Annotated in this window: 94 protein-coding genes and 13 pseudogenes (1 of these 107 running past the window's edge); 27 read left to right on the plus strand and 80 right to left on the minus strand. The window is 63.4% G+C overall.

The annotated features are described in order from the left end of the window. Positions 1-178: 178 nt before the first annotated feature. The 7 genes from GD429_RS13115 to GD429_RS13145 all read right to left on the minus strand — a co-directional run bounded on the left by GD429_RS13115 (position 179) and on the right by GD429_RS13145 (position 7,387). Positions 179-745, minus strand: a complete 567-nt coding sequence (locus tag GD429_RS13115) for a recombinase family protein (protein ID WP_152857322.1) — start codon at positions 743-745, stop codon at positions 179-181. 236 nt (positions 746-981) lie between these two features. Next, on the minus strand, positions 982-1,296 hold the full coding sequence (locus GD429_RS13120; RefSeq protein WP_227791631.1) for a hypothetical protein: 315 nt from the start codon (positions 1,294-1,296) through the stop codon (positions 982-984). Positions 1,297-1,545: 249 nt separating this feature from the next. Next, positions 1,546-2,700 (minus strand): branched-chain amino acid ABC transporter substrate-binding protein, encoded by a 1,155-nt coding sequence (locus tag GD429_RS13125; RefSeq protein WP_152857323.1) that lies wholly within the window; start codon positions 2,698-2,700, stop codon positions 1,546-1,548. Positions 2,701-2,905: 205 nt separating this feature from the next. After that, entirely contained in the window at positions 2,906-4,138 is a 1,233-nt protein-coding gene (locus tag GD429_RS13130; RefSeq protein WP_152857433.1) for an NAD(P)/FAD-dependent oxidoreductase, read from the minus strand. A gap of 56 nt (positions 4,139-4,194) precedes the next feature. Next, positions 4,195-4,548: a RidA family protein gene (locus GD429_RS13135; protein WP_152857324.1), complete on the minus strand. Its 354-nt coding sequence runs from the start codon at positions 4,546-4,548 to the stop codon at positions 4,195-4,197. Between the two features lie 2 nt (positions 4,549-4,550). Continuing rightward, on the minus strand, positions 4,551-6,080 hold the full coding sequence (locus tag GD429_RS13140) for an amidase (RefSeq protein WP_152857325.1): 1,530 nt from the start codon (positions 6,078-6,080) through the stop codon (positions 4,551-4,553). Between the two features lie 20 nt (positions 6,081-6,100). Beyond that, the gene (locus tag GD429_RS13145) at positions 6,101-7,387 is read right to left on the minus strand and encodes an MFS transporter (protein WP_321574581.1); all 1,287 of its coding nucleotides are present in this window, start codon (positions 7,385-7,387) and stop codon (positions 6,101-6,103) included. Positions 7,388-7,484: 97 nt separating this feature from the next. On the opposite strand from GD429_RS13145, the gene GD429_RS13150 reads away from it, so the two are divergent. The 5 genes and pseudogenes from GD429_RS13150 (at position 7,485) to GD429_RS13170 (ending at position 10,232) form a co-directional block, all read left to right on the plus strand. Then, complete coding sequence (locus tag GD429_RS13150) at positions 7,485-8,144, plus strand: helix-turn-helix domain-containing protein (protein ID WP_152857434.1); 660 nt, start codon at positions 7,485-7,487, stop codon at positions 8,142-8,144. A gap of 5 nt (positions 8,145-8,149) precedes the next feature. After that, positions 8,150-8,541: pseudogene (locus tag GD429_RS13155) on the plus strand (DDE-type integrase/transposase/recombinase); the annotation flags it as partial. Between the two features lie 77 nt (positions 8,542-8,618). Then, positions 8,619-8,891: pseudogene (locus tag GD429_RS13160) on the plus strand (transposase domain-containing protein); the annotation flags it as partial. Positions 8,892-8,949: 58 nt separating this feature from the next. After that, positions 8,950-9,492, plus strand: a complete 543-nt coding sequence (locus GD429_RS13165) for a WHG domain-containing protein (RefSeq protein ID WP_227791632.1) — start codon at positions 8,950-8,952, stop codon at positions 9,490-9,492. Positions 9,493-9,656: 164 nt separating this feature from the next. After that, entirely contained in the window at positions 9,657-10,232 is a 576-nt protein-coding gene (locus GD429_RS13170; protein ID WP_152857326.1) for a hypothetical protein, read from the plus strand. 188 nt (positions 10,233-10,420) lie between these two features. Here the strand turns inward: GD429_RS13170 and GD429_RS13175 are convergent, their stop codons facing one another. After that, positions 10,421-11,077 (minus strand): TetR/AcrR family transcriptional regulator, encoded by a 657-nt coding sequence (locus GD429_RS13175; RefSeq protein ID WP_152857327.1) that lies wholly within the window; start codon positions 11,075-11,077, stop codon positions 10,421-10,423. A 436-nt stretch (positions 11,078-11,513) separates the two neighbouring features. Between GD429_RS13175 and GD429_RS13180 the strand changes: the two genes are divergently transcribed. Continuing rightward, positions 11,514-11,756 (plus strand): hypothetical protein, encoded by a 243-nt coding sequence (locus GD429_RS13180; RefSeq protein ID WP_080400416.1) that lies wholly within the window; start codon positions 11,514-11,516, stop codon positions 11,754-11,756. Positions 11,757-12,043: 287 nt separating this feature from the next. On the opposite strand, the gene GD429_RS42020 is transcribed toward GD429_RS13180, so the two are convergent. The 12 genes and pseudogenes from GD429_RS42020 to GD429_RS13245 all read right to left on the minus strand — a co-directional run bounded on the left by GD429_RS42020 (position 12,044) and on the right by GD429_RS13245 (position 21,762). After that, the gene (locus GD429_RS42020) at positions 12,044-12,247 is read right to left on the minus strand and encodes a methyl-accepting chemotaxis protein (RefSeq protein WP_415748935.1); all 204 of its coding nucleotides are present in this window, start codon (positions 12,245-12,247) and stop codon (positions 12,044-12,046) included. A 95-nt stretch (positions 12,248-12,342) separates the two neighbouring features. Beyond that, positions 12,343-13,224, minus strand: a complete 882-nt coding sequence (gene sucD, locus GD429_RS13190) for a succinate--CoA ligase subunit alpha (protein ID WP_046544111.1) — start codon at positions 13,222-13,224, stop codon at positions 12,343-12,345. 69 nt (positions 13,225-13,293) lie between these two features. After that, positions 13,294-14,460 (minus strand): ADP-forming succinate--CoA ligase subunit beta, encoded by a 1,167-nt coding sequence (sucC, locus tag GD429_RS13195; protein WP_152857328.1) that lies wholly within the window; start codon positions 14,458-14,460, stop codon positions 13,294-13,296. Between the two features lie 961 nt (positions 14,461-15,421). Further along, complete coding sequence (locus GD429_RS13205) at positions 15,422-15,703, minus strand: enoyl-CoA hydratase/isomerase family protein (RefSeq protein ID WP_321574584.1); 282 nt, start codon at positions 15,701-15,703, stop codon at positions 15,422-15,424. Positions 15,704-15,750: 47 nt separating this feature from the next. Further along, positions 15,751-16,515 carry an OmpW/AlkL family protein gene (locus tag GD429_RS13210; protein ID WP_152857329.1) on the minus strand — a complete coding sequence of 255 codons (765 nt, stop codon included), beginning with the start codon at positions 16,513-16,515 and terminating at the stop codon, positions 15,751-15,753. 184 nt (positions 16,516-16,699) lie between these two features. Then, positions 16,700-16,855, minus strand: a pseudogene (locus GD429_RS13215) (4-hydroxy-2-oxovalerate aldolase); the annotation flags it as partial. A gap of 1 nt (position 16,856) precedes the next feature. Continuing rightward, positions 16,857-16,964: pseudogene (locus GD429_RS41040) on the minus strand (IS110 family transposase); the annotation flags it as partial. Between the two features lie 214 nt (positions 16,965-17,178). Continuing rightward, positions 17,179-18,055, minus strand: a pseudogene (locus GD429_RS42025) (porin). A gap of 86 nt (positions 18,056-18,141) precedes the next feature. Beyond that, positions 18,142-19,107, minus strand: a complete 966-nt coding sequence (locus tag GD429_RS13230) for a PDR/VanB family oxidoreductase (RefSeq protein WP_152857330.1) — start codon at positions 19,105-19,107, stop codon at positions 18,142-18,144. After that, positions 19,104-20,177 (minus strand): aromatic ring-hydroxylating dioxygenase subunit alpha, encoded by a 1,074-nt coding sequence (locus tag GD429_RS13235; protein ID WP_152857331.1) that lies wholly within the window; start codon positions 20,175-20,177, stop codon positions 19,104-19,106. The genes GD429_RS13230 and GD429_RS13235 overlap by 4 nt, the downstream gene beginning before the upstream one ends. 198 nt (positions 20,178-20,375) lie before the next feature. Continuing rightward, complete coding sequence (locus GD429_RS13240; protein WP_227791634.1) at positions 20,376-21,422, minus strand: aromatic ring-hydroxylating dioxygenase subunit alpha; 1,047 nt, start codon at positions 21,420-21,422, stop codon at positions 20,376-20,378. Positions 21,423-21,432: 10 nt separating this feature from the next. After that, on the minus strand, positions 21,433-21,762 hold the full coding sequence (locus GD429_RS13245) for a DUF1302 family protein (protein WP_152857333.1): 330 nt from the start codon (positions 21,760-21,762) through the stop codon (positions 21,433-21,435). A 525-nt stretch (positions 21,763-22,287) separates the two neighbouring features. Here GD429_RS13245 and GD429_RS13250 point away from each other — a divergent pair. After that, a complete protein-coding gene (locus GD429_RS13250) occupies positions 22,288-22,668 on the plus strand; it encodes a hypothetical protein (protein ID WP_152857334.1) in 381 nt (126 codons plus the stop codon). An 86-nt stretch (positions 22,669-22,754) separates the two neighbouring features. On the opposite strand, the gene GD429_RS13255 is transcribed toward GD429_RS13250, so the two are convergent. The 4 genes from GD429_RS13255 to GD429_RS13270 form a co-directional block, all read right to left on the minus strand. After that, positions 22,755-24,074, minus strand: a complete 1,320-nt coding sequence (locus GD429_RS13255) for an MFS transporter (RefSeq protein ID WP_152857335.1) — start codon at positions 24,072-24,074, stop codon at positions 22,755-22,757. Positions 24,075-24,130: 56 nt separating this feature from the next. Then, a complete protein-coding gene (tcuB, locus tag GD429_RS13260) occupies positions 24,131-25,339 on the minus strand; it encodes a tricarballylate utilization 4Fe-4S protein TcuB (RefSeq protein WP_321574587.1) in 1,209 nt (402 codons plus the stop codon). Continuing rightward, positions 25,326-26,735: an FAD-dependent tricarballylate dehydrogenase TcuA gene (gene tcuA / locus GD429_RS13265; RefSeq protein ID WP_152857337.1), complete on the minus strand. Its 1,410-nt coding sequence runs from the start codon at positions 26,733-26,735 to the stop codon at positions 25,326-25,328. The genes tcuB and tcuA overlap by 14 nt, the downstream gene beginning before the upstream one ends. Before the next feature lie 63 nt (positions 26,736-26,798). Beyond that, entirely contained in the window at positions 26,799-27,752 is a 954-nt protein-coding gene (locus tag GD429_RS13270; protein ID WP_152857338.1) for a LysR family transcriptional regulator, read from the minus strand. 325 nt (positions 27,753-28,077) lie between these two features. Here GD429_RS13270 and GD429_RS13275 point away from each other — a divergent pair, with 325 nt between their 5' ends. Next, complete coding sequence (locus tag GD429_RS13275) at positions 28,078-28,719, plus strand: transposase (RefSeq protein WP_152857339.1); 642 nt, start codon at positions 28,078-28,080, stop codon at positions 28,717-28,719. A 722-nt stretch (positions 28,720-29,441) separates the two neighbouring features. Here GD429_RS13275 and GD429_RS13285 read toward each other — a convergent pair. From GD429_RS13285 to GD429_RS13380, 20 genes and pseudogenes are all read right to left on the minus strand, one after another. Continuing rightward, positions 29,442-31,142, minus strand: a complete 1,701-nt coding sequence (locus GD429_RS13285) for an acyl-CoA dehydrogenase family protein (protein ID WP_321574588.1) — start codon at positions 31,140-31,142, stop codon at positions 29,442-29,444. Positions 31,143-31,299: 157 nt separating this feature from the next. Continuing rightward, positions 31,300-31,710, minus strand: a complete 411-nt coding sequence (locus GD429_RS13290) for an acyl-CoA thioesterase (RefSeq protein WP_152857342.1) — start codon at positions 31,708-31,710, stop codon at positions 31,300-31,302. A gap of 132 nt (positions 31,711-31,842) precedes the next feature. Then, positions 31,843-32,874: an NADP-dependent oxidoreductase gene (locus tag GD429_RS13295; protein ID WP_152857343.1), complete on the minus strand. Its 1,032-nt coding sequence runs from the start codon at positions 32,872-32,874 to the stop codon at positions 31,843-31,845. A gap of 51 nt (positions 32,875-32,925) precedes the next feature. After that, entirely contained in the window at positions 32,926-33,198 is a 273-nt protein-coding gene (locus tag GD429_RS13300) for a hypothetical protein (protein ID WP_152857344.1), read from the minus strand. Then, on the minus strand, positions 33,171-33,788 hold the full coding sequence (locus tag GD429_RS13305; protein ID WP_193727105.1) for an SDR family oxidoreductase: 618 nt from the start codon (positions 33,786-33,788) through the stop codon (positions 33,171-33,173). Before GD429_RS13305 ends, GD429_RS13300 begins: the two co-directional genes overlap by 28 nt. Before the next feature lie 38 nt (positions 33,789-33,826). Beyond that, positions 33,827-34,684 (minus strand): SDR family oxidoreductase, encoded by an 858-nt coding sequence (locus GD429_RS13310; RefSeq protein WP_227791635.1) that lies wholly within the window; start codon positions 34,682-34,684, stop codon positions 33,827-33,829. Continuing rightward, the gene (locus tag GD429_RS13315) at positions 34,647-35,432 is read right to left on the minus strand and encodes an SDR family NAD(P)-dependent oxidoreductase (RefSeq protein WP_227791636.1); all 786 of its coding nucleotides are present in this window, start codon (positions 35,430-35,432) and stop codon (positions 34,647-34,649) included. Before GD429_RS13315 ends, GD429_RS13310 begins: the two co-directional genes overlap by 38 nt. 119 nt (positions 35,433-35,551) lie before the next feature. Next, the gene (locus GD429_RS13320; protein WP_152857346.1) at positions 35,552-36,835 is read right to left on the minus strand and encodes an acyl-CoA dehydrogenase family protein; all 1,284 of its coding nucleotides are present in this window, start codon (positions 36,833-36,835) and stop codon (positions 35,552-35,554) included. 76 nt (positions 36,836-36,911) lie between these two features. Continuing rightward, positions 36,912-38,087, minus strand: a pseudogene (locus GD429_RS13325) (acetyl-CoA C-acyltransferase). Beyond that, on the minus strand, positions 38,084-40,222 hold the full coding sequence (locus GD429_RS13330) for an FAD-dependent oxidoreductase (RefSeq protein WP_152857347.1): 2,139 nt from the start codon (positions 40,220-40,222) through the stop codon (positions 38,084-38,086). The pseudogene GD429_RS13325 and the gene GD429_RS13330 overlap by 4 nt, the downstream one beginning before the upstream one ends. A gap of 9 nt (positions 40,223-40,231) precedes the next feature. Next, a complete protein-coding gene (locus GD429_RS13335; RefSeq protein WP_152857348.1) occupies positions 40,232-41,470 on the minus strand; it encodes a thiolase family protein in 1,239 nt (412 codons plus the stop codon). A 19-nt stretch (positions 41,471-41,489) separates the two neighbouring features. Beyond that, the gene (locus tag GD429_RS13340) at positions 41,490-43,046 is read right to left on the minus strand and encodes an AMP-binding protein (protein WP_152857349.1); all 1,557 of its coding nucleotides are present in this window, start codon (positions 43,044-43,046) and stop codon (positions 41,490-41,492) included. 33 nt (positions 43,047-43,079) lie between these two features. Further along, positions 43,080-44,363, minus strand: a complete 1,284-nt coding sequence (locus GD429_RS13345) for an acyl-CoA dehydrogenase family protein (RefSeq protein ID WP_152857350.1) — start codon at positions 44,361-44,363, stop codon at positions 43,080-43,082. Between the two features lie 2 nt (positions 44,364-44,365). Beyond that, entirely contained in the window at positions 44,366-44,824 is a 459-nt protein-coding gene (locus GD429_RS13350) for a GFA family protein (RefSeq protein WP_152857351.1), read from the minus strand. Beyond that, entirely contained in the window at positions 44,821-45,780 is a 960-nt protein-coding gene (locus GD429_RS13355) for an electron transfer flavoprotein subunit alpha/FixB family protein (RefSeq protein ID WP_152857352.1), read from the minus strand. The genes GD429_RS13350 and GD429_RS13355 overlap by 4 nt, the downstream gene beginning before the upstream one ends. Positions 45,781-45,791: 11 nt before the next feature. Continuing rightward, positions 45,792-46,541: an electron transfer flavoprotein subunit beta/FixA family protein gene (locus GD429_RS13360; RefSeq protein ID WP_152857353.1), complete on the minus strand. Its 750-nt coding sequence runs from the start codon at positions 46,539-46,541 to the stop codon at positions 45,792-45,794. A 20-nt stretch (positions 46,542-46,561) separates the two neighbouring features. Beyond that, entirely contained in the window at positions 46,562-48,358 is a 1,797-nt protein-coding gene (locus GD429_RS13365; RefSeq protein ID WP_321574589.1) for an acyl-CoA dehydrogenase, read from the minus strand. Then, the gene (locus tag GD429_RS13370) at positions 48,355-49,203 is read right to left on the minus strand and encodes an enoyl-CoA hydratase/isomerase family protein (RefSeq protein ID WP_227791637.1); all 849 of its coding nucleotides are present in this window, start codon (positions 49,201-49,203) and stop codon (positions 48,355-48,357) included. Before GD429_RS13370 ends, GD429_RS13365 begins: the two co-directional genes overlap by 4 nt. Before the next feature lie 33 nt (positions 49,204-49,236). Then, positions 49,237-50,355: a saccharopine dehydrogenase family protein gene (locus GD429_RS13375; protein WP_152857355.1), complete on the minus strand. Its 1,119-nt coding sequence runs from the start codon at positions 50,353-50,355 to the stop codon at positions 49,237-49,239. Positions 50,356-50,399: 44 nt separating this feature from the next. Further along, positions 50,400-51,098: a DUF1302 family protein gene (locus GD429_RS13380; protein ID WP_227791638.1), complete on the minus strand. Its 699-nt coding sequence runs from the start codon at positions 51,096-51,098 to the stop codon at positions 50,400-50,402. Positions 51,099-52,058: 960 nt separating this feature from the next. Here GD429_RS13380 and GD429_RS13385 point away from each other — a divergent pair. Further along, positions 52,059-54,704, plus strand: coding sequence for a helix-turn-helix transcriptional regulator (locus GD429_RS13385; RefSeq protein ID WP_227791639.1), 2,646 nt, complete (start codon positions 52,059-52,061; stop codon positions 54,702-54,704). Between the two features lie 219 nt (positions 54,705-54,923). Here the strand turns inward: GD429_RS13385 and GD429_RS13390 are convergent. Continuing rightward, positions 54,924-55,061: pseudogene (locus GD429_RS13390) on the minus strand (electron transfer flavoprotein subunit beta/FixA family protein); the annotation flags it as partial. 319 nt (positions 55,062-55,380) lie between these two features. On the opposite strand from GD429_RS13390, the gene GD429_RS41825 reads away from it, so the two are divergent. Then, positions 55,381-57,177 carry an acyl-CoA dehydrogenase gene (locus tag GD429_RS41825; protein ID WP_321574590.1) on the plus strand — a complete coding sequence of 599 codons (1,797 nt, stop codon included), beginning with the start codon at positions 55,381-55,383 and terminating at the stop codon, positions 57,175-57,177. Between the two features lie 454 nt (positions 57,178-57,631). Here the strand turns inward: GD429_RS41825 and pntB are convergent, their stop codons facing one another. From pntB to GD429_RS13440, 9 genes are all read right to left on the minus strand, one after another. Next, positions 57,632-59,050, minus strand: a complete 1,419-nt coding sequence (gene pntB, locus GD429_RS13400) for a Re/Si-specific NAD(P)(+) transhydrogenase subunit beta (protein WP_152857356.1) — start codon at positions 59,048-59,050, stop codon at positions 57,632-57,634. A gap of 22 nt (positions 59,051-59,072) precedes the next feature. After that, positions 59,073-60,680 carry a Re/Si-specific NAD(P)(+) transhydrogenase subunit alpha gene (locus GD429_RS13405; RefSeq protein ID WP_152857357.1) on the minus strand — a complete coding sequence of 536 codons (1,608 nt, stop codon included), beginning with the start codon at positions 60,678-60,680 and terminating at the stop codon, positions 59,073-59,075. 428 nt (positions 60,681-61,108) lie between these two features. Beyond that, positions 61,109-61,909 (minus strand): enoyl-CoA hydratase/isomerase family protein, encoded by an 801-nt coding sequence (locus GD429_RS13410; protein ID WP_152857358.1) that lies wholly within the window; start codon positions 61,907-61,909, stop codon positions 61,109-61,111. Continuing rightward, positions 61,906-63,429 (minus strand): 3-hydroxyacyl-CoA dehydrogenase, encoded by a 1,524-nt coding sequence (locus GD429_RS13415; protein WP_152857359.1) that lies wholly within the window; start codon positions 63,427-63,429, stop codon positions 61,906-61,908. The genes GD429_RS13410 and GD429_RS13415 overlap by 4 nt, the downstream gene beginning before the upstream one ends. Further along, positions 63,426-64,220, minus strand: coding sequence for an enoyl-CoA hydratase-related protein (locus GD429_RS13420; RefSeq protein WP_152857360.1), 795 nt, complete (start codon positions 64,218-64,220; stop codon positions 63,426-63,428). The genes GD429_RS13415 and GD429_RS13420 overlap by 4 nt, the downstream gene beginning before the upstream one ends. Continuing rightward, complete coding sequence (boxA, locus tag GD429_RS13425) at positions 64,220-65,497, minus strand: benzoyl-CoA 2,3-epoxidase subunit BoxA (protein ID WP_152857361.1); 1,278 nt, start codon at positions 65,495-65,497, stop codon at positions 64,220-64,222. The genes GD429_RS13420 and boxA overlap by 1 nt, the downstream gene beginning before the upstream one ends. 112 nt (positions 65,498-65,609) lie before the next feature. Beyond that, complete coding sequence (gene boxB, locus GD429_RS13430) at positions 65,610-67,037, minus strand: benzoyl-CoA 2,3-epoxidase subunit BoxB (RefSeq protein WP_152857362.1); 1,428 nt, start codon at positions 67,035-67,037, stop codon at positions 65,610-65,612. 83 nt (positions 67,038-67,120) lie between these two features. After that, positions 67,121-68,779 carry a 2,3-epoxybenzoyl-CoA dihydrolase gene (boxC, locus tag GD429_RS13435; RefSeq protein WP_321574591.1) on the minus strand — a complete coding sequence of 553 codons (1,659 nt, stop codon included), beginning with the start codon at positions 68,777-68,779 and terminating at the stop codon, positions 67,121-67,123. Between the two features lie 112 nt (positions 68,780-68,891). Continuing rightward, positions 68,892-69,908, minus strand: coding sequence for a helix-turn-helix transcriptional regulator (locus tag GD429_RS13440; RefSeq protein ID WP_152857363.1), 1,017 nt, complete (start codon positions 69,906-69,908; stop codon positions 68,892-68,894). 86 nt (positions 69,909-69,994) lie between these two features. Between GD429_RS13440 and GD429_RS13445 the strand changes: the two genes are divergently transcribed. The 4 genes from GD429_RS13445 to GD429_RS13460 are packed head-to-tail and all read left to right on the plus strand — an operon-like array spanning position 69,995 to position 74,450. Further along, complete coding sequence (locus GD429_RS13445) at positions 69,995-70,459, plus strand: DUF4863 family protein (protein WP_152857364.1); 465 nt, start codon at positions 69,995-69,997, stop codon at positions 70,457-70,459. An 11-nt stretch (positions 70,460-70,470) separates the two neighbouring features. Further along, positions 70,471-72,027, plus strand: a complete 1,557-nt coding sequence (locus GD429_RS13450) for a 3,4-dehydroadipyl-CoA semialdehyde dehydrogenase (protein WP_152857365.1) — start codon at positions 70,471-70,473, stop codon at positions 72,025-72,027. A gap of 48 nt (positions 72,028-72,075) precedes the next feature. Then, positions 72,076-73,650 carry a benzoate-CoA ligase family protein gene (locus GD429_RS13455; RefSeq protein WP_152857366.1) on the plus strand — a complete coding sequence of 525 codons (1,575 nt, stop codon included), beginning with the start codon at positions 72,076-72,078 and terminating at the stop codon, positions 73,648-73,650. Further along, positions 73,647-74,450, plus strand: coding sequence for an alpha/beta hydrolase (locus tag GD429_RS13460; RefSeq protein WP_321574592.1), 804 nt, complete (start codon positions 73,647-73,649; stop codon positions 74,448-74,450). The genes GD429_RS13455 and GD429_RS13460 overlap by 4 nt, the downstream gene beginning before the upstream one ends. Positions 74,451-74,495: 45 nt before the next feature. Here the strand turns inward: GD429_RS13460 and GD429_RS13465 are convergent. The 6 genes and pseudogenes from GD429_RS13465 to GD429_RS13490 all read right to left on the minus strand — a co-directional run. Beyond that, positions 74,496-75,473 (minus strand): annotated as a pseudogene (locus GD429_RS13465) (IS3 family transposase); the annotation flags it as partial. A 35-nt stretch (positions 75,474-75,508) separates the two neighbouring features. Beyond that, positions 75,509-76,234: an OmpW/AlkL family protein gene (locus GD429_RS13470; protein ID WP_152857367.1), complete on the minus strand. Its 726-nt coding sequence runs from the start codon at positions 76,232-76,234 to the stop codon at positions 75,509-75,511. A 413-nt stretch (positions 76,235-76,647) separates the two neighbouring features. Further along, positions 76,648-76,884, minus strand: coding sequence for a hypothetical protein (locus tag GD429_RS41045; protein ID WP_152857368.1), 237 nt, complete (start codon positions 76,882-76,884; stop codon positions 76,648-76,650). A 240-nt stretch (positions 76,885-77,124) separates the two neighbouring features. Next, positions 77,125-77,982: an SDR family NAD(P)-dependent oxidoreductase gene (locus tag GD429_RS13480; RefSeq protein WP_321574593.1), complete on the minus strand. Its 858-nt coding sequence runs from the start codon at positions 77,980-77,982 to the stop codon at positions 77,125-77,127. Positions 77,983-78,103: 121 nt separating this feature from the next. Next, on the minus strand, positions 78,104-78,973 hold the full coding sequence (locus tag GD429_RS13485) for an SDR family NAD(P)-dependent oxidoreductase (RefSeq protein ID WP_152857369.1): 870 nt from the start codon (positions 78,971-78,973) through the stop codon (positions 78,104-78,106). Then, positions 78,960-79,880: an alpha/beta hydrolase gene (locus tag GD429_RS13490; RefSeq protein WP_152857370.1), complete on the minus strand. Its 921-nt coding sequence runs from the start codon at positions 79,878-79,880 to the stop codon at positions 78,960-78,962. Before GD429_RS13490 ends, GD429_RS13485 begins: the two co-directional genes overlap by 14 nt. A 95-nt stretch (positions 79,881-79,975) precedes the next feature. On the opposite strand from GD429_RS13490, the gene GD429_RS13495 reads away from it, so the two are divergent. The 4 genes and pseudogenes from GD429_RS13495 to GD429_RS13510 all read left to right on the plus strand — a co-directional run bounded on the left by GD429_RS13495 (position 79,976) and on the right by GD429_RS13510 (position 84,906). Then, positions 79,976-80,587, plus strand: coding sequence for a TetR/AcrR family transcriptional regulator (locus tag GD429_RS13495; protein ID WP_152857371.1), 612 nt, complete (start codon positions 79,976-79,978; stop codon positions 80,585-80,587). 159 nt (positions 80,588-80,746) lie between these two features. After that, positions 80,747-82,987, plus strand: a complete 2,241-nt coding sequence (locus GD429_RS13500) for a LamG-like jellyroll fold domain-containing protein (protein ID WP_152857372.1) — start codon at positions 80,747-80,749, stop codon at positions 82,985-82,987. Between the two features lie 2 nt (positions 82,988-82,989). Further along, positions 82,990-83,589, plus strand: a pseudogene (locus GD429_RS13505) (DNA-binding transcriptional regulator); the annotation flags it as partial. A 48-nt stretch (positions 83,590-83,637) separates the two neighbouring features. Continuing rightward, positions 83,638-84,906 (plus strand): IS256 family transposase, encoded by a 1,269-nt coding sequence (locus GD429_RS13510; protein WP_152857373.1) that lies wholly within the window; start codon positions 83,638-83,640, stop codon positions 84,904-84,906. Between the two features lie 43 nt (positions 84,907-84,949). Here the strand turns inward: GD429_RS13510 and GD429_RS13515 are convergent. The 4 genes and pseudogenes from GD429_RS13515 to ribA all read right to left on the minus strand — a co-directional run. After that, positions 84,950-85,210: pseudogene (locus tag GD429_RS13515) on the minus strand (transposase); the annotation flags it as partial. A 112-nt stretch (positions 85,211-85,322) separates the two neighbouring features. Then, on the minus strand, positions 85,323-85,538 hold the full coding sequence (locus GD429_RS13520) for a helix-turn-helix transcriptional regulator (protein WP_152857374.1): 216 nt from the start codon (positions 85,536-85,538) through the stop codon (positions 85,323-85,325). A 567-nt stretch (positions 85,539-86,105) separates the two neighbouring features. Continuing rightward, positions 86,106-87,380 carry a tyrosine-type recombinase/integrase gene (locus GD429_RS13525; RefSeq protein WP_152857375.1) on the minus strand — a complete coding sequence of 425 codons (1,275 nt, stop codon included), beginning with the start codon at positions 87,378-87,380 and terminating at the stop codon, positions 86,106-86,108. A 222-nt stretch (positions 87,381-87,602) separates the two neighbouring features. Next, positions 87,603-88,253, minus strand: coding sequence for a GTP cyclohydrolase II (ribA, locus tag GD429_RS13530; RefSeq protein ID WP_152857376.1), 651 nt, complete (start codon positions 88,251-88,253; stop codon positions 87,603-87,605). Positions 88,254-88,429: 176 nt separating this feature from the next. Here ribA and GD429_RS13535 point away from each other — a divergent pair, with 176 nt between their 5' ends. Then, positions 88,430-88,891, plus strand: a complete 462-nt coding sequence (locus tag GD429_RS13535; RefSeq protein ID WP_152857377.1) for a CBS domain-containing protein — start codon at positions 88,430-88,432, stop codon at positions 88,889-88,891. Positions 88,892-89,048: 157 nt separating this feature from the next. Here the strand turns inward: GD429_RS13535 and GD429_RS13540 are convergent, their stop codons facing one another. Then, a complete protein-coding gene (locus tag GD429_RS13540; protein WP_152857378.1) occupies positions 89,049-89,378 on the minus strand; it encodes a DUF4148 domain-containing protein in 330 nt (109 codons plus the stop codon). 512 nt (positions 89,379-89,890) lie between these two features. On the opposite strand from GD429_RS13540, the gene GD429_RS13545 reads away from it, so the two are divergent. After that, positions 89,891-90,289, plus strand: coding sequence for a GreA/GreB family elongation factor (locus GD429_RS13545; protein WP_006486027.1), 399 nt, complete (start codon positions 89,891-89,893; stop codon positions 90,287-90,289). 180 nt (positions 90,290-90,469) lie between these two features. Here GD429_RS13545 and GD429_RS13550 read toward each other — a convergent pair whose 3' ends face one another. Then, a complete protein-coding gene (locus tag GD429_RS13550; RefSeq protein WP_152857379.1) occupies positions 90,470-91,591 on the minus strand; it encodes a porin in 1,122 nt (373 codons plus the stop codon). Between the two features lie 609 nt (positions 91,592-92,200). On the opposite strand from GD429_RS13550, the gene GD429_RS13560 reads away from it, so the two are divergent. Beyond that, positions 92,201-92,572: a YXWGXW repeat-containing protein gene (locus tag GD429_RS13560; protein ID WP_096473941.1), complete on the plus strand. Its 372-nt coding sequence runs from the start codon at positions 92,201-92,203 to the stop codon at positions 92,570-92,572. A 515-nt stretch (positions 92,573-93,087) separates the two neighbouring features. On the opposite strand, the pseudogene GD429_RS13565 reads toward GD429_RS13560, so the two are convergent. Then, positions 93,088-93,276 (minus strand): annotated as a pseudogene (locus tag GD429_RS13565) (winged helix-turn-helix transcriptional regulator); the annotation flags it as partial. A 118-nt stretch (positions 93,277-93,394) separates the two neighbouring features. Further along, positions 93,395-94,711 (minus strand): MFS transporter, encoded by a 1,317-nt coding sequence (locus GD429_RS13570; protein ID WP_152857381.1) that lies wholly within the window; start codon positions 94,709-94,711, stop codon positions 93,395-93,397. A gap of 316 nt (positions 94,712-95,027) precedes the next feature. Between GD429_RS13570 and GD429_RS13575 the strand changes: the two genes are divergently transcribed. Continuing rightward, positions 95,028-95,957 carry a LysR family transcriptional regulator gene (locus GD429_RS13575; protein WP_152857382.1) on the plus strand — a complete coding sequence of 310 codons (930 nt, stop codon included), beginning with the start codon at positions 95,028-95,030 and terminating at the stop codon, positions 95,955-95,957. Positions 95,958-96,154: 197 nt separating this feature from the next. Here GD429_RS13575 and GD429_RS41050 read toward each other — a convergent pair. The 6 genes and pseudogenes from GD429_RS41050 to GD429_RS13605 form a co-directional block, all read right to left on the minus strand. Next, positions 96,155-96,322 (minus strand): annotated as a pseudogene (locus GD429_RS41050) (cytosine permease); the annotation flags it as partial. A 203-nt stretch (positions 96,323-96,525) separates the two neighbouring features. Continuing rightward, positions 96,526-97,173, minus strand: a complete 648-nt coding sequence (locus tag GD429_RS13585) for a glutathione S-transferase family protein (RefSeq protein WP_152857383.1) — start codon at positions 97,171-97,173, stop codon at positions 96,526-96,528. Between the two features lie 227 nt (positions 97,174-97,400). Continuing rightward, positions 97,401-97,856: a MarR family winged helix-turn-helix transcriptional regulator gene (locus GD429_RS13590; RefSeq protein WP_152857384.1), complete on the minus strand. Its 456-nt coding sequence runs from the start codon at positions 97,854-97,856 to the stop codon at positions 97,401-97,403. A gap of 129 nt (positions 97,857-97,985) precedes the next feature. After that, positions 97,986-99,485 (minus strand): efflux transporter outer membrane subunit, encoded by a 1,500-nt coding sequence (locus GD429_RS13595; RefSeq protein WP_152857385.1) that lies wholly within the window; start codon positions 99,483-99,485, stop codon positions 97,986-97,988. Beyond that, positions 99,482-102,655: an efflux RND transporter permease subunit gene (locus tag GD429_RS13600; RefSeq protein WP_152857386.1), complete on the minus strand. Its 3,174-nt coding sequence runs from the start codon at positions 102,653-102,655 to the stop codon at positions 99,482-99,484. The genes GD429_RS13595 and GD429_RS13600 overlap by 4 nt, the downstream gene beginning before the upstream one ends. Before the next feature lie 13 nt (positions 102,656-102,668). Beyond that, positions 102,669-103,901, minus strand: coding sequence for an efflux RND transporter periplasmic adaptor subunit (locus tag GD429_RS13605; RefSeq protein WP_152857387.1), 1,233 nt, complete (start codon positions 103,899-103,901; stop codon positions 102,669-102,671). A gap of 80 nt (positions 103,902-103,981) precedes the next feature. On the opposite strand from GD429_RS13605, the gene soxR reads away from it, so the two are divergent. Continuing rightward, positions 103,982-104,461, plus strand: coding sequence for a redox-sensitive transcriptional activator SoxR (gene soxR, locus GD429_RS13610; RefSeq protein ID WP_152857388.1), 480 nt, complete (start codon positions 103,982-103,984; stop codon positions 104,459-104,461). Positions 104,462-104,507: 46 nt separating this feature from the next. Then, positions 104,508-104,745 (plus strand): annotated as a pseudogene (locus GD429_RS41055) (LysR family transcriptional regulator); the annotation flags it as partial. Between the two features lie 27 nt (positions 104,746-104,772). Here GD429_RS41055 and GD429_RS13620 read toward each other — a convergent pair. Continuing rightward, on the minus strand, positions 104,773-105,426 hold the full coding sequence (locus GD429_RS13620; protein ID WP_321574594.1) for a helix-turn-helix domain-containing protein: 654 nt from the start codon (positions 105,424-105,426) through the stop codon (positions 104,773-104,775). Between the two features lie 148 nt (positions 105,427-105,574). Between GD429_RS13620 and GD429_RS13625 the strand changes: the two genes are divergently transcribed. Further along, the gene (locus tag GD429_RS13625) at positions 105,575-106,867 is read left to right on the plus strand and encodes an NAD(P)/FAD-dependent oxidoreductase (protein WP_152857389.1); all 1,293 of its coding nucleotides are present in this window, start codon (positions 105,575-105,577) and stop codon (positions 106,865-106,867) included. 44 nt (positions 106,868-106,911) lie between these two features. After that, positions 106,912-107,322: a DUF3331 domain-containing protein gene (locus GD429_RS13630; RefSeq protein ID WP_152857390.1), complete on the plus strand. Its 411-nt coding sequence runs from the start codon at positions 106,912-106,914 to the stop codon at positions 107,320-107,322. On the opposite strand, the gene GD429_RS13635 is transcribed toward GD429_RS13630, so the two are convergent. Together GD429_RS13635 and ggt are read right to left on the minus strand one after the other, a co-directional pair. Next, entirely contained in the window at positions 107,304-108,632 is a 1,329-nt protein-coding gene (locus GD429_RS13635) for a dicarboxylate/amino acid:cation symporter (RefSeq protein WP_152857391.1), read from the minus strand. The genes GD429_RS13630 and GD429_RS13635 overlap by 19 nt on opposite strands. 206 nt (positions 108,633-108,838) lie before the next feature. After that, positions 108,839-110,590, minus strand: a complete 1,752-nt coding sequence (gene ggt / locus GD429_RS13640; protein WP_152857392.1) for a gamma-glutamyltransferase — start codon at positions 110,588-110,590, stop codon at positions 108,839-108,841. Positions 110,591-110,950: 360 nt separating this feature from the next. On the opposite strand from ggt, the gene GD429_RS13645 reads away from it, so the two are divergent. Further along, entirely contained in the window at positions 110,951-111,829 is an 879-nt protein-coding gene (locus tag GD429_RS13645) for a MurR/RpiR family transcriptional regulator (RefSeq protein WP_152857393.1), read from the plus strand. 27 nt (positions 111,830-111,856) lie between these two features. Here the strand turns inward: GD429_RS13645 and GD429_RS13650 are convergent, their stop codons facing one another. From GD429_RS13650 to GD429_RS13660, 3 genes are all read right to left on the minus strand, one after another. Beyond that, positions 111,857-113,203, minus strand: coding sequence for an AAA-associated domain-containing protein (locus GD429_RS13650; protein ID WP_152857394.1), 1,347 nt, complete (start codon positions 113,201-113,203; stop codon positions 111,857-111,859). Between the two features lie 11 nt (positions 113,204-113,214). After that, on the minus strand, positions 113,215-114,969 hold the full coding sequence (locus GD429_RS13655) for an ABC transporter permease (protein ID WP_152857395.1): 1,755 nt from the start codon (positions 114,967-114,969) through the stop codon (positions 113,215-113,217). Positions 114,970-115,050: 81 nt separating this feature from the next. Continuing rightward, positions 115,051-115,343 carry the 3' end of an inorganic phosphate transporter gene (locus GD429_RS13660; protein WP_152857396.1) on the minus strand. Its footprint extends 1,297 nt past the window's final position, so 293 of the gene's 1,590 nt are visible here — the last part of the coding sequence; its start codon lies off the right edge, out of view — the gene reads right to left on this strand; its stop codon occupies positions 115,051-115,053.

Genomic DNA, 115,343 nt, shown 5'->3' on the forward strand with positions numbered 1-115,343 from the left:
TGCGCCAGCGCTCCCACATTAGCGCTTTCTGGCTGTCTGTATAGTAGATCCGCCGTCTCTGTTTCATTGCAACACTCCTCGCTGCTATGCAGCCTCAAGTGTGTTGCATCGACGGGTTGAATCCGCAGACCAACTTGCGACGTTGGACGGGACGAGCGCCGCTTTTCGAACGGACCAATCACTCCGTCGTTTTTAAATGCCGCTTCAATGTGCGGGCATGGATGTTGAACGCCTTCGCAACCACCTGTGCCGGGTACTTCTCGAGAAGGAGCCGCGCCTCATCTCGCTGCCTTGGATTCAGGCCGACCGGGCGCCCGATGCTGCTACCGCGCTGACGCGCCGCAGCCATTCCCGCACTTGTTCGTTCGCTAATGAGCCCGCGCTCAAACTCGGCGAGGGCGGCCAACATATGAAAGGTAAAACGCCCTGTGGTTGAGCCAGTGTCAATGTGTTCGCTCAAAGAAACCAAACGGACGCTTTTCGCCTCAAGTTCCAGGACCATGTTTGCCAAATTCCGCAGCGAGCGCCCTAATCTGTCGAGCCGCCACACCATTAACGTTCCCCCGCCCGAAACAGCTTCAAGCGCCTGAGCCAAGCCTGGCCGATCGAACCGGGCTCCGGATATTCCTTTGTCGAAGAACACCGAATTGCATCCGCGCGCTTTCAACGCCGTCAACTGCATATCCAAGTGCTGCTCCTCGGTGGAAACGCGAGCATACCCTACCTTAATTTGATTGAATTCCATGATTCAATAAATTACGTGAAAAACCGGTTCTAGACTCAATCACGCTGCGACGCAGCGCCCCAGACTTCTCAAGAACAAACGATAACGAACAAAAAACAAATAAAATATGTACTGCTAATATTTTAAAGTCCATCCACGACCCTTGACACGTTCGTCAACCGCTCCCCATCCATTTTCTTGGCTCAAGTACGGCCCGCTCGACGTGCTCCCGAATGACCATTTCCACCACGCACGGATCACCGTCCTTGATCGCATTGACCAACGCCATATTGTCGTCGTGCGATACAGTCGAATCGACGGTTACGCTCGATCACAGCCCTCTTCAGCAACCAAACGCATACTCTATCGTGAAGCGGTTCTGAATAAACTTCTTGGGCGTGGCGGGCGAAGACTGCAACGCGACAAAAGTTGGCGATGCTCAGACCCTTCAGCTTGCCCGTGAAGTTATAGATCGCATACAACAGGTACTCCGACTGATTGAGGCTCGCGACTGTCGCGCTCGACTTCAGGTCCATGAACGAGTAGCGCGCACCGACAAACCAGTGACCCATCGGCGCACCGTTGAGATCGATCGCGTAGGTATTGCCTGCGCCCAGATCCTTCGCACTGTTGATGAATGGCTAAGCGAACAGCAGCCCCAAGGAGACGTTATGCGCGTACCGATTCCACCGTCTGCGTTGGTTCGCGCAGCCGCTCGGGCCAAGAGTTGTCGCGAGTCAGTAGGTGTTCCCCCGATTGATGGTCTGTGACGGTATCGGTCCGCGCGTATTCAAGCGCGTCTTAACGACGCGCTCAAAGCATTACATCTTTCCAATAACGCCCAGCGACGTAATCTTTTGCGACTTGACCTGATAGACGGAGACCGCAGCGTACTTCTGGTCCCCCTTAGTATCGAATTCGATTCTCCCCGTCACGCCCGTGTAGTCGATGGAGTGCAGCGCGTCGATGACCTTCCGCGGGTCCAGCGATCCGGCTTTCCGTACTGCCTCACCAATCACCATCACGCTGTCATATGTGTACGGACCGAAGTACTGCGGCGGCTGCTTGAAGCGCGCTTGATACTTTTGAACAAAATCCTTGGAACCCGGCAGTTGGTCGAGCGGCGCGCCAGTTTGCGTACAGTATTCTCCCTCTGCAGCAGAGGCCGCGACGCGAACCCAGTTCTCCGTGCAAATCCCGTCGCCGCCAACGAATCGGACGCGAGTCATGCCCAGCGCCTTCATTTGCTTCACGAAAGGCGACGCGACGGCATCGGTGCTTGCCAACACGATGGCGTCCGGTTGGCTTGACTTCAGCGAAGTGAGGATGGCCCGGAAGTCGACGGCTTTATCGTTCGTGAACTCCCGCGTTACCGCAATTCCAGACTCAGCTGCATCTTTCGCCACCTGGTCCCCCAGGCCCTGGCCATATGCAGTCCTGTCGTCCACCAGTCCTATGCGCTTGGCCCTCAATTGTCCGCTGATAAATTGAACCATTCCTCGCGCTTGCGCATTGTCGTCGGCCACGACACGAAAAGTGTTTTTGAGGTTCTGCGCAGTGAGCGTTGGATTTGATGCGCCGCTCGAGATGAACGGTAGCCCGGCCTGGCTGTATATGCGGGAGGCCGGAATCGCCACTCCCGAGTTGATGTGACCGACGACGGCGACGACGTGCTCATCAACCAGTCGTTGAGCGACGATGGTACCGACTCGCGGATCCGCCCCGTCGTCTGCCGCAACCAGTTCGAAGCGCACGCGCTTGCCGTTCACCATGATGTTCTTGGAATTGAGCGCGTCAATCGCCAACTCCCCACTGTTCTGCACGTCTTTACCCAGACTCGCCAGTTGGCCGGTGATTGGTCCCGCAACAGCAATCTTTGCTACCACGTCATCGGCGTAAGAGTCTGTCGACGCGAGTGCCAGTAGGGCCGCGATGCACGCACCAGCATGCTGAGTTTGAAGTTGACTGTGAGACATCGCTGTTGCTCCGAGAAATTCCGATCATTTCAGTGAACATCCGCGCGTGACTACGGATAGGAATCCTTAGTTATAAGATTGCGAGTACGTCGGCGTACCGCCGGCGAGTCCGGAAAACAGACGCGTGTTACTTCACGGACATCATAGCCGAGTCAAAAACAAAATTCTCATAAACGAGAAAAATGTTCGACGCGAGTCTAGCAGCTTAGAATCGGTCCGCGCGAAACGGTGTCAGGTCGACTGTGGGACGGATGCCCATGATCGACTCGGCAATCAACCGCCCGGTAATAGGTCCAAGCGTCAGACCATGGTGTGCGTGCCCAAACGCGAACCAGAGGCCTTTGTGACGCGGTGCAGGGCCCATGACAGGCATCATGTCCGGCGTGCACGGACGGCAGCCGAGCCACGGCTCCGCGTCGACTCGTTCGCCGAGCGGAAACACTCCGCGGGCGACAGGCTCCACGGCTTCCAGTTGCACAGGCGTCTTCGGCGCGTCTCGAAAACCGAGTTCTACGCCCGTCGTCAGTCGGATTCCTCGAGCCATGGGCGTGATCATATAGCCAATTTCGGCATCGAGGACCGGCTGATTTAGCGTAGCGCCGGGCTTGCTCGCGTAATGCATGTGGTAGCCGCGCTTCACTTCCAGTGGTAGTGAATAGCCAAGCCTTGCGGTCAGGTCGCCAGACCATGGCCCCATGGCAATGACCGCCGTCTCGGCCTCTGCTATTCCTGACTTGGTGTGCACGCGCCAGCTGCCTTCGAGAGTGGACGCGTCGCCGATAAGCACTGTGCCACCGAAACGCTCAAAAAGCCTCGCATACGCACCGACGAGGTCACCCGGGTCGCTCACTGAATCAGACGACGAGTAGCGTACTGCGGCGCGAAGGACCGAACTCAAAGACGGCTCGGTCTGATGCAGAGCGTCTCCTTCCAACACGTCAAACTCGACTCCGTACTCTTCTCTCCAGCGCAACGCCTCCGCGGCGGCGCCTTTGAAAGCCTTGCCAGTGCGGAAAGCCTTTATCCATCCGTTCTTTCTCAGTAGGGTCTGCGCCCCAGCCGCCTCAATAAGCTCGCGGTGTTCCGAAACGCAGTGCTCTATCAGCGTCGAATAGGCTCTCGCAATCTGTGCGTGACGGTCAGCCCGCGAGTTGCGCCAATACTTCACCAGGAACGGCGCCAGTTTTGGCATCGCCATCGGATGATAGCGGACATCCGTAGCACGATTGCCCGCGTAGTGCGCAAGGGACGCGAAGTCGCGAGGAAATGCGTACGGATACACGCCTTCACGCTGGATGAGTCCGGCGTTTCCAAGCGACGTTTCGTTGCCAGGCGCTTTGCGGTCGATGAGCGCCACTTTGAGGCCTCGGCGCTGCAGTTGCAAAGCGACTGATGTGCCGACGATACCGCCGCCGAGAACGATTGCGTCAAACTTCATCTCGTTGTTCCTTTCGTCACGCACCATGCGACGGGCTTGATGGGCTCGTCGGCCGGTCAAGCGAGCGCCGTAACGGCAATCTCAACGTCCAGACCGGGTTTCATGAGAATCGACGTGACGCATGCACGCGTTGGAGCGTGCCCTTCGGGCACCCACGCGTCCCAGACACTGTTGAACTCGTCAAAGTGCTTCGGGTCGCTCAGCCATACGTTGGTGGTCAGTAAGCGAGTCTTGTCGGTTCCGGCTGAGGCCAACAGCCTGTCGATGCGAGTTAGGATTTCGGTCGCCTGCACGTCGATCGCGGCGCCAGGCGTGTCGGGAACCTGCCCCGAAAGATAGATAACACCGTTTGCCACCACGGACTGGCTCATGCGAGCGTTGGTCTGCAAGCGTTCGATTTGTTTGCTCATGTTCACATCATTGATAGGCCGGATGCGCCGCTTCCGGACGAGTTAAGAATTGGAGGTGAAGTAACGATAGACTTCAGTGCCGGATTTGCTTTGTGTAGAAGCAAGAGGTTCGGGCGGGGACGGCGCAGCGTCGGCGAGCCAGCAAAGGCTTGCTCGAACGCATGTGAAATCGCCAACGTCTGGGAGTCGCCACGGAACGGGCCAACTATCTGCAAGCCGAACGGCATGCCCGCCCTATCCACGCCGCACGGCAAGGAGAGTGCTGGGTGAGTCGTGAGGGTAACGACATAGGTGAGCGCCAGCCATCGATAGTAGTTCCCCTGTTTTCTTCCTTCCACGGTAGACGCGTAGAGTTCCGTCCACGGGAATGGCGACACCGGCGTCGTGGGTGAAATGACAACGTCGTAACGGGAGAATGTCGACTGAAAACGCTGGAAGATTCGTTTCTGCTCGGATTGCGCCCACGCAGAATCCGCAAGCGACATCTTCGCGCCCATCTCGTAGTTTGCGCGAGTGTTTGGACCCAAGGCACTCGGGTCGCGTTCGTAAGCGGCATGCAGACCGGCAACGAAGCTTTCGGCGCGGACGACGTCGAAGCACCGATGCACATCGCCGAGGTTGAACTCGACTGGCTCGCACGTACGAACCATACCCTTTATGTTGGCGACTCGCGACCGGAACGCTTCTCGAATTATTTCGTCGACGTCGCAACAGCCGAAGTCTTCCGTGTAGCCGACGCGGAGTTTCGAGAGATCGATGTTGGCAATTCGACCCAGCCCGAGCGAATCGACTGAGTAGCTCAATGGGTCGCCGACCGACTCTCCTGCCGTTGCCGCGAGTTGCAAAGCGGCCTCGGCGACGGTTCGCCCCATCGGTCCTACAACTGAAATAGGGGCCCAGCCCAGTAGCCGGCGGGAATTTGGTACGAGTCCAGGTGACGGGCGGAACCCGACCACGCCACATTTCGCCGCCGGGATGCGTAGGGAACCACCGGTATCGGACCCTGTGCACACCGGCGACATGTCGCATGCGAGCGCAGCCGCCGAACCGCCTGAGCTTCCACCCGCGTTTAGCGCCGGGTTGAACGGGTTGCCCGTTGCGCCCCATACTGGGTTTCGCGTGTTTGCACCGGCACCGAGTTCCGGCACGTTTGTCTTCGCGAGCAAGATTGCCCCCTGTTTGCGCAACCGCTCGACCAGAACGACGTCGCGTGGCGGCACATTGCCCCGTGACATAGGCGAACCGTAGGTGGTAAGTAAGCCGGCCGTGTCTTCAAGGTCTTTAACAGCCATCGGCAGGCCGTGAAGGAGTCCCAGCTCCCTTCCATCCATGACCTGCTGTTCAGCGACCCTCGCCTCGCTTCTCGCGACGTCGAAGCAGGTCGCTGTAATTGCGTTCACGGCAGGATTGAGTGATTCGATGCGTGCGATACAGGCATCGATCAGATCGACCGGAGAAATCTGCTTGGCGCCAATCATTCTGCGGAGCTCTTCTGCAGATTTGACCACCAGTTCTTCTTGAGCAGACGTCATTGTTGTTCCTCGTTTCAGCGTTAATTGATGGCTTCGCCTGTTCGGTCACGCAGCCAGATGACGGGGACCAACGAGACCGCGCAAGCAGCTGCGACATACCACGCCGGAGCCAAGGCATTGCCGGTACGCTCGACAATCCAGCTTGCGACGAGCGGAGAAAATCCTCCAAAGAAGGAAGCACTCACCACGTACGTCAGTGCAATACCAGTCGCTCGAACTTCGCGCGGAAACAACTCCGGAATCATCACGAGAACGGGAACAATCTGGCCGGCGACGAAAACAGCGAGAAATGCGGAAACCATGCACAGGAGGAGTATTGAAGGATGTGCACTCAGGAGCGAGAACGCGGGATAGACTGATGCCAGGAGGATGACTCGCGCGGTAACGAGCACTCGCTTGCGCGTGAATCGGTCTGCCAGCTTCCCTGCTATGGGAGCGGCGAGGAAGAGCGTCAATGAGCTGACCACGCCCGAGATGACCGATGCCGCCGGCGACAGGTGCAACGTTCGGACTGCGTGATTCGGAAGAAAGAATGCCGTTATGTACACCGACACCGAGCCACCAAGTTCGGCGAACGTGCCCAAGATGGTCAGCTTAAGGTGGGTCGTGAGAGCCGCTTTCAGTGCACCGCCCTTCTTCCCGCCATGAGCCGGTGCATCGCTAAGCGTTTCTTCGAGGCGACGCCGAATCAGCATCCCAACCGGCGCAGCGAAGATGCCAAGGAGAAATGGAAGGCGCCATCCCCAGTCGTCCACGATCTCTTTAGAGAAGCAGACGTTCACGAGCGTGGCGACAACTGCACCGAGTGCAAGACCGAGCGCAGTCGCTGCGAAGTTCCAGCTTGCGAAGAATGCGCGCGTATTGTCCGTCGCATATTCGACAAGCAGGGTCGTACCTGGACCAAACTCCCCGCCTGCGGCGAAGCCTTGGATGAGACGCGCCGCAAGTACAATCAATGGCGCGAAGCCCCCCGCCACTGCATACGGCGGAGCAAAGGCAATAAGCGCGCAACTCAACGCCATCAACATGATGGTCAGCACCATGGCCTTTTTCCGCCCGGCGCGGTCAGCATAGGCACCGATGACGACGCCACCGAGCGGACGGACTACGAAGCCAACGCCGAAGATCCCGATTGAAAGAAGAAATTGATTGACCGGAGACGCGGAGGGGAAAAAAAGCTTGCCGATTTGGATTGCGAAGAAGCTGTAGATAGTGAAGTCGTAGTACTCAAGCGCTGTCCCTAGGGTCGTCGCAGCAACAACCTGAGTCTTTGATAGGTCAGCCTTTTCGAGTGCAAGCGATGCCACGATGCTGCTCCTTCGCGTGATGGACTGTGATGCGAGTTATCATATACGAGAAAAAAATAATTCTCGTATACGACAAAAACTCGATTCAACACACCTTATGCGACAGTCCAGAGCACGACGCGAACAAGCGAGCCCGCCGCCAGAGACCGACGGAACCTCACCTCACATCGACCACAAGACGGTCGGCGCGCGGTTGCGTCAGGCGCGCAAGTCGCGCGACTTGACATTGATGCAGTTGTCCGAGCTTTCGGCCATTGCTGTCTCGACGATTTCCAAAGCGGAGCGTGGCGACATCGCGCTCACCTACGATAAGTTTGTTGCGCTGACCCACGCGCTCAATGTCGACTTCGACACTATTTTTGGGCGTGCGCCCAGCCGAGCGCCCCGACCGATCGAGCCGACGCTCACGCGGTCCGGAAAGCAGTTGATTTACGACACGCCGAACTACGAGTACGGGATGATTGCCAACGACCTTGTGGGAAAGCGGATGGTGCCGATGCGGGCGCACATCCGCGCACGAGCGCTCGGCGACTTTCCCGACTTCATCCGCCACAGCGGTGAAGAGTTCGTCTTCCTGTTGCAAGGGAAACTGGAGCTTCATTTTGAGAATGGGTCTGTCTTCCGGCTGGAACGTGGCGACAGTTTGTACTTCGACAGTGCGCAGGGACATGTCTATATCAGCACCGGAGCAGAAGACGCTGAGGTTCTTGTGTGCTGCGTTGACACCGACGAACATCGACCGCACCAGACGCTTTGATTGGGATAACGTTCGCGCTGGATTGCTGTGACCGTGAGGCGATGAGTTGGGCAACCACGACGGCAGACCACAGCGGCGACATCGTGCGAGACGTGATGCTGGCTGCAGTGGAAAATCGGTTTGGCAACGAACTGCATACACCGTCCGAAATCGAGTGACTGAGCGACAACGGTTCGGGCTACACGGCCGACGACACGCGCCGATTCGCAGTGGCCATCGGCCTGAAGCCATTGACCACACCGGTGTGCAGCCCACAAAGTAATGGGATGGCCGAGAGCTGAAGACGATGAAACGCGACTACGTCGCCTTCATGCCGAAGCCGGACGCAGCTACTGCTGCACGCAACTTGGCCATCGCGTTCGAGCATTACAACGAGAAATCGGCGAGGATGGCGTGATCCGCGTCGTCTAAATCCGGCGGGGAGGTAAACAGTCGCGCTTCCTCCGTTGGCAGGGTTCCGGCAGACTGGCCTGCATGAACCCCGCGGACCTCGACGCACTCAACCCGGAACAGTTGCGCGCCCTTGCCGCGCAACTGATTGCCGAGGTCAAGGGGAAAGAGCGGGAAGCGAGTGAACGAGACCGGGAGCTACGCTTCCGGCAGACTCGTATCGATCAACTCACCTACGAGGTATCGATCCTCAAGCGCCGGCAGTTCAGCCGGCGCAGCGAACAGCTCAACAGCGAGCAGATGAACCTGCTCGACGAGGCGATCGATGGCGACTTGGTTGCCATCGCGATGGAGCTTGCTCTATAACCGTGTAGGTGGCCGTTCCGCGTTGCTCATTGCCGTAGCGGAGCGCGCGTTGGAAGAAAACCGCGAGTACATGGACGCGGCCTATGCGTCCGATGGCGATGTCGAGACGAAACTGCGTTGCGTGGCGGCTGCTTACGCGCGGTTCGCCAAGGAGCGCCCGCACCAGTTCCGTATCCTTGTCGAACCACCGAATGAGCCGGAGGCGCTCACGCGCATTGCTGCCCTGATCAGACAGCAAAACGCCAAATTGGCCGCATTGATCCGCCGAGGTATCGACGAAGGGTGGGTGGATGCAGACGTCGAGCCGGAACACGCGTCGACGGCACTGTGGGCAATGATGAATGGCGTTATCAGCCTGATGTGGCGCCCCGATAACCTTCGACTGGATGTCGATCACATCGACGATCTACTGGGTACCGCGTGGACCAGTACCTCCTTCATGGAGGAGATACATAGCAGCCAAGCTGCCTCACTCCAGGCCTTCGTTGTCCGCGCCTTTCGTTCCACCGCAGGGGCCAAGATAGTGCAGGTCATTTGCACGTCACCCGGGCGGGTCATAACACCAGACTGCTCCAGGACTCCAGCAAAGTGACGTCGCGGGTGCGAAATAGTGCTGCGGTGCCTATGGCCTACAGATATGAGTGGCAATCCGTAGAGAGCCAACTTTGCCGGGGGCTCGACTACCAGCGAATATTTGCGCCGTCATGCCCAAGCAACGCAGCTATACGGGCCAAGTCCCACTCATCTGCGTTGCCCATGCAATCCAAAGTAACTCGAGAAGCTCACGCCGGAACCGTCGACGCACTGATTTCTTTCATGTATGACTGCCGGTTCGGCGCCTTAGGCCTGACGGCCGCGACCGTTTCGCTCGCGCTCGAATACGTCTATCAACCCCACCCGCGCTTCTGGCGGGACTTCAATGTGGCATTCCTCGTCCGGGCGCTCACGCTGTGTGTTCCCGATTGGCGCGCCGCCATCAATAGAGCCGGTCATGTCTCAGGAGGCGCGAAAAGGCTGCTTGCAGACATCGAGGAATACGTGCGCGTCAACGCGTTCGACGAAGCGAATGCCGAAATGCTGAGGTCGTTGCCGGTCCACATGCGACCGACGGACGGAGCCACCGCGTTCGAATGGCTTTCCGCTCAGTTTGCGAGAAAAGGGATGGCGGAACAGCTCGAATTCGCGCGGCGAGATGGCGATGTCTGCGGCGACAGCGCGCTCGATATGTTGCACTGCCTCGAAGAAGCGGCAGTTGGTCGAAACGTTGAGCGGACGGGGATGCTCATTGCCCGCGTGTATCGCAACGCGGTCATGAAGGAGCATGCTGTGTGAGCGTCGTTCGGCTACGTGTGTGGCACACCGTGCTACGCGCCTACGCACTCAATGCGCAGCATCCGCGCGACTTGCCGCCGTGCCTGGCTCGCCCGCCCCCCCCCTGTGAAGATCGATGCATACATGTCGTCGCGCCCATTGAGCGGGGGTCTATTGAAATTCGTTTGGCAAACCGAGCGCCCCATTCACTATTGCGGAGCGGTACAAAGCGCTCTCCATATCACCTTCGTCGCTGCGCGAAGCGCTTCATGATCTGCCGCGGCGCTCCCCCTCACCGGCCGGATAAGCACAATCAACCCCGCCAAATGCGTATAGAGTAGGCGACCACGCAGCGAGCACTCTTGCGCGGAAATCAGAGGGTTGATCTTCACAACCAGGCTGGCGAAGGTTTTTTCGAACTGGCGATTGAACTGGGTCACCAGTTCCCTGGCAAATTCTTCCCGTTCGCCCATGCTCCATCCTTCGAGGCAAAACGGCGCGATGTGGGTACCGGGCTTCGTCAACTCATCGAAGGCAACATCGACGACGGCATCTAACCGCGCTTGCGGCGTGCGATCGTCGTCGTTGACCAAGCCTTCATACAGCGTCAGGTAGCGCGCTGCCACTTCCTCCATGGCCGCCCGCAACAAATCCTCACGGGCCGTGAAGTAGTGCTGCAAAGTCGCCATATGAATGCCGACCTCGCTCGCGACACGCCGCAGCGTGAACCCTACGTTGCCATACCGCGCAAGCACATCAATCGCCGCCTCCAGGATTTCCGGAATTCGCGTCGTCCTGTTACCGCGACGCTTAGGCTCGTCGGGTCCCGCTTGACTACCCGCGAAGGTGATCGCCACCTGCTTCATGTGTAAGGACCTCCGGTGGGTTCGTGTCGTGTACAAGTGTGGATCTCTTGCCGGGGCAGGGCCCGCGATATGACGTGTCGGGGCACTGTCATGCAGCAAAGTGTACGTGCCATGACTGGTAATTACCAGTCCACCGACTGACATATTACGCACACGACCCCACGAGACCGCGCTTACATATGGCAAATCGGGTGTTTACCGGATTCGCGTTTGCTTGAAATACCAGTCACGTGACTGTATAAATAAGTCACGTGACTGGTTCTGAGATTTGACCACGATCAAATGGGAACGGAGGCTCGACGTCTCAAACGTCGTCTCCCTCCGGCCTTCGGCAACCCGCACGCCGGCCTACCGACGTAGTTCGAGAACGTTGCCGCAGACGATGTGCGGTGTGGGTACAGGTTTCGACCTGTAGCGATGGGCTTAGGAGTTTGCAATGAACGGCGGCGAAAAATCCTTGCGCAGGCTGGTCGATAAGTGGTTTGCGCCCACCCCGGCAATGCCGGTTCGGATTAAGCGAGTGCGATTCAGCCGCACGCCTACGAACGACGCGCGCTGCATTTGTGTCGAGTCGGCGCGCCCGGCAGGGCCGTTGGCAATCTTCTTCTTCCAGCACGGCGACGGCTGGTGGTATGTATTTCCCCCAGCCACAGAACGACCTGCCATGCGCGCCGCGTGATATTGCGGGCCAGTCGAAACGCTTCGATTTTTGCCGGTAGCATCTGTCGCGGCTATGTCGTCATACACATCACCGTCGACGGAAGCGTCCGAACCCTCGACTTGTGGTAAATCGCACTCACGACGGTGTCCAGCGTTCTACGAGACCTCGTGTGCGAAAGACTTTCTCCAGGGAGCCAATTCGGCATGCCGCGTAGATGCCGGTATGAAATCGAGCTTGAATACGCCCACCAATCTGAGAACTTGCCTGCCTGATCGTGCAGAGATTCGGCAGCCGCAGCGGCCTGTTCAAACTAGCGCCGCGTTCTGCTGGGTTGCCTGAACCATTTGCTCCATCGCCTGGTTGACCTGCTCGATCCCGGCGCTCTGTGCCTGGCTCGCGTCTGTGACCTCACCCATGATGCGCTTCACCCACTCCACGCTCAGCACGATTTCATCCATCTTCATGCCGGCCTGCGCCACCAGATCGCTGCCAATTCGCACCTGTTCCACCGAATTGCCAAAATGGAGCGGCAGTGATCGGCCGTGACGTCGAGGCACGGCCGACCAGCTGCAAGATCATTGTTTCTACGGGAAAATCGCGCGGATCACAGAGAGGCCTTCAACAGACGGCCCATTTCCGACGGGTTGCGCGTGACGGTGATGCCGCACGCTTCCATGATTTCCAGCTTCGCTTCGGCCGTATCCGCACCGCCCGAGATCAGCGCGCCGGCGTGGCCCATGCGCTTGCCCGGGGGCGCCGTGACGCCAGCGATGAAGCCGACCACCGGCTTCTTCATGTTGTCCTTGATCCACTCGGCGGCGTTGGCTTCGTCCGGACCGCCGATTTCGCCGATCATCACGACCGCATCCGTATCCGGATCGTCGTTGAACATCTTCATCACGTCGATGTGCTTCAGACCGTTGATCGGGTCGCCGCCGATACCGACTGCCGACGACTGGCCAAGGCCGAGTGCCGTCAGCTGCGCAACGGCTTCATACGTCAGCGTGCCCGAACGCGACACGACGCCGATGCGGCCCTTGCGGTGGATGTGACCCGGCATGATGCCGATCTTCAGTTCGTCCGGCGTGATCGTGCCCGGGCAGTTCGGCCCGAGCAGCAGCGTCTTGCGGCCTTCGCGACGCATGCGGTCCTTCACTTCGATCATGTCACGCACGGGGATGCCTTCCGTGATGCAGATCGCGAGATCCAGATCGGCTTCGACCGCTTCCCAGATCGCAGCGGCAGCGCCTGCCGGCGGCACGTAGATGACCGACACGGTCGCGCCGGTTTCCGCCTTCGCTTCCTTGACGCTCGCGTAGATCGGAATGCCTTCGAAATCTTCGCCGGCCTTCTTCGGGTTCACGCCCGCGACGAATGCTTCGCGGCCGTTTGCGTATTCACGGCAGGCGCGCGTATGGAACTGACCGGTTTTGCCGGTAATGCCCTGCGTGATGACCTTCGTGTCCTTGTTGATCAGAATCGACATGTATTTTGACCTCTGTTCGATGGGCGTCGCGTGCAAACCGCGCCGCCATACGTGTTCATTAGCGCGTGCTTACTTGCCTGCGGCAGCCGCGACGACCTTCTGCGCAGCCTCTTCCATGCTGTCGGCCGAGATGATCGGCAGGCCCGAATCGGCCAGCATCTTCTTGCCGACGTCCTCGTTCGTGCCCTTCATGCGCACGACCAGCGGCACGTTCAGGTTCACGGCCTTCGAACCGGCGATCACGCCTTCCGCGATCACGTCGCAGCGCATGATGCCGCCGAAGATGTTCACGAGGATCGCCTTCAGGTCCGGGTTCTTCAGCATCAGCTTGAATGCTTCTGTGACCTTCTCGGTCGTCGCACCGCCGCCGACGTCCAGGAAGTTCGCCGGTTCGCCGCCGAACAGCTTGATGGTGTCCATCGTCGCCATCGCGAGGCCTGCGCCGTTCACGAGGCAGCCGATGTTGCCGTCGAGCGAGATGTACGCGAGATCGAACTTCGACGCTTCGATTTCAGCCGGATCTTCTTCGTCCAGATCGCGGTACGCAACGATTTCCGGGTGACGGAACAGCGCGTTCGAGTCGAAGTTGAACTTCGCGTCGAGTGCGGTGACCTTGCCGTCGCCGGAGACGTTCAGCGGGTTGATTTCAGCCAGCGATGCGTCGGTTTCCCAGAATGCCTTGTACAGGCCCTGCAGGATCGCGCGCGCTTGCGGAATCGATGCGGCCGGCACGCCGATCTTCGCGGCGAGGTCGTCGGCCTGCGCGTCCAGCAGGCCCGTCGACGGCTCGACGATGACCTTGTGGATCAGTTCCGGGTGCTTTTCGGCGACTTCTTCGATGTCCATGCCGCCTTCGCTCGAGCCCATCAGCACGATCTTCTGCGAGATGCGGTCGACGACGAGGCTGACATACAGTTCCTGCTTGATGTCGGCGCCTTCCTCGATCATCAGGCGGTTGACCTTCTGGCCTTCCGGGCCGGTCTGGTGCGTGACGAGCTGCATGCCGAGGATCTGGTTCGCGTATTCGCGCACCTGCTCGATCGACTTCGCCACCTTCACGCCGCCGCCCTTGCCACGGCCACCCGCGTGAATCTGAGCCTTCACGACCCAAACCGGGCCGCCGAGCTCTTCCGCGACCTTGACGGCCTCGTCCACCGAGAACGCCGGCTTGCCGCGCGGTACCGCGACGCCGAATTTCCGCAGGATTTCCTTACCCTGGTACTCGTGAATCTTCATGCGTGATTCCCTTCAGTCTGAGAGTTGAATTGAATTTACTAAACTTATAAATTAATGTCGAAAAGAGCAGTCTCACTGCGAAAATCCACCTGTTACTTGGTGCCATTGCCCTCGCTGCGAGCGACCTGGTACTCAACGCTCGGGCGATCAGCATAGGTTCGCCACTTGGCTCCGCCGACCGAGGAAACGTCACGAAATCAATCTTGACGGCAGATATCTCACGCGAAACAATCTTCCGATCACTACTTGTCCTGCATAACCCTTTTCGGGGCCGAACGAGCCGGATTCTGACCGCACGATTTCGCATACTGTCGCGCAGACGGGGAACTGGAGTCAGCAGGCACCACAAGATCTTGCGACGTCCAGCCGAATTAGCGATAGGAACGGCATCGTGTTACGTCTTCTGTATCCCGACCTTGCCAGCGCCCCCGGGGTGGCCTTTCGTCAGGCCGTCCTAGCCCCCGCAGTTCGGCCTCCTCTTTTGCCGCCCTTATCGCATCATAGAAAGTCAGCTCCGAGGCAACACGAGTCCGATCGACACTAACGACCCAACTATCGAACATGTAACGCCACCGGATACGACGTTCTTCAAGAAGGGCGGAAAACCAACGCCAAATCGATGCATCTTCAGCATTAGCAGCTGCTGCAGCATTAATGCGAGTCCGTTGCATTACGTCCATGTCGCTCCTCAAATTGCAGCATGCAGTCAGTGAAGTCGCATGGGACCGGACTCAATTGAGAGCCTCGTACACCTCTGGCTCGAGCATGAACAAGTCGCCGACAAGGTTGCAGTCGACGGCGCTGAGGATCGCCGCACGTCGAAATCAGGGGCTCGCCGCATGGCGGCCTCTTGCGATCGAGTATCAGTGTTGCGTTTATTCATCACGTTATTGAAGCTTCGAGAAATCGGGACGGCGCTTTTCCTTAAACGCGGCCAAGGCTTCACTGCACTCGTTCCCTGTCAATTGCTTGTCGCCAGACATCGGAGAAACCGCGCACCGCGGCTCTTGCCGATGCCGTCACGAATTGCTTCAGCCGAGAATTCGCTCAGGTCGCTTCCGGCCGAGAACGTGTCGCCATCAGATTGGATGGGGACGGCGTTCACGCGCCCGTAAGCGACAGCTGGTTCGAGCGCGTCCGCAAGCACGCTGTACATCGCTCCGGTCAACGCATTCTTCTTCTCCGGCCTCGATATCGTGAGGATCAGCCCCCGCCCGTCAACTTGTACCTTTATGTCGTCCACGGTGAAATCTCCTGTTTCGCTATACCCATTCGGACTCGATCCGCTTCTCAAAATCGATAAGAAATCCCAACAAAGCCGATGATGGGATTGGCCGTGATTCGCGACGTGTTGCTCAAAACAGTGGTTCCGTTGGCGCTGACTGCATCGAATTTTCCGGTCGTCTTTAGCGGGATGTAGGTGATCGATCCCAGAACGGACCATCTACCGGTAAGGCGATACGTCACGCCTGCCGTGAAGGCTGGGTTCCACGATGAGCTCGCCGATGCATCGACCCTTCCACCCGGTCCGGCAAACTGACTGAGCGCCCCGCTGAATGCGGGATGAACCTGGACGGAGCTGAACCACGTGTAATTCACGCCGACACCCAAGAACGGGCGCCATACACTGTCCTTTTTTCCAAAGTAATACTTCACAAATAACGTGGGCGCCCACACCCGAGTCGTCACCAACGGCTTCAGATCACCCACAGGCATTGCCGGCCCCTGAGGCCCAAGGGGGGTAGCGACGCCCTGGGAGAAAACATTCAGCTTCGGCGGAATCCCCACTGTTCCTTCGAGCGCAATATGCTCGGTTGCGAAGTAAGTTACGAGAAGCTCTCCCGTGAAGGCGTTATGAATTTCGGCGCCTGTTCCACGAGAAGTGAAAGTGCCAAACTGGGAACTGCTTTTCAGTTCTTGAGCGCTCGATTGCCTCATGTCGATCCAGGTGGCGCCACCGGTTACTACAACGCTTCCCGCCTCCTGTGCGTACGCCGTACCCGCGAGACCGCACATCGAAATCGCCAGCGCGATCGAATTCAGTTGCTTCCTCATACTTCGTCTCCTCCGTTTTACGGCGACCTCAGTTCCGAAAGGTGCCGACCGGGCTCTCAATGGCCATTATTCGTCGGCATTCATTTAGTATCACTAATTACATCACGTACTTCTCCGACTATTTTTGTCGACCGAAACTATCTCGCTCGACCGATCCGCAGCTATCCGCGGACCACCGAGTTCCCTACGACTGCCGAGCGTGAAGAAGGTCGAGCGCCACGTCGACGATCATGTCCTCCTGACCGCCAACCATGCGGCGTCGCCCCAATTCGACAAGGATGTCGACGGTCTTCAATCCGTATTTCCGAGCGGCGCTTTCGGAGTGGCGAAGGAAGCTCGCATTGTTCGCGTAGTGTGTCGATTAGTACTGCTGGCAGGCGTTCTGTGATACGCCCAAGCACCTCCGGAATTTCCTTGTTCAGCTTCTCCCGGCCTTTGCTCATCACCTCCCTGCATGGTTCGTCATGACCTTTTGCACGCCCCGATGTAATGCAGTCGTGACGCGGTGCGCCGATGATCTGTCCGGACGCCAGTGGCCGGGTTCATGAGAAGCGGACAGTCCGGAGACGCATTGCGAGACATCGCGAGTTGAACGATCTCCGTGCGCGCCAACGCCACGCACGGAGATTGACGAACGCGTAACGCGACCGCCGGAACGCACGGTCAGAACATGTGCATTGTCCCGATGGTGGCGCCCGTTGTCGTTCCGGCCGGCGCAAAAAGCGATGTCGGCACAGCACCAGGCGTCAAGCCAAGGTTTGCTTTCCCATGGTTGTTGACAACACCGACCTGCGCGTACAGACCCGTACGCTTCGACAGAAAATATGTCGCGCCCATGGCACCCATCAACGAGTGGACTCGATGTGTCATTGCGATCGCTGACGTACCAGATACCTGCATTGAGATCGAGCTGTGGCAAAGCGAAATAGTCGACGCCACCGCCGTCGACGTTGTTGGTCGGCCCACCATCGATTTTGAAGCTCGCGAACGAAGCCTTGGCAGTGACAGGACCAAACTTGTACGCGGCGCCGATCTCGCGCCCCACAAACGGCACATTGCTGGCCGGAACGGTGACGATGGATCCACCCGCGTTGGTATCGAAGAACGCCGCATCAAGAGTCAGACCACCCCACTCGTATTTCAGACGCACAGAATATTGGCGCGCCGACTGGAAGACCTCGCCGAAGTTCCCTTTCAGGCCAACATACGCCTCGCGACCAAGCAGATTGCCATTCCCGTTGCTCAACCCGCCATTGCTCGGCCCTATACCGCTCTCGAGCTTGAAGATGGCCTGAAGCCCCCCGCCAAGATCCTCCGTTCCCATCAAGCCGAATATCCATGGCGCAACACCACCATTCTGAAGGCCCACAAACTTGCCGCCATCGCCTCCCGTCGTCATGTTCAGCGTCTTGCTCAGATAGAGCGCACCCGTGTCCGCAATGCCATACAGCGTAACGCCGCCCTGCGCATGGGCCGATACCGCCAAAAAAAGGCTCGGCGCTACTGCGGTCGCCTTCCCGACTACGCACCTCCGATACATGCCTGTCTCCTTGATATTTTGTTGCGCATTTATCCAGAGTTCGCTGGAGCACGCCAAGCTGCCCGACAACACAGGCGTGGAACAGGTCAAAGATCGAGCACCAGCCGTGGCGACTTGGAGCGGGAGCAGCAAGGCGTCAACTGGTCATTGGCCGCCTGCTCATCCGGCGTCAGGAAGAGGTCACGATGATCAGGAACACCATCGAGCACCCGGGTGACACAGGTGCCGCAGACACCCTGCTCGCACGACGTTGCCACCTCCACGCCCGCCGTAGCGAGCGCGTGAACAATGGTCTGGCCCACAGCGACGCGAACCACCTTGCCGCTGCTCGCCAGCACCACGTCGAATGCCGCGTCGGCTTCGGTCCGGGACACCGCCACGGCAGAGAAGTACTCCCGGTGCAGCCGATCCTCCGACCAGCCGCACTGGGTGGCCGTGTCCAAGACCCACTGGATAAAGCCGCCCGGCCCGCAAACGTAGAGATGGGCATCGCCCGGCGCCTGCTGTAGCACCTGTGCCGGGTCGAAGCGCTGGTCGGCCGGGCCATCGTCACGGTGGATATGCACGCTGCCGGCGAAGCGTGATTCCATGAGCAGCTCCCGGAAGGCCGTTCGCGCTTCGTTGCGCGTGCAATAGTGGAGCTCGAAGCCGCGCCTGGTGCTGGCGAGCTCTTGGACCATAGCCAGCAGTGGCGTGATGCCGATGCCTCCGGCCACGAGGATGCTGCTGCCGGTACCGGACGCCAGGGGAAAGTGATTGCGCGGCGCTCCAACCGTGAGGACGTCGCCTTCCTGCACGGCCTCGTGCATCGCCGTCGAGCCACCGCGCCCTTCTGCTTCGCGCAACACGGCGATGCGGTAGAGGTCGGGCGTTGCGCTGTCGTTGCACAGCGAGTATTGGCGGATGATGCCCCCGGGCAGGTGCACGTCGATGTGCGCACCCGGCGTGAAAGGCGGCAGGGACTCTCCCGGCAACGGCACTAGATCGAAACCGCAAATCGCCTCGGCCAGCATGGATTTGTGTGCCACGCGCACCTTCAGAAGCCGCGTCATGCGGCACCCCCACCCAGCGGCTCCGCAGCGGATTGCTGTTCGGCCTTGAGCATCGCTGCCAGCACGCGCCGCACGCGCACGGCGGCCGCATCGGAGGGCAGGAGGATGGGCTTCATGGACCAGAAGTCACGGTCGCCGATGGCGGCCTGCTGCGCCTCGAGCATCGGCAGGTCCTCGTTCTCGAAGGGCTCGCGCAGGTATTGGACATCGGATTCGGCCCGGCGCCGGCCTTCCTCGCCCATGCGCCGCGGATAGCTTGTGGCGAACCAGTAATGCGTGGTGCTCGCCGTCTCAGGCGTGAAGAGATGGATGAAGGGCACCTGCTTGCCCACGGCGCGCGGATCAGGGGATCCCGCAGGCGCGACGCCGACCCAGAGTTCCATCACGGCCGGTGCGTTCCATCGCGTATCGAGCCAACGGTCCACCGGCTGGTCTTCGGGGATGCCGTAACGCCGGGCCAGCGATGGCGTCACGATCTCGTTGCGCGTCAGCCGCCGCGAGAACACCGTATTGCCCTCCTGCTGCACATCGGTCTGCCCCTGCTTGACGGCGTCGCTGCCGAGCGTGCCCGGGTGCAGGAACTCGATGTGGCTCAGGTCGAGGATGTTGTCCGTTTCAAGCTGGTATTCGGCGCGCGCCAGCAGGTAGTCCTTGCCGACCCACCGGGTCTCAGGATCCATGCTTCGGAATTCAGGGATCAGTGCCGGATCGGCCTGCCCCGGCTCGCCCATCCAGATCCAGAGCACGCTCCATCGCTCCACCACCGGGTAGCCGCGCACCCGAGCGGCCTTGGGGATTGCGCCGTCCCCGTGCGGGTTGCGGCTGCACGAGCCATCGCCCCTGAACTCCAGCCCGTGGTATGGGCAGCGCAGGCACCCGTCGACGACCGTGCCACGGCTCAGCGGCGCGAAACGATGCGGGCACTGGTCGAACAGCGCTTGGGGCTCACCGGTGTCATTGCGAAACAGCACGAGCCGCTCACCCAGGATGGTGCGGGCTAGCGGACGGTTGGCGGGGACCTCGTGGCCCCACGCGGCGACATACCAGACGTTGCGAAGGAAGGTGTTCATGACAAAGAAGCCACCTAAGTGGCAAGGGGGTGGGAAGAATGACCTCGGCCGGTAGCTTGGCGGCATGGAGGCTGCTCACGTCATCCGCGCGCAGCGCAAGCACGGCGCGCTAGTTGATGTAGCCCTTGTCGGTGATTTCGCCGGCATCGGCGGGGGCGCAGGCGCCATTCGAAAACATCATTTGCCTCCTGTCATTGGTCAGACGGCGAGCACTTGCCGCTCGCCAGCTTCCGCCGCCAGCCGCTCGCGAATCATCCGCCTCACCTGGATGCCAGCGACGTCGCCTCGTATGTCGATCCACCGCGGCGCGTCCGCGTTCATGCGGGACTGCTGCCACTCGAGAATCTGCCGGTCCTCCTGGAAGGTCGTGTCGATCTGGTCGTAGACCAGGTCGGCGGTCGCGGGGTTGTCGATGTCGAAGCAATGCGCCGCGGACCAGAAGTAATGCATGGTGGTCTCCGTCTCGGGCGTGATGCCGTCGAAGATGCGCAGGCCGAAGCCGCCGTCGCGGTTGCCCTGCTGCGCGCCCTGCCCCACGTTCACCGCGCCGGTGTAGATGCGGATGAGGCCGGTGAAGAACTCGATTTCCTGCCAGCGGTCCACGCGCTCGCCGAGCGTAGGCACGGCCTTGGTGTACGTGGGCGGCGGCGTCGAGTCGAGCATCCATCGCACGGCCTTCACCGTGCCTTCGCCGCGCGTCACCTTCATGTCGGCGTTGACGTGGATCTCCGGGTTGCCGCCGATGGTGCGCTTGTGCACGTAACCCAGGTGGCTCAGGTCCATCAGGTTGTCGTTCATCAGCTCCCAGTTGCAGGCGATGGTGTAGCGCTGCTTGCGGTGCGCCCAGCCCGAGTCGGGGTTGTGCCATGGATAGGGCACGATCTTTTCTGGGGCGGCCTGCTCCGCTTCTCCCATCCAGATCCACACGACCTGGTCGCGCTCGACGATGGGATAGCTGCGCACGCGAGCCGCGGGCGGCACCAGTGGCTGGTCAGGGATCTTCACGCACTTGCCGCTGCAGTCGTACTCGAGCCCGTGGTAGCCGCACTGGATGCGGTCGGCAAGCAGTTGCCCGTTCGAGAGCGGCAGGCTGCGGTGGCAGCAGCGGTCCTCCAGTGCGACAGCGCGTCCGTCGGCCTGGCGGTACAGCACCACCGGCTCACCCAGCAGCGTGCGGGCCAGCGGCTTGTCGTTGGTCAATTCATGCGGCCACGCTGCGACGTACCAATTGTTCCGGATGAACATGGGGAGTTCCTTAACGCGGGTCGTCGCCCGGGTCCTTGGAGATGCCGTTCGAGAGCAGACCACGATTGAAGTTGCGATCGCCGTCATCGGCGTTCACATTTCCCAGGAGCGCTGGATTCTGCGAGCGCGTTAGAAACACTGCGCTATAGCGCGCAGTGTTGTTCCACGTCACGCGCGTGTCCGACGCCTCTTCCCGTGGTGACACGTCCGCAGCGTGCACTGCGGGGAAAGTGGCCAGGAGGCTGGCCGTGCCGATGGCCTGCATTGCGGCCACAGGCTTCGTCGAAGTGAATCGAGAAAGCCCGACCTTAGGCAGCGGCATTTCATGGCGCATGGTCATATGTCTCCAATTTTTTGGTCGCGCTTTCGTCACGTAGTCAACGGATTGGCTATGAGGAGAACCTCACCGTCGAACGCCGTGCGCGATCATTCGCGCACCGGCGTCGTCTTTCTGCAAGGCGACGAGTTCCAGAAGTCGGCAGGGCTCGCAGCCCGTGACACCCCGATCCAGCACGCTGAGTAAAAGGTACGATTTACGCGGCTGTCACACCCCACCCCAGAAGAGTGGTAAGGGGGCAACCAGCGCCGTCGCCCGTTCGGCACGTTTCAATCGCGGGGAGCGGCCCACTTGTTTGGCACGCACACAAAGCGGGCATAGTTCCCGGTGGGCAGCAGAAGGTGCGGCAACGGCGGACGAGGATTAATGCCCCAGCAATGTTCCGGACGGAGGCACCAAATTTCCCCCCAAAACCTGCTGCGGCGCGACGGGGTTGCTCACGTCGAGCAGAACGCGTCGTTTAACCGAACTGGGTGTGGACAGCGAATGGGCGAGTCCGCGCTTCGGTGCGGGGCTGGATCGACGCCCATGGAACAAGGCACTGCGGGGCCGTGCTTCTGCCAGCGATGTCGCAATCTGCTGGAGGTGACCAGTGAGGCGTTTCCCGGTGAGCGACTCATCGTATGCCGCAATCCGCTATTAGCCGAGGAGCGTAGTCGCAAACGCGAGGCGCTGCTGCAGGCCACTGAAGCCGAATTGATGAAGATCGCCGAGGCGACCAAGCGCATGCGTAATCTGTATTGGCCGAGACCTGACCGGTCAGTCAACGTCAGATTAGGTCTCGGACAATACGACCGCTCGTCGCCAATGGCGGTGATCAACTGCGGATTCAACCCGTCGATGCAACGAATTGATGAAAGCGCTCAGCCGGTGTATCGAAGTCTAGCGTCTTTCGAGGACGCTCATTGAGCCGCCAATGCCAACCGCACGTGCCACCGAAACAGCGAAAACCCGGCGCGAAGCCGGGCTTACTGCAACGCGCGATGCAATCGCTATCAGGCCGACGATGCCGCCGACGCGTTGCTTCCCGCGCGGCGGCGATACAGCCCGAGCGTCGCGCACAAGCCGCAGAGCGCAGCGAAGCTCAGCCAGTAGCCGGGTGCGGCCTTGTCATGCAGGACCTGAATCAGATACGTCGATACCGCCGGCGTAAAGCCGCCGAAGAGCGCCGTCGCGAGACTGAACGCCAGCGAGAAGCCCGCGACGCGCACTTCGACCGGCATCACTTCGGTGAGCGCGGCGACCATCGCGCCGTTGTACATGCCGAAGAAGAACGAGAACCACAGCAGCACGATCAGCATGCGCGCGAAGCTCGGTGCATCGGCGAGCCAGGACAGCGCGGGATAAGCCGTGAAGATCGCCAGCACGGAAATCGCGAGCAGCAGCGGCTTGCGGCCGATCCGGTCGGAGATCGTGCCGCCGATCGGCAGCCAGACGAAATTCGATGCGGCCACGAGCAGCGTCACCATCAGGCTGTCGGAGGTGGACAACTTCAGCACCGACTTGCCGAAGGTTGGCGTATAGACGGTGATGAGATAGAAGGTGGTGGTAGTCATTGCCGTCAGCAGCATGCCGCCGATGACGGTGCGCCAGTTGCAGAGCAGCATCGCAAAAATCTCGCGCGCCTGCGGATGATGCCGCCGCGCTTCGAACGCTGCGGTCTCCTGCAGCGAGCGACGCAGCATGAACAGGAACGGCACGATCGCGCAGCCGATGAAAAACGGCACGCGCCAGCCCCATGCGCCGATCTGCTTCGCGGACAGCCACTGGTTCAGCCCGTAACCGATGGCCGCCGCCACGACGATGGCGACCTGCTGGCTCGCCGACTGCCAACTCGTGTAAAAGCCCTTGTTGCCGGGCGTCGCCATTTCCGCGAGATAGACAGACACGCCGCCCAGTTCCGCGCCGGCCGAGAAGCCCTGCAACAGACGCCCGAGCAGCACAAGCGCTGGCGCGAGCAGACCGATGGTCGCGTACCCCGGCACGCAGGCAATCAGAATGGTGCCGCTCGCCATGATCGACAGCGTGACGATCAGGCCGGTGCGCCGGCCGACCTTGTCGATATACGTGCCGAGAAAGATCGCGCCGAGCGGGCGCATCAGAAAGCCCGCGCCGAACACCGCGAAGGTGAGCATCAGCGAGGCGAACTCGCTGGTGGACGGGAAAAAGATCTTCGAGATCGATGTCGCGTAGAAGCCGAACAGAAAGAAATCGAACTGTTCGATGAAATTGCCGCTGGTCACGCGCAACACGGCGGCGGCCCTCGTCGTGGGAGAAACGCCGGACGTAGTGGCGCTCGGTTCTGTGCGATTCATTGCGTCTCCTGCTTCTTGTCTATGGTGATGAGCGCCCGGCAGGCGCCCAGTGAGTGCTAATCCGAACCGAGGCTCAGTGTGTTGCGTTGCCGCTTCTCTATCGACGATTTGAGCAACGCCGCCGAGCGGAAGATGCCGTGCGCGAACTTGCCGTAAGGCAGCGTCGCGAACAGCGCCATCACGACGCCGAGGTGAATCGCGAGCAGCGACGGCATCGCCGAGGTCGTTCGGAGCGCGAGCAGCGCGAGACCCGATGCGCTCGTCAGCAGCAGGAGCGCGATGAAGCCGCGGTCCATCGGACGCTGACGGGCATCGCCCCGCTCCGGAACGCGTCTCAGGTTCAGCCACAGCAGTCCCGCCGGCCCCGAAATCAGTCCGATGCCGCCTGCCGTTCCCAGCAGCACCGGCACGCTCAGAAACCGATACGGCGCTTCCAGACCGAATGCATAGTGATAGAGCGTCGCGACTGCGGTTGCCGCGAAGCACAGCATGAAGCCGTAGAACGTCAGGTGATGGAAACGGCGCCGCGCCAGCGTGAAGGCATCGTTCTCTTCGTTGCAGCCGTCACCGTGGCCGCCGTCCAGGTATTTGAGCGTCAGCGCGTTCTTCGCCGCTTCCGCGACGGCTGGCGCGCTCGCCGTTCCCGCCGACACGTCGCGCCAGAAGCGCGTGACGCCCAGAGCGAGCGCGAGAATGGCGAACAGGAAGACGATGCCGAACATCGCCGCGAGCAGGTTGTGCGGGAAGATCGCGTAGAAGTTCGCTGGCGCGACATCACCCGACAAGCCGCCGTGCAATGCCGTGCCGAGCACCAGAAACAGCGCGAGTCCGGCCGCCAGTGCAACCGACAGAGTCAGGCCGTTGCGCTTGTACAGCGCGCCGAACGACGCGGGAAACGCGTATTCGGTGTAGGTTTCGAGCCGGACTTCGGCCATCGCTTTCGGCACGTTCACGCCGAATTCGTGCGGCGGCGCGTACTGGCACGCGTGATAGCACGCGCCGCAGTTGTGGCAGAGATTCGCCAGATAGTTGACGTCCGCCTTGCCGAATTCCAGGCGGCGCGTCATCGCCGGGAACACGGCGCAGAAGCCTTCGCAATAGCGGCAGGCGTTGCAGATCTGCATCTGCCGCGCCACTTCGGCTTCGCCGGCGCTCATCGGCACAATGGGGATCACGCGCGCCATGCTGTCGTGTGAAGTTTTTTTCCTGTCGACCGATAACGCAGTGTGCGGGCGTTCGGGCGCGAGCGAGTCAGACTTCTGCACTGGTTGCCTCCGTTTTTTTGAACGCGACGCGCGCGGCCTGCGTCCCGGCAATGCGCCCGAAGGCCGTGCCGATCGACATGCCGACGCCCGCTGTATAGCCCTTACCGAGCACGTTTCCGGCCATCATTTCGCCGGCCACGAACAGATTCTCACTGGCTTTGCCGCCGAAGTGGACCTGCGCACGATCATTGGTCTCGAGACCGAGATACGTGAACGTGATGCCTGGCCGCAACGCATACCCGTAGAACGGCGGCGTATCGATGCGGCGCGCCCAGTGCGTTTTGGGCGGCGCGAGGCCTTCGGTGTGGCAGTCGTCGAGCGCGGTGTGGTCGAAGGTGCCGTCGCGGCATGAATCGTTATAGCGCACGAGCGTTTCCATGAAGCGCGCTTCCGGCAGCCCGAGCTTGCGCGCGAGTTCCGGCAGCGTGTCGGCTTTTTCGCCCGGAAACACCGGTGGCATGAAGCGGCCGATTGCTTTCGAGTCGATGATCGAATAGCCGATCTGGCCTGGCTGATGCGCGACGAGCCGTCCCCAGATTGCATAGCGCTTCGGCCAGAAATCCTCGCCTTCGTCGTAGAAGCGCTCGGCGTCACGATTCACCACGACGCCCAGCGACACGCAGTCGATGCGCGTGCAGATGCCGCCGTCATACAGCGGCGCGCGTGCATCGATGGCGACGCAGTGCGACTGCGACGGGTCGCCGATCATGTCCGCACCGGCGTCGGTCATATGCTTGATGAGCATGCCCTTGTTGAAGCGCGTGCCGCGAATCAGGAAGTTGTCGGCAGGCCATTCGCCGCGCTCGTTTTGCCCCCACGCCTCGCGCAGCCATTCCCGATTTGATTCGAAGCCGCCGGCCGCCAGCACGCAGGCGCGCGCCTCGAAGCGCTGCCTGCCGCTGCGCGCCGCGATGAAGCGGCTGCCGTCGAGTTCGAGCGAATCGATGGGCGTTTCATAGCGGATATCGACGCCGAGGGCTTCGGCGCTGCGGTAATACGCGTTGACGAGCGCCTTGCCGCCGCCCATGAAGAACGCATTGGTGCGTGCCACGTGCAGCGCGCCGGACAGCGGCGGCTGGAAGCGCACGCCGTGCTTCTGCATCCACGGCCGACACGACGACGACGCGCGGATCGTCAGCCGCGCGAGATGCTCATCCGTGATGCCGCCGGTGACTTTCAGCAGGTCCTGCCAGAATTCCTCTTCCGGATAGGCATCGACGAGAACGTCCTGCGGCGCATCGTGCATGCAGCGCAGATTGCGCGTGTGTTGCGAGTTGCCGCCGCGCCATTCGCGCGGCGCGGATTCGAGAAGCAAGACCGAGGCGCCCGCTTCGCGCGCCATCAATGCGGCACACAGCGCGGCATTGCCTCCTCCGATTACGAGCACATCGACCATTAGATTCGTCTCCTTTCGGACGAATCGTAAGGGTCTCGTGCCCGCTTCGCTACCAGCCAGCCGTCAAGGGGTCTTCACTTTTCGTGAAGACTCGGGCTCCCGCAGTCGCGCGCCGGGCCAGCGGCCTTCCTGCACCAGTTGACGGGCGACATCGGCGAGGACCACGCGCGCAGCGAGACCGGCGGGAGACAGTTCGTCGTCGGAGATGCTGGCGATCATGTTGGGCCGCGCGGCATATTTCTCCGCGACGGGCACGCTCGTCAGCACCACGTTCTCGGGCCTTGCGAGCGCCGCGCCCGGCTGTATCGTCGCGCCGATGCCGGTACGGACGAAGTCCATCAGCAGCGCAAGGCCGTCGACTTCGGCGACAATGTTCGGCTCGTATTCGGCGCGCCTGAACGCTGATAACAGCAGCGAACGCAGCCCGTGCGTACCGCTGGGAAGGATGAGCGGAAGCCTGCCGAGATTTTTTAGCCGGACGGATGCGCTCGTCGGCATGCCATCGAGATCGCCCGCACCGATCAGGAACAGCCGCTCGTCCAGCAGCGGCAGCACGCTCCAGCGTTGCGCGGATTCCTCGCGAAACAGCACGGCGAGATCGATCTGACGCGCGCTCAGCATGGACGCAAGATAGCCGGAGAGACTTTCGACCATGTGCAGCCGCACATCGGGATAGCGCGTGCGCATTGCCTGCATGAATGCGACACCTAGCACGCTCGCCGTACTCGGCGCCATGCCGACGCTGACATGACCCGACAGACGGGCCGAGCGTGCAGCAAGCGCAGCATCGTCGATATGACGCATCGCGAGTTGCGCCTGACGCCAGAACGCCAGACCCGCGTCGGTCGGAACGACGCCGCCCGAGGTGCGTTGCAGCAGACGCGTAGACAGCTCGCCTTCGAGACGGCTGATCTGCTGACTCAATGCCGAGGTCACCACGCCGAGTTCCAGCGCTGCCTTGCCCATGCTTCCGTGTTCCACGACGCTGAGAAAATAGCGTAGTTGTCTGAGTTCCATTCCGCGATCGGTCAGAGAGATTGGGGTGAGCATCCAACTTAGGCTCAAGCATTCGAATTGCAGACTACGAGTTTCCAAGACCGCCATACCTGAAGCTAACCCCTCGTAGCCTTGCTAAAAGTATATCCTCGGCATAGGCGCCGCAACGCCTCCCCTGCAGCGTCTGCAACCCGTGTGAAAACGGACTCTCGAATGACGTTCCAATGGCTCATTTGAACGGCCGCTTCTGGCCGAACTGAGTCAGCCGATCTGACGCTGCCTGTTTGATCTAGTCCAACCTTTTACACGTAATCGACTCAAGGGCATCGAAGCGATTGCTTTGCGCGTGGGCCGCATCATCGATCATTTCAAGATGGCCAAGCATTTCGAGTTGAACATCACCGACTCGAGCTTTACGTGGCTGCGTAAGTCGGAACAGATCCAGCAAGAGCCCGCGCTCGATGGTCTGTATGTGGTGCGCACGAGTCTATCGGCAACGGAGCTGCCCGCCGAGGCGGCCGTGACGGCCTACAAAGGACTAGCGGTCGTGGAGCGCGCTTTCCGTTCGCTTAAGACGGTCGATTTGCAGGTGCGCCCTGTGTTCCACTGGAACGCCCAACGTGTGCGCGCACACGTCTTTCTATGCATGCTTGCCTATTACGTCGAGTGGCACATGCGCGAGACTTTAAAGCCGATGCTGTTCGATGACGAATATATCGAATTCGCGCGTGCAACGCGGGTCTCACCAGTGGCTAAAGCACGGCGCTCGGATCACGCGAAAGCCAAGGATGCCACCCGGCTTAGCGAGGACGGCTTGCCGCTCCATAGCTTTCGCACGTTGCTCGATGATCTGGCTACGCTTGCCTACAACGTCTGTCACACCCCTCTCAATCCGCAAGCGAAGATCGTCATGATCACACGGCCGACTCCGGTACAAGAAAAGGCCTTCCACCTGCTCAACGTCAGCCCCGCAATCTGTACCCAGTAATCGTCTCGTTCACGCACGCATAACCGTGAGAAATCAATGATCTATGCGCGGCGCACACTCAAAGTTCGGCTTAGCCATCCGGTAACGTTCTGAGATAACTTAACTCCATCCACGATTGAGCAAGAAGCGGCAAGCATGGCGAACCGGTCGGACCGGCGCTTGCAGATCCTGATATATCCGGCGGCAGCATTACGAAGCCAAGAGGCCGATGAGGGGCAAGCGCGCAAACTTCCATGATGGCTCGTGCTGATGGCAGGCACATCAGAAGCCGAATGTACGGACGCAGTCAAGACCTTCGAAAATGCACACCGATCTTGCTCATAGGCGGGAGTCCATGTACGGATATAAAGCTGCAACCCTACCTCGGTGACGCCAGAACGACCAAAAGCCTGGGAGGCGTTCATATAAAGTCATATCAGTTCAAGGAACCTATCCGCACTGTCGCAGACGGCCTGGAATGGTCCTATGGCTGGGAAGCCGCGGCCGCGCAGCGGCTGCGCTTCGTGTTGGACTTGGCCTATGAGGTCAAGCGCGCCAGGCAGATGCGTCAGGCCTTCGCGGAGCGCGCATAGCAGAGGCGCGGCGCGACGAAGGCGCAGAGGTTTACACAGGGTTTTACCCGAGTCAGTAACAGCTACGTTTTGCGCGGAAACCGAGATCACCCCGATGTCGAGCGCCAGGCTCTCGCATGACGTCACTGGAGGGACCTTTGTCGGGGACGTTCAATCGGCGATTGCGGGCAGCTCGCATTCGCCGGCTCCGAGCCGCTGCCAGTGAGCTTCCGATTCCGGCAACACATGACGGATGCCGAAGTCACTGGCTTGCCACTGCTCCCCATGCAAATCGCCTGAACGTGCGACCGATGTCGCTCGCGCGATGCGGCACCACGCCCACGTCAGCAAGGTGAAGCCCGCGCCGTGCAGGAAGTCGTCCGCGACCTGGATCGGCCACTGCGACCCGGCCGAGTGCAGCAATTGATCGACGCCACCGCGAAGCTGCCGCACTTGCCGCTGCAATGTTTCAGCATGCATCTCCAGCCCCTCGACTGCGCGGCACACGACGACTTCCGAGTCCATCTCTTCCAGCAGCAGCTCCATCGCATGACCGCCATCGGCGATCACCTTGCGAGTGACCAGGTCGATCGCCTGGATCGCGTTCGCACCCTCGTAGATCATCGCGATGCGGCTGTCGCGTACCGTCTGTTCGATGCCGTAGTCATGCACGTAGCCGTAGCCGCCCCACACCTGTAGCGCATCGTTGGCGCCGTGATGCCCGACGTGCGTGAAGAATGCCTTGGCGATGGGCGTGAGCACGCCCAGCAGTTGCTGCGCACGTTCGCGCTCAGCTGCGCTGCGATGGTAATCGGCCTCGTCGAGCAGCTGCGCGATGCGAAAAGCGCAGACACGCGCGCCGGAGGTCAGGGCCTTCAGCCGCCAAAGCGTGCGTCGCACCGATAGCTGCGCCGACAAGGCCGCACCGAACTGCGTGCGCTCGTTGGCATAGCGGATTGCATTCTGCGTCGCCGCCTCGAGGTGTGCCACGCCCTGCAGTGCCACATGCAGTCGCGCCGAATTCATCATCACGAACATTGCCGCAAGGCCGCAGTGCGGCTGGCCGATGAGCCATCCTGTTGCCTGTTCGAAAGACATCACGCACGTCGCGCTCCCTTTGATGCCCATCTTCTTTTCAATGCCGTCGCAGCGCACGGCGTTGCGCTTCCCGTCGGGCAGCACCTTCGGCACGAGGATCAGCGACAGTCCCTTGCCGCCCGCCGGCGCGTCGGGCAGGCGGCACAGAACCAGATGCACGATGTTGTCGGTGAGGTCGTGCTCGCCGCCGGAAGTGAAGATCTTGCTCCCCGTGACCTGCCACGTGCCATCCCCGGCCGGAGCCGCCCGCGTGCACACCGCGCCGAGATCGCTGCCCGCTTGCGGCTCGGTGAGGCACATCGTTGCGAGCCACTCGCCGGCTGCGATCTTGCCGAGGTAACGGTCCTTGATGTCCTGCCGCGCATGCGCCTTGAGACAGCGATAGGCGCCTTCGGCCAAGCCCGGATACATCGTCCATGCGTGATTCGCGGCTGCGAGCATTTCGTTCAGTGCGGCGCTAAGCACATGCGGCAGCGCCTGGCCGCCGTCCTCCTCGTCGCAGGCGAGCAAAGGCCAGCCCGCGTCGACGAAAGCGCGCAACGCCTGGCGATACCCCGCTGGCGTGCACACTTGCCCGTCGCTAAAACTGCAACCTTCGAAGTCGCCCGCCGCGTTGATTGGTCCGATCACCTCCGCGGCGAAGCGGCCCGCCTCTTCGAGAACATGCAACGCCGTCTCGATGTCAATCTCCGCTCGTCCTTGCAGCACCGGCCAGCGCTCCGGGATGCGCAGAACCTCTTCGATCACGAAGCGCATCTCGCGCAGGGGCGGCACGTATCTCCACATTTTTCAATACCTCAGTTGCGCGTTGCTAAACCCTTGCCGCAGTGCGGCTCAACGCTCATGCCTGCGGCAGTCAGCGCGAGGGTCACACATTTACCGGCACGTTTGTCACAGATCTACTTTCCTCTACGAGTTCGGCGCCCACTGCTCAACCCAAAGCGGCACGAATCCCGGGCGGCACGGGCACCGCCGCGATCCCGCCGTCCTCGCGCCGCCGCGCGAAGACGCGGACCTCCTCGCACTGCATGACGAGATCGTCGCCGCGCATCACGCGATGGTGCTGCACGAAGCTCTTGCCGCGAAGTTCCGTGATGGACGTATGAATCCTCAGCGTGTCTCCGTAGCTGGCGGCATTCACGAACTTGGCGCGTGTATCCACCAATGGTGTTCCGATGATACCCAGTGTCCGCTCCATTTCGCGCCAGGGCGGTACGCCGCACTCCAGAAAGAAGTGCTGCGAGGACGCATCGATCCAGCGAAAGAAGTTCGGAAACCAGACGATGCCCGCGGGGTCGCAGTCACCGAACTGCACCTTGATCGTAAAAACGACTTCTTTCATTGGTCATTCAATTGGAACGACCGAAAGCCGGCCATGGCATGCTGCCGACGATCGAGGCGAAAGCGAACACTCCCACCGCGATGACCAGGATCAGCAGCACAACACAGACTCGGTCGCCGGCGTCCCGAAGCTTCATGCCGGGTCACCCATCTTCAAGATGAGCTTGCCGGGGTTCTTGCCCGTGAAGACCGACAGCAGGAGTGCAGGGGCTTTCTCGAAGCCTTCGTGCACGTCCTCCTCGACGCGCAGCTTGCCCTGCTGCACCCACTCGGCGAGCTGCTTCGCGCCCTGTTCAATTCGGTCGGCGAAGTAGAACAGGTGCACGCCTTCGACGCGAAGCATCTTCGTGACGATCTGGCCGTAGTTCTTCGGCCCCTGGAAATTCAGGTCCGCATAGCCCTGCGACATCGCGCCGCAAATCACCATGCGCCCGCGCGGCTTCATGTGCAGGAACATCTCGTCGAGGATGTCGCCACCGACGTTGTCATAGTAGGCGTCGACGCCGTCCGGGCACAGTTCGCGCAGCCGCACCGCGATGTCGTCCGACTTGTAGTCGATCGCAGCGTCGTAATGGCCGCTTTCGACGATCCAACGGCACTTGTCGGCGCCGCCGGCAAAGCCGATCACCTTCTTCGCGCCGAGGGCCTTGGCGATTCCGCCGACCACATACCCGGTGGCCCCGGTGGCGGCCGAGACCACCACAGTGTCCCCCGGCTGCACGCGCAGCACGTCTGCCGTGCCGAAGTATGCCGTGAGCCCGCCCACACCGAACATGCCGAGGTTCCACGACAAGGGATAGTTCGCCTTGGGCAGCACCCGCAGCGGCCACGGGCCGCCGTCCGGCCGCACCACGAGGTAGTCCTCCCAGGTCATGAAGCCGTCGACCAGGTCCCCTTCCTTGTAATCCGGGTGGCGCGAGGTCACGACCTGGCCGATGCCCATCGTGCGCACCGGCGTGCCGGGCGCTTGCGGCGGCATGTAGCCACCATCCTCGGTCATCCAGAGCCGCTGGGTCGCATCGAAGCCGAAGTACAGCGTGCGCAGCAGCACTTCGCCGTCGCCCGGCTCGGGCACCGGGCCTTCCTTGTACTGGAAGTCCTCAGGGCACAGGTCACCGACGGGGCGTCGGCTCATGAGCCATTGGCGGTTAATGGGTTGAGTCATGTTCGTCTCCTTGGTGTTGATTGGGTTCTGCTGATCGGGGTCTGCTCGCCGTCACTTGGCGTTCACGCCGAGCATCTTGAAAAGGACCTTGTCCAAGGCGCGATCGGGCATCCAGCGCCCGATGTGCCAGCCCTTGTCGAGCGGATAGCGGATGCGCGGCCGCGCCGACTCGAGGGCGTGCCGCACAGCCTCCAGCACGACGGACATCGGCGCTGCCGTCTTCTCCTGCTGCAACACCAGCGCGGAGAAGTGCTGCCACATCGGACCGTAGTCACTGTTCGCATAACGGTCGTCCTTCAACTGGGCGCGGGTCTTGTCGAACATCGCGGTGCCGATGAAACCCGCTCGATGGTGGTGACGTCGATGCCCATGAACTTCAGCTCGCGCCGCAAGGCCTGGCCCACCGCCTCGACCGCATGCCTAGAGGACAAGTACGCCCCTATGAAGGGCAGCGTCATCGCGCCGGACACCGACCCCATGTTGATGACCCGCCCCTTCGGCCCGGTGCCGCCGCGACGTGCACCCAGCGCCCGCAGGAAGGCGCGGGTCACCCCCAGCATCCCGAAGACGTTGACGTCGAAGACCTTGCGAATCTCTTCCTCCCGCTGCATCAGCAACGGGCCGGACGGGCCGATACCGGAGTTGTTGATCAGCGCCGCGAGGTAGCGGCCGCCCAGCACCTCGTCGGCCTGCGTCACCGACTGGTTCAGCGCAGCCCGGTCGGTCACGTCGAACACCAGCGGCACGAAGGCGTGGCCCCAGCGCGTCACCAGCCCGTCGGCATCGGCGAGCCGGCGCACGGCCCCGCAGACGAGGTACCCGCGCTGCATCAGGTCTTCGGCGATGGCAAGGCCGATGCCGGAGGAAACGCCCGTGATGACAGCGACGGGGCGCGGTTCTTGGGTCTTGTTCATGTTCATGCCTGCGTCATTCGGCTCTGGGTCCGCGTGCCTCAGGGGGCGTGCGTCAGTTCGATGCCGCCGTCCACCACGAGCCGTGTGCCGGTCACGTAGCGCGCTTCATCGCTGGACAGGTACAGCACCGCGTGGGCGACGTCGTCGGCGGTGCCGAACTCGCGCATCGGGATGCGCGACAGGAAGGCCTCACGCAGCGCTTCCGGCGGGGCCCCGACCTGGGGCGACAGCGTCGAGAACAGCCCTTCGAGCATCCGCGTCTGCATCATCCCGGGATGCACCGAGTTGCAGCGGATGCGGTAGCCCGACTGCAGGCAGTACGAAGCCACCGAACGCGTGTACTGCGCGACGCCGGCCTTCGAGAAGCCATACGGCGCCAGCTGCGGCATCGGCGTGAGCGCCGCGATCGACGACATGTTGACGATCGCACCGCCGTGGGCCTTCATCGCCTCGATGCCGTAGCGGCAGCCCAGGAACACCCCTTCGCCGTTGATGCGCAGCATCTCGCGCCACTCCGCGAGCGACGTGTGCTCGGGATCGGCGATGCCGTTCACCGAGCCGATGCCAGCGTTGTTGACCAGGATGTGCAGCGGCCCGGCCGCACCGATGGTGGCCATAACGTGCGCCCAGTCGCTCTCCTTCGTCACGTCATGGTGGCAGTAGCGGGCACCGGTGTCGCGCGCCAGCTGCTCGCCGCGGGCGTCGTCGATATCGGTAATGAACACCGACGCGCCCTGCGCGCGCATCATGCGCACGATCGCTTCGCCGATGCCTGCGGCGCCGCCGGTGATGAGCGCCGTCTTGCCGGCCACGCGGCCTGTACCTTCCGCTGTCTTGTTCATGTTCATACCGTGAAGATCAAAAATGGGTGGGAAGTCGGGCGGTGTGCCCGCCATCGACGATCAGCTCGGTGCCGGTAACCATCGCACTGTCGTCACTCGCGAGGAACACGACGGCGCGAGCGATGTCATCGGGCGTTGCCACCCGTCCCAGCGGGATGTCCTGGGCGAACGCCTTGAGCATGGTCTCGCGATCGCCAAACAGCGGCACGGCCGCGTCGAACATCGAGGTGTCGACATACGATGGAAGGACGGTGTTGCAGCGGATCGGGTAGCCCTTCTGGGCACAGTGCATCGCTACGGACTGCGTCAGCGCCCTGACGCCCCCCTTGCATGCGGAGTAGCCCACCGTGCTCGGCACGCCGCGCAGCCCCGACACCGAGCCCAGGTTGACGATGGCGCCCGCCTGCGCACTGCGCCGGATGGCACGCACGCCGTGTTGGCAGCCGAGGAACACGCCAGTGAGGTTCACCGCCAGCTCGCGGTTCCACTTCTCCAGCGACAGTTCCTCGAAGTCCACCGGCGACGTGATGCCGGCGATGTTGCAGACGATGTGGATCGCACCGAAGGCCTGCTCCGAACGCGCGATCGCGGCGGCCCAGCCGGCGTCGTCGCCCACGTCGAACACCTCGACGCTGGCGCGCCCGCCCTGCTCGCGCAGCAGCGCCGCAGTCTCCTCGGCGCTGGCGCGTTGCACATCGGCGACGACGACGCTTGCGCCTTCGGCCGCCAGGCGCAGTGCCGTGCCGCGGCCGATGCCGGAGCCGGCACCGGTGACCAGTGCGACCTTGTTGCTCAACTTCATGCTTGTCTCCTTTGTGTCTGTCATTGCAATCTTCTTCACGCGTTCCTGAGAGGACGGCGATCTGCCTGATCAGCAGGTAAGACCCAGGCGCTTGAGTACCTACGCGGCATTTCGACGGATCAGGGGTTGCACCAACCCTCCGCATAGAGCTGCTGACAAAGAAGCCCAAAGCGCATGGTCACTGTGTAGCTCTCGCCATCCGCGATAAGGGAGGGGCGGGTGTCGCGGAACAGCTTCTCGATGGGATATTCGCGTGTCGTGCCCACCCCGCCGAAAAGCTGGAACGCCTCGTGGACCACTTTCATCGCCTCTTCGGTTACCGTCACCTTGTTGGCTGCGGTGACATAGGGGTGGGTCCGCTTCGAAAGGCGTGCAAACGCGACGGAGCGCCGAGACGTCGCGCGAGCCATTTCAATCCGGCGCAGCATATCGCCGAGACGATAGCGGGTCAGCTGATGATCGATCAGCAGCCTTCCGCCCTGTTTACGCTCATGGCAGTACTGCAGCGCCATCTCGAACGCCGCGCGGGCGACGCCCACGAATATCGGCGACATGTGTGCTCCGGCGTAAGACCACACCGAAGCAAAATTGCCGTAGAACTCGTCTTTCAACGCGACGGCGAAGCGTTTCGGCACACGAACGTTGTCAAAATAGATTTCCCCTTGAGGAAGCGCGCGCAGGCCGATTTTTTCAAGCGGCTTGCCGCGCGAGACCCCGGGAAGGTCGAGAGGGATGATCACCCCTACACCGTGCGGCCGGCCATTTTTGTCGAGCCGTCCATCGCCATAGTCCGCGCCCATATAGGCGATCGCCACTTGCGCAACGGCGCCGTTGGATACCCAGGCCGAGCTTTGTCCGTTGATCACGATCTCGTCGTCGCCCACCTTCGCCCACAGGTTGCCTTGATTACCCGGCGTGTCTTTGGGCCAATCGCGTTCGATGTCGAACACTTGGAAGTCGCTGCCCCGGTCGGGCTGCGTTCCCATCCAGCACCCGATGCGTCCGGCACACAGCTCCACCAGTTCCTGGTTGCCGGCCGCAACAGCCATTTGCATAGGGAAGTTGGCGACGCCCAGCGACACAGCAAGCCCGCTGTCGCCCCATCCGAGCTCCTCGGCGATCATCGATTCCATGCGCAACGCCGTCTCGGCTGGTAGCGAAGCGAACAGCGCGGGATCTACGCCGAGCTTCGCGAACTCTGCGAAAACCGAGTAGAAAGGCGATCCTGGGGCAATGGCCTCCTCCGCGGTCATCTTGTCCAGCGCCGTGCCCATTGGGCGGAGGACTTCCTTGGCAAACCGATGAAGCGTCTCCTGCACGGCACGCTCCTCTTCAGACAGCGGCGTTTCGAAACCGCTCAGGCAAACGTCCGGCAAGTTCAGTTCAGTTTTCAGCTCCAGCATTTTCGTCTCCTTTTGATTTCAGCAACGTGTTATGAGTTGGGTAGGCCTTTGGCAAATTTCGCCAGCGCCGGACGTCCTACAGGACCTCGAATAAGCCTGCGGCCCCCATGCCGCCGCCGATACACATGGTCACGACCACATAGCGCACGCCGCGCCGGCGGCCTTCGATCAGGGCGTGCCCGACCAGGCGGGAACCGCTCATGCCATACGGATGGCCCACCGCGATGGCGCCACCGTCGACGTTCAAGCGATCCTCCGGGATGCCGAGCCGGTCGCGGCAATACAGCACCTGCACGGCAAACGCCTCGTTCAGCTCCCACAACCCGATGTCGTCGATGCCAAGGCCGGCCTTGGCCAGCAGCTTGGGCACGGCGAAGACCGGACCGATGCCCATCTCGTCGGGCTCGCACCCCGCGACCTGGAAGCCGCGGAAGATGCCCAGCGGCTGCACCCCGCGCTGCTGCGCGGCCTGCGCGCTCATCACCACTCAGGCCGAGGCACCGTCGGAGAGCTGGCTGGCGTTACCGGCGGTCACCACGCCGCCGGGACGGACGGCGCGCAGGCCGGCGAGGCCCTCGATCGTCGAGTCGCCGCGGATGCCTTCGTCGCGATCGACGGTGACGGCCCGCGTGGCGATGCGGCCGTCAGGCTCCACCACGGCCATGCGCGTCGCCAGCGGGACGATCTCCTCGCCGAACCGACCTTCGGCCTGCGCGCGCGCCGCCTGCAACTGGCTGCGCAAGCCGTACTCGTCCTGCCGCTCGCGCGAGATGCCGTAGCGCTTGGCGACCACTTCGGCGGTGTCCAGCATGCTCCAGTAGACCTCGGGCTTGCGCGCCTCGACCCAGGCTTCCTTGAGGTTGGAGAAGTTGGCGGTGGACTGCACCACCGTGATCGACTCGACGCCGCCGGCCACGTAGATGTCGCCCTCGCCGGCGATCACGCGCTGCGCTGCCAGCGCGATGGTCTGCAGCCCGGTGGAGCAGAAGCGGTTGACCGTCAGCCCCGCGGTGGTGACGGGGCAGCCGGCCCGCAGCGCGACCTGGCGCGCCATGTTCATGCCGCCGGCGCCTTCAAGGAAGGAGCTGCCGAACAGCACGTCCTCGACCTCGCCGGGTTCGATACCGGCACGCGCGATCGCGTGCTCGACGACGTGGCCGCCGAGCGTGACCGGGTGGGTGATGTTGAAGCCACCCTTGTATGACTTCGTCAGGCCCGTGCGGGCCGTGGAGACGATGACCGCGTCCATCATGCAGCGCTCTCTTCGGTTTTGTCGGATAGGGACGACCAGCCGAGCCGGCGTTCGGACAGGCGGGTCAGCAAGGGCGCAGGCCGCCAGGCTTCGGCGCGGCGCTGGTAGGCAGGGCCGCCCGTCGCGAGGCGGCGCATCGCCGCCACCACGTCTTCGAAACCGCGCTGTTCGGCCGCGAACATCGGGCCGCCGCGCCAGCGCGGGAAGCCGTAGCCGGCGATGAAGACGACATCGATGTCCGAGGCGCGCTGGGCAATGCCTTCCTCCAGCAGGAGGGCGCCTTCGTTCACCAGCGCGAGCACCAGCCGATCGACGATCTCGTCATCGCCGATGCGACGCCGCACCAGGCCCAGTCGCTGCGAATGCGCCTCGATGGCCTGCTGCACGGCTGCGCTGGGCACGGGCGCCCGCTGGCCAGGCACATGGTCGTACCAGCCGCGTCCGGCCTTCTGGCCCGGCCGGTCCATGTCGACCAGGATCTGGTTGAGCTCGGAGTACGGCACGTCGGGATGGCGTTCGCGGTACTGCGCGCGGATCTTGGCGCCCAGGTCGAGCCCGGCCATGTCGGCCATGCGGAACGGCCCCATCGCCATGCCCCAGCGCTCGATCGCGCGGTCGACCTGCTGCGGCAGCGCGCCCTCTTCGATCAGCAGGCCGGCCTGCACGAGGTACGGCGTCAGCATCCGGTTGCCGATGAAGCCTTCGCAGACCCGCGCCACCACGGCCGTCTTGGACAGCCGGCGCCCCAGCGCCATCGCAGTGGCGAGCACATCGGGCGCCGTCTGCGCGCCGCGCACCACCTCGAGCAGCGGCATCACATGCGCCGGGCTGAAGAAGTGCAGCCCCAGCACGTCCTGCGGGCGGCGCGTGAAGGTGGCGATCTCGTCGACGTCGAGCATCGAGGTGTTGGTGGCCAGCACCGCGCCGGGCTTGGCCACCGCGTCGAGCTGCTCGAACACCTGGCGCTTGACCGCCATGTCCTCGAACACCGCTTCGATGAGGAGGTCGGTGTCGCGCAGCGCGTCGTACGACAGCGCCCCGCTGACCAGCGCGATGCGGCGCGCGGCCTCTTCGGCGGCCAGCTTGCCGCGGCGCTGCGCGTCCTCGTAGGTCTTGCGCACCGTCGCGAGCGCCCGATCCAGCGCGGCGGGGTCGCGTTCGACCAGCGTCACCGCCAGCCCGGCATTGGCCAGGCTCATCGCGATGCCGGTGCCCATGGTGCCGCCACCGATGATCGCGGTGCTGGTCACCGTGCGCGGCTTCACACCCGGCGCTAGATCGCTGATCTTGGCCGCCAGGCGCTCAGACAGGAAGGCATGGCGCAGGCCTTCGCTTTGCGGCGTCGCGCGCAGCCGGTGGAAGCGTTCCAGCTCGCGCGCCAGACCGTCCTGGAAGGGCCGCGTGACGGCGTCTTCCAGGCAGTCCAGGCAGGCCTGTGGCCCGAGCAGCTCGGGCCGCGCCTTGACCGCTCCGCGCGCGAACGCGAGGAAGGCCTGGGCGTTCTCCATCCGCACCGGCAGATGGCCGGTACGCCGCAAGGCCACGGCATCCTCCGCCAGCTGGAGCGCAAGCTCGATCGCCTCCGGCAGCGGCGCCTCGTCGGTGACGCGGTCGAACAGGCCGCTGTCGGCCAGCTGGCGTGCGGTGCGCTTGCGGCCGTGCACGATGAGGTCGGTCGCCAGTTCGAGGCCGACCAGCCGCGGCAGGCGCTGCGTGCCACCGGCGCCGGGCACGATGCCCAGTTGCACCTCGGGCAGGCCGACGGAAGTCTGCGCTTGCGCGACACGGGCATGGCAAGCCATCGCGAGCTCCAGCCCACCGCCCAGTGCCACGCCGTGCAGCGCGGCCACCACCGGCTTCGGGCTTTCTTCGATCAGCGACATCAGCGTCTTTGGGCCAGGCTCCAGCAGCACGTCCTGCGTGTCGAACTCGGCGATGTCGCCACCGCCGCAGAATGCCGTGCCCGCACCGGTCAGCACGATGGCCCGCACGGCGGCGTCGGCCAGCGCAGCGTGCAGGTCGTCAGCCAGACGGCGGCGCACTGCCAGCGACAGCACATTCAGCGGCGGCTGCGCCAGCGCGATCACGCGAACGCCGTCGAGATCGGCGTGCGGGTTGTCAATGTTGTCCGGCATCGTATCGCCTCACTTGGTCAGGATGTGGACCGCCACGACGGCTTCCTCCATCGCCGCCAGGCCGCCGCCGTTTTCCTGCAACGCGACGCGGGCGCCTTCCACCTGACGTGCGCCGGCCTCGCCGCGCAGCTGGGTCACCAGTTCGTAGAGCTGGCCGATGCCGGTGGCGCTGAGCGGATGGCCCTTGGACTCCAGGCCGCCGGAGACGTTGATCGGCAGGCGGCCACCGTGGGTGAACTCGCCGCGTTCGGCCGCCGGGCCGCCTTCGCCAGGTGCCACGAACTGCAGGTTCTCGACCTGCAGGATCTCGCCCATCGCCGAGGCGTCGTGCACTTCGGCCACATCGATGTCGTCAGGGCCGACGCCCGCAATCTCATAGGCCTGCTGCGCTGCCAGGCGGCCCGCGGCCAATTCGATCTGGTCAATGCGGCGGTGCGTGAAGCTGCGCATCACGCTGGCGGCCACCTTGATGCAGCGGCGGGGGTCGGCACCGATGCGCTTGAGGCCCTCCTCCGTGCAGACGATGGCCGCCGAGGCGCCATCGGACACCGGCGCGCACATCGGCAGCGTCAGCGGGTAGGTGATCGGCGGCGCGGCAAGCACCTCGTCGATCGTGTAGGGCTTGCGGATCTGCGAGAACGGGTTGTGCACCGAGTGGTTGTGGTTCTTCGCGCACACCGCGGCGACCTGCCGTTGCGTGATGCCGTAGGTCTTCATGTAGTAGCGGCACATCGATGCGTAGACCTGCATCACTTCGCTGTACGGTTTGTCCGACTCGGAGCCCGGCGGCACTTCGACGCCGGCGCCCAGCGCCAGCATGTCGGCCAGGTTCTGCTCGCCCCGGCTCACGTCCCAGCCGCCCTGGAAGACGCTGAACATCTTGGCCTTGTCAGCGACGTTCAGCTTCTCGACGCCGATTGCCAGCGCAACGTCGGTACTGCCGGCGCGCAGGGACTGGATCGCCAGGTGGAAGGCTGTGCTGCCGGAGGCGCAGGCGGCCTCGACGTTGAACGTCGGGATCCCCGTGACGCCGATCTTGCCGAACACGACCTGCCCGGGCACCAGGATCTGGCCCTGCAGGTAACCGTTGGTCGCACCGGCATAGAAGGCGGTGCCGATGTCGCTGACCCGGCAGCCCGCATCCTTCAGGGCGCCATCCAGCGCTTCCTGGGCGAGGTTGTCCAGCGAGCGCTCCAGGTGTCGCCCGAAGACGGTCATCGCGATGCCGGCAATGTAGATGTCATTCATGTCGGAGGTTCCTTCGGATTCAGATCTTGCGTTGGGCCTGCTGCCAGAACTGCTGGCGCAGGTCCTTCTTGAGCACCTTGCCGGCCAGACTGCGGGGCAACGATGCGATGAAGTCCACCGACTTCGGCGCCATCACGCTGCCCAGGCGCTCTTTGCAAAGCGCGATCAGTTCGTCGGCGCTGACGGTCTGGCCGGGGTTCAGCTCCACGACCGCCTTGACGGCCTCGCCCCACTTCTCGTCGGGCACGCCGATCACGGCGCAGTCCTGCACGGCGGGGTGCGACCACAGCACCTGCTCGACCTGGCTCGGATAGACGTTGAAGCCGCCCGTGATGATCATGTCCTTCTTGCGGTCGGTGATGTGCAGCCGGTGGTCGCCATCGAAGTGGCCGATGTCGCCGGTGTGCAGCCAGCCGTCGGCGATGGTTTCGGCGGTCTTCTCGGGATCCTTGTAATAGCCCTTCATCACGATGTCGCCGCGCACGCAGATCTCGCCGGTCTCGCCGTCCGGCAGGATCCGGCCGTCGTCGTCCATGATCTCGACCCGCACCAGCGGGTTGGTGTGACCCACCGACGACAGACGCTCGTCGGAGGCCAACGCCCCGCCCACCATGTGCTCGTCGGGCCGCAGGATGGAGATGCCGGCCGGCGCCTCGGTCTGACCGTAGCCACCCATCAGGATCGGCCCGAAGATCTCGATGGCCTTCTTGAGTTTTTCCACCGACATCGGCGCCGCGCCATACATCAGGTACTTCATCGAAGAGAAGTCAGCTTCGGCAATGCCGGGCACCTCCAGCAGCCGGTAGATCACCGTGGGCGGCAGGAAGAACTCCGTCACTCGGTGCCGCGCCACGTTCTCGATCAGTGCGGCGGGATCGGGCTTGGTGAGCACCACCACCGTGCCGCCTTGCGCGATGCAGGGCACCGACAACAGGCCGGCCGCATGCGTCATCGGCGCCATGGCCAAGTTCACCGGCCGCGCCCCATCCCGGTAGGTGCAAGCCGTCAAGTTGAAGCCGAGGAAGGTCTGCAGGCTGCGATGCGTGTTCATCACGCCCTTGGGCATGCCGGTCGTGCCGCCCGTCGGCGTCAGCATGACGACGTCGTCCATCTCGTACGGAACGACCGGCATGGCCGCCGAAGCATCGCCGAGCCAGGAAGCCAACGACGGTGCCCACGCCAGATCGGCATCGATACAGACCAGGTGCTTGACCTTCGTCAGCGCGTCGCGCATCGGCTCAACGATGGACGCATATGCGTTCTGAAAGAACAGGATCTCGCAGTCGAAGGTGTCGATGATGTAGCGGTTGTCCTCCGCCGAGCTGCGGGGATTGATCGGGATCCACACCTTGTTGGCGCGCCAGATACCCAGCGTGCAGGTCCACGCGGTGACGTCGTTGCCCGACCAGACCGCGCCCTTGGCTTCCTTCGGCAGCCCGAGTGCCAGGAGCTTGTTGGCGATGCGGCAGGACAGTGCGCCCACCTCGTTGTACGTGAAGGCCCGCTCGCCCTGGATGTAGGCGGCGCCGGTCGGGTTCAGGCGCCAGCCGCGGTCGAAGAAGTCGATAACTGCCATGATGTTGATTCCTGCGAGTTCGGAATTGGGGGGTCAGGGGTTGGACCAGCCCTCGGCATACAACTGCTGGGCCAGCAAGCCCAGGCGCATGGTCAAGGTGTAGTTCTCACCGTCCTCGATGAGCGCCGATCGCGCGTCGCGGAACAGCTTCTCGATCGGGTACTCGCGCGTGGTGCCGGCGCCGCCGAAAAGCTGGAAGGCCTCGTGCACCACCTTCATCGCTTCTTCGGTGGCCGTCACCTTGCCGGAGGCGGTGATGTAGGGATGGGTCTGCGGCGACAACCGCGCGAACGCCTGCACCCGTCGCGCCGTGGCGCGCGCCATCTCGATGCGGCGCAGCATGTCGCCCAGGCGATAGCGGGTCAGTTGGTGGTCGATCAGCAGCCGCCCTCCTTGCCGGCGTTCGTGGCAGTACTGCAGCGCATGCTCGAACGCCGCGCGCGCGACGCCGGTGAAGATGTGCGCCATGTGCGTGCCGGCATTCGACCAGGCCGACGCGAAGTTGCCGTCGTAGTCGTCCTTCAGCGCGATCGCGAAGCGCTTGGGGATGCGCACGTTGTCGAAGTAGATCTCGCCCTGCGGGAGCGCGCGCTGGCCGATCTTCTCCAGGGGCTTGCCGCGGGTCACGCCGGGCAGGTCGAGCGGAACGATCGCGGCAACGCCGTACGGCCGTCCTTGCTTGTCGAGCCGCCCGTCGCCATAGTCAGCGCTCATGTAGGCGACGGCCACCTGCGCCACCGCGCCGTTAGACACCCAGGCGGAGCTTTGGCCGTTGATGACGATCTCGTCCTTGCCGACCTGGCCCCACAGATTGCCCGTGTTGCCCGGCACGCCTGCCGGCCAGTCACGCTGCATGTCGAAGATCTGGAAGTCGCTGCCGAAGTCGGGCTTGGTGCCGATCCAGCAACCGATGCGACCCATGGACAGTTCCAGCAACTCCTTGTTGCCCAAAGAGGACGCTATTTCGACGGCCATGCTCCCGGCCCCGATCGAGACGGCCAGGCCGCTGTCGCCCCAGCCGAGCTCCTCGCTGATCATCGATTCGATGCGCAACGCCGTCTCCGGCGGCAGCGACGCCATCGCGGCCGGCTCGAGGCCCAGCTTCGCGAACTCCGGCCAGAGCGAGTAGTACGGCGAGCCGGGCGCGGCCACCTGCTCGGCCGTCATCTTGTCGAGCTCGGTGCCCAGCGGACGCAACACGTCCTTCGCGAAACGATGCACCGTGTGCTGGATGGCGCTCTCCTCTTCGGACAGCGGTGTTTCGAAGCCCGTGAGGCCGACATCCGGCAAGGTCACTTCCTTCTTCAGGATCAGCATGTCTACTCCGCGGTTTGAGTGCTCGGCCCGCCAGCAGGGATGCCCTCTTCGAACTTCGCAAGACCGGGGTTCATCACGTCCCACGGCTGTGCACGGCTGGTGAAAACGTCTATGGAAGGGGGATAGACGCTCGCGTCGTCCAGCGTGCCGGCCGCAATCAGCACGACCTCGGGCTTCTCGGCGATCCGGCCGTGCACCTGCGAGCCGCAGTTGGGGCAAAAACCACGCGACACCGTGTGGCCGGCGTTGCTTGTCGATGTGTGATAGCGCAGCTCGCCGCGCACGAAGCGGAAAGCCGCGGAGGGCACGATGCGCACAGACGCATACGCGGTGCCGGTGTAGCGTTGACAGGCGCTGCAATGGCAATTCAGTGACAGGACGGGCTCGGCCATGCACTCGTAGCGCACGTCGCCGCAGGCACAGCCGCCTTGCAGCTTCACAGGGCTTGATGGGTTGCTCATTTGGTAGTGGTCTCCAGTGATGACACGAGTTGCGGCACGGCTGTGAACAGGTCGTCTACCAACCCGTAGTCGGCCACGCCGAAGATGGGCGCCTCCGGATCCTTGTTGATCGCGACAATCACCTTGCTGTCGCGCATGCCGGCGAGGTGCTGAATGGCGCCGGAGATGCCGACCGCCACGTAGAGCTGCGGCGCCACGATCTTTCCGGTTTGCCCTATCTGGTAGTCGTTGGATACGTAGCCTGCATCGACGGCGGCGCGTGAAGCCCCGAGCGCGGCATTCAGAGCGTCTGCAAGAGGTTCCATCACGGTGCGGTAGTTGTCTGCGCTGCCCAGCCCGCGTCCGCCCGAGACGACGGCGGAGGCCGAAGTCAGCTCGGGGCGGTCGAGTTTCGTCACGTCGCGGCGCACGAACCGGCTGGTGCCGGCGTCGGGCGGAACGTCAATCTGCACGACGGGCGCAGCGCCGCCAGCCACCGGCACGGGATCGAACCCCGTGGACCGCACCGTGAGCACCTTGATGTCATCCAACGCCTGCACCGTCGCGATGACGTTGCCGGCAAAGATGGGGCGCTTGAACGTCGTGGCGTCCTGCACGGCCATGACGTCGCTCACTTGCGCCACGCCGAGCTTGGCCGCCACCCGGGGCGCTACGTTCTTGCCTTGCGCGGTGGCGGGGAACAGCAGGTGGGTGTACTGCCGCGCCACGGTGAGCACCGTCGCCTCCACGTTCTCCGCAAGACCATGCGCGAGCTGCGGCGCATCGGCGTGCAGGACATGGGAGACGCCGCCAATGCGCGCCGCCACTTCGGCCGCACGCTGCGAGCCCTCACCCGCCACCAGCACGTCCACTTCACCGCCCGTGAGCTTCACGAGCTGGGCAGCAGCCGCGAGCGTGCTCAGCGTCGCCGTGTGCACCGATTCGTTGTCGTGATCGGCAATGACCAGAATCCCCATGCGAACCTCCTTCACAGTACCTTGGCTTCGGACTTGAGCAGCGCCACCAGCGCAGCCACATCCGGCACACGCACACCCGCGCTGCGTGAAGGCGGCTCCTCGACAAACAGTGTTCGCAGCCGCGGGCGAACATCGACCTGGAGTTCGTCCGCGCTGAGGACCTCCAGTGGCTTCTTCTTGGCCTTCATGATGTTCGGCAGCGTCACGTAGCGCGGCTCGTTCAGCCGCAGGTCGGTGGTGATCACGGCCGGCAGCGCCACGGACAGCGTCTCCGCGCCACCATCCACCTCACGCGACACCGTGGCCCACCCGTCGGCCAGCGACACCTTCGACGCGAACGTAGCCTGCGGCAGGTCCGCCAGCGCGGCGAGCATCTGGCCGGTCTGGTTGCAATCGTCGTCGATCGCCTGCTTGCCCAGCAAGACCAGTTGCGGTTGCTCGCGCTTCACGATCGCCGCCAGCAGCCGGGCCACGGCCAGCGGCTGCAACTCCTCGTTCGATTCGACGAGGATGGCCCGATCGGCGCCGATCGCCAGCGCCGTGCGCAGCGTCTCCTGCGATGGCGCACGGCCGCAGGACACGGCGACCACTTCGTCGGCTGCACCGGCTTCCTTCAGGCGCACGGCTTCCTCGACCGCAATCTCATCGAACGGGTTCATCGACATCTTCACGTTCGCGATGTCCACGCCCGATCCGTCGGACTTTGCGCGCACTTTCACGTTGTGATCGACGACCCGCTTCACCGCCACCAGAATCTTCATCGTCCGCTCCGATCCACTCGTCACGCCTGCAGCGCCCATTCGTCCAGAGTTGCCGCGCTGCCATGCATCGCCGCCACCGCCAGCGCGCCGTTCTGCGGCAGCACGTGCGCGGCATAGAAGCGGGCTGAGACCAGCTTGCCCCGCAGGAAGGATTCGCTCTCGCTGGCGTCTGTAGCATCCAGCAGCCGGCTGGCGGCCAGTGCGGCACGGGTCATCAACCATCCGCCGGCCACGATCCCGGCGAGCTTGAGGAACGGCACGGCGGCAGCGAACACATCGAGCGGCCGCTCCCTATGGGCCTGCGCGAACCATTGCGCGACCAACCGGACGGAGGCGACCGCCTCGCCCAGCGACGATGCGAGGTCCTCGAGCGCCGGCTGGCCCGCCGCCTCGGCCAGCGTGCGGTCCACTTGCACCAGCCAGCGGTTCAGCGATGCCCCACCGTCGCGCAAGACCTTGCGGGCGATCAGGTCGTTGGCCTGGATCCCGGTGGTGCCTTCGTAGATCGGGGCGATCAGCACGTCACGCAGCGGCTGCGATGCGCCGCTCTCAAGGACATACCCCATGCCGCCGTGGATCTGCACCGACGTGCGAGTCACCTCAACGGCCGTCTCCGACGCCCAGCCCTTGAAGATCGGAATCATCAGGTCGACGAAGTCCTGGTGCTCCTGGCGCACCATCGGGTCCGGATGACCGTCGGCCAGGTCCAGCGCTCCCGCGAGCATGTAGCCCAGCGCGCGCATCGCCTCGGTCTGGCTGCGCATCGACAACAGCATGCGCCGCACATCGGGGTGGCGGATGATCGGCACCGGCTGTGCACTCCCTTCGGCAGCGCGTCCCTGCACGCGCTCGCCGGCATACGCGAGGGCCTGCCGATAGGCTCGCTCGCTCAGCGCCACCCCCTCCATGCCGACGATGAAGCGGGCCTGGTTCATCATCACGAACATGGTCTGCAAGCCCTTGTTCTCCTCGCCGACGAGCCATGCCACCGCGCCCTCGCCGGCGCCGCCGTAGACCATCGTGCAGGTCGGGCTGCCGTGGTTGCCGAGCTTGTGCTCGATGCCGGCGCACTGCACGTCATTGCGCGCGCCCTGCCAGCCCTGCTGCGGCAGGAACTTCGGCACGACGAACAGCGAGATGCCCCTGGAGCCTTCCGGCGCCCCGGCCACGCGGGCGAGCACGAGGTGGACGATGTTGTCCGTCAGGTCCTGGTCGCCGAAACTGATGAAGATCTTCTGGCCGAAGATCCGGTAGGTGCCATCGGCCGCCGGCACCGCCCGCGTGCGCAGCGCGCCGACGTCCGAGCCGGCCTGCGGTTCGGTGAGGTTCATCGTCGCGGCCCACTCGCCGCTGACGAGCCGAGGCAGGTAGTACGCCTTCAGCGCGTCGTCGGCCCCCAGCATCAGCGCGTGCACCGCGGCATCGGTCAGGCCGGGACACATGCAGAAGGCCTTGTTGGCCCCGACGAAGATCTCGCGCACCGCGGCGGACAGCAGCATGGGCATGCCCTGGCCGCCGTATTCGGTGGGCATCGACAGGCGGTTCCAGCCGCCCTCGATGAACTGCCGGTACGCGTCCTTGAACCCTGGGGTCACCTTCACGCCTTCGGCACTCCAGCGCGCGCCATCGCGATCACCAGTCGCGTTCAGAGGCTCCAGGACGCCTTCGGCCAGACGCGACGCTTCGGTCAGGATCGATTCGGTCAGCTCGGCATCGGCCAGGCTCTCGGCGTTCGGCAGTTGTGCGACGCGGTCGAGGTCCGCCAGTTCGCGCAGCACGAAGCGCGCTTCCTCAAGGGGTACGAGGTATGAGTTCACGGCGTCTGCATCGAGGCGAGGATGTGGTCGATCGTGGCGGGCAAGTCGAACTCGTTCTCCCGCGTCTGGCCTTGCATGGCCACGGCTTCATTGGCGCGCTGCATGTAATCCTGCTGGATCGAGGCACGCATCGCGTCGTTCTCGGCTGCGAAGCCTTCAAACAGCGAATCGGCCATGGACGCGAACACGCGCTTAATGACGCCGCGGTTGGACGCGATCGCGTATGCCGGTCGCAGCGCAATGCGACGCGCGAGACTATCGACGTAGTCGCGCAGTTCGTCGTCCGCCAGCGCCTGATTGACGATGCCGTACTGCTGCGCCTCTTCGCCGCTGAAATCGCGGCCGCTCAGTGTCACCTCCAGCGCACGCGCCGGACCGCACATCATGGCCAGCCGTGTCATGCCGCCGCCGCAAGACAGGAAGCCCACGCTGGTCTCGGGAGCGCAGAAGCGCGCCGACCGGCTGGCAAAGCGCATCGTCATGCCCAGGATCAGGTCGAGACCGCCCCCGCGGCACACCCCGGTGACCTCGGCGATCGTGATCTGCGGCAGGTTGCCCAGGCAGGTGCTCAGGGACTGCAGGATGTTGATCTCGTCGTAGCGGCCCCTGGCCGCCGGGTCGGTCGACCCGGCCTTGAACTCGGTGGCATCGAAGTGCGCGATGAAGAAATCGGGCACCGCGCTATCGAACACCACCACCTTGATCGACGGGTCGACTGTCAGGCGGCCGACCAGGCCGAACAGTTCCTTGACCATGCCGACGTTCAGCAAGTTCACCGGGGGGTTCTTGATCGACACGCGCATCACCGCGCCATCGATGCGGGTGGCAAGCAATGATTCACTCATGTTCATCTCCTTGGGTTCGGGTGGCTGCGGCGCTCAGACGATGCGCTCGACCTTCATGTTCGAGAGTCCGTGGGTGCGCAACGCAGCGTGCAGTTCGCGATGGCCGAACGCTTGACACGGCGAGCGGAAGCCGGCGATGTCGACCTGGCCGCGCGCCAGCCGCGTCGCAGCATAGGCTTCCAGGCAGGCCGTCTGCAAGTAGCCCCCGACGCCGTAGATCGTGCACTTGGCTGCCATGTTGGTGCCGCGGCCGTGCGTCCAGTCGATCGTGCGATGGACATGACGCGACTCGCGCGGCGGCATGGCGGGCGTCATGTCCGCGGCCAGCTTGTCCATCAGCGGCACGAGCTGCTCTTCCGGAATCCATTGCAGCTGCACCTTGTAGCCACGCTCCAACTCCTGGACCCGCTTGTACAGGTCCTGGTTGGACATCGCGACGGTCATCTTGCAGTTGCGCACCCTCGGATCCCCATGGAACCAGATCGGGTTCGACGTGCCGCCCCAGTGAGTGCCCGTCACCACCGCGCCGGAGGGCAGCAGAACGTTCTGCACGTCCAGGTCCTTGTACTCGACCAGCTCGTTGTCGGCGAGGTAGCGCACCTTGTCGCGCATCTGCGCATCGAAGATGCTCTCGGCAGAGTTCTGCGTCGGTACCGCCACGCCGTACATGAACATGTCGAGCGAGTCGATCCCCTCGGTCTCCATGACGAAGCGCGCCGAAATTTCGCTGACGGCGTACATGTACGCCATCGACGGCACGACCAGCAGGCCGGCCTTGCGGAAGTCGGCGTCCCAGCGCTCGCGCACCGCCGCCACATGGGTCTGCTCGCCCGCCGTGTCGAGGTAGTGGATGCCGGCCTTCAGGGCCGCTTCGATGACGGTGTTGGCGCGGCGTGCGAACGGCCCCACCGTGTTGCAGACCACGCGGCGTCCGCGGAACAGCTTGGCCAGCGACTCCACGTCATGATCGACCTCGGCGATCTCGTACGTGCAGTCCTCGATGCCGGGCACCAACCGCATGGCTTCCTCGATCCTGGCGCGGTTGCGCCCGGCCGCAACGAAGGGAACGCGGTAGTCGCGCAGGTACTCGGCCACTTGGCGGCCGGTATAGCCGCTGGCGCCGTAGATGACCACAGGGTAGTTGCTGCTCATGCTTTGTTCTCCATGAAACGGTGTTGAAGGCCGCATGCGGCGGGTCACAGATCGACGCGCGGGAAAGCGTCCAGGGGCTTGAAGTGGCCACGTAGCGGCATGTCGGTGCGGACCCGGTCGTGCGCGAGTCCCTGGGCCGAAAAGAGGCGATCGCGAGACTGTTCGACCAGCCGTGATAGCGCGGCAAGGTCATGCTCCCGCCGCGGCGACGCTGAACGTCCCCCGGTCGACGCTGGCCGTGGTTTCGGCGCTGAGCGCCCGCATCTGTCCAGCCACTTCGCCGTGACCGTGAACCGATTGGGCGCGACGGACAGCTTGTTGGGCACCGCGCCGCCGACGAACCCGGGGTGGTCGTTACGCTCGTTGTAGACACTGTCATACCGGCCCAGCGCGCTCAGGCGGAAGCCAAGGCCGCTGGACGTGACCACGTCCAGTTCGCTCAGCAAATCGACGCGGTTCGAGAGCAGACCACGATTGAAGTTGCGATCGCCGTCATCGGCGTTCACATTTCCCAGGAGCGCTGGATTCTGCGAGCGCGTTAGAAACACTGCGCTATAGCGCGCAGTGTTGTTCCACGTCACGCGCGTGTCCGACGCCTCTTCCGGTGGTGACACGTCCGCAGCATGCACTGCGGGGAAAGTGGCCAGGAGGCTGGCCGTGCCGATGGCCTGCATTGCGGCCACAGGCTTCGTCGAAGTGAATCGAGAAATCCCGACCTTAGGCAGCGGCATTTCATGGCGCATGGGCATATGTCTCCAATTTTTTGGTCGCGCTTTCGTCACGTAGTCAACGGATTGGCTATGAGGAGAACCTCACCGTCGAACGCCGTGCGCGATCATTCGCGCACCGGTGTCGTCTTTCTGCAAGGCGACGAGTTCCAGAAGTCGGCAGGGCTCGCAGCCCGTGACACTCCGATCCGGCACGCTGAGTAAAAGGTACGATTTACGCGGCTGTCACACCCCACCCCAGAAGAGTGGTAAGGGGGCAACCAGCGCCGTCGCCCGTTCGGCACGTTTCAATCGCGGGGAGCGGCCCACGTGTTTGGCACGCATACAAAGCGGGCATAGTTCCCGGTGGGCAGCAGAAGGTGCGGCAACGGCGGACGAGGATTAATGCCCCAGCAATGTTCCGGACGGAGGCACCAAATTTCCCCCAAAACCTGCTGCGGCGCGACGGCGCTGCTCACGTCGAGCGGAACGCGTCATTTAAGCGAACTGGGTGTGGACAGCGAATGGGCGAGTCCGCGCTTCGGTGCGGGGCTGGATCGACGCCCATGGAACAAGGCACTGCGGGGCTGCACTTCTGCCAGCGAGCCTGGAGCGCGTGCCGACTGACAGATGGTGGAATCCCGGCTTAGGGAATGCGGTACGTGGCTTCAATCCAGAATTGAGGCATCACCCGTTGAAAAGCTTGAAGAATGAGTGGCATCCCAACCATGTGGGAAGGGAGGCGTCCAACCCTTCTATGTTTCCCCGCCCTAAGATATACTTTTTTAACGCAGATCTGATAAAGGCTCTCGGTGGCTACCGGCCGGAAACGGGCTGTCCGGTGTCGCAACCGGCCGGACGGAAAACAATTAGTGGTCTGCGAGCATCCCCGACGACCCATTGCAGAGCGGCGCACTCGCCGCACGCCCGCGCAACTTTGGCATGCGCGCGTCTCGGGGTAAAAGATCTGATTTAGAGGAGACTGCTATCCGCACGTTGAGCCAAGATCCCGCGCTGTTGCTCAAGGCCACTGCGCCGCGCGTGGTTCCTCGCTTTTTGGATCGTGAGCGTCTGCAACTCAGTCGCCTCGAGGTCGATGGGGCCCACGTGACGGTCTTGCTTGCACCCGCAGGGTTCGGCAAGACCTCGCAACTCAATCAATGGCGTCGCGAAGTGCTGGCACGGGGAGGCCTAGCCTTCTGGTATACGCTCGACAGTCGCGATGACCCCCTGCGCCTGGTACGCGGGCTTACGCGTTCGGCCCAGTCAACATGCGGAAAGCTAGGTTTTGCAGATCCAGTCGTGGAGTGGATCGAAGCGCGCGATGACGCTCAGGAAGCCATGACCGGATGGCTGGCAGAAATAGCGGAACTATCGGTCGAGGTGCTGTTGCTGCTAGACGATACCCACCTCCTTCCCACACCCGCCCGCCGGGAAGTCCTCAGCTATCTGCTGGGCAATGCACCAGCTAACTTGCACATTGCACTGGCCGCGCGGCCAACGGGCGCACTGGTGGCCAGCGGCACGCTGAGCACGGCCAAGGTCACACGCGTGACTGCCTCTGATTTGCGCTTCCGGCCAGACGAAACTCTGACTGTGCTTTCTGCCGCCATGGGGAGCGGGAGCGACGTGGAAGCTGGAGTGCAGCTTCACGAGTTGATTGAAGGTTGGCCCTTAGGCGTCCAGTTGGCGGTCGCCGCACTCAAGCGCGGAGGCGATCTTGAAGGACTGTTCGGAGCTGCGACGGCCGACATCCGCCGCTATTTCGTAGATGCCGTGATCGACCGACAACCAGCCGATGCCGTCAATATGTTGATACGGCTCGCGGATTTCGATGTGATTCATGTCGACCTGTGTCCGGCAGTGCTCGAGCGCAGCGACCTTGGGCAGGAACTGCTACGACTGCGAGACGAGACGCCGCTGTTGCTGCAAGCCGAAGACAGCGACTGGATGCGCATGCATCCACTCGCCCGCGAGATCCTTCGCGAGCGCCTGAACCATTTGCCTAAGGCCGAGCGACTGGCCATGTCGCAACGAGCGTGCGCCTGGTATGTCGATCACGGACTATACGAGGAAGCAGCGCATCACGCCTTTATTGCCGGGGATGTCGAGACCGCCATTTCCCTCATCGAACGCAGCAGTCATCAAATGACCGCGCAGGGAAAGAGCGCCGCAGTGCTGGCGTGGTATCAGCGCCTGCGCCCGGATGATCTCCAGCAACGCCCCGGATTCTGGACTCCAGTTGCCTGGGCCTTGGCCATGAGCGATCGACATGCCGAGGCGCAACCGCTTATCGATCTCATCCTTGCGCAACCTGAACTTTCGATCGGGGCACGGTTCGAAGCGAATCTGATCGCTGGCGTTGCCGCGATATTTGCAGATCGCACCGACCGTCTGGCGGCAATTCTTGAGAAGTTGCCAGAACCGCCGCCGGAAGCGCGGCCCGAAGCGACGCCGGTCCATTGCAACCTCAAGGCCTTTCTCGCTTTGTATCGCGGACAACCAGACCAGGCGCGGCTGGAATCGAGCCGCATCGCCAATCTGGATCGGACGCAGGCGTATTCGCCAGTATCCTATGCATACGCCGACTACATCACAGGTTTGAGCTACTTGTGGGAAGGCCGATTCGCTTTGGCCCACCAAGATCTCCGACCCGCGCTGAACCGGGCGGAGGAGCGCTTGGGCCGTTGCCATCCGGTAACGTGCCTATTGGCGGCGCTCCTGGCGCACGCCAGTTGGGAATGTGGACGTAGCGCTGATATCGCTGGGCTGTTGGCGGGGCGGTTGGCCGTGCTGAAAAGGCATGGCCTGCCCGATGCAGTAATTTCGGCCTATACGGCACTGGCACGCATCGCTGACCAGGAGGGCCGGCAAGACCAAGCGCTGGATTTCCTCGAATCGCTTTACGCCATCGGCCAAGCGCAGGCTATGCCACGTCTTCAAGCGACTGCGCAGCTTGAGCTGGTGCGTCTGCACGCAAGACGCGGCCGAACCGAGACCGTATTGGAACTGAACGCGCAACTTGATACCTTGCTTCGGGACCGCTGCGCTCAAATCCGTGAGACGTCGCTCATACCCTGGGCAGACCTGCTCGCTGATCTCGGCCGTGCATATGCCTTTCTGGCCAAGAACAACACCCCATCCATTGCCGGAGCACTCGACGCCGCCGAATCTGCAGCAGCACTGGCGGCAAGCATGAAGCGCGGGCGGGATGCCGTAGAGTCTCGCCTCCTTCGCGCTGAAGCGCTACGGCGCCAAGGCTCTGGAGACGCATCTGCTGTGCAGGCCGAAGGGATGAGTCTGGCCCTGGCTGGCGGCATGTTACAGCTACTGCGTGAAGCGGGGGAACGAGCTGAAGCCGTCGGTGCGCGCTCGTCAGTAGCACCGGACCGAAGCGAATCGTCCCTTGCGCTCACTGCGAAACAGCAGCAGGTCCGCGCTACGGCCTTGTTGACCGCCAAGGAAAGGGAAATTCTGTCGTTGCTCAGCGGCAACCTGAGCAATAAGGAAATCGCGCTAGCCATGGATTTGAGCGAAGACACGATCAAGTGGCACATGAAGAACTTGCTCAGCAAGCTCAACGCCGGTAGCCGCAAACATGCACTTGCGCGCGCGCGACAGCTTGGGCTGTTCGAGCATTGACAACCATTTTCAATATTCTGAGCCGCTGGCGCCAGCCAACCACGCCGCGCCACTATGATCTGAAGCCAGAAGTGAAAGCCCCCCGGTTTCGAACAAGTTCGCATTGGTGCCGACAGCAGCGCGGCAAATGGGATGCCAGCGCATGATCTTAGCCCCGCCATTGAAGCTGGCGCGAACCTGCTCCGCCCTGTCTACTCGCCACCCCTACTGGTTGGGGCCAGCCTCCTCGACGGCTATCTCGTCGAAGGGGTTCATACTCATCTTCACCGTGGCAAGGTCGACGCCCGTGCCATCCGCATTGACCCGGACCTTGATGTTGAAATCCACGACCCGTTTTACGGTGACTAATGCCTTCATAAGGCCTCCTACTCTCCACAATCTCAAGACTTGTTCCACCCGCTTGGCACGGGCACAAAGGCGATTCGGCGCAGTCTACGAACCGGCGGCCGGAATCGCCCCCCCTTCAAGGGTGGCCCGCACCCGGCCTGGGATCGACGATAGTTCAAGCACGCGAAAGCGCTCGAGCGCGGAAGTCCCTAAATTTGTGCCGAGGTCAACGAACCGATGTACTAACCCGTGGCGCTCCGCTCAGCATCATCGCGAGGAAGTCTTTGACCTGCGGGCCGGGCGACTCACTCGCGAATAACCGCAGTGATCACCGCTTGAGGAGAAATTCGTGAACCCGTACATCGCGCCTTTGGAGGAAATGCGTTTCGTGCTGCGGGAGCTAGCTGATATCGAACGCGTCGCCCAGTTGAGTGACGCCGAAGCGCTTTCCGATCCAGAACTGACGGATGCCATCCTCGACCAGGCAGCCCGCTTCGCGAAGGAAGTCTTGGCTCCGCTGGACGCGGTCGGCGACCGCGCGGGCGTGCGCTGGAGCGAGCAAGGTGTCACCACCGCCCCGGGCTTCGCCGCGGCATACCAGCTATTCGTGGAGGCAGGCTGGAACAACATCTCGCTGCCTTCCGAGTATGGCGGTCAGGGCCTGCCAACCTTGCTTTGTACGGCGGTGCACGAGATGTTCACCTCGTCCAACAAGGCCTTCGCCTATTGCCCAGACCTCACGGAATTCGCCGTCAAGGCGTTGATCGCCGGCGCGAGCGAATCACTGAAGTCGCTGTACATCCCTAGGCTCGTCACTGGACAGTGGGCCGCCACGATGAACCTTACGGAGCCGCAAGCCGGCTCCGACGTCGGCGCATTACGAACCCGTGCGGAGCCCCAAGCGGACGGCACTTACAGGCTGTTCGGACAAAAGATCTTCATCAGCTACGGTGAGCATGATCTGACCGAGAACATCATCCACTTGGTCCTTGCCAGAATCCCTGGAGCGCCGGAGGGATCCAAAGGAATCTCGCTGTTCCTGGTCCCAAAATTCTTGCTGGAGGCGGACGGCCGACTGGGCCAGCACAACGACGTCAAATGCGCAGGCGTTGAGCACAAGTTGGGCAATCACGCCAGCCCGACTTGCACGATGATCTATGGGGGTAGTGGCGAAGGCGCGGTAGGCTGGCTCCTCGGCGCCGAGAACAAGGGTCTGCAAACCATGTTCTTCATGATGAATTCGGCCCGCTTCACGGTGGGCCAGGAAAGCACAGCGATGAGCGAGCGTGCCTACCAGCAAGCCCTCGCCTATGCTCGTGAGCGTGTGCAAGGCAAGCTGGCCGGCGGCGGGACGGAATCTGTCCCCATCATCCGCCATCCCGATGTACGCCGAATGTTGCTGATGATGCGCAGCCAAACTGAAGCCATGCGTGCGGTGGCCTACGCGCTTGCTGGTGCCCGGGATCTCGCCGAGCGTCATTCCGACCCGGAGGTGCGTCTCGAACGCCAGGCCTTCGTCGACCTCATGATTCCGGTCTTCAAGGGTTGGGCGTCGGAGACCGCAATCGAGGTGACCTCGACCTCGATCCAGGTGCACGGTGGCCTCGGCTACATTGAGGAGAGTGGCGCTTCGCAGCCGCTACGCGATGTGCGGGTGGCGGCGATCTATGAAGGTACCACTTCGGTCCAGGCGCACGACCTGGTTGAACGTAAACTCGCGCGCGATGGGGGGGCGGCGCTGCGGGCATGGCTGTCGCAAATTCAGCTCGTCCTGCACCGATTGGACGACGCTGCGAATGGCGAGCTCCGGGATATCGCGTCCAACTTGCGCGACGCAGTAGCAGCACTACAGGAAGCCTCCAACTGGGCAATCGCGAACTACCGGGAAAGGCCTCTCGAAGTCCTTGCCGGCTCGGTGCCGCTCCTGCGGCTCTGCGGTATCGTCGCCGGCGGCTGGCAGATGGCACGTGCGGCGCTGGCGGCGCAACGCCATCTCGAACAGGGCCGCGGTCATGCCGCCTTCCTTCGTCGTAAGCTCTTGAGCGCGCGCTTCTATGCGGCCCACGTGCTACCCCAAGCAGAGGGGCTGTCGTCGATCGCCATGCACGGTGAATGCGCAATGACGATGGGTGACGAGGCATTCTGAGCGCAGCAGGATCCATATCATGCTCGACTGTAGCGCGCCTCGCCCCACACGCAGATTGCTCTCAAGAAAGGCCGAGCGAAGTGCTGCAGAGAAGTCCACCGGTCAGACCATGAACTGCAACTTTCGATTTTTCTGGCAAATGATCCGTCCCGCAGCAAATGTGATGAGGTCTGCCCCGCAGTCAGCGCGATGTTCTTCGTCGCGTTCAGGGTCCGGCCGTGGTGATGTTGCCCGCTCCAAAATCTCGACAACGCCCCGGATTTCAGAGGACTGAAGTGAGTCGCTCGGCACGACTACCAACGTGGAACAGGGAAAAACAGGGCGGCTTTCCTTGCGCCACACGCAGCGTGTAGCAAAGGCTTGGGACCTTAACCGCTCACAACGCTCGCTCCAGAAATGCATGGCCCGCTTGTTCTTACGATACGCACATATTGGAACGAAGCAGGCCTGCTGTTCAGCCCTTGAGCGCCCCGAGCGCCTCATCCAGCATCTTCTTGGCATCGCCAAACAGCATGCGGTTGTTCTCTTTGTAGAACAGCGGGTTGTCTACGCCCGCATAGCCCGAAGCCATCGATCGCTTCATCACGATCGATTGCCTTGCCTTCCAGACCTCCAGCACCGGCATGCCGGCGATGGGGCTGGCAGGATCTTCAGCCGCGCTGGGGTTCACTATGTCGTTGGCGCCGATCACCATGGCTACGTCGGCCTCTGGGAAGTCCTCGTTGATCTCGTCCATCTCCATCACGATGTCGTAGGGCACCTTGGCCTCGGCCAAGAGCACGTTCATATGGCCCGGCATGCGGCCGGCCACCGGATGGATGGCAAAGCGCACGTCCACGCCCTTTTCGCGCAGGGTCTTGGTGATCTCGTACACGGTGTGCTGGGCCTGGGCCACGGCCATGCCGTAGCCGGGCACGATGATCACGCTCTTGGCCTCGCGCAGCATCTCGGCGGTCTCCTGGGCGCTCACGGGCACCACCTCGCCTTGCGGCTCCGCGGCGTCACCCCCGCCTGCGGGTTTCTTGACCGATGCGCCCGAGCCGAAGCCGCCCGCGATCACGCTGATGAAGTTGCGGTTCATCGCGTTGCACATGATGTACGACAGGATCGCGCCTGACGAACCCACGAGCGCGCCGGTGACGATCAGCAGGTCGTTGTTCAGCATGAAGCCCGTGGCTGCGGCAGCCCAGCCCGAGTAACTGTTGAGCATGGACACCACCACCGGCATGTCGGCGCCGCCGATGGCCATGACCATGTGCACCCCAAACACCAGCGCGATCGCCGTCATCACGATCAGCGGTGTCATACCGGCTTGCACATCGTGGGCGCCAAGGAACTCGCGGCCGAACCAGATCACCATCAGCAGCGCAATCAGGTTGAGCCAATGGCGCGCAGGCAGCAGCAGCGGCTTACCACCGATGCGGCCGGCGAGCTTGCCGAAGGCGATCAGCGAGCCCGAGAAGGTAACTGCGCCGATGAGGATGCCGACGTAGATCTCCACCTCATGGATGAGCTTTTCCGCTCCCTGAAACGGCACCGAGGTGTCGACATAGCTGGCAAAGCCCACTAGGCAGGCCGCCAGGCCCACCAAGCTGTGCATGAGCGCGACCAGCTCGGGCATCTGGGTCATCTTCACGACCTTGGCGGCATACAAGCCGATGCCGCCGCCCACGACCAGCGCGACGATGATCCAGGCAAGGCCCGACGGGCCGACGCGCGGGCCGAAGACCGTGGCCAGTACGGCCAGCGCCATGCCGATCATGCCGAGCAGGTTGCCGCGGCGTGACGTTTCCGGGTTGGACAGGCCACCCAGGCTGAGAATGAAGAGAATGGCGGCGCCGAGATAGGCCACCGTGGCAAGACTTTGGGACATGGTTCGGTTCTCCTCGTTCTTCTTATTTGCGGAACATGGCAAGCATGCGGCGCGTCACGGCAAAGCCGCCGAACATGTTGACGGCGGTGAGCACCAGCGCGGCAAAGGCCAGCCAGCGAATCAGCCCGTCGGGCCGTCCGTCCATGCCCAGTTCCGGAGGTGCGATCTGCACCAGCGCGCCAATGGCGATGATGCTGGAGATGGCGTTGGTGACGCTCATCAGCGGCGTGTGCAGTGCGGGCGTGACGTTCCACACCACCATGTAGCCGATGAAGCAGGCCAGCACGAACACCGTGAAGTGGCCTAGGAACGCCGGAGGCGCAAAAGAGCCGATGGACCAGAACAACACGGCCGCGATGCCGAAGGTGATGGTGAGCGCCTTCGCGGACATGGGCGCGCCGCTACCACGGCCGTGGCCCGATTTCTTCTCGACCACGGGGGCAGTTGCGGCCTTGGGCGCCGGCACAGGTGCAGCCTTGAGCGGCGGGGCCGGCCAGGTGATGGCGCCGTCCTTGATCACGGTGAGGCCACGGATCGCGTCGTCCTCCATGTTGACGACCGCCTGGCCATCCTTGGACTTGCACAGTTCCTCGGTCAGGCGCAGCAGATTGGTCGCGTACAGCGTGGACGATTGCTTGGCCAGGCGCGATGCCAGGTCGGTGTAGCCGATGATGGTCACGCCATGGCGCACCACGGCTTCGCCAGGCACGGTCAGCTCGCAGTTGCCGCCTTGCTCGGCGGCCATGTCCACGATCACACTGCCGGGCGTCATGCTCTGCACCATCTCAGCGGTGATGAGCTTGGGTGCGGGCTTGCCGGGGATCAGCGCAGTGGTGATGATGATGTCCGCGTCCTTGGCCTGCTCTGCATACATCTTGCGTTGCGCGGCCTGGAAGCCCTCACTCATGACCTTGGCGTAGCCGCCGCCGCCCGAGCCGTCTTCCTCGTAGTCGACCTTGACGAACTCGCCGCCCAGCGATTTGACTTGGTCGGCCACCTCGGCACGCGTGTCATTAGCGCGCACGATGGCGCCCAGGTTGGCCGCCGTACCGATGGCCGCCAGGCCTGCCACGCCGGCACCGGCAATGAAGACCTTGGCCGGCGGCACCTTCCCTGCGGCCGTAATCTGGCCGTTGAAGTAACGGCCGAAGGCGTTGGCAGCTTCGATGACGGCACGGTAGCCGCTGACGCCCGCAGTGGAGGTCAGCGCGTCCATCTTCTGGGCGCGCGAGAGCGTGCGCGGCAGGCAGTCGATCGCCAGCACGGTCGCGTTTTTGGCGGCCAGTTGCTGCATCAGCTCAGGGTTCTGAGCAGGCCAGATGAAGTCGATCAGCGTGCAGTCTTCGCGCATCAGCGCCACTTCGTCACTGCTGGGCGGGCGTACCTTGAGCACGATGTCGGACGTGGCCCAGAGCTGCGCGGCGCCGTCAATGATCTCGGCCCCGGCCTTGCGGTAAGCATCGTCGCTGAAATTAGCGGCTTCGCCGGCGCCGGATTCAACCGCCACCTTGAAGCCGAGCTTGATGAGCTTTTCCACCACGTCGGGCACCGTGGCCACACGCTTTTCGCCGGGAAAGGTTTCCCGCGGCACGCCGATGCGCTGGGGAGCCAAACTCAGATTGGGCTGCATCAATGATTTCCTGGACTTGGGTGTTCAATAGGGGGAACCGCAGAGTGCCGTTTCTGTATGAAAGGCACTCGTCAGTTCGCGTACTCCGGAAAAGTTGCTCGATACACGATGAGCAACCGAGCTATATCTTGGATGCTGAGGCCTCAACCATGTGGTCATTGGCACTCAGCACACCAGATTAATTTACAAGATGGTGCCAATCAGTTCGCCATTCTGTTCGGCGAGCGATTCACCTCCGCCATCAGCTGAGATTTTTAACCGGCCTCAGCACACGAAATTCCTGACACGTCCAAGATGGCACAGAACGCGTCCAGGCGCAGGGCGAATTCCTTCGGGTAGGCGACCCCATCCCGGCAAAGAAGCCGAAGTCACCAGCCGAGGGACTGGCCGAGCTTTACTCGATGTCGAGAAGCGCTGATTTCTGAATTTCATTGGGCGGCAAACTTAGGCGCTCGTTTCTCCCGCAGTGCCGCCAATCCTTCCCGCGCATCCGCCCCCGAGAACCCAAGCACTTCAAGTGCCAGAGAATGTTCGAACGCGGGCCAGGCCGCACGCACCCAATGATTCAGGCTGCGCTTGGTAAAGGCCAGCGCGCTTGGGCTGCCGGCGGCCAACTGACTTGCCACCTCGCGCGCACGGGCCTCGAGCTCTTGTGGAGGTACGGCTAGGCTGACAAGGCCGATGCGACCAGCTTCTTCCCCGGTCAATGCCGAGCAAGTCATCAAGTAGTACTTGGCTCGCGCGAGACCGCACAGTAATGGCCAAATCACCGCCGCGTGGTCGCCGGCAGCCACCCCAAGCTTGGTGTGGCCGTCAATGATCTTCGCGTTGGTGGCGGCTATCGAGACATCCGCCAGCAGAGCCACCGCCGCACCCGCACCGACAGCCGCGCCTCCTATTGCGGAGACAATCGGTAAATCGCAGTCGATCATCCCCTGTACCAAGTCACGCGCCTCGCGCAGCAGGCGTAACCTAGCGCGCTCACTGTCGAGCAACTCTTGCACGAGCTCGGTCGTACCACCAGCGCAGAAGCCCTTGCCAACGCTTCGCACCAGCACCACGCGAACATCAGGCTCGCTACCAAGCCGGCGCCACAATCCAGCGAGCTCTGCATGACCTTGCGCGTCCGTGACAGGCATTGTTCCCTCAGGACCGAACACCACTTCGGCAATACCGTCGTCGCCAATCCGCACCTGCAGCGATGGCCCAAGATCCAATGTGCGGCTCATTGCCCCCTCCTTCGGAGCAGCCACGGGCTGACCCGGTAGCGTTGCCCGCGATACTGCGCATCCAGCGCTTGGAGCACCTTGATCACGTCCGGAGCGCCCCATTTCGCCAGCCATTCGAACGGGCCGGCTGGATAGTTCACACCCAGTCTCATGGCTGAATCGGCGTCTTCCGTCGTACAGACGCCTTGCAACACGGCATCCGCCGCTTCGTTGACCAGCATTGCAATGGTGCGTGCGACCACGAGACCTGGACTGTCCGCTACCAACTGTGGAGCGAAACCAAGTTGCGCCAGCCAAGCGGGCGCCTCATCGCTCCAGGCGTCGCTGGCCCCCTCGGCGATGGCGTAGGCCACGGGAGTTCCGGGCGCCTGCGGCCACTGCGGCAGCCGATCAAAGACTGCGACATCGGCGCAGCGCAAGAACGTGCTCAAATCACCGGCCGTGCGGCCATCGGTGAGCACAAGACGCGCACCACCAATCGCAAGGCCAGTCCAAGCGCTACCGCGCTCGCGCAGCGGTGCCCGCCCAAGCACCGCCAACCTTGCCGAGACGGCTGATGCCCAATGGTCCGCGTCAACACCATGGCCATGTACGACAACGTCATCTACCGTCTTCGGCGGCCCGTAGTCGATTTGTACAAGCGGCGGCGCGCCTTCGGGGTAACGATAGAAACCACACCCGCTCTTGCGGCCGAACAGGCCGCCCTCGACCAAATCGCGCTGCACGCCGGATGGCACAAAGCGCGCGTCGAAGAAAAAACCCTCGTACACTGACTTCGTCACAGCAAAGTTGGTGTCGTGGCCAATCAAGTCCATGAGCTCGCACGGCCCCATGCGGAAACCTGCGCCTCGCCAGCATGCATCCAGCACCTGCGGCGTTGCAGCCTGCTCGGTCAATAACGACAGCGTTTCAGCATAGAACGGGCGCGCCAGGCGGTTGACAATGAACCCTAGAGTGGAGCGCGCATGCACGGGTGTCTTGCCCCAGGCCAGACTGAGATCGAAGACGGCTTGGGCCACCTCCGGCGCAGTGTGTAAGCCGGAAACCACCTCCACCAGCTTCATCTGCGGTACTGGGTTGAAGAAATGCATGCCGACCAACCGATGCGCATGCGCCATGCCGTTGGAGAGCGCCGTGATCGAGATTGACGAAGTGTTGGTGGCTAATACGCAATCGGGCGCGACCACCGCCTCAAGCTGCTGCAGAAGCACACGCTTGGCCTGCAGGTCTTCCACGATTGCCTCGATCGCCAACTGTGCGTCGCAGGCTTCGTCGAGGCTTGCGGCTGCCGTGATGCGGGCCAGTATCGACTCGGCGACCTGCGCAGCAAGCTTGCCTTTCTTGACCCGCTCATCCAGGCTGGCGGCCAGCTTACCCAACGCTTGCGTAGCGGCTCCTTCGCGCACGTCGTACAAGCGGACACGATGCCCGGCCTGCGCCGCGACCTGCGCGATGCCGATCCCCATGATGCCGGCACCGACCACCAGCACGGTTGCCGTGTTGAGTGCATCCGCGCTCATGTGGGAATCCAATGTGCTGCGCGTTTGTCGAGAAACGCAGAAAAACCCTCACGCGCCTCCTCGCTGCCACGCACGCGGCTGATGGTCTGCGCCGTCAGTTCGCGCACCTGCAGCGTGATCGGCCCGACTTCGAATTGCGCGAACAATTGCTTGATCTCGCGCTGCGCATGCGGCCCGCCCGAAAACAATTCCGCTGCCGCGATATCGACCGCGGCGTCCAGCGCCTCGGCCGGCACGACGCGATGCACCAGCCCGATCGCAAGCGCTTCCTCCGCCTCGATGCGCGTGGCGGCCAGCGCGAGGCGCTTGGCTTGCCTCTTGCCGACGGCGTTGACCACATACGGGCCGATCACCGCCGGCAGGATGCCAAACCGCGCTTCGCTGACCGCAAAGCTGGCGTTGTCCGCAGCAATGGCAATATCGCAAGCGCATGCCAAGCCGAATCCACCGCCCAACGCCGCGCCCTGGATTCGGGCCACGACGGGCTTCGGACAGTTCTCGATGCGATACAGCATGGCGGCAAAACGGCGGGCGTCCTCCAGATTCCATTCGCGGGACGCGACGCTGGCACGCTGCATCCACTGCAGATCGGCGCCCGCGCTGAAATGCTTGCCGGCGCCCGCAAGCACGATCACGCGCACGGAATCATCATTCGCCAGTTGTGTGAAGACGGCATCCAACTCGGCAATCATGGCCTCGTCGAATGCGTTGAAGACCTCTGCACGCGACATGGTCACCTGGGCAACGCCAGGCCCACGCCGCGAGACGCTTAGCGTCAGCATTTCGTTCATCAGTAGGTCTCCAGATGAAGACGTCCTTCCTCCTTGAGCGCCTTGGCGACAGCCTCCCACCGCAGGCCCGCCTGCTCGGCCACATCGCGCAACGTCAGCACAACGCCTTCTTCCATGCTCTTCAAGCCGCACACATAGATGTACGTGTCGGAATCGGCCAGCAGCGCACCGAGATCGGCCGCACGCTCGCGCATCAGATCCTGCACATAGCGCTTGGGTTGGCCCGGCGTGCGCGAGAACGCAAGATTGATGTCGATGAAGTCCTTAGGCAGGTTCTGCAACGGACCGAAATAAGGCAGCTCTTCCTTGCTGCGCGCACCAAAGAACAGCATCAACTTACCGGCTTCGAACTTGCCGGACTCGCGCAAGCGCCGGCGCCACTCGGTCATGGCGCGCATGGGCGCGCTACCGGTGCCGGTGCAGATCATCACAATGTTCGAGCGTGGGTGGTTGGGCATCAGGAAGCTCGTGCCGAACGGCCCGATCACCTCGACCTTGTCGCCAACCTGCAGATCGCACATGTAGTTCGATGCGACACCACGTACCGGATTGCCTTGGTGGTCGGCCAGCACGCGCTTGATGGTCAGCGAAAGATTGTTGTAGCCCGGCCGCTCCCCATTGCGCGGACTGGCGATGGAGTACTGGCGCGCATGATGCGGCCGGCCGTTGGCATCGACGCCCGGCGGCACGATACCGATGGACTGGCCCTCCAGCACCGGGAACGGCATGGCGCCGAAATCCAGCACGATGTGGTGTGTGTCGTATTCACGACCAACGTCGGTCACGCGAGCGTTGCCGACCACGGTGGCCGTCACCGACTTGCGCGCAGCCTTCTGGGCATAGAGATTGGTGTACGCGTGCGCGGCTGACCAGGGCGGCAGCGTGGCGCCATATTGCGTGCTGTTGATGGGTGCCTCGGCGCTTGCCGCGGCGGCCGGCATCTGCACGGGCTGTTGTGCCGACTGCGCGTCCGACGCCACGCCGGCATCCGCCAGTTGTTCAGCACTCAGCTCCGGCGGCAGCGCATCCCAGCCGAGCTGCGCATCGACGGTATACGCCTTGGCGCGCGGCACCATGCGCCAGTTGTCGATGGAGCCGGTCGGACACGGCGAGATGCAATCCATGCACAGGTTGCACTTGCCCGCGTCGACCACATAGTTGCGCGAGTCATGCGTGATGGCGCCGACCGGGCAGGTGGCTTCGCAAGTATTGCAGCGGATGCAGATCTCGGGGTCGATCAGATGCTGCTTGATGACGTGAATGTCGGCCATTTCCATGGCGGTCTCCAGGGGGCGGGCTGCTTGCGCGTGGCAAGTCCGGAGAACATCGAGCCCTGCCATCGTTCCCGCGATCGCAGGAACGACGAGCCATCAGGGCTTGAAATGCTGCTCAGTTGAAACGCACGTATTCGAAATCGACGGGCTGGCGGTTGATGCCCATCACCGGCGGCGCGATCCAGTTGGCAAACTTGCCTGGTTCGACCACACGGCCCATCAGGCTGGCCACAAATGCGCGGTCTTCGGCCGTCGGCAGCCAGTGAGCCACATTCGCCTGCCATTCCGCCTCGGAAATCACCCGGCCGTCCGGCGCCACCTTGACGCCAGCCAGCGCACCGATGTTGCGGTGGAAGGCTTTGTGCGGCACCTTCAGGCGGAACGGAATGCCGGCCTTTTCAATGACCTTGTTCCAGCGTTCCACGCCAGCAACGCTGTCCTTGATGTAATCGTCGCGCAGCACTTCGTTGAGCGCGTTGAGCATCGGCACTTCCTTTTCCACCAGTTGACCATTCGCGACTTGCAGCACCTTGTAGCTGCTGCCCTTGAGCACATGGTCGTCGGTGCGTTTACCTTCCTCGAAACGGCCTTTCAGGCCAGTGCTGTAGAAGGTGGCCGCGTTGCTCGACTCGTCTGCGCCGAACAGGTCGATGGTCACGCTGAAATGGAAGTTCAAATAACGCTGGATGGTCGGCAGGTCGATCACACCAGCAGCGCGCAGCCTGGTCGGGTCGTCGGTCTTCAGCTCGTTCATGACCTGGCAGGTGCGCTGGATGACCCGCGAGACGCCGGATTCGCCCACGAACATGTGGTGCGCCTCTTCCGTGAGCATGAACCGCGTGGTGCGCGCGAGTGGATCGAATGCGCTCTCGGCCAGTGCACAGAGCTGGAACTTGCCGTCACGGTCAGTGAAGTAGGTGAACATGAAGAACGACAGCCAGTCCGGCGTCTGTTCGTTGAACGCCTGCAGGATGCGCGGGTTGTCCTGTTCGCCGCTGCGGCGCTCGAGCAGGGCTTCGCCTTCCTCGCGGCCGTCGCGGCCGAAATACTTATGCAGCAGGTAGACCATGGCCCACAGGTGGCGCCCTTCCTCTACGTTGACCTGGAACAGGTTGCGCAGGTCATACATGCTCGGCGCGGTCAGCCCCAGGTGGCGCTGCTGCTCCACCGAGGCAGGCTCGGTGTCGCCCTGCGTGACGATGATGCGGCGCAGGTTGGCACGGTATTCACCGGGAACGTCCTGCCAGGCGTCCTCGCCTTTGTGGTCACCGAAGTGGATCTTGCGTCCGGCCTCGGCCGGGTTGAGGAAGATGCCCCAGCGGTAGTCCGGCATCTTGACGTGACCGAAATGCGCCCAGCCTTGCGGGTCCACACTAATGGCCGTGCGCAGGTAGACGTCAAAACCGTGCGAGCCGTCCGGGCCCATGTCGCTCCACCAGTTCAGGTAGTTGGGTTGCCATTGCTCCAGCGCGCGCTGCAGCGTGCGGTCTTCGCTCAGGTTGACGTTGTTGGGAATCTTTTCGCTGTAATTGATGCCGGACATCGTTGTCTCCAGATCAGGCTCCCGGTGGAGAGAGTTCGCCTGTGGCGCGCCACGCGGGTCCGCGCCACACGGCAGCGAGCGTGTTAGACGCGGTTCCAGTCGAAGGCGGCCTTGTCGCCTTTGCCGTAAACCTTGAGCGCGCCTTTGTCGCCAACGGCGTTGGGCCGCTGGAAGATCCAGTTCTGCCAAGCCGTCAGGCGGCCGAAGATGCGGGTGAACATGTTTTCGCGGCCGTTGAAGCGCAGGTTGGCTTCCATGCCGGTCAGCGCGTCGGGCGACATCGACACGCGCTCTTCCACGGCAATGCGCACCTCGTCGGCCCAGTCGATGTCGTCGGGGTTGGACGTGACCAGGCCCAGCGCGTAGGCAGAATCCGCATCGAGCGGCTGGCCCGCCTTGGCGCGCACGGCATCCAGCGCCGGCGCCTCGTCGTAGAAGCGGCGGCCCAGGCGGCTCTGGCCGGTGACCATCGGATACACGCCAAAGTTGGTCTCCGCCACGGTGATCCGGGGTGCACGGATTTCGTCGTCGGGCAGCGCCAGGTGGTAGATACGGTCGCACGCCAGCGCCAGTTCGAGGAACGTGCCGGCAAAGCACGAGCCCGGCTGGATGAGCGCGAACAGGCTGCGCGAGGACACATCCAGGCGAGAGAGCGTGCGGCGCAGCAGGGCAATGGTTTCGCGCACGAACCAGTGGTCCTTGTGTGCCAGCAGCGTGGCGTCCATGTCCAGCACGGCGGCTGCATCGCCCTCGGTCTTGATGAGCCAGGTGCCGATGTCCAGTTCGTTGGTACGCATCGACAGGATCGCGTCATCCAGTTCGCGCGCCAGTTGCAGCGGATACCACGCGGCGCCCGCCGCGGAAATGTCGTCGATGGAGCGCGGCTGCTCACCGGCCGGCGACTTCACCACAAAGGTCGCGGTGCGTCCCGCGCGGTCGATCTGCACGCTGACGTGGGTGTAATGCAGCGCGTCGGCTTCTGTGCGGCGCGCAAGCGGGGGCAGCGCCACGCCGGCAGCATCGGCCGGACGATCACTTTGCGCCGCCAGCGCCAGCGCGCGCTCGCGCACCTTCTGGGCAAACACGGCCGGCTTGGCGATGTCATCCACCAGCCGCCAGTCCTTGGCGCGCTGGCCGCGCACGCCTTCGGTGGTGGTGCAGAAGATGTCGGCCAGATCGTGCCGCACGTGGCGTTTGTCGGTCACACGGGTCAAGCCGCCCGTGCCCGGCAGGACTCCCAGCAGCGGCACTTCAGGCAGGCTGACCGCCGACGAACGGTCGTCGATCAGGAGGATCTCGTCGCAGGCCAGTGCCAGCTCGTAGCCGCCACCCGCGCAGGCACCATTGACCGCGGCGATGAACTTCAGGCCGCTGTGCGCGGAGGAGTCCTCGATACCGTTGCGGGTTTCGTTGGTGAACTTGCAGAAGTTGACCTTCCACGCATGGCTGCTGACGCCCAGCATGAAGATGTTGGCGCCCGAGCAGAACACCTTCTCCTTGGCGCTAGTCACAACGACGGTGCGCACCTCCGGATGCTCGAAGCGGATACGGTTCAGCGCGTCGTTGAGCTCGATGTCGACGCCAAGGTCGTAGCTGTTGAGCTTGAGCTTGTAGCCAGGGCGCAAGCCGGCGTTTTCGTCGATATCCACCGCCAGTGTGGCGACAGGGCCCTCGAACTGCAGCTTGAGGTGCTTGTATTGTGAGGGGTCGGTCTGATAGTCGACGGTGGGGGCGATGGTCACGGCGCTGTCTCCTTGGAAAAGCAGAATACTGCATGAACCAAACTTGGATGCAAGCACGATAGTACATGCATCCAAGTTTCGGTCAAGCATTATTTTGCACATTCAAAGGAAATCAGAGGGGCAACTTGAGCGCCTCGCGTACCAGCGTGCGCAGCGCAGAAAACGTCGGCTCCAGTGGCTGGGCGCTAGTGTCCAACTGGAATTCCGCCTTGGAATAGAACGCAGCACGCCCCGCCAGGATGTGCCGCAGATCCTCCATGGCCTCCTTGCTTGCCGCCATCGGCCGGAAATCGCCCTGGGCCCGCACGCGATTCATGTGATCCTCGGGCCGGGCCTGCAGCCACACCGTCGTGCAGTGGGCAAGCAACTGGTTGAAGGTGGCAGCGTCTGAAACAAGGCCGCCCGGCGTGGCGATCACCGCCTCGGGATAAATCTGGATCGCCTCTTCCAGGGCGCGCCGCTCGTAACGGCGATACGCGTTCATGCCGTACAACCCCTGGATTTCCGAGATGCTGCAACCCGCAAACTTCTCGATCTCCCGGCTCAGTTCGACAAAGGGAAAGCCAAGATCGTCGGCCAGCATCTGGCCCAGCGTTGACTTGCCGGCACCGCGCAGCCCGATCAACGCCACGCGCGAGCTGTGCACCCCATGCGCGGCGTTCTCGCCGCCCGTGCCCAGCATTTCTCCAAGCGCGATCCGCACGCGCCGCAGCGTGGCCTCATCCCGATGCTCGAGCATTTCGCGCAGCAACAGCCATTCCGGCGATGACGTCGTCACATCACCAATCAGTTCCGCAAGCGAACATTGCAGCGCGCCAGCGACTTGCTGCAACACAAGAATGGATGCGTTGCCGCTGCCGTATTCCAGATTAGCGAGATGGCGCTCCGACACGTGGGCGGCCTGCGCCGCCGCCTTGCGCGTCAATCCGCGCCTTGCGCGCAGATCACGCACACGTTCTCCCAGCGCCACAAGGAACGCGTTCTTGCCGTCAATGCCGTGATTGACCACGGCGTCTGCGCGCATGCCAGCGAGCACGCTGGCGCCCTCGCCATGCGCACCGTCACCTTCGATGTCCCGTCGCTCCTCGGACCGGGTTAACCCTGAATTATGCAATATAGTGCTTGACATGGTTTTCGATAGCCCTATGATTCATACATGCAAAATAGTGCATCAAATATTGGATTGCAACCACGCCGAGTTTAACGGAGCCCCTGATGTCCCCGACCGTATTCCGCGCAGCGCTAGCGCAATTGACGGCCCGCATCGCCGGCCGCCCCCTGGATGCCAACCTGGAAGCCTGGCTGAACACCGAGTACGGCGCCTCGAGCGCCTCATACCAGACACTCAAAGCAGCCTGTGAAGCCGGCGTTACAGAAGGCTGGCTGTGCAACCGGCAGGGCGGAGGCATCCGCCATGGCCGCATCTTCAAACCGGCCGAGGACTTGCACGATTTCTCGGTCGACGTGGTCGATATGCAGAACATCGCCGGACCACACCACACGCATCCGAACGGCGAAATCGACCTGATCATGCCGATCGAGGGAGATGCGCAGTTTGACGGCCGCCCTGCCGGCTGGCTGGTCTGCCCGCCGGGCAGCGCGCATTGCCCGACTGTATCGAATGGCCGAGCCCTGGTGCTCTATCTGCTGCCCGAGGGGCGCATCGACTTCACCAACTGATCAAATACGTCATGAGCGAATTGCTTTCCAACTATCTGGAGGGGCGCTCGCAGGCGGGCACCGGCGCTGGGATTGCGCTGTTCGACCCCGTGCTCGGCCACGAGCTCGCGCGCGTGGACGCCACCGGCCTCGATCTCGCCACCGGTTTTGCCTATGCGCGCGAACGGGGCGGCGCAGCCCTGCGCGCGCTGACCTACCGCGAGCGCGGCGCCATGCTCGCCGCCGTGGTCAACGTCCTGCAAGCCAACCGCGAAGACTATTACGCGATCGCCACCGCCAACAGCGGCACGGTCAGGAACGACTCTGCCATCGATATCGACGGCGGCATCTTCACGCTGGGCACATACGCCAAGCTGGGCGAGACTTTGGGCGACCGGCGCTTCCTGCTCGACGCCGAAGCCGTGCGGCTGGCCAAGGATCCGCTATTCCAATCGCAGCACGTGCAGGTGCCCACGCGCGGCGTGGCGCTCTTCATCAATGCGTTCAACTTCCCGAGCTGGGGCCTGTGGGAAAAAGCCGCGCCGGCGCTGCTTTCGGGCGTACCGGTCATCGTAAAGCCCGCCACCGCAACGGCATGGTTGACCCAGCGTATGGTCAGCGATGTCATCAATGCCGGCGTGCTGCCACTAGGCAGCCTGTCGATCGTGTGCGGCAGTGCGGCGGGCCTGCTCGACCAGTTGCAGCCGTTCGACGTGGTGTCCTTCACCGGCTCGGCCGAAACCGCCGCCGTGATCCGCTCGCATCCGGCCGTGACACAGCGCTCGGTGCGCGTCAATATCGAGGCAGATAGCGTCAATTCCGCCATCCTCCTGCCCGGCGAGGCCACCGATGGCGAAGCGCTCGGGTTGCTGGCCAGAGAAGTCGTGCGCGAAATGACGGCCAAGTCGGGGCAGAAGTGCACCGCCATCCGCCGCATTCTCGTACCGGAATCGCTGTACGTGCCGGCGGCCGAAGCGATCCGCGCGGGACTCGCAAAGGTGACCGTCGGCAACCCGCGCAACGACGCCGTGCGCATGGGTGCGCTGGTCAGCCGCGCGCAACTGACCGCCGTGCGCGAAGGGTTGTCGACCCTTCGCCAACAGACTCAGGTGCTGCACGACGGCGCGGGCCACGAACTGATCGATGCAGATCCGGCAGTGGCCTGCTGCCTGGGCCCAACCCTGCTGGGCACGGCGGACGCCGATGCCGCCAACCTCGTGCACGACACGGAAGTGTTCGGTCCTGTTGCCACGCTGCTTCCATATCGGGAGAGCGCGCGCAATATTGACCATGCCCTTGCTCTGGCCCGCCGCGGGCAGGGGTCACTCGTGACCTCGATCTATGGCAGCGATCCGGCCGCGCTGGCCGCCGCCGCCCTGGAACTCAGCGACAGCCATGGTCGCGTGCACGTGATCTCTCCCGATACGGGCCAATCGCACACCGGCCATGGCAACGTCATGCCGCAATCGCTGCACGGCGGCCCCGGACGGGCGGGCGGTGGCGAAGAGCTGGGCGGCCCGCGCGCCCTGAACTTCTATCACCGCCGCTGCGCTGTGCAGGCCAGCACGCATGTGCTGTCCCACCTGTAAGCCCAGCGCCATCCGTCAAATGCCTCCTGTAAAAACGGAGAGAGCAGCATGACTGCCCAATCGCCAGTCCAACCGCCCGGTATCCCCTTCAACTTCGCCCAACATCTCATCGAATGCAACGCGCAGCACCCGCACAAGACCGCGTATATCGACGACCAGGGACAGTTGACCTACGGCGAGTTAGCAGACCGCATCCGCCGCCTTGCCGCCGCGCTGCAAGCCTTAGGCGTGCGGCGCGAGGAGCGTGTTCTGTTGCTGATGCACGATTGCAGCGACTGGCCGACCTCCTTTCTCGGTGCGATGTATGCCGGTATCGTGCCGGTGGCCGTTAACACCCTGCTCATCGCTGACGATTACGCCTACATGCTCGAGCACAGCCGTGCGCAGGCCGTGCTGGTGTCGGCGGCGCTGCTACCGGTTCTGCGGCAAGCGCTCGCTCGAGCCGGCCATGAGGTCAAGGCGGTGATCGTCTCGCGTCCGGTCGAGCCGCTTGCCGACGACACGCTCGCGTTCGATGCGCTCGTCGACGGCCATGCGCCGCTGCCCGAACCTGCAGCGACCGGCCCCGACGATCCCGGCTTCTGGCTGTATTCATCTGGCTCGACTGGACGCCCCAAGGGCGTGCTGCACAGCCACGCTAATCCGTACTGGACCGCGCAGCTCTATGGCAAGCCGGTGCTGGGTCTCAACGGGCGTGATGTCTGTTTCTCCGCAGCCAAACTTTACTTTGCTTATGGTCTTGGCAACGCGTTGAGCTTTCCGCTCAGCGTTGGCGCCACCGTGGTGCTGATGGCCGAACGGCCGACGCCCGAAGCCACCATCAAGCGCTGGATCGATCATCAACCCACCGTGTTCTTCGGTGCGCCCACCGGCTATGCCGGCCTGCTGGCCTCGCCTGCACTGCCCGCACCCGACCAGGTTTCGCTGCGTCTTTGCTCGTCCGCGGGCGAAGCCTTGCCCGCCGATCTTGGCACACGCTTCACCGCGCAATCCGGCTGCGAGATCATTGACGGCATCGGCTCGACCGAAATGCTGCACATCTTCCTGTCCAACCGTCCCGGCCAAGTGCGCTACGGCACAACAGGCTGGCCAGTACCCGGCTATCAGATCGAGCTGCGCGACGAAAGCGGCCATCCTGTACCGGATGGCGAAATCGGCGATCTCTATATCGAGGGGCCGAGCGCTGCACTGATGTATTGGGGCAACCGCGAGAAATCACGTGAGACCTTTCTTGGCGGATGGACCAAGAGCGGCGACAAGTATGTGCGCAACGCCGACGGCACCTACTGCTACGCCGGGCGCAGCGATGACATGATCAAGGTCAGCGGCATCTACGTTTCGCCGTTCGAGGTGGAATCCACCCTGGCGCAACACCCAGCGGTGCTCGAAGCCGCGGTGATCGGCATACCCGACCAAGAGGGGCTAACCAAGACCACGGCCTTCGTCGTGCTCAAGCAAGGAGCGCAGGCAAGCGAGGCTGAGCTCAAGGCCTTCGTCAAGGAGCGGCTGGCGCCCTACAAATATCCCCGCATCATCAAGTTCATCGATGGTTTGCCAAAGACAGCAACCGGCAAGATCCAACGCTTTCGTTTGCGCGAGGCTGAAGCAGGAGGAGCGCAGTGACCGATGCCGGACAGTTCGCCAACATCGATTGGGGCGCGCGCACGGTACGCATCGAGTACCAGTGGCTCGGCGCCAATCGCGCCAACGCTCCACTGATCGTCTTTCTGCATGAAGGGCTGGGCTCCGTGTCGATGTGGAGGGGCTTTCCGCGGCGTCTGTGCGATGCCGCCGGCTGCCGGGGGCTGGTCTATTCCCGCCCGGGCTACGGTCGATCCACGCCGCGGGCGGCTGAGGAGGCGTGGGGTCTCGACTTCATGCACCGGCAGGCGCACGAGGTGCTGCCCGCCCTGTTGAACGTCCTGGGCGTGGACGCCGCCGAACAGCCCGTCTGGCTGCTCGGGCACAGCGACGGCGGATCGATCGCACTGCTGCATGCGGCGCGGTTTTCCGCGCAACTGGCCGGCACCATCGTGCTGGCCCCGCATATTCTGGTCGAAGACTTGTCGGTCGAAAGCATCGCAAAGACACGGGAAGCCTACCTGAACACCGACCTGCGCGAGCGTCTGGCGCGCTACCACGATGACCCCGACTCCGCCTTTTGGGGCTGGAACGACATCTGGTTGCACCCGCCATTCCGGCAATGGTCGATTGAGGACGAAATCGGCGCGATCCGCTGCCCGCTGCTCGCGGTGCAGGGCATGGACGACGAATACGGCACGCTGGAACAGATTCGCGGCATCGCTCGGCGCGTGCCCCAGACCAAGTTGGTCGAATTGCCCCGCTGCGGGCACTCGCCGCACCGCGATCAGTCTGCGTTGTTGATCGCCGAGACCGTTGCCTTCATGCAGCGGCATACATAAATCAGGAGACAACGAATGTGACCTGCGGCGGAATTCTGTGACCAATCAGGCAGTGAGTCTCGCGTCGATATTATCGGAATCCCGCCAGGCTCGACGGACCGTGGCCGGAGGTTGGTAGCGATGAGCGCTGTGAGGCCGGCGCTCGTTATAGAACTGCCGCCAGCGTTCGATGAGCACCTTGGCCTCGGCGCGGCTGCGGAACCATTCGCGGTTTAGCAATTCATCTCGCAGTTTGCCGTTGAAGCTTTCGACGAATCCGTTTTGTCATGGCCTGCCAGGTGCAATGAAGGCCGGACCGATTGCAGCGTCTCGCAGCCAACGCATGACCTTGGCAGCGGTAAATTCTGCGCCGTTGTCCGACCGAACAAACGCGGGCTTGCCGTACGGCCGCATGAGTCGCGATAGCGTCAAGATCACGTCCTGCGACCGCAAGCTGGCGCCAACCTCGATCGCCAAGCATTCGCGGGTGTATTCATCGATCACGCATAGCATCTTCAACGCCCGGCCATCCACCAGTTGATCGTGCACGAAGTCATAGCTCCAGACCGAATTGGGCCGTGTGGCGCCTGGCAGGCGTATGTCGTCGCCGCAACGACGTCGGCGAGGACGTCGGCGCGGAATGTTGAGCTGCAGGGCCCGCCACATTCGCCGCACGCGCGATTCGCTCAACGCCAGCCAGGCCGACATCCGGCGATAGCCGAAGCGCGGGCACCTCTTGCGCGGCTGCCATCAGCCTCTCGCCCAGACTCCGATCCTTCTCCAGTTGCTTGAGCGTATAGGTCGCCACTCGGCGGCTCAATCCCAAGTAGCGACATGCCTTGCGTTGCGAGGGCCCCCGCCGAGTCAGGACTTCCAGCGCCTCGCGCCGGCCCGTCGGGGTGGTCATTTTTTTCGGCTGAACTCCTTCAGGCCGTCGATTACCAGCATCTGCTCGGCGATCAGGCGCTTGAGCCGATCGTTCTCCGCTTCCAGTTCCTTGAGCCGACGCGCGTCTGCCACGTCCATGCCGCCGAACTTGTTGCGTCGACTGGCCAGCGCCATCAACTGCATTCTGGATGTCAGAACCGATAGCCAACTGAGACGAAGGTGACGAGCGGATTGATCTTCACTTTGGTCGTGGTGGATACGGTCACGAGTGGCGACCGGGTCGTGAGGGTGGCTTTGGTCGACAGCCAGACATACGAAGCCGATACGCCGACCGACCAGTGCGAGTCAATGTTGTACGTCAGTCCCGCGTTAATCACCGGCGCGAATGATTTGCTCAGTGACGCCGATGTTGGTCCCTCCAGACTCGTACCGAGCGTCGGGGAATACAGAAACTGGCCGGTCGCGAGGGGATTGTTCAATTCGATGCTCCTGAACCAGACATAAGCGACACCGGCTCCCACGTAAGGTCGCAGCCGTGCCGTTGGTTCACCGAAATGATATTTCGCGAGAATTGCGGGGCTCCAGACGCGGGCACTACCCAGTTCCCCGAGCGCTGAAAGCGTTCCAGTCCCGCTCATTCCCAATTTCGGTGGCACGCCTAGCTGTGCCTCGATCGCGACATGGTCCGTCACAAAGTATGACGCTGTTAGCGCGAAAGTATCGGCGTCAGACACCGACGCGCCACTTCCGGGAACCGTGGCCGAGCTGCCGAGTGCGCTGACAGTCAAGGGCTGACTCGAGTCTTGTGGCGCGAGATGCATCCAGCCCGAGTTGATCGTCCACTGGCCCGCCGATTGAGCATGCGCTGTCGAAATCGCCGAGAGCGACAAAAGGATCGCCACACCGGTATGTTTCATGTCGTCTCCTGTTTTTCAAGTGGGGGCGCCGCTTTGCGACGCAGATGGGATGTTTTTCAGTAGCGGCCGCGGACCTATTTTCTGTATTGCCAAGTTCATTCGGTGAATCTGTATTACTAAGTAAATTTTTGTGATTGAATTGTATAGTTAGCCGCGTCTCTACGTTGCTCGCACCAGCATTCTGATCAGGTCAGGCTTACTCACTGAAACGTCACCGTTGACGCCGCTTCAGCGAGTGTCAGGTAATGGATTGAGCCTATGAAAAGGCTGCATGAGATCAAGTATTGTTGTCACGAACCCGATTTCATGTCTTTTATGTCTTATGCGCCGGTATCGTGCGTTCAGATTTATTGGACTATCCCTTATGCACATTTCATATTGTCTCGGCTACCGTATACGCCAAGGGCTGAACTCTAATAGGCTCGCATCGCTAATCGTTCGGTCTCAGGCGGAAAAACGCGCCACGAACCATCACAGTGTCGGAAGAAAAACATTCCAACCGGGCCTGTCGGTCGCAGTACCTCGACACGCACATAGCGAGTCAGATTCGAGGGCGCACGACTGAATTCGGTCACCCGAACCGGCGTCGAAGAAGTTGGCGCAAGCCATTTTTCCACCAGCGAACGTAAGGACCTTTCTGCAGCGTTCATCCTGTTCTCCCTCAGAACGGTTCCTATTTTTCGGCCTCGCGTTCACTCAACACTACACAGCGCCAACCATAAGGAACCGCAATTTCGTGCAGATACGTACTGGAAGAGATCCGCCGGAACGACCAGGACTAATGTAGGTATTTCAGACCTCTGATCGCCAGCTCTAACGGTGAGTCGACCACAATCGAACTTGCTAATCATTGACTCGGGTGCCTTTCCTACGACGGCGCCGTCGACACGCTAGCTTTGTCGGTCTCGACAGCGCTCAAGCTCACGCATCAACTGATGCATTTCATGTTGCCGCCCGAGATGCCAGTCGGTCACGATGTTGAAAAGCCCTCGCGTCCACGAGAACGGTGCCCACCGGAACGGGACGACGATGCGCGGTTGGCGGGCTCGCAGCCCTCTTATGACGGCCTTGGCGACGTCATCGGGTTGTATCGGTCGCCGCAACGGTGCAGGAAACCCTTTTTCAATCAATTTCGTCGCCAGCGCATTTCCGCCGAAGCCGACCTTGGCAATTGCTGTCGCCACCCATCCCGGATAGAGCACGCTTGCCGTGGACCCGGTGCCGCCGAGTTCCGCGCGCAGTGAACGCGCGAGCATCTCGACTCCGGCTTTGGACGCTGCGTAAGGCGCGTTGACCATGCCGTTCACGAACGCATAGACCGAAGCGGTGACCAGGACCTGGCCGCGATTGCGCACGATCTCGGGCAATGCAGCCTTGATCGTGCGCCAGACACCGAGCAGGTCGACCTCGACGATTCGCTCAAACTCCTGTTCATCGCAGCTGTACACGGTGGCGGGCACATCGTGCCATGAGATGCCAGCATTCGCGAACGCAATGTCGAGGCGACCGAATCTATCGACGGCGTGTTGCACGACCGCCCTGGTGGCGGCCGCATCAGTGACGTCGAGTGCCAAGGCGAGCGTGCGCTCGGAGTCAAACTCCGCGGCGAGACGGTCCACTGACGCCTGCGTCACATCGGTTAGAACGAGTCGTGCTCCACATGCATGCAACTCACGCGCGGTCGCGGCACCAATGCCGCCTGCAGCACCCGTGATAAGCACGACTTTTCCCTGAAGATCGTAAGCCACTTTGTACTGCTCCTCTGCTATTGGATTTCCATTGCTGCGCAAACAAGGGGCGATGGATGCCGGGCCATCCGCTCCGCTGATCATGCGAAGCCGATCGGTTCCTGCGGCTACCGGAGGCCATCTATTTCGTCGGAGCGTGCGCAGCCGAGTCGTTCCAGCCAGTTGCCGACGCCAAACTGATGGCGCGTTCAATGTCCCCGCCGCGAAAGCCAGCGCGTTCGACGAAGCGCCTGAAGAAGCCGGGTGCCTTGGCCACGATCGTGTTGATCTTTGGTACGACGATCATGTCCGCGCGGCGCTCGATGCCTGCCACGATGTCCCGCACGACCTGCTCGCGCGGGATCATCTTCCAGAAGCCTCGATCGTTGCCTCCCCACAACGCCCGGCCGGCCGGATCGGCGACGACATCGTCCATCAGGGGCGTCGGGAAGAACGTCGGATGCGCGCTGCCGACCCCGATTCCCAGATGACGAAGCTCCAGACGGATGCTGTCGCACATCGCCCAGACGCCCGCCTTGCTGGCCGTATAGGACGCCTGTAACGGCGAATGCACAAACGCGGCCATTGACGAAATCGCCAGCATGTACCCGCGCTGTTGCTGGACGAATGGCAAGCCGGCACGGAACGTACGCCACACACCGTTGAGGTTGATGTCGATGACACGATCAAACGCGGCCGGGTCGAGGGTGGCCATCGGGGCCACGGTGTCAATGCCCGCGTTTGCGATGACCACATCGATCCGACCGAAGTGATACGCCGCATTGGCCATTGCGGCTTCCAGGCTTTCGAAATCGCGGACGTCTGCGGTCCAGCCAAGAACGTCAGAAGGGCGGCCGAAGCTGCGAGTTTGCGCCGTGAGCCTGTCTGCCTCCAAATCGAAAAGTGCGAGGCGCGCGCCCCGTGCGTGCAGCGCTTCGGCCAAGGCCGATCCCAGGCCACCGGTGGAACCGGTAATGGCCACCACCTTGTTCGCCAGCTTATAAGTCGACATGCGCACCTCCTTGCTTCGTGGGAATGTGACGGTGGAGAAATGCCAGCTGGTCGGCGACCACCTGTTCGAAGTCCTTGCCTACATAGATGTCGAAGTGGCCCGCCCGATACACGCGCACTTCCCCTTTGGGCGCGCGCCTGGCATACCGTTTCGTCGGCCCCGCCGGAGCGACTGAGTCGGCTTCGCAAACACAAAACAGAATCGGACAGGCAATGTCGCCTGTTTTGCGACCGGGTCGGTGCCGAACGATGTTCAGGCCGAAGCGTGCCGTGACCTGATTGCGAAATGCAGTACCGTCAGGTACGAGCGCGAGATAGCCATCCAGGGCATCCGGTGCGGTCATCAACGCGGCAGAACCGGGCGGCCCCGCCGTCGACACCATCACCGGCGCCCTGCCGACGAGGGACAGCATTACATCGCATAGAGCAAGCGCGGTGACCTTGAGCGCACTACGCCAGTTCAACGCGAACAACGACGCGACCCCGTCCGTGAACGGGCATTGCGCGATGGCACCGGCAATCGTGCGGTCGCGTGCCGCAGAGAGAATCACGTGACCGCCGCCGAAGGAGGTTCCCCACAGGATCACCTGATCCGGACGGAGATTGCTGTTCCCGCGTGCAAAAGCGATCGCACCCGACCAGTCTTCCAGTTGACGATCGATATCGAGCAATTGGCGAGGGGAGCCGTCGCTCGCGCCGAAATGTCGATAGTCGAACACGAGGCACGCATAGCCGTCCGCGCAAAAGCGTTGCGCATAGGCGTCGAGCCGCATTTCCTTGATTCCGCCCAGCCCGTGTGCCATCACGATGACGGGAAACGGGCCCGTCCCGCGAGGCTCGTACAGCCAGCCACGGCAATGTTCTCCGCGGCCGCCAGCCACGAACTCGACAGTTGTCCGCCCGGCCATGTGTCCCTCCAAGGTGTGCGAGAATAGATTTCGATCCAATGTTGTAACGCATTCTAACTTTGTAATACGATCCATCTAGTGAGGTAAACCCCCGTATGGAATCCAGAACTCAGCGCCGGGCGGCCTCGACCCGACTGGCGATCCTGCAAGCCGCCGAGACTTTGCTGACGGATGGCGGACTAGACGCGGTCACACCTGAAGCGGTTGCGACCCGGGCGGATGTCGCAGTGCAGACGCTCTATAACCGTGTGGGTGGCCGTTCCGCGTTGCTCATCGCCGTGGCGGAGCGCGCGTTGGAAGAAAACCGCGAGTACATGGATGCGGCCTATGCATCCGATGGCGATGTGGAGACGAAACTACGTTGTGTGGCAGCTGCTTACGCGCGGTTCGCCAAGGAACGCCCGCACCAGTTCCGTATCCTTGTCGAACCACCGAATGAGCCGGAGGCGCTCGCGCGCATTGCTGCCCTGATCAGACAGCAAAACGCAAAATTGGCAGCATTAATCAGCCGAGGTATCGACGAAGGGTGGGTGCATGCAGACGTCGAGCCCGAACACGCGTCGACGGCCCTGTGGGCAATGATGAATGGCGTTATCAGCCTGATGTGGCGCCCCGATAGCCTTCGACTGGATGTCGATCACATCGACGATCTACTGCGCACCGCGATTTCATTGTTGACCGGCGGTATCAAGAGGCGGGGCGATTGACGCGTTGAGGCTCGACCTCGGAACTGGCATGGTCGCGTCCGAGTCTGCCCAAAAAATATTCACCGCTTCGGCAATTGCGTTGGCTTGCTTTGTCACACTGACCGACTGTCGCGCAATTCATACTGTTGCGCAGTCCAACAAGACGGCAGAGGAATAAAGATGTCAAAACGGTTCGTGGAGCGTGCCAGCCTCGAGGAGTTGCCGAATCCTGCGCGTCGAGCGTTGTCACTGGGCTTGGGGCTGCTCCCCATGCTGCCGGTGCTGCCGGGACTCGGAGTGCAGGCGGCACGGTCCGCTCTTGCGGGTACGGCGCGCGCGCCGGCTTCGGCGAGCGGCGTCTTCCGTCACCCGGGACTGCTGGTCACCGAAGACGACTTCACCCGCATCCGCGGCTACATCAAGGCCGGCCAGGAGCCATGGGCGCACTGGTGGAGCACGCTGTGCGCCGAGCGCTACGCTTCCCTCGACACCCGGCCTTTCCCGCTGGCGGCCGTTTACCGGGCCGATGGCAGCTCATGGGACATGTACGTCGACATCTGGCGCGCCTGGTCCCTGGTCCTGCGATGGAAGCTGTCCGACCCGCAGGACAACCGCTATGCCGACAAGGCCGTGGAGTTCCTGGACGCCTGGGCGAACACGCTGAAGGTGGTCGGAACGGTGCCTCCCGGCTCGACCGCCCATGACGACCACACCTTCATCATCCTGGCCGGCATCCAAGGCCACCAGTGGGCTCAGATCGGCGAAGTCCTGCGCACCTACTCGGGCTGGGCGCCGGCGAGCCTGAAGCGGTTCCAGGACATGCTGCTCAACGTCTTCGCCCCGATATCGTCGTGGTTCCTCGGCGACGGGCGCATCGGGTCCCATGCCAACTGGGACATGGCTTCGATTGTGGGCGCCATGGCCATCGGCGTGTTCTGCGACAAGCCCGACCTGTACCGGCTGGCCTGCGACTGCTATGCGGGCAACAACCGCGGCAAGCTCCGGAACTTCGGCAACGGCGCCATCGGGCATGGCGTGTACTTCATGCATCCGGGCTATTTCGGGCAGTGGGAGGAAAGCGGCCGCGACCAGGGCCACTCCACGCTGGGCATGTCGCTGGGCGGCGACCTGTTGGAAATCGCCTGGAACCAGGGCGACGATCTCTACGGGCTGTACAACAACCGTTTCCTGGCAGCGGCGGAGTACGTGGCGCGCTCTAACCTGCTCGACGAGAACGGCAAGACCTACCCGATGCCGTATACGCGCGAGCAGAACCCGTCGGCGCCCCACACGTCCCTGTGGACGGAGGCGAATCAGTCGTTCGGGGGCGGCCCCGGGAGCAACCGCAACTGCTGGGAGCCCATCTACAACCACTACGTCAATCGCCTGGGGCTGGCGGCGCCGAACGTCGCGCGCATGGTGAAGTTGTGCGAGCCGAAGTATGGAGGCAGCAGCGACGACGTCTGGTGGCCGACGCTGATTCATCGCCGCCCGGACTATGCCGGCCCCATGAAGCCGCCGTCTGGCCTCACGGCCTACCTGCGCGGCAACCGCGTCGTGCTGTCGTGGTGGGGCAGCGTCGGCGCGACCTCGTATGAGGTCAAGCGCGCAAGCCGGGCCAACGGCCCCTTCAACCTGCTGGGCACGGTTTCGGCGAGCGAGGTGCGAACCTACAGCGATATACCGCCCAACGGCGTCTGGTTCTACCAAATCACGGCGCAGGGCCCTGGCGCCCCGGGAGCCGGCTCCAATGTGGTTCGTATCGCCGTTCCCGGCGAGGTCCGCCTGTCCCTGCCGCTGAACAACCCGAACGGCACCGGCACGCACGGCATGCTGCGGACCGCCGCTGACATCATCACCGTGATCGAGGGCACGCTGCTGGACGGCGCGACCTGGGGCGACGGGCGCCGCAACGACAAGGCCATCGTCTTCGACGGTCAGAAGGCCGGCCTGCAGCTGCCATCGGGCATATTCAGCGACCTCGACGACTTCAGCGTGTCTCTTTGGGTCTACGCCAATGGGCTGCACTGGGACAGTTGCATGTTCTTCGCGGGGCTGGACGCGAACGCAGCCATGTGCATCGCGCCCCAGACCCGCTCGGGCACGCTGTGCTTTGTGATCTTCGGCGCGACAGGCAACGACGCGCAGGTTGTGGCGGCGCCGTGGGCCCTGCCGATTCGCCGCTGGGTCCATCTCGCGGTCACGCTGCAGGGCAATACCTGCCGCCTGTACGTTGATGGCACCGAGGCCGGGAAATCCGACGAAATCCTGCTGTCGCCGCGCCAGGTTGGCGATCAGGTCACCTTCCTCGGTCGCAATTGGGCGCATCCATCGTTCAACGGCCGCATCCAGGGCTTCCGCGTATACGCAGGCGCATTGAGTGCCGCGGAGGTTACAGCGCTGGCCCGTGACGTGATGTGAGGTTCGTGCGACGCAGCACATCGGACGACAGCTTCCGCCTAACGCTCGCGGTGTTCGTTGAGCGAGGGCTTCACCGATACCGAGCGCATCGCCACCGTGGCGCCGCCAATTATGGGGCAGCTGCTGCAGCGCGTCGCATGGCCATCCGATCTGAGCACGCCCGATGGCGACGCGATGATCATTCGCAAGACGACGCATCGCTTCAGCCGGCTATCGTTTCATCGCGCGATGGTCGGGCGGCGCTTGCCGATTCTGCTGACCGCGCCTACTTCGCGACGTGCCCCAACGAGGAGCGCGAGGACATTCCGGAACTGTTGCGTTCCGGCGCGGGCGGCGAAGAGCAACAGGCGTTCGCGAGGAACGATGCGCTCGTACGCAAGCTAATCCAGTGCGTGCGCGAGGATGGTTTCGGCTCGAATGACCGAGACTGGACCGCACAGGCGAGAATCGGTGCGGTGGCGGTCGCGATCAGCGCGGACGAACGCGTGATCGCCAGTCTCAATGTCGTCTTCCTGTCACGCGCGATTGCGTTCGATGAAGGCGTACTTCACGTTGAGTCCTTCGCGAAGTACGCACAGGCCTTTTTTAGGACCTATCCGTGATTTCGTGGGCGAGGCATATCATGAGGTGTAAAAGTCATGGATATGCGGATGAAGAAGAAAAGGCAAACTGTAGCGCGTCAGGCAGTGGCCCGAGGGCCGCTGCCTGAACTGCCCAAGGAACTGCTGGACCAACTGGTCAAGGGGCCGATGACGCCGGCCGAAGTGCAGGACCTGATGTTGGCGTTCAACAAGGCAGTCATCGAACGTGCGATGGGCGCCGAGATGAATCTGCATCTGGGCTACCCGCCGGGCCAGGCCAAGCCCGTAGGGCAGGCCAACGAGCGCAACGGCGCCAGCGGCAAGACGGTCATCACGGATCGCGGCCCGGTTCGTGTCGAAGTCCCCCGTGACCGTGACGGCAGCTTCGAGCCGATCCTGATTCCCAAGCACGAGCGTCGTTTCACCGGCTTCGACGAACGCATCATTGCGATGTACGCGCGCGGCATGAGTGTGCGCGAGATTCAGGCGTTTCTGGCCGAGAGCTACGGCACCGAGGTGTCTCCCGACTTCATCAGCTCAGTCACCGACGAGGTGATGGCCGAGGCGCTGAGCTGGCAGAGCCGCCCACTCGAGGCGATGTATCCGGTCGTGTTCTTCGACGCGCTGCGGGTCAAGATTCGCGACGACGGCGTGGTCAGCAACAAGGCCGTCTATCTGGCCTTGGGCATCCAGGCCGATGGCCAGCGCGACGTGCTGGGCCTCTGGATCGAGCAGACCGAGGGGGCCAAGTTCTGGCTCAAGGTGTTCAACGAACTCAAGACTCGCGGCTGCCAGGACATCCTGATTGCTGTGGTCGACGGCCTGAAGGGGCTGACCGAGGCGATCGGCACTGCCTATCCCAAGACGACTGTCCAGACCTGCATCGTGCATCTGATCCGCAACAGTCTCGAGTACGCTAGCTACAAGGACCGTAAGGTACTCGCCGCAGCACTGCGCCCGATCTACGCGGCCGCCAGCGAAGACGCCGCGAGACAGGCGTTACAGGACTTCGCTGACGGCCCCTGGGGCGAGAAATACCCGACCATCGTGCAATCGTGGCAGCGTGCATGGGAGCACGTCGTACCGTTCTACGTGTTCCCGCCAGAGATTCGACGGGTCGTATACACCACGAACGCTATAGAAAGTTTGAATATGCAGCTGCGCAAGATCATCAAGACGCGCGGCCACTTCCCGAATGACGAGGCGGCGATCAAGCTGCTCTGGCTGGCGCTGCGCAATGTGCTGGCCAAAACGGTACGCACTGCCTTCGACTGGAAATCAGCGATGAACCAGTTTGCTATCCTGTTCGGCGAGCGGTTTACGCAGGCGCGCGGATAACCTGTTGTTCAACCGCCTCGCCCACAAAAATGCGGAGAGGTTCCTTTTTTAGGATGTCGCGCTCCATCTTCAGCCGCGCCACTTCGGCACGAAGTCTCGACAACTCCATCTGCTCCGGGCTTACCGGCTTCGTGCCAGCTCCTCCGAGCTTGCCTTCCTGTTCAGCTTTGAACCAGTTGGAAATCGATTGCGCCGGCACGTCCAGCGTCGCGGCCACCGCCGCAACGCTCTGGCCTGCCTTGACCAGCCGAACGGCTTCCAGCTTGAATTCGAGCGTGTAGCGCGCTCGTTTCGTCTTGTTCATCTTCTTGACTCTCCTTGCTTGAGTTTAAACGCTCAGCAAGGGATTCGTTTTTCGGGGGCAAGCTCAGTCCGTTTTGTTCAGCGCCAAAGATTGATTTACTTACACAGTAAGATTACTTCTTCCTGGCGCCCGTATTTTCTGGGGGCAGCAGGTCAGCAACCGGGCGAGCATCCGCCCACGTCTGAACCTCATGTACGAGCCATCCCACCCTTCGGCCCGATAGCAATCGCGGTTCAGGGAAGGTCTTCTCACGTACGAGCTTCTGTACCGTCGCCGGTGATAGCGAGAGCGCTTCTGCCACTTCTTTCAGCGAGAAACAGATCTTCATCGCGACGTCGCCTTTAGCTCAATGCCCTCGATTCCTTACCAGCCCCGCGGCGTTGTCAACACGAACAACAGGGAGTCGATGATGTACGGCAAGCCCTTCATGCTTACGCTTGACCACGCACGTCCAATTTAATGGGTAATATCACGCGCGGCAAACGCTCTCACAGGAACCATATTCTGTTTGGCGGTGCGTTCATGGGACAATGGGTTTCCTCGAAGTTCCGTCGTAGTCCTCGCCCCAAAGAGGCTGAGTCAAACTTCCTTGCAGTCCTGCTCTTTGGCTCCGATCCTTTCCGATTCAAGGACGACGGAAGTCCTATAGGCACGGTGTGTCAGGAGACATGCGCAGTTTCGCCTCTTTACTTGTCGCGATATCGCTGGACGCAGTTACTAGCCGACTGTCGAGATTATTCGCTGAAGTCAAGGTCCCGAGACTGAGTCGCGAAAATCAGCTCCTGTGTCAGGCCCAACATCGCGTGGTTCACGCGCGAGGTCTCAGGGTGATCCCACGCGCCGATAGCCAATCGCAGCGCATCAAACACCCGCCACTACAATCAGTATCGCTGGCCTACTTCTTCGGGGGATACGTCGCAGCGATAGATTCCAACTGAAGCGATAACTGCGTGAGCCACTCGCGCCGTTCGCCGTCATACGTGTGTCGGTTGTAGACACCGATGATTCCAGGCTGTACATGACCGAGGACGGCCTCGGCGATTTCATTGGGGCACCCCAGCATTGCAAGTAGCGTCCGCGTTGTACGTCGAAGATCATGAGCTGACCAGAGCGTGACAGGCAAACGCGGCCGGTCATGTTTCGGCGCGATCTTGCAATATGGTTGATGATAATAGACGCCGTGCTGGACCACCGTCTGGTCCATCGGCGTTCCGCGCGACGAAGGAAACAAAAAGGTTCCCTTGGCCTGATCGAGGCGCCGTCGCACAACAACCTCCGCACGACCTATGAGCGGCACGCGCAGATCTGTTGCCCTCTCGTTTTGCAGCCCCTTGGTCTTGTGTTTCGGGATAGTCCACCAAAGGCCGTCCGCTTCCTCCATCACCTCGGAACTCTCCATGGCAACGATCTCACCGCCCCTCGCGCCGGTCCAAAGATAGAGCGTCAGCGCATCAGCAACAGTCAAACTGAAATTCGGTAACCACCGGATCAATGCGCCGAGCTCGTCCACCGAGAGCACTCGCTTCTGCGTCCCCGTGTATTTTCCCTCGACCTTGCGCCCCTTGCTCTTCAATCGCCCTCTTAAAACATCCTTCCACCAATTCGCAGTGGTGTCGGGAAGGCGCCCGGCATCAAGCGCATAGTTCCAGGCACCACCAAGCTCCATGCGAAGGCGTGCCGCGAGCATCGGCGTCGACCGATATGAATCGAGGAAATCGAACGCCTGGGCGCGTGTGATGGTTGCAGCGCTAGCATCCGCAATAGGCCCCAGCATCGCCTTGAACATACGGGCGACCTCGACTGCTCCCTTCGTCTTCCGATTTGGTTCTACATGACCTTCCAGATAGTCGCGACACAGCTCCCTGACGGTGTAGCTGGTCGGTGACGGACGAGCAGCTGCATCTTCCCGCTTTCGACGTGGAACGGAAAGCTCGGCGCCAGAATCGCGCTCGGCGCGACTCTTTTCCCATGCGGAGATCGCTGTAGCGAATGCCATCGCGGGCCACTCGCCGAGCTTCACCTGCCGCATGCGGCCGTCGACCGGCGATTTGTAGCGATACGTCCACGATTTGCGACTCGCGGAAGCCTGAAGGCGAAGCCCGGGAAATCCCTCAAAGGTCATGTGCTCGCCGTTCGGCAGCTTGGCGACGATACGGGCATCAAAGCGCATTCTTCCCTCGGCGTAGGTTTTTCCCGAGAAAAGCATACGCGGCGTAGGTTTCCTGCACAACACCACAGAAACCTACGCCGAGGCGGCAAGTTTAGCTAAGCGGAGACAAGCGCCGAAGCGGTAAGAGGAACGCGGGAATACCCAAAATTATCGTGATATTTCAACCACTTAAAGATCTTACCGGATCGACGCGGACCATCTCGGACCAGTCCGAAATTTCCCCTATTCGTTCTCTTCGAAGTAGTGCCCGAATTTCGTCTGCTTCGTGCGGATATAACGCTCGTTCTCCTCGCGCACGGGCACCGCGAGCGCCACGCGCTCACAGACGGGAATGCCGTGCTTCGCGAGCGTGTCGAACTTCTTCGGGTTGTTGCTCATCAGTCGCACCGACGTCACGCCGAGGATCCGGAGGATCGAAGCGGCCGAGTCGTATTCGCGGGCGTCGTCGGGCAGGCCGAGGTCGAGATTCGCCTCGACGGTGTCGCGCCCCTGCTCCTGCAGCGCGTATGCGCGGATCTTGTTGCTCAGGCCGATCCCACGCCCCTCATGGCCGCGCAAATACAGCAGCACGCCGCGGTCTTCAGCCGCGATGTAGCGCAACGCGAGATCGAGCTGCTCGCCGCAATCGCAGCGGTACGAGCCGAACACGTCGCCGGTCAGGCATTCGGAATGCAGCCGCGTCAGCACGGACTGCTCGCCGGTCACGTCGCCCATCACGAGCGCGAGATGTTCGGCATCGCTGCCCGATACGCGGAATGCGTACGACGTGAACGTGCCGTAGCGCGTAGGCAGCGACGCGGTGGCGACGAGCGTCACGCACTCGTCGGCCCGGCCATTGCCCTGCGTGGGCGATTGGGGACGCGAAGACATCATGAATTCAATCGAAACGTTCTGGAATGTAGGAGTTGTGTGGATAGTGCGTGACGGGAGTTTACCGCTAATCTGGAAACGTCATGCGACTGCCGCCGCCGGCCCGGCTATACTGGGCCCATCGGGTGACGCGCATCACGCCTGCCTTCCCTGCATCGACCTGCACACGGAGAAAGCGAATGAGCACGACTGTCGCGCAGATTCTCAAGGCCAAGCCGGATTCGGGCCGCACCATCTATACCGTCAAGAAGACCGATCTCGTCTACGACGCCATCAAGCTGATGGCGGAAAAGGGCATCGGCGCTTTGCTGGTCGTGGAAGGCGACGACATCGCAGGCATCGTCACCGAGCGCGACTATGCGCGCAAGATCGTCCTGCAGGACCGCTCATCAAAGGCCACCCGCGTCGAGGAAATCATGACGGCGAAGGTGCGCTACGTCGAGCCGTCGCAATCCACCGACGAGTGCATGGCGCTGATGACCGAGCACCGGATGCGCCACTTGCCCGTCCTCGACGGCGGCAAGCTGATCGGCCTCATCTCGATCGGCGACCTCGTGAAGAGCGTGATTGCCGATCAGCAGTTCACGATCAGCCAGCTCGAACACTACATCCACGGCACGCCCGCGGTTACGTCCGTCTGACCCGCTCCAGCGAAAAAGGCCCAAACGCGTAAGCGTCTGGGCGGAAAGCCGCCGGAATGCGGCGACGGAGGTTCTGCTCCTGCGGGCGAACGACGCGCGCGGACGGCGCGCGTCTCGTCGATTAAGTGGTGCGCTCGGGCAGACCGGGGACGTTCGCTTAGTTGCCGAAGTAGACCGAGTTCACGGGATTCGGTGCTTCCCGCGTCATGCGACGGCCAGCTTGTCCGGCACCCGTCGCCACCGCACCGTAGCCGCTCGTATCAGCCTGCGCGAGCATCGGCTGGTTCGGCTGGATCCGTTGTGCGGCCGCCTGAATGTCGCTCGGATATTGCGAATCGCTCGCCAGCGGCTTGTAGCCGTTCTGTTCGAGTTGCACCAGTTCGGCCTTGACCTGGTCGCGGGTCAGCCCTTGGTCGGACTGTGCAAACGATGCGATCGGGGCGGCAAGGACGGATGCGGCGATGGCTGCGTAGATGATCGACTTCATGATTTACCTCCGGAATATGTTCTCTTTTGACGTCGCCTCGGCAGGACTGTCTGAAGCGATTGAGATCAGTGTAGTTCTCGCCCCCCCAAGGGGAAACCCTTAGTTTGAACATACAGCGTTGCGATTTTGGAAAAAATAGGCGACTGTTTACGGACCGGGTTGCCTCCACTTGCCTCATCCGCACAACAATCGCTGACGAAACGCCAACAGCCGGATCACATATCCCGAAGGTTGTGTTGTAAAATCGTAAGGTTTTATTTGTCAGTCGATATTCCATCCACCATGCACGCGCTCACGCCCCTTTCGGTTTCGCCGTCCGGCCCGGCCGGCGTGCGCGCGTGCGCCGGCCATCCGGCGCACCCACTCGCTCGACGCACGGCCCAGGTGCCGCTCGCCCCCGCCCGGCGCCTGATCTGACGGCTCGGTCTCCTCCCGGAGCCAGGTCAGACAGGCTCCGGGCGATCCTCATAGGCACGCCACGCCTGCCCCTGCCGATCATTTGGAGAACTTCCATGAAACAACGCCTTTACCAGTTGACCGAACTCGACGTCGCTCGCCTCGAGAAGCACGCCGAGCACAACCCGCGATTCCAGACGATGCTCGACACGCTGCTCGAGCGCGCCGACATCGTCCAACCCGACGCCATCAAGGCGAACGTCGTCACGATGAACTCGCAGATCACGCTGCTCGACGAAGCGACCCAGGAACAGGCCACCTGGACAATTGTTTATCCGGACGCCGCCAATCTCGAACTCGGCCGCCTGAACGTCTTCTCGCCCGTCGGCATGGCGCTGCTGGGTACGCAGCGCGGCCAGATGGTCAAGGTGATGCAGCCGAGCGGCGCCGAAAAGCTGATGAAGGTCGCCGCGATCGTGTTCCAGCCGGAAGCCAACGGCGAATACACGCGCTGACGCCGCCGGCCGGCAAAGCGCCGCGCCGCAACGAGCGCAGAACGAAAAAAGCGAGGCACAGGCCTCGCTTTTTTGCATCCGGACGATGCGAATCGTCGACATCACATTCCGCAGACGAAAAAAAGGCGCCCGAAGGCGCCTTTTTTCGATGCTGCGAAGCGGGTTACCCCGCCGTCACGCTTAGAAGCGGTGACGCAGACCAACCGTTGCTGCGGTTTGGTTGATCGACGAGCTCGGCAGGTTGTCGGCGAAGCTGTTGCCGTTGTAGATCGACGCGCCGATGCCGTTCTTCGCTGCACGCTGGTACACAGCTTGTGCGTAGACGTCCGTGCGCTTCGACAGTGCGTAGTCAGCTTGCAGGCCGAACTGGTTCCAGTGCGTGCTGCCGTTGTTGATCTTCGCGTTCGTGTACGTGTAAGCAGCGCCCAGGCCGAGAGCCGGCGTCAGGTTGTACTTCGCGTTGACTTCGTAGTTGTCGGTGCGCAGCGTGCCCAGACCAACTGCGTTGTTGTCGAGACGCGCTTGCGTCCATGCAGCGCCGACTTGTGCCGGGCCGAATGCGTAGCCAGCAGCAGCACCGTACGTGCGGACACGGCCTTGGGAAGCGATGCCACCGATCGCCGACGACGTTGCGCCGTTTGCGTTCGTACCGTCACCCAGGTTCGCTTGCGAGTATGCAGCAGCCAGCTTCAGACCTTGGAACTGATATGCAGCACCCGCGCTGTACGCACGGTTGTTGCCGAAGTTCGTGTTGTTCGAGAACGAGTACGTGCCGCCGAATTGCAGGCCAGCGTAGTTCGCGCTCGTGAACTTGATCGTGTTGTTCTGTGCGACATCGCCGTTCGTGCTCAGACGGTCGAGGTTCAGCGGGTGCGCGAAGTACGTGCCGCCCCACGAGCCCGTTGCCGTCAGCGGCGCCAGGTAGTCTTGCGTTGCGTCATACTGCTTACCCAGCGTGACCGTGCCGTACTGGCTCGACAGGCCGACGAAAGCTTGACGGTTGAACATGCCGCCGTTGCCGTTCGCGAACTTGCCGTTACCGATGTTGAAGCCGCTTTCCAACGTGAAGATTGCCTTCAGGCCGCCACCCAGGTCTTCCGAGCCACGCAGGCCGAAACGGCTCTGGTCAATGCCCGAACCCATCGCCCAACGCGACTTGCCAGCTTGGCCGAGTGCCGGCTGGACGTTGCTCGTGTAGGTGATGCCTGCGTCCAGCACGCCGTACAGCGTGACGCTGCTTTGCGCGTGAGCGACGGTAGCGAACGATGCTGCAGCTGCTGCAACGATCAGAGTCTTGTTCATTCGTGGAGCTCCCTTCTAAAAAGAGGCAGGTCTCGCGACCTTGTTTCATAAACGGTCTCAACCGCCCGGGAACGCCATCGGTCCTGCTGGCCGCGCCCGGATAGTTGCCCGTTTGGGAACCGTGAGTTTAGGGGTGTACCCTAGGGGCGCGATCCGCAAATAAAGAAATAAGCTTTTCCAGAACTAGAAATAATGAAACTGGGGCCGCGTTATAAGTATTTGTTTTGATGCCTTTTTTTGACTTCTTGACGAGGGCTTTTTGGAGGCTTTCATCGCACCATTCTTTCATGTCGCCGTCTTGACGGTTGCATAGAAACAACAAACTGGTTCGGTTGAGCACCCAAAATCGGTACTTTTTACCTATTTCAGCGTCGGGCACTGCGCTTCGATCGTCTAAAACGTGTCAGTCGCCCAGCAAGCAGGGTGCGACACCCGTGCAGCGGACAATGTCCATCAGCCAGCCCGCTGAAGCGGAAAGGTCGATCTTCGGCGGCCGACGGCCCAGCCGTGTGGCGTGACGCGCGGTAACACCCTTAACCGCCCGCGTAACCCGGCCTGCGTACCGGCAGGCTAATGTAAGGCAGCCTCCAGTACAGAACAGGACACGCCATGAATCGACGCTCATTGCTGCGCGCCATCGGATTGACCGCCGCTTTCGTCGGCACCGGCTGGCTCCGCGCGGCCTCGGCCCAGCCCGCGCCGCCGGTATACCGGCCGTCCGGCCCAAACCGCGCACCCGGCGGGCCGCCATATGCCGACCGCCCGGGCTTCGGGCCGCCGGCGGCCCGGCACGACCGCCGCCCGCCGCCACCGCGGCCGCACGGCTATATATGGACCGACGGTTACTGGCGCTGGCAGCGCGGCCGCTATATATGGGTGTCCGGCCGCTGGGTCGCACGGCGCCCCGGGCGTCGGTGGGTGCCCGGCTACTGGCGCCGCCAGGGGCAGGTGTGGGTCTACGTCGACGGTTCGTGGCGATAGACGGTTGCCCGGCTCCGGCCCGTGGCGGCCCCGGAGCCGGGCGGCCTGCGAACCCGCGTCGTTCGGCTCCGGAATCATGGTGTCCGGCAAGTGCACTCGCGACAACTGCGCAACTCGCCCCCTTCTTCGGAACGATCCCGACCGCCAACGTCGATGCCTGGGCGTCCATCCAATCAGGCAACGTCGCCAGGCAACATGCCCGCCGATCTCCGGCGCGTCATCGTGCATCGACCGTATTCCTGCCATGCTCTTGTCGTGCACATCGCATGCCGCGCAACAGACGACCGAATGTTTCGGTCGCCCCGACGCCTGGCGCATCACCCGGACGCCGTGTCGCAAGCGCATCGCCGCATTCGCAACGAACGTGGCAAAGCATCGTCAAGCCGTCCATTCCGGCCAAATCATTCGGATAACGAAATCATGCGATGCCGATGCGAATGCATCGACCCTTCGTCACCCCATCGCGCTCCGTCTGCAACCTCCCGACAATCGACATAACGACGCGTGCACCCCGCTCAGCGCCCGCCGCCCTCCTGCTCCCGCGCACGACGGCGCGCGGCGCAGATCGCGCGATGATGTTCGTCGGTCCACCGGATCATCGCCTGCATCGGTGTCGGGAACGAACGCCCGAGGTCGGTCAGCGCATATTCGACCCGCGGCGGCACTTCGGCGAACAGCGCGCGGCTGACGAAGCCGTCCTGCGCGACGGCGGTCGCGGTGCGGCACCGTGCCGCCGTCCGCGATGCCGACCATCGGCTTCGCCGATACCCCGCATGCCGCCCATACCGATCGCTCGCCGGCACGGGCGACGGCCCTCCGCCGCTACCTGGCGCTCAGCGGCTCGCCCTGGAACTGCCGGCGCGCGAGTACGCACGGCGCGCCGTCGTGCATGAACACGCTCGCGAGCAGCCCGAACGACGACGCGAACAGCACATACCACGCGGGCGCGACCGGCGATCCGCTCGCGCGGGTCAACCATGTGACGATGAACGGCGCGAAACCGCCGAACACCATCACCGCTACGTTGTACGCGAGCGCGATGCCGGTCGAACGCGTGCGCGTCGCAAACTGTTCGGCGAGCGTGGTCGGCGCGGGGCCATAACAAATGCCGATGATCGTGCAGATCACGAGCTGCATCACGAGCAGGCGCCCGACGCCCGGCGCCGCGGCCAGCCACGAGAACAGCGGATAAGTGACCGTCAGCAGCGCCAGCGTGCCGGCGATCAGCACCGGCCGCCGGCCGATGCGGTCGGATACGATCGCGGCGACCGGAATCGTCACCGTCAGCAGCGCGACCGCCGCCATCTGCACCTTGAATACCTGGGCGAGCGGCAGCCCGAAGGTCTTGTGCACGAACGTCGGCATGTTGACGAGCATCACGTAGAACACGGCCGTGCCGGTGATCGTCTGCCCCATCGACACCAGCACGCCCCGCAGGTTATCGCGCAGCACGCGCGACACGCTCGCCGGCGGCTCGACAGTCGACTTGCTCGCGTCGAGGAATGCCTCGGTCTCCTGCATGTGCCGGCGGATCCACAGGCCGACCGGCCCGATCAGCAGCCCGAGCGCGAACGGCACGCGCCAGCCCCAGCTGTGCAGCGCGGCATCCGACAGCGACTGCGTGGCCCACGCGCCCATCGCCGCGCCCGAAAACACCGCAAGGCATTGGCCGATCAATTGCCACGACCCGTACAGGCCGCGCCTGTTCGCGGGCGCGCTCTCGACGAGGAACGCGGTGGCGCTCGCATATTCGCCGCCCGTCGCAAAACCCTGCAGCAGCCGCGCGACGACGATCAGGATCGGCGCCGCCGGGCCGATCGCCGCGTACGACGGCGCGAACGTGATCAGCGCGATCGACAGCGTCATCAGCAAGATGATGAGCTGCATCGCGGCCTTGCGGCCCTTGCGATCCGCATAGAGCCCGAGCAGGATGCCGCCCACCGGGCGCATGAAGAAACCGACGCCGAACGTCGCGAGCGACATCAGCAGCGACGCGTACTGGCTCTCGGCGGGAAAGAACAGCCGCGCGATGATGCCGGAGAAGAACCCGTAGACGATGAAGTCGTACCACTCGAGGGTATTGCCGACGACAGCGGCAACCACCTGCCGATGCCGTGTGTTCCGACGTGAGTCGCGCATGCTTTTCTCCTGCAGTCCCATGGTTTCGCGCCGCATGCGTGCCGCCTTCCGTGGCAGGCATCGGCGAATCGGCTGTTCGCATCGTCGACGGCTCGCCGCGAAACGACGACACCTGTCGCCCCGCGCGCACGACCGGCGTGAAACGATCATAGGGACGCCGAAAACCCGCATCAATTAATGCCGGCGGTAGATGATTAGCCGGAGATTAAATGTTTCCCGAACCGCCCCGCCGCGCGACAAACCCGGTGATTCGCGCATTGTTGCGGCCTGGGTTCTACGGCAGAATCGTCGGCTACCCTTCCCGCCGCCCCGCATCATGCGCAACCGCATCAACGAAGAGATCACGTTCCGCAAGCTCGAGATGCTCCTCGCCTTCATGGAAGCCGGCAGCCTCGCGAAGGCGGCCGACGCGCTGGGCGTCAGCACGGTCAGCGTGCATCGCGCACTGCATACGCTCGAGGAAGGGATGCATTGCGCGCTGTTTCGCCACGAGGGGCGCAACCTGATTCCGACCGACGCCGCGCAGGTGCTCGCCGAAGTCGCGGGCGAAGTGCTCAAGACGATGACCGACGGGATCCGCACGACGCGCGAGGCGGCCGGTTACGGCGCCGGCCAGTTGAAGATCGGCTCGCTCTATTCGCTGACGATCCGCACCGTGCCCGAGGTCGTGATCGCGCTGAAGGAGCGGCGCCCCGAGCTGCAGGCCGAACTCGTGCTCGGCTCGAACGCCGACCTGCTCGACAAGCTCAGGCAAGGCGCGATCGACGCGACGCTGATGGCGCTGCCCGAACCGGATGCCGAAATCGAATCGATCGCGCTGTTCGAGGACGAGATGTTCTTCGCCGCGCCGATCGATTCTCCGTATGCGCAGCGCGACGCGATCGATCTCGACGCGTGCCGCGACGAGCCGTTCATATCGCTCGGCGAAGGCTTCGCGACACATCACGGTTTCACGGAGGCGTTCCGTGCAGCCGGCATCACGCCGAACGTCGTGATGCGGGTGGGCGACATCTTCTCGCTGATCAACCTCGTGTCGGGCGGCGTCGGCTGCTCGCTGCTGCCCGGCCGCGTGCGCGACCTGTTCGCGCACAAGATCGCGCTCGTGCCGCTCGCCGGCCCCACGATCCGCCAGACGATCCGCCAGACGATCGGCCTGAGCTTCCTGCACCGGCGCGAACGCGACCCGAACCTGCTCGCGCTCGCGACCGTGTGCCGGATGACGGTCAAGGGGCCGAACGCGCGGTGATGCGCGAGTCGGTCCGCAGAGTTCACCCTCCCCCGTTCTCCTTCCGCCTCGCGCATCCGCATCGGTCCGGCTCCGGATACATCGTCAGCAGAACGAAGTACAGCATCCCTGCCGACCGCCAGCGACACCGGCACGCTCAGGTCGAGCCCGCCCGCGAGGTTGTCGAGCGGTCCGACGAACTGCCCCGGCAGGTTCACGAACGACAGCCCGGCCAGCACCGGAAAGCTGCCGAGCACCGATGTGGAAAACGTATTGCAGCCGCCGAGCAGCAACCGGAACAGATCGATCGGCCGCGCATGGCGCGAGGCATCGGGAATGCGCTCGAAACCGAACGACTCGAGCTGCGTAATCCTGCCTTCACCCATTTGCCTCCAACTCTTCTGGCGCGCCTGTACGGCCCGGGACTACGACCATACGACATATCGTCATCGATTTGCGGACGCTCTAACCCGGATCGAGCGGCGCAAACATCACGCATTCGAGACGTTGACGACGAATGAGAACAATGTTTCCCGGCGGGCGAGCGGCCGGTTCCCGCGCCACCCGTGCGGCGCGGGCGATGCATCCGTCAGTGCGCCGGCGCTGCGGCCGGCGCGCGGCAGGCGACCAGGCCCCGCTGAACGGCCGGCCGTGCGGCGATGTCGGTGAGCCAGCGCTCGACGTGCGGGTAATCGGTAACGTCGAGATCGAGCTCGGCCGCCGAGCGCAGCCACGGAAACGCGGCGATGTCGGCGATCGAGTATCGAGACGATGCGAGATACGCCGATTCCGACAATCGCCCGTTCACGACCCCATAGAGGCGCCGCGCTTCGTTCCGGTAGCGGTCGATTGCTTCCGCATTGACCGTCTTCGATGCGTGCAGGAACCACCAGAGCTGGCCGAGCATCGGTCCGATCCCGCCGATCTGGAAGTGCAGCCATTGCTGGACCGCCGTGCGCTCGGCCAGCGTTTCGGGATGCAGACAACCCGTCTTCGCGGCGAGATAGCCGAGGATCGCGCCGGATTCGAACACGGCCAGCCCGGTGTCGTGGTCGACGATGGCCGGAATCTTGCCGTTCGGGTTGATCGCGAGAAACGCCGGGCTGCGCTGCTCGCCGGCGGACAGGTTCACGTGCACGAGGTCGTGCGCGAGCCCGGCCTCTTCCAGATAGATCGCGATCTTGTGCCCGTTCGGCGTGTCGGCCGTATAGAACGTGAGGGAGTGCGTCGATGTCATGTCGGTCCTTGTCATCCGGTTATCATTGCAACTGCAATCATTGCAATTGCAATCCTACGCCGGGACCGGGGGCTCCGGTACATGCCAGCACTCGAAGGAGGGATATGCAGACTATGCGATCCGGGGCAGGCCGGCGCGCGACAGCGAGCGCAAATCCGGCTGTGCGGTGCGAGCCGCACAGGCGATGCACCGGCATGCGCGCAGCCGACGCGCGAGCCGCGCCGCCGCTACTTCGCGTCGGCCGTCGCTTCACGCGCCGCGGCGGTCGCGCGATCGAGCGCGGCGGCCATCGTCGCCTGCTCCTTGCCGGTGAACTGCCCGAGAAAGAGTTCCGAGACCGTCGACTGGTACACCTTCCACATCTTCTTGCGCAGGGCCCGCCCCTTGTCGGTGATGCTCGCATACGCGGCGCGGCCGTCGTCCGCCGAACGGGCGCGCGTGACGAGCCCCTCCTGTTCGAGCCGGTCGACGAGCCGCGTGAGGTTGTAGCGCTCGATCGCGAGCACGTCGGCCAGTTCGTGCATGCGGCGCGTGCCGTCGGGCCCGCTTTCGAGCCCCCACAACGCGTCGTACCACGCATACGCCGGTAGGCCGGCATCCGCGAGGCGGCGCTCGATCTCGCGAATCATCGTCCGGTGCGCGCGGACGAACGAGAACCACAGATCGGGTTCGGGTGCGCTCATGTCAGGTCGTTCCTTTCGTTTAATTGCAGTTGCAATTAAATCTTACCTCGATACGGTTCCCCTCCACATATCGTCGCGCACCGCGCGGCAGGCACGACAGTTCCCGCCTGCCGCGCCGCGCTGCCCGCTCTACTGCCCCGACTGCGCAAGCGGCCCTTGCGCGCGTTGCGCCGTTCTCGACGGCCAGCCGCCCGCGAGCGCCTTGTACAGCGCGACCGTCGATGCCGCGCTGCGCGTGCGCGCATCGGCCGCCGCATCCTGCGCCTGCAGCAGCGTCCGTTGCGCGTCGAGCACTTCGTAGTAGTCGATCGCGCCGGCCGAGAAGCGCGTCTGAGCGATCTGTGCAGCGCGCGCGCTGTCGTCCGCGGCACGCACGAGATGAGCCGTTTCGTCACGCGTACGGGCGACACGCAACAGCGCGTTCTCCGTTTCCTCCAGCGCACCGAGCACGGTCTGCCGATACTGCGCGAGCTGGCCGGCAGCTTCCGCGTCGCTCGCGGCGATCCGTGCGCGCACGCGGCCGACGTCGAGGAACGACCAGTCGATTCCGAGCGCGATCAGGTTCGTGTCGCTGCCCGCGCGGAAGAATCCGTAGCTGCTCGTCGCGCTGCCGAGCAACCCCGACAGCGTGAAGCGCGGAAACAGGTCGGCCGTCGCGACGCCGACGCGCGCGGTTGCCGCGTGCAGCCGCGCCTCGGCGGCCGCGACGTCGGGGCGCCGACGCAGCAGGTCGCCAGGCGTGCCGGGATCGATGTCGGCGGCAAGCGCCGGCAGCGGCACGGGTGTGCCCGCCGAAGCGACAGCCTTCGGGAGATCGAACCGGCCGATCAGCGCATCCGGCGTCTGCCCGGTCAGCACCGCGAGCCGGTGCTCGTCGACGCCGATCGCGGCTTCGTACACGGCAATCCGCGACGTCGTCGATTCATACTGCGCCCGCGCACGCGCCGCATCGAGTTCGGAGCCGCGCCCCGCGCCGACGCGCGCATTGATCAGCGCGAGCGTCTGCTTCTGGTTGTCGGCGTTATCGCGCGCGATCCGCAACCGCTCCTGCGAGCCGCGCAGATCGACGTACGTGCTCGCGACCTCGCCGGCGATCGCGACGCGCACCGCGCGCACGTCCGCCGCACTGGCAGCCGTTTCCGCACGCTGCGACTCGATCGAGCGGCGCACGCGGCCGAACAGGTCGAGCTCCCATGCCGCATTGATCCCGACGCTGGACATCGGCGTATCGCGCTGGCTGCGCGGTGCGCCGAACGCCTGGTCCTTGCTCATCAGTTGATGGCCGATCTGGCCGCTCGCGGTAATCGTCGGATAGCGGTCGAACGTCGCCTGCGACAGCAGCGCGTTCGACGCGTCGTAGCGCGACACGGCGACCTGCAGGTCCTGGTTCGCCGCGAGCGCCGTGTCGATCAGTTGCGTCAGCGTCGGATCGCCGAAGCCGCGCCAGAACTCGGCATCGGCATCGGCCGACGCGTCGGGCGGCATATCGGACAGCGTATCGGACGGCTGCGCGTCGCGCGCGAACCGCGCGGCCGTGGCCGTATCGGGCCGTTTGAAATCGGGGCCGACCGCGCACGCGGCCAGCGTCACCGACATCGCGAGCGCGGAAAGACGGAAAGCGGCGCTCATCGGTTTTCTCCTTCGAGGGTGCCGTGCTGTTCGCTCCAGACGGCCGGCGTGCCGCCCGCGAGCTTGCGGATCGCCACATAGAACACGGGCGTCAGGAACAGCCCGAACAGCGTGACGCCCAGCATCCCCGCGAACACGGTGACGCCGGTGGCCGCGCGCACCTCGCTGCCCGCGCCGCTGCCGATCAGCAGCGGCACCGAGCCGGCGATGAATGCGACCGAAGTCATCACGATCGGGCGCAACCGCAGCTTGCACGCTTCGAGCGCGGCCTCGATCACGCCCTTGCCCTGAATTTCGAGCTCGCGTGCGAACTCGACGATCAGGATCGCGTTCTTGCACGCGAGCCCCATCAGCACGACCAGACCGACCTGCACGAACACGTTGTTGTCGCCGCCCGACAACCACACGCCGAACAGCGCCGCGCACATGCATACGGGCACGATCAGGATCACCGCGAGCGGCAGCGTCCAGCTCTCGTACAGCGATGCGAGCACGAGGAACACGAGCATCACCGCGAGCGGGAACACGACGATCGCCGCGTTGCTTTGCGTGACCTGCTGGTAGCTGAGGTCGGACCATTCGAGCGTGATGCCGGGCGGCAGCACCTCCTTCGCGATCTGCTGGAGCTTCGCGATCGCCTGTGACGACGACATCGCCTTCGGATCGGCGTCGCCGATCAGGTCGGCGGCCGGATAGCCGTTGTAGCGGACGACCGGGTCGGGCCCGTACGCGGGCCCCACCGTCACCATCGAGCCGATCGGCACCATCTCGCCCTTCGCGTTGCGCGTGCGCAGGTTCGCGATGTCGGCGGCCATCTGCCGGTGACCGGCATCGGCCTGCGCCATCACGCGATACACGCGGCCGAACACGTTGAAGTCGTTCACGTACATCGAACCGAGATAGACCTGCAGCGTGTTGAACAGGTCGGTCAGCGCGACGCCCTGCGCCTTCGCCTTCAGCCGGTCGACCTTCACCTCGAGCTGCGGGATGTTCGCCTGGTACGAGCTGACGGGATAGCTCATGCCCGGCGTCTTCGCGACCGCGGCCTGGAACGCGGTGAGCGCGTTCTGCAGCGCCCCGTAGCCGAGCCCGCCGCGATCCTCCAGATACAGCGAGTAGCCGGAACCGTTACCGAGGCCCTGGATCGGCGGCGGCATCAGCGCATAGGTGATGCCGCCGCCGATGGCCGCGAAGCGCGCGTTCAGGTCCGCGTTGATCTGCGCGGCGCTGCGGTGACGCTGGTCGAACGGCTTCAGGATCACGTACGAGTTCGTGATGTTCGGCGTGTTCACGCCCTGCAGCGCATTCAGACCCGCAAACGCCGGCACCATCTCGACGCCGTCGGTGCCGAGCGCGATCTTCGTCATCTGCTCGGTCACCGCGCTGGTGCGCGCGAGCGACGCACCTTCCGGCAGCTTCGCGCCCGCGAACAGGTACAGCTTGTCTTGCACGGGGATGAAGCCGCCCGGCACCGCGTTGAACAGCAGCGCGGTGGCCGCGAGCAGTGCCGCGTAGATCGCGAACACCACGCCGCGCCGTTTCAGCGTACGTGCGACGACACCGTGATAGCGGTCGGAACTGCGCTCGAAGAAGCGGTTGAACGGATGGAACAACCAGCCGAATGCGCGGTCGAGCGCGCGCGTGAGCGCATCCTTCGGCGCGCCGTGCGGGCGCAGCAGCTTCGCGGCGAGCGCGGGCGACAGCGTCAGCGAGTTGATCGCGGAAATCACCGTCGAGATCGCGATCGTCACCGCGAACTGCCTGTAGAACTGACCCGTGACGCCCGACATGAACGCCATCGGCACGAACACCGCGCACAGCACCAGCGCGATCGCGACGATCGGCCCCGACACCTCGCGCATCGCCTGGTGCGCGGCATCGCGCGGGCTCAGCCCCTGCGCGATGTTGCGCTCGACGTTCTCGACGACGACGATCGCATCGTCGACGACGATCCCGATCGCGAGCACGAGCCCGAACAGCGTCAGCGTGTTGATCGAATAGCCGAGCAGATGGAGAAACGCGAACGTGCCGACCACCGATACCGGCACCGCGACGAGCGGAATGATCGACGCTCGCCAGGTCTGCAGGAACAGGATCACGACGAGCACGACCAGCACGACGGCCTCGATCAGCGTGTGCTGCACCGCGCGGATCGATTCGCGCACGAATACGGTCGGGTCCCACACGGGGCGATACGCGACGCCGGGCGGGAAACGCTTCGACAGTTCGTCGAGCTTCGCATAGACGGCCTTCGCGACGTCGAGCGCGTTCGCGCCCGGCGACAGGAAGATGCCGACCACGGCCGAATGCCTGTCGTTGAAATACGAGCGCAGCGTGTAGTCGCCCGCGCCGAGCTCGACGCGCGCGACGTCGGACAGCTTCACGACCTGGCCATCGTCGCCGTTGCGCAGCACGATGTCGCTGAATTCCTGCACCGTGCGCAGGCGGCCGCGCACGTTGATCGACACGAGGAAGTCGTTCGCCTTCGGCGACGGCTCCGCGCCGAGCTGGCCCGCCGACACCTGCACGTTCTGCTCGCGCACGGCCGCGATCACGTCGCTCGCGGTCAGCCCGCGCGACGCGAGCCGGTTCGGGTCGAGCCACAGCCGCATCGCGTAATCGCCCGAGCCGTACACGCCGACGTCGCCGATGCCGGTGAGCCGCGACAGCTCGTCCTTCACGCGCAGCGTCAGGTAGTTGCGCAGGTACAGCGAATCGCGGCTGTTGTCCGGCGAGTAGAGGCTCACGTACATCAGCGGCGTGGGCGACTGCTTCTGCGTCGTCACGCCGTACTGGCGCACCTCGTCGGGCAGGCGCGACAGTGCCTGGCTCACGCGGTTCTGCACGCGCACGGCGGCCGTATCGGGATCGACGCCCTGCAGGAACGTGACGACGACCTGCAGGCTGCCGTCCGACCCGGCGACCGACTTCATGTACATGATGCCTTCGACGCCGTTGATCGCTTCTTCCAGCGGTTCGGCGACCGATTCGGCGATTTCCTTCGGATTCGCGCCCGGGTACGTCGCACGCACGACGACGCTCGGCGGCACGACTTCCGGGTATTCGCCGGCCGGCAGCATCGGAATCGAGATCAGGCCGATCGCGAAGATGACGATCGACAGCACGACCGCGAAGATCGGCCGGTCGATGAAGAATCGGGAGAAATCCATTATCTGTCTCCCGTCATTGCGCGGCGGGCACGCCGGCATCGGCCACGGCCTGCGTGCTGCCGCCCGTGCCCGTGCCCGTGCCGCTGCCATTGCCGGAACCGGCATCGGCGCGTGCGGGCAGCGCTTTCGGCTTCACCTGCGCACCCGGATAGTAGATCCGCTGCACGCCGTCGACCACCACGCGGTCGCCCGCCTGCAGCCCCTTCTCGACGATCCGCTCGCCCTCGAGCTCGCGGCCGATCGTCACGTCGCGCCGCAGTGCCTTGTCGCCGGGGCCGATCACGTACACGTACTTGCGGTCCTGGTCGGTGAGCACGGCCTTGTCGTCGACGAGCAGCGCATCCTGGTCGCGGCCGCTGACGAGCTGCACGCGCGCATACAGCCCCGGCGTGAACGTGTGGTCCGCGTTCGTCAGCCGCACGCGCGCGCGGATCGTGCCGGTTTGCGGGTCGAGCCGGTTGTCGAGGAAATCGACGGCGCCCGCATGCGGGAAGCCCGTCTCGTTCGCGAGGCCCACGCGCACCGGATCGGCGCCGATCGCACGATGCTTCGGATCGGCACGCCGCGCGTTGTAGCGCAGGTAGCTCTGCTCGTCGCAGTCGAAATACACATAGACAGGATCCTGCGACACGACGGTCGTCAGCAGCGTGTCGTCCGCGCGCGCGAGGTTGCCGGCGGTCGCTACCGCGCGACCGACACGGCCCGCGATCGGCGCACGCACTTGGGTGAAGCCGAGATTGAGTCTGGCATCGGCGACGGCCGCATCGGCCGCCTGCAGGTCCGCACGCGCCTGCTCGGCGGTGGCACGCGCATTGTCGAGTTCTTCCTGCGACGTCGCATGCGCATCGATCAACGTCTGCACGCGCTTGAGCTGCACGTTCGCGAGGCTCGCGGCTGCTCGGGCCCGCTGCTGCTGCGCGTTCGCACGGTCGAGCGCGATCCGGTACGGGCGCGGGTCGATCTCGAACAACAGCGCGCCCTGCGCGACGAGATCGCCCTCCTTGTAAGCGACACGCTGCAGATAGCCGCTCACGCGCGGCCGCAATTCGACTGCGTCGACCGCTTCGACGCGTCCGTTGAATTCGTCAGCGAGGCGAACCGTGCGCGGCGCGACCGTTGCGACGCCGACTTCGGGAAGGGGATGAACCGACGATTCGCCTTTGCCGTCGTGACAGCCCGACAACGCCAGCAACAGGGCACAGGTCGCGCCCAAAGGCGACGTCCTGCGTAGGGATAAGGAGAGCATGATGCCTCGCGACGGGTTAAACTGCCGCGTAGCATAAAAGTTGAAGTTAACTTCAAGTCAAGCTTTTCCCGGAGAACACCATGGGTACCCCGGAAGAACCGAAATGGCCGCTGATGTCGATCCGCGAAGTGGCCGCGCGCAGCGGCGTGCCGGCGTCGACGCTGCGGTTCTACGAGACGCGCGGGCTCATCAAGTCGCACCGGAACGGCTCGAGCCATCGCCACTATTCGCGCACGGTGCTGCGGCTGATCGCGTTCATCGTGTTCGCGCAGAAGATCGGCTATTCGCTCGACGAGATTGCCGAGCAGCTCGTCAGCCTCCCCGAGGACACCGCGCCGAGCAACAAGGACTGGCAGCGGCTGTCGCGCGGCTGGAAGCAGCGCGTCGCGAGCCGGATCGAGGAATTGCAGCGGCTCTACATCAACCTCGACGAGTGCATCGGCTGCGGTTGCCTGTCGCTGAAGCGCTGCAAGCTGACCAACCCGGAAGACCGCGCGGGCCGTAATGGGCCCGGCGCAAGGCGCTGGCTCGGCGACAAGCCGCCTACGGACGTCGAATGATGCGTGGGCCGGATGCGGCCGCCGGTGCGGATTGCGCCACCCGACGCGCCAGATGCAGACGACAGCCGGGCTCGTCGCGGGTGGCATCGGCGTCGCGCGGATGCCACGCCTGTCCGTGCCGATGCAGCCGCAATGCATTACGTTCTGCGAACTGAAGGGTGCTGGTAGCCCACTTGTGTACAAGCTGGCGATCGCATACCGAACGCCGTCACCGCATCGTCGATGCACTGCGCGAAACCGCGCGGAATGCAGTGAGCGAACCAGGTCTGGTTGCCACGACGTGACCGCGCGCATCGTACGCGCGGCGGTGCTCAGTCGCCGATGATGTTGAGCGCGGCGGCGAGCACGGCCTGCTTGAACGCGTCCCGCTGCGTCGGCAGCGACGTGAACGCCAGCATCATGTGGCTGTACGACACCGTCGTGCCGATCGCACTCGCGATCATGAAGAACAGCACGTTCGGATCGACCGCGCGGATCGCGCCGGCTTGCACGGCGTCCGACAGCAGCGGGAACATCACGTCGTGATACGGCCGCACGAGCCGCTCCTGCAGCCGGTCGAGCCGCCCGCCCACCTCGGTCGCCGCGGTCGAGAAGAACATGCCGATGTCGGGCTCGTCGAATTCGTGATCGACGCACAGCTCGAGCGCGCTCCGCACGCGGTCGCGATGCGGCAATGACGACGTACGCAACGCACGCAGCGCGTCGAACATCGGCGTCGCCAGGTCGACGATCTGCTCAACGACGGCCAGCCACAACGTTTCCTTCGTCCCGAAATGATGGGCGATCAGCGCCGCGTCGACGCCCAGCTCGCGCGCGACTTCGCGCACGCTCGTCGCGTCGTAGCCCCGCTTCGCGAACGTGCGGCGCGCGGCCCGCAATATCACGTCCGGACCGACGGACGCACCCGCCAGCGGCCGCCCGCGCGTACGCCGCTTCGACGGCGCGCGCTCAGTGACTTCAGCCACGTTTTCCTGCTCCCCTTGAATGGTTCGAATGCCCGTGTTCCCGCCCCGGTTTCACGTCGCCGGAATCGGGTTGCCTGCCCCGCTCCGTTGACACGCGAAGCCGGGAAGCGCTAGGATCATACATTATTCATCACGTGATGATTTATTCATGACAACCCCTACACGCATCGTCATCGTCGGCGGCGGGATCGCCGGACTGCAGCTCGCGACCCGCCTGGGCGAGCGCCTCGGCCGGTCCGGGCGTGCGCAGGTCACCGTCGTCGACCGCAGTCCGACGCATATCTGGAAGCCGATGCTGCACACGATCGCGGCCGGCACACGCGACGTCCAGCAGCAACAGGTGATCTTCCTCGCCCATGCACGCGACCACGGCTACACGTACCAGCCCGGCGAACTGAAGGGGCTCGACCGTGCGCGCCGCCGCGTGCAGCTCGGCGAGATCCGCTCGCAGGACGGTGACATCGTGATCGAGGCCCGCGAACTCGACTACGACGTGCTGATCGTCGCGCTCGGCAGCCAGGCCAACGATTTCGGCGTGCCGGGCGTGCGCGAGCACTGCTACTTCATCGACAGCCAGCAGCAGGCCGAGACCTTCAACGAAGCGTTGCGGATGCGTGTGTTCCGCAGCATCGCGCGCGACGAGCCGTTTCGCGTCGCGATCGTCGGCGCGGGCGCGACGGGCGTGGAACTCGCGGCGGAGCTGAGCCGTTTGCTGGAAGTGGCGCAGGCGTACGGTGACGAAACGGTGCGCGAGCGGCTGCAGCTCACGCTGCTCGAAAGCGGCCCGCGCATCCTCGCCGCGTTTCCGCCGCGGATTTCCGCGTCGGCGCAGCGGCGGCTCGAACAGATCGGTTTTCACGTGCTGACGTCGACGCGCGTCACGTCGGCCGACGCGAACGGCTTCCACTACGGTGACGGTTCGTACGCCGAAGCAGACCTGATGGTCTGGGCGGCCGGCGTGAAGGCGCCCGATTTCATGCAGGCGCTGGGCGGGCTCGACACGAACCGCGCGAACCAGATCGTCGTCGGGCCCACGCTGCAGGCAACCGGCGACGAGCATGTATTCGCGATCGGCGATTGCGCGAGCCTGCTGCCCGACGGCCATGAACGGCCGCTGCCGCCGACCGCGCAGGTCGCGACGCAGCAGGCCGAGCATCTCGCGACGCACCTGCCCGCGTGGCTCGACGGCAAGCCGATGCCGCCGTTCGCGTTCCACGATTTCGGCGCGCTCGTGTCGATCAGCGACTACGACGCATTCGGCACGCTCGGGCAGTTCGGATTCTTCCGCGGCGGCTTCATCCAGGGGCGCTTCGCGCAGTTCAGCCACCTGATGCTCTACCGGCGGCACCAGCAGGCGCTGCACGGTTTCTCCAAGGCGACCCTGCTGTGGATCGCCGAACGGATCAACGGCTGCGTGCAGCCGCGCATCCGCCTGTCGTGATGCCGCGCGTCGCGGTGTCGCGTAACGTTTCGAGGAAACCTGACATGAACGACAGTGCAGCGCCCTGGCTCATGACCGTCGCCGCGATCGGCAGCTTCGACATGCCGTCCTTATCGTGGGGCATGCCGCGACGACGCGGCGTCACGCGCGACCGGCTGCCGTCGTGGGACGCGACGAGCCGGCCGACCATCAGCGTGCTCGAACGGCCCACGGCCGACACCGCGATGATTTCGTGGTGCGACGCATGCACCGGGCATTACGGCTACCAGAAGTGGCGGCTGTTCACGACGCGCAAGCGCGGCGTCTGCGCGCTGTCGGGGCGGTCGATCGAGATCGGCGACAGCGTCTATGCGCCGCAGTTGCTCGGCTCGACGCCGGGCAATGCCGCCGCGATGGTGCTGGCCGCGTGCATCGACGAAGCCTGCACCGCTCGAGGTCAGCTCGACGCAGCCTGACCGGCGCCATAGGCCTGATCGCGGTTCTGCCGTTCCAGTTCGGCATCGAGATGCGCGGCATGCACCTCCGCCTCCGCTTCCGACATCAGCTCGCCTTCCCACTTCGCGACCACCGCGCTGGCGATCGAATTGCCCACCGCGTTCGTGGCCGAGCGCCCCATGTCGAGGAACGTGTCGACGCCGAGAATCAGCAGCAGCCCGGCTTCCGGGATATTGAACTGGTGCAGCGTCGCCGCGATCACGACGAGCGATGCACGCGGCACGCCGGCCATTCCCTTCGACGTCAGCATCAGGATCAGCAGCATCGTGATCTGCGTGCCGAGCGACAGGTGGATGTTGTAGGCCTGCGCGATGAACAGCGACGCGAACGTGCAGTACATCATCGAGCCGTCGAGGTTGAACGAATAGCCCATCGGCATCACGAAGCTCGCGATCTTGCGCCGCACGCCGAAACGGTCGAGCGCGTCGAGGATCTTCGGATACGCGGCCTCGGAGCTCGCGGTCGCGAACGACAGCATGAACGCTTCCTTGATCAGCAGGAGCAGCTTGAACACGCGGCGGCCGAGGAACAGCAGCCCGGCGGCGACGAGCGTGGCCCACAGCAGCACGAGGCTCATGTAGAAGTCGCCCATGAACACTGCGAACTTCAGCAGGATCGACAGCCCGTTGATCGCGACGGTCGACGCCATCGCCGCCATCACCGCGAGCGGCGCGAGCTTCATCACGTAGCCGGTGATCTTGAGCATCACGTGCGACAACTGGTCGATCGCGGCGACGAGGATCTTGCCGCGCTCGCCGAGCGCCGCCAGCGCAACGCCGAAGAACAGCGAGAACACGACGATCTGCAGAATCTCGTTGTTCGCCATCGCCTCGGCGAACGACTTCGGCACCATGTGGCCGACGAAATCCTTCAGCGTGAACTTGGACGTCGCGAGATGCGCGGACGCACCGATGTCCGGCAGCGGCAGGCCGAGGTTCTCGCCGGGCCGCAGCAGGTTCGCCATCAGCAGCCCGAGCAGCAGCGAGATCAGCGACGCGGTGACGAACCAGCCGAGCGCCTTCACGAACACGCGCCCGACGGACGACGCATCGCCCATGTGCGCAATGCCGACGACGAGCGTCGAGAACACCAGCGGGCCGATCACCATCTTGATCAGCCTCAGGAACACATCGGACACGAGCGAGATGTAGCCGGCGATTTCCGCGGCCGACTGCTTGTCGGGAAGCTGCGTGAAGATCAGGTAGCCGATGAGGATGCCGGCCGCCATCGCGAGCAGGATCCAGCCTGCCGCAGACATTCGTTTGTTCATAACGGGATTCGTCGCACGGTGAAGGGGTTGACGGATAAAGGACGCGCATCGGGGCACGTGTGTGGCAAGCCGGTCGTACGCGGAATGCCGCGCACAGGCGCCGATCGGACTTGCGGATGTCCGCGAACGGACGCGCTGCCGCCGTCGCGGCCTTCGCGGGAACGCGAATGCGAGCGGCGGCGGCGGTTCAGCATGAGGCGATCAGGTCAGTAACCGATCGCCGATCCGGCCGGACGGCGCGGATCGTTGTAGCCGTAGATGAAGCCGACGCGCACGTTGCCCGACACGGACGAGTCGTTCCCGGAGCTCTGGCGGCTCGCCGCTTCGGTGCCCGGCAGGCCGACCATGATCAGCTCGGCCGCGCCCCACGGCGTCTGCTCGACCATCTTGTAGCCCATGTTGCGCAGGATCGCGAGCGTGTCCGGCGACAGGCCGTAGGTTTCGTAATAGACCTCGTCGGGCAGCCACTGGTGGTGGATGCGCGGCGCGGCGACCGCGTCCTGCGGCGTCATCCCGTAGTCGATCACGTTCAGCACGGTCTGCAGCGTGATCGTGATGATGCGCGATCCGCCCGGCGAACCGACCACCATGAACACCTTGCCGTCCTTCGTCACGATGGTCGGCGCCATCGACGACAGCGGGCGCTTGCCCGGCGCGATCGAGTTGCGCGTGCCCTGCACGAGGCCGAACAGGTTCTGCGCGCCGACCTTCGTGGTGAAGTCGTCCATCTCGTCGTTCAGGAAGAAGCCCGTGCCCGGTGCGATGACCACGGCGCCGAAGCGGCCATTGACCGTATAGGTCGTCGATACCGCATTGCCGTCGTGGTCGATGATCGAGTAATGCGTCGTTTCCGGCTTCTCGTGCACGCCGATACCGGGCTGCACGTCGACCGACGGCGTCGCCGTATCGGCATGGATGCTCTTGCGGATCTGCGCCGCGTATTCCTTGCTCGTCAGCTTCGCGATCGGGTTGTCGATGAAGTTCGGATCGCCGAGCAGCGTGTTGCGGTCCTCGTACGCGTGCCGCATCGCTTCGGTCATATAGTGGACCGACGCCGCGGAGTGATAGCCCAGCTTGCGCAGGTCATACCCTTCGAGGATGTTCAGCGTCTCGCACATCGTCACGCCGCCCGAGCTCGGCGGCGGCGCCGACACGAACTCGTAGCCGCGGTACGTGCACTTCAGCGGGGCCATGTCCTCGGCCCGATAGGACGCGAAATCGGCCGCCGTGATCAGGCCGCCCGCCCGCTTCGACGCCGCCTCGACGATCTTCGGGATCTCGCCGTGATAGAACGCGTCGGGCCCCTGCTCCGCGATCCGCTCCAGCGTACGGGCCAGGTCCTTCTGCACCAGGCGGTCGCCCGGCTGCAGCGGCGTGCCGTCGGGCCGCAGGAAGGTGCGCGCCGCGTCCGGATCCTTCTTGAAGCGCTCGATCGTCGTGTCGAGGATGTCCGTATCGCCGCGCGTCAGGATGAAGCCGTCGCGCGCGAGCCGGATCGCCGGCGCCATCACCTGCTTGCGCGTCAGCTTGCCGTATTTGCGCTGCGCGAGATCGAGGCCGGCGACCGTGCCCGGCACGCCGACGGCGCGATAGCCGTACAGGCTTTCGCCCGGGCGGACGTTGCCCGACGCGTCGAGATACATGTTCGCCGTCGCCGCGGCCGGTGCAGTCTCGCGGAAGTTGATGAAGCGGTCACGGCCGTCGGCCAGGTGCACGGTCATGAAACCGCCGCCGCCGATATTGCCGCAGCACGAATTGGTCACCGCCTGCGCATAACCGACCGCCACCGCCGCGTCCACCGCGTTGCCGCCTTCCTTCAGGATGTCGACACCGATCTGCGACGCGAAGTGCTGCGACGACACGACCATGCCGTTCTTCGCTTCAACCGCGGGGTCCGAAGCGGCGAACGCGTACACGCTCAATGCCGACAACAGGGTGAGTACGACGAGCCGCCTCATGCGGAATCCTCCAGACAAATAACCGGGCCATGCCGGGATGCGCCGCCGCGTCATCGCGCGCCAACGCTGCCAATCCGGCATGTAATAAACGGTACATTCCGGCGAGGCCGCGATCATAGCACTCGCTTTTTCGCGCAAAAACCTAGGGTTAGTACTGAAATTGAAACGAATGCACGCGGAAACGCTTCCCGTGAAATGTTCGTTTCATTACATTGATGGGCGAGCCACATGGCCGAGCGATGCGTCCCTCTAATTTCGGCCCGCGCGCGGCCCGCCGCACGTCGATCGGCTAACATGCGTGGGGTCCCGGCAGACGCACGTCTGCCGTTTGTCATTCAGATAAGAGAGTTGGAGTGCCCGATGGGGACGAGCATCAGGGCGTTGCTGTTATCCCAGATGGATAGCTTCACGCCGTCGGAACAGAAGGTTGCGCATGCGTTGCTGGATCGTTATCCGAGCCTCGGCCTCGGGCCGATCGCGAGCTTCGCGAAGCAGGCTGAAGTCAGCGATCCGACCGTGTTTCGCTTTGTCGTCCGGATCGGCTTTCCGAATTACTCGTCGTTCCAGCAGGCGCTGTACGGCGAGATCGACACCGCGATGAATTCACCGCTCGCGCGGATGGATGCGTTCCACTCCGAAGCGGGCATGCGCGACAGCCATTCGGCGATTTTCCAGCGGCTGTCCGAATCGCTCGCGACCACGATCGAAGGGCTCGACGCGGCTGCGTTCGACGCAGCCGTGACGCTGCTGGCCGACCCGGACGTGCGCATCTTCTGCGGCGGCGGGCGCTACACGGCGCCGCTCGCGTCGCTGTTTTCGTTCACGCTGACCTATGCGCGCCCGCATGTGCAGTACGTCGAACCGAACGTGAATCTCGCGTCGGTCGCACTGACCGACATGGGGCGCGACGACGTGCTCGTCATCTTCGACTTTCGCCGCTACCAGAAGGACAGCATCCGCTTCGCGCAGGCCGCGCACCGGCTCGGCACGCGGATCCTGCTGATCACCGACGAATGGATGTCGCCGATCGGCACGTTCGCGGAGATCGTGCTGCGGATCCAGGGGCGCCCTTTCGCGATGCTGCAGACCAACGTGCCGGCGCTGGCGCTCGCCGAAGCGCTGGTGATCGGCGTGACGAACCGGCTGCCGGAGCTGGCGCGGCAGCGGATGGAGAAGATCGAGCATCTCAGTACCGGCGGGATCGATCTGGACGCCAACCAGCGCGATTTGCCCGAATGACGATCGCGCGTCATTCGGGTGCGGGCATCAGCTCTCGACATCCTCGAGACTGAACACCTCGGTCTTGTCGTTATACGAAAAAACTTCGCCGTACCGCCCCCAGTCGATCACCGCGTCGAGCGTTTCCTCGGCCGCTTCGTCCGACAGGAAATCCTCGAGCTCCTGCTCGAAGCGCACGCGCGGCGCGCGATGGCCCGGACGCTCGTTCAGCACCTTCCTGATCCGTGCGGCGAGCGGCACGTGCTTCAGCAGGTGATCCGCGAACATCAGCTTGCGCTCCTGCGTGCCGAATTCCGCGAACACGCGCGCGGGCGGCGTCAGGAACACGTCGCCTTCGCGCACGTCCGCGAAGCCGAGGTACTGCAGCACTTCGGCGATCGGGAACAGTTCGTCGACTTCCAGATGCAGCGTGCGCGCGATTTCCGGCATGTCGGCACGGCCATGGTACGGCGCCATCGCGAGCGTTTCGATCAGGCCGGCCATCAGGTTGGTCGACACCTGCGGCAGCCAGCTGCCGAGTTCGAGCCCCTTCTTCGTCGCCTCGTTGGTCTGGCGCGCGGTCATCTTCGCGTAGATATCGTCGACGAGCTTGCGGAAATCGGTGTCGAGCCGGTTGCGCGGATGCTTGAACGGCACCTTGATCTCGGCGATCACGCGGCCCGGGTTCGACGACAGCACGAGAATCCGGTCGCACATGAACACGGCTTCCTCGATGTTGTGCGTGACGATCAGCACCGACTTGATCGGCATCCGGCCCTGCGTCCACAGGTCGAGCAGGTCGGTGCGCAGCGTCTCGGCCGTCAGCACGTCGAGCGCCGAGAACGGCTCGTCCATCAGCAGGATCGTCGGATCGACGACGAGCGCGCGCGCAAAGCCCACGCGCTGGCGCATGCCGCCCGACAGTTCGCGCGGGTACGCGTTCTCGAAACCGTCGAGACCGATCAGGTCGATCGCGGCGAGCGCACGCTCGCGCCGCTCGCGCGCGCCGACGCCGAGCGCTTCCAGGCCAGCCTCCACGTTCTGCAGCACGGTGAGCCACGGGAACAGCGCAAACGTCTGGAACACCATCGCGACGCCTTCGGCCGGGCCGCGCAGCTGCTGGCCGAGATAGGTCACTTCACCGCCGGTCGGCTCGATCAGGCCGGCGATGATCCGCAGCAGCGTCGACTTACCCGAGCCGGAACGGCCGAGCAGCCCGACGATCTCGCCTTCGCGCAGCGACAGGTTCGCGTCGTCGAGCACGAGCAGTTCGCCCTGCGACTTGTTGAAACCGCGGTTCACATGCTCGACGCGCAGGATTTCCTCGCCGAGGCGCGGCGGCTGCAGCGGCTGGGACGTTTTGACAGGGGCGTTGATAACGGTCGAATTTTGCATCGCGCTTACTCTCAATCGAGACGGAGCCGGGATTCCGCATAGGCGTACATCGGACGCCACAGCAGACGGTTGAACAGGGTAACGAACAGGGACATCACCGCGATGCCGAGGATGATCTTCGGGAAATCGCCGGCGGCGGTCATCTGCGCGATGTACGCGCCGAGGCCGTGCGCGACGACCTTCGTGTCGCCCCACTGCACGAATTCGGACACGATGCTCGCGTTCCACGCGCCGCCAGACGCGGTGATCGCACCCGTCACGTAGTACGGGAAGATGCCGGGCAGGATCGCCTGCCGCCACCACTGCCAGCCGCGGATGCGGAAATTCTTCGTCGCTTCCTTGTAGTCGTTCGGATAGGACATCGCACCGGCGATCACGTTGAACAGGATGTACCACTGCGTGCCGAGCACGATCAGCGGCGACAGCCAGATGTCCGCATTCAGGCGGAAGTGGACGATCACGATCACGAACACCGGGAACAGCAGGTTCGCCGGGAACGCGGCGAGGAACTGCGCGAGCGGCTGGATCTTCTCGGCCAGCGCGGGGCGCAGCCCGATCAGCACGCCGAGCGGCACCCAGATCACCGACGCGATCGCGATCAGCACCATCACGCGCAGCAGCGTGATGAGCCCGAGCACGAGCACGTGCCCGACCTCGCCCATCGTCACGCCGGTCGAAACGAAGCTGACGACGCGCCACACGACGTACACCGTCAGCAGGATCACGAACACGCCCCACACGATGTCGCCGATGCGCGACGAGGCGCGCGCCGACGCGCCGCGCGTGCGCGTGCCCTTCAGCGACGGCAGGCGCAGCGGAATCCGCGCGGCCTGCGACAGCAGCCAGCCGGCCGGCACGAGCAACTGGTGGATCAGGTGCGTACGACGCATCATGTCGAGCAGCCAGGACTGCGGCGCATCGCCCGACGCGGTGTTCTCCATCCGGAACTTGTCGGCCCACGCGACGAGCGGGCGAAACAGGAACTGGTCATAAGCCAGGATCACGACCGACATCGCAACGATCACCCAGCCGACCGCGCCGATATTCTTGTCCGAAATCGCCTGCGCCAGATACGCGCCGATCCCCGGCAGCGTGATCGTCTGGTTGCCGACCGTGATCGCCTCCGACGCGACGACGAAGAACCAGCCACCCGACATCGACATCATCATGTTCCAGATCAGGCCCGGCATCGAGAACGGCACCTCGAGCTTCCAGAAGCGCTGCCACGTCGTCAGGTGAAAGCCGCGCGACACTTCGCTCAGGTCGCGCGGCACCGTGCGCAGCGACTGGTAGAAGCTGAACGTCATGTTCCACGCCTGGCTCGTGAAGATCGCGAAGATCGCGGCCAGTTCGGCGCCGAGCACGCGGCCCGGAAACAGCGCGAGGAAGAACGTGACCGTAAACGAGATGTAGCCGAGCACCGGCACCGACTGCAGGATGTCGAGAATCGGGATCAGCACCATGCCCGCACGACGGCTTTTCGCGGCAAGCGTGCCGTAGACAAGCGTGAACACGAGCGACGCGACCATCGCGGCGAGCATCCGCAGCGTGGTACGCAGCGCGTATTCGGGCAGGTTCGACGGATCGAGCGAGATCTTCTGCGTCTGCAGCACGCCGATCGGCGCCATCGTCTGATGGAAGCCGACGATCGCCATCGCCAGCAGGCAGATGATCAGCGGAAACGCGATCGCATCCCAGCGGTTGGGGAGCACGCGCCACGCCGAGGCGTTCGCGGTGCGATTCGGATCGAAGAACCTGATATCCATCGGTAGCGTCTTGTGTTGAATTGAAATTCGATGGGGCCGGCCGCATGCCGCGCGGCCGGGCGGCGCACCCGCTAGCGCCGGTCAGAACAGCCCGTGCAGCGCCCAGTACAGGGCGGCCGACAGCGCGATCGATGCGGGCAGCGTCAGCACCCACGCGAGCACGAGGTTGCGCACCGTGTCCCAGCGCAGGCCCGCGCCGCTCGCGGTCATCGTGCCGGCCACGCCCGATGCGAGCACGTGCGTGGTCGATACCGGCAGCCCGTACGCGTCGGCCATCCCGATCGTCAGCATCGCGACGGCCTCGGCCGACGCGCCCTGCCCGTACGTGAGATGCGACTTGCCGATCTTCTCGCCGACCGTCACGACGATCCGCT

This window comes from Burkholderia sp. BE17 (assembly GCF_009362305.1).
Lineage (GTDB): Bacteria > Pseudomonadota > Gammaproteobacteria > Burkholderiales > Burkholderiaceae > Burkholderia > Burkholderia pyrrocinia_C.

Coding starts and splice junctions, on each gene's coding strand:
- GD429_RS13300 (WP_152857344.1), bottom strand. CDS start 33,198: ATGTTCGACAAGACCCGCGCCCAGTTGAAGGACGACCGTTATGCGAAC.
- GD429_RS13560 (WP_096473941.1), top strand. CDS start 92,201: ATGAATCGACGCTCATTGCTGCGCGCCATCGGATTGACCGCCGCTTTC.
- GD429_RS13415 (WP_152857359.1), bottom strand. CDS start 63,429: ATGAGCGCGGATGCACTCAACACGGCAACCGTGCTGGTGGTCGGTGCC.
- boxA (WP_152857361.1), bottom strand. CDS start 65,497: ATGGAAATGGCCGACATTCACGTCATCAAGCAGCATCTGATCGACCCC.
- GD429_RS13315 (WP_227791636.1), bottom strand. CDS start 35,432: ATGAAGTTGAGCAACAAGGTCGCACTGGTCACCGGTGCCGGCTCCGGC.
- soxR (WP_152857388.1), top strand. CDS start 103,982: ATGGGTACCCCGGAAGAACCGAAATGGCCGCTGATGTCGATCCGCGAA.
- GD429_RS13470 (WP_152857367.1), bottom strand. CDS start 76,234: ATGAAACATACCGGTGTGGCGATCCTTTTGTCGCTCTCGGCGATTTCG.
- GD429_RS13455 (WP_152857366.1), top strand. CDS start 72,076: ATGACTGCCCAATCGCCAGTCCAACCGCCCGGTATCCCCTTCAACTTC.
- GD429_RS13595 (WP_152857385.1), bottom strand. CDS start 99,485: ATGAGCGCCGCTTTCCGTCTTTCCGCGCTCGCGATGTCGGTGACGCTG.
- GD429_RS13355 (WP_152857352.1), bottom strand. CDS start 45,780: ATGGGGATTCTGGTCATTGCCGATCACGACAACGAATCGGTGCACACG.
- GD429_RS13230 (WP_152857330.1), bottom strand. CDS start 19,107: ATGACGCGGCTTCTGAAGGTGCGCGTGGCACACAAATCCATGCTGGCC.
- GD429_RS13420 (WP_152857360.1), bottom strand. CDS start 64,220: ATGAACGAAATGCTGACGCTAAGCGTCTCGCGGCGTGGGCCTGGCGTT.
- GD429_RS13405 (WP_152857357.1), bottom strand. CDS start 60,680: ATGCAGCCCAATCTGAGTTTGGCTCCCCAGCGCATCGGCGTGCCGCGG.
- GD429_RS13630 (WP_152857390.1), top strand. CDS start 106,912: ATGAACGACAGTGCAGCGCCCTGGCTCATGACCGTCGCCGCGATCGGC.
- GD429_RS13330 (WP_152857347.1), bottom strand. CDS start 40,222: ATGCCGGACAACATTGACAACCCGCACGCCGATCTCGACGGCGTTCGC.
- ggt (WP_152857392.1), bottom strand. CDS start 110,590: ATGAGGCGGCTCGTCGTACTCACCCTGTTGTCGGCATTGAGCGTGTAC.
- GD429_RS13540 (WP_152857378.1), bottom strand. CDS start 89,378: ATGAAGTCGATCATCTACGCAGCCATCGCCGCATCCGTCCTTGCCGCC.
- GD429_RS13305 (WP_193727105.1), bottom strand. CDS start 33,788: ATGAACAAGACCCAAGAACCGCGCCCCGTCGCTGTCATCACGGGCGTT.
- GD429_RS13250 (WP_152857334.1), top strand. CDS start 22,288: ATGGAACAAGGCACTGCGGGGCCGTGCTTCTGCCAGCGATGTCGCAAT.
- GD429_RS13625 (WP_152857389.1), top strand. CDS start 105,575: ATGACAACCCCTACACGCATCGTCATCGTCGGCGGCGGGATCGCCGGA.
- GD429_RS13380 (WP_227791638.1), bottom strand. CDS start 51,098: ATGCGCCATGAAATGCCGCTGCCTAAGGTCGGGATTTCTCGATTCACT.
- GD429_RS13290 (WP_152857342.1), bottom strand. CDS start 31,710: ATGAAAGAAGTCGTTTTTACGATCAAGGTGCAGTTCGGTGACTGCGAC.
- GD429_RS13635 (WP_152857391.1), bottom strand. CDS start 108,632: ATGAACAAACGAATGTCTGCGGCAGGCTGGATCCTGCTCGCGATGGCG.
- GD429_RS13525 (WP_152857375.1), bottom strand. CDS start 87,380: ATGCGCTTTGATGCCCGTATCGTCGCCAAGCTGCCGAACGGCGAGCAC.
- GD429_RS13140 (WP_152857325.1), bottom strand. CDS start 6,080: ATGACGTCTGCTCAAGAAGAACTGGTGGTCAAATCTGCAGAAGAGCTC.
- GD429_RS13500 (WP_152857372.1), top strand. CDS start 80,747: ATGTCAAAACGGTTCGTGGAGCGTGCCAGCCTCGAGGAGTTGCCGAAT.
- GD429_RS13450 (WP_152857365.1), top strand. CDS start 70,471: ATGAGCGAATTGCTTTCCAACTATCTGGAGGGGCGCTCGCAGGCGGGC.
- GD429_RS13270 (WP_152857338.1), bottom strand. CDS start 27,752: ATGGAACTCAGACAACTACGCTATTTTCTCAGCGTCGTGGAACACGGA.
- GD429_RS13605 (WP_152857387.1), bottom strand. CDS start 103,901: ATGCTCTCCTTATCCCTACGCAGGACGTCGCCTTTGGGCGCGACCTGT.
- GD429_RS13520 (WP_152857374.1), bottom strand. CDS start 85,538: ATGAAGATCTGTTTCTCGCTGAAAGAAGTGGCAGAAGCGCTCTCGCTA.
- GD429_RS13495 (WP_152857371.1), top strand. CDS start 79,976: ATGGAATCCAGAACTCAGCGCCGGGCGGCCTCGACCCGACTGGCGATC.
- GD429_RS13645 (WP_152857393.1), top strand. CDS start 110,951: ATGGGGACGAGCATCAGGGCGTTGCTGTTATCCCAGATGGATAGCTTC.
- GD429_RS13650 (WP_152857394.1), bottom strand. CDS start 113,203: ATGCAAAATTCGACCGTTATCAACGCCCCTGTCAAAACGTCCCAGCCG.
- GD429_RS13535 (WP_152857377.1), top strand. CDS start 88,430: ATGAGCACGACTGTCGCGCAGATTCTCAAGGCCAAGCCGGATTCGGGC.
- GD429_RS13510 (WP_152857373.1), top strand. CDS start 83,638: ATGAAGAAGAAAAGGCAAACTGTAGCGCGTCAGGCAGTGGCCCGAGGG.
- GD429_RS13375 (WP_152857355.1), bottom strand. CDS start 50,355: ATGAGCAGCAACTACCCTGTGGTCATCTACGGCGCCAGCGGCTATACC.
- GD429_RS13130 (WP_152857433.1), bottom strand. CDS start 4,138: ATGAAGTTTGACGCAATCGTTCTCGGCGGCGGTATCGTCGGCACATCA.
- GD429_RS13310 (WP_227791635.1), bottom strand. CDS start 34,684: ATGGCGGGCACACCGCCCGACTTCCCACCCATTTTTGATCTTCACGGT.
- GD429_RS13210 (WP_152857329.1), bottom strand. CDS start 16,515: ATGAGGAAGCAACTGAATTCGATCGCGCTGGCGATTTCGATGTGCGGT.
- GD429_RS13180 (WP_080400416.1), top strand. CDS start 11,514: ATGAACGGCGGCGAAAAATCCTTGCGCAGGCTGGTCGATAAGTGGTTT.
- GD429_RS13245 (WP_152857333.1), bottom strand. CDS start 21,762: ATGACCATGCGCCATGAAATGCCGCTGCCTAAGGTCGGGCTTTCTCGA.
- GD429_RS13590 (WP_152857384.1), bottom strand. CDS start 97,856: ATGAGCGCACCCGAACCCGATCTGTGGTTCTCGTTCGTCCGCGCGCAC.
- GD429_RS13490 (WP_152857370.1), bottom strand. CDS start 79,880: ATGGCCGGGCGGACAACTGTCGAGTTCGTGGCTGGCGGCCGCGGAGAA.
- pntB (WP_152857356.1), bottom strand. CDS start 59,050: ATGTCCCAAAGTCTTGCCACGGTGGCCTATCTCGGCGCCGCCATTCTC.
- GD429_RS13570 (WP_152857381.1), bottom strand. CDS start 94,711: ATGCGCGACTCACGTCGGAACACACGGCATCGGCAGGTGGTTGCCGCT.
- GD429_RS13440 (WP_152857363.1), bottom strand. CDS start 69,908: ATGTCAAGCACTATATTGCATAATTCAGGGTTAACCCGGTCCGAGGAG.
- GD429_RS13255 (WP_152857335.1), bottom strand. CDS start 24,074: ATGAATCGCACAGAACCGAGCGCCACTACGTCCGGCGTTTCTCCCACG.
- GD429_RS13445 (WP_152857364.1), top strand. CDS start 69,995: ATGTCCCCGACCGTATTCCGCGCAGCGCTAGCGCAATTGACGGCCCGC.
- GD429_RS13120 (WP_227791631.1), bottom strand. CDS start 1,296: ATGGGTCACTGGTTTGTCGGTGCGCGCTACTCGTTCATGGACCTGAAG.
- GD429_RS13150 (WP_152857434.1), top strand. CDS start 7,485: ATGCGACAGTCCAGAGCACGACGCGAACAAGCGAGCCCGCCGCCAGAG.
- GD429_RS13175 (WP_152857327.1), bottom strand. CDS start 11,077: ATGAAGCAGGTGGCGATCACCTTCGCGGGTAGTCAAGCGGGACCCGAC.
- GD429_RS13350 (WP_152857351.1), bottom strand. CDS start 44,824: ATGAGCAACCCATCAAGCCCTGTGAAGCTGCAAGGCGGCTGTGCCTGC.
- GD429_RS13235 (WP_152857331.1), bottom strand. CDS start 20,177: ATGAACACCTTCCTTCGCAACGTCTGGTATGTCGCCGCGTGGGGCCAC.
- GD429_RS13320 (WP_152857346.1), bottom strand. CDS start 36,835: ATGCTGGAGCTGAAAACTGAACTGAACTTGCCGGACGTTTGCCTGAGC.
- GD429_RS13170 (WP_152857326.1), top strand. CDS start 9,657: ATGCAATCCAAAGTAACTCGAGAAGCTCACGCCGGAACCGTCGACGCA.
- sucC (WP_152857328.1), bottom strand. CDS start 14,460: ATGAAGATTCACGAGTACCAGGGTAAGGAAATCCTGCGGAAATTCGGC.
- GD429_RS13335 (WP_152857348.1), bottom strand. CDS start 41,470: ATGAATGACATCTACATTGCCGGCATCGCGATGACCGTCTTCGGGCGA.
- GD429_RS13575 (WP_152857382.1), top strand. CDS start 95,028: ATGCGCAACCGCATCAACGAAGAGATCACGTTCCGCAAGCTCGAGATG.
- GD429_RS41045 (WP_152857368.1), bottom strand. CDS start 76,884: ATGAACGCTGCAGAAAGGTCCTTACGTTCGCTGGTGGAAAAATGGCTT.
- GD429_RS13345 (WP_152857350.1), bottom strand. CDS start 44,363: ATGCTGATCCTGAAGAAGGAAGTGACCTTGCCGGATGTCGGCCTCACG.
- GD429_RS13370 (WP_227791637.1), bottom strand. CDS start 49,203: ATGAGTGAATCATTGCTTGCCACCCGCATCGATGGCGCGGTGATGCGC.
- GD429_RS13585 (WP_152857383.1), bottom strand. CDS start 97,173: ATGACATCGACGCACTCCCTCACGTTCTATACGGCCGACACGCCGAAC.
- boxB (WP_152857362.1), bottom strand. CDS start 67,037: ATGTCCGGCATCAATTACAGCGAAAAGATTCCCAACAACGTCAACCTG.
- GD429_RS13600 (WP_152857386.1), bottom strand. CDS start 102,655: ATGGATTTCTCCCGATTCTTCATCGACCGGCCGATCTTCGCGGTCGTG.
- GD429_RS13485 (WP_152857369.1), bottom strand. CDS start 78,973: ATGTCGACTTATAAGCTGGCGAACAAGGTGGTGGCCATTACCGGTTCC.
- GD429_RS13550 (WP_152857379.1), bottom strand. CDS start 91,591: ATGAACAAGACTCTGATCGTTGCAGCAGCTGCAGCATCGTTCGCTACC.
- sucD (WP_046544111.1), bottom strand. CDS start 13,224: ATGTCGATTCTGATCAACAAGGACACGAAGGTCATCACGCAGGGCATT.
- GD429_RS13340 (WP_152857349.1), bottom strand. CDS start 43,046: ATGGCAGTTATCGACTTCTTCGACCGCGGCTGGCGCCTGAACCCGACC.
- GD429_RS13125 (WP_152857323.1), bottom strand. CDS start 2,700: ATGTCTCACAGTCAACTTCAAACTCAGCATGCTGGTGCGTGCATCGCG.
- GD429_RS13135 (WP_152857324.1), bottom strand. CDS start 4,548: ATGAGCAAACAAATCGAACGCTTGCAGACCAACGCTCGCATGAGCCAG.
- GD429_RS13360 (WP_152857353.1), bottom strand. CDS start 46,541: ATGAAGATTCTGGTGGCGGTGAAGCGGGTCGTCGATCACAACGTGAAA.
- GD429_RS13655 (WP_152857395.1), bottom strand. CDS start 114,969: ATGGATATCAGGTTCTTCGATCCGAATCGCACCGCGAACGCCTCGGCG.
- ribA (WP_152857376.1), bottom strand. CDS start 88,253: ATGATGTCTTCGCGTCCCCAATCGCCCACGCAGGGCAATGGCCGGGCC.
- GD429_RS13410 (WP_152857358.1), bottom strand. CDS start 61,909: ATGAGCCGCACATTGGATCTTGGGCCATCGCTGCAGGTGCGGATTGGC.
- GD429_RS13240 (WP_227791634.1), bottom strand. CDS start 21,422: ATGTTCATCCGGAACAATTGGTACGTCGCAGCGTGGCCGCATGAATTG.
- tcuA (WP_152857337.1), bottom strand. CDS start 26,735: ATGGTCGATGTGCTCGTAATCGGAGGAGGCAATGCCGCGCTGTGTGCC.
- GD429_RS13295 (WP_152857343.1), bottom strand. CDS start 32,874: ATGACTCAACCCATTAACCGCCAATGGCTCATGAGCCGACGCCCCGTC.
- GD429_RS13115 (WP_152857322.1), bottom strand. CDS start 745: ATGGAATTCAATCAAATTAAGGTAGGGTATGCTCGCGTTTCCACCGAG.
- GD429_RS13545 (WP_006486027.1), top strand. CDS start 89,891: ATGAAACAACGCCTTTACCAGTTGACCGAACTCGACGTCGCTCGCCTC.